Origin of the sequence: Burkholderia lata (genome assembly GCF_902499025.1) — a bacterium.
Taxonomy (GTDB): Bacteria; Pseudomonadota; Gammaproteobacteria; order Burkholderiales; family Burkholderiaceae; genus Burkholderia; species Burkholderia lata_C.
This window is the reverse complement of the sequence record NZ_CABVPW010000011.1, coordinates 1-112,805: the sequence shown is the minus strand read 5'-3', so window position 1 is coordinate 112,805 and position 112,805 is coordinate 1. Positions and strand designations below refer to the sequence as shown.

Here is a 112,805-nt window from a genome sequence, read left to right as displayed (position 1 = left end):
AGCAGGTTCGGGTCCGTGTACGGCACCAGCAGGCCGATCACGAAGATCGCGAACACGTAGAACAGCATGATCCGCCAGAAGATCTGCTTCACCGCGCGCGGGATCGTCTTGCGCGGGTTCTCCGATTCGCCGGCCGTGATCCCGACCAGCTCGGTGCCGAGGAACGAAAATCCCGCGATCAGCGCAACGCTCATCATCGCGTGCACGCCGCCGACGAACGGCGCGTCGCCCGTCGTGAAGTTGCGCAAGCCGACCGGATGTCCGTTCCCGATCAGGCCGGCCGCGATCAGCAGCCCGGCCGCGATGAACGCGACCACGGTGACGACCTTGATCAGCGAGAACCAGTATTCCGATTCACCGAAGCCGCGCACCGACAGCGTATTCAGCAGGAAGATCAGCACGAGGAAACCTGCGCCCCACCAGATGCCGGGTAGGGTTGGAAACCAGTAGCGCATCACGATCTGCGCGGCGACCAACTCGATCGCGATCGTCACGGCCCAGCTGTACCAGTAGGTCCAGCCGAGCGCGACGCCGAAGCCTTCGTCGACGTACTTCTCGCCGTAGATCGCGAACGAGCCCGATACCGGCATCAGTGCGGCCATCTCGCCGAGGCCCGTGACGACGAAGTACACCATCAGCCCGATCGCGATATACGCGGCGATCGCACCGCCCGGCCCCGCCTGCGCGACCGACGCGCCCGACGCGACGAACAGCCCCGTGCCGATCGAGCCGCCGATCGCGATCATCGCGATGTGGCGGCCCTGCAGACGGCGCTTCAGCGTCGTTCCGGACGGTGCGGCCGTCTCCGCTGCCGCTTGCAAAGCATCCATAGTGTTCACCCTGATTGGATTCTGGACTGGCGATTTGATTCGGAATGCAAATCGTCAGGTCGAGTCATTCACGTCGAAACCGGCCCTTCCCGGCCGGTCGCATCACACGACGCTGCGCTTGATCGCCTGCAGTTCGGCCGTCGTCACGATCTTCTCGATCCGGAACCGCGGGCTTTCCAGCCACACGTTCGCGATCCGCCGGTACTCGTCGAGATCCTCGCACGCAAGCCGCACGAGAAAATCGAACGTACCGCTGACGAGCCAGCAATCGAGCACGGCCGGATTCGCCCGCATCTCGTCCTCGAACGGCGCCTGCGAACGCCCGTGGTCGGCCAGCGTGACCTGCGCGATCACGACGATCGGCTTGGTCGCGCGCGGCGCCTTGATCACCGCGCGGTAGCCTTCGATCACGCCGAGCGCCTCGAGTCGCTCCACGCGTGCCTGGCACGGCCGCGGCGTGAGGTTCACGAGCTCCGACAGCTTCCGGTAGGAAATCCGCCCGTCGGTGCGCAGGATGTCGAGGATCCGGAGATCGATCTTGTCGAGCTGCATCTTCTTGTCGGTCATCCGCGTTCGCTCCGGTCGGGTCGTGGCTGGTGCGCGGAACGTCTCCTGTTCCCCGCGGGGGCCACATTATCCGGCCGAAGCGGCCGCGCGCCAATCGGCTAGAACCGCAGCGACAGGCAGGTCAGCCCGCCGTCCATCTTGCGGAACTCGCTCGTGTCGATCACGTGCAGCGGCAGCCCGAGCGGCGCGATCGCATCGTGCACGCGCGGATAACCGGCCGGCGTGATCAGCGTGCCGTTCACGCGCAGCGTGTTGCCCGCGTATTCGTCGGCGGCCGAGATCGCGATCCGGCGATAGTCGGCGAACGCCGGATGCGCGGCCAGCGCTTCGGTCACGAGCAGCGTGTCGTCGCCGAGCGCGTTGACGACCGACTTGAGATGCAGGCCGGCGCCCACCGGCACCGCGACGACCGAGTAGCCGTAGCGCGACACGAGCGATTCGAACGCGGCGATGCCTTCGGCGTCGGTGCGGCCCGTCAGGCCGATGTAGAAGCGCTTGCCGACCTGCATCACGTCCCCGCCGTCGAGACGGCCGTCCTGCATCGGCAGCAGGTCGCGATGCGCGGCCAGCGCCGCTTCGATGTGTACCGTCTCGCCACGCCGCGCGGGCGCACCAGGGCGCGTGATCACCGCGAATTCCGGCGTCACCACCGCGGTGTCCTCGACGAAGTGCGAATCGGGGAACGCGTCCAGCGGCGGCAGTTCGGTCAGCTCGACGCCGAGCGTGCGCAGCGCGTCGCAGTAAGCGTGGAACTGGGTGAGCGTCTTGTCGTAATCGGGCGCGCCGAGTTCGGCGGTGGTCAGGCCCGCGCCACAGGACGGCGCGGGGCGGCGAACGATCGCTTGCGTGAATTGCATCGACTCCTCCATGGTCAGCGCCGCACCCGTGCTGCACACGGGGCGGCTGCGTTGTGTCCGGACCATTATCGGAAGCCAAATTGCGCAATTCGTGTCGATTTCGGCTGCGCCGACAGCCGATTGCGTCGAATTGCGCGCCGCAGGCAGCGGTTTCGGCAGACGGCCGCTCACCGCCTGGCGGACGGCCGCTTTCGCATGCGGCGGGGCCTGCTACACACCCGGCCCGAACCCCATCTGCGAACGGCCGAGCGCCGTGAGATCGCTCTCCCCGCCGCGCCCGTCGAATTCGACCTCGAAATGATCGGCCGGGAAATCGGGCGGGCTCTCGCCGCGCAGGAACGCCGCCCGCTGGCGCTGCAGGTACGCGTCGTTCTTCGCGCAACCGGGCGCGGCCGCAATGTACATCACGTTGCTGTCGCCATTGCCGCGATGCGCATCCTCGACCGCGTGCACGACGTCGCCATGCCAGAACACCGCGTCGCCCGGCTCCATGTGCGGGATCGGCACCAGTGCGTCGAGCAGCAGCGCGTGCCATTCGGGCCGGATCGACAGCGCGCGGCCCGGACGCGCGCCGCACAGGTCGTCATCGGCGACATCGTCCTGCAGCGCGCGCAGCACGACGTAGGCCATCGCGTTCGCGACCGGGATCAACTGCAGCGTGCCGTCGCCGGGCCCCTGCGGCGTCAGTGCGGTCCAGCCCTGGAACGTGCGGAACATCGAGCACACGGCCGGCGACGGGATCTCCTCGACGTCCGGGCGGAACGCCGCATCGAACGGGTCGTAGTCGCGCCAGCGGCCGGCCAGCACGTGACGGTAGACCTGGCGGAAATTCGCGCCGAGCCAGCGTTCGACGGAACCGCCGTCGACATGCGGCGACAGCCCGAGCGACGTCGAGCCGGGCGGCCGCCGACGAATCCGGTCAGCGTAGGCCGGCACCTGGTCGGGATCGAAGTGCGTGCGCCCGCCATCCGCGTGCCGCCACAGGCGATTCAGGAACACGCGCGCCTGGGTCAATGCAGGCGACTGGCGCGCAGCCACCTGCGGCTTCGACCAGTAGACGCCGTAGATCTGCGGCTTGCCCGACGCGAGGTTGCCGAAATAACGGTCCTCGGCGCGTGCGTGCAGCCGCTCGGCGAAGCGGTTCGCATCCAGGTAGGCGCCGATCTCGTCGTTCCAGTCGCGCGCCTGCTGCGCATCGAATACGCCACGGATCACGACCGCGCCATGCGTGCGGATCGCGGCAACCAGGTGCGGATCGACGGCCCCGCCCGCGATGTCCGCGAACGGCACCACCGGAATCACGTCCTGGCCATGCGCATGCGCGCGCCGGATCGCGTCGACCTGCCGCGCAATGTCGCCCTCCAGTTCGCCGAACGTGGCCGCATAACCGGGCAAGTCGGCGCGCAGTGCCCTTTTCGCGTCGCGAATTGCGGCAGGCAGGTCGTCAATCGTCAATTGCATCGTGGTCTCCTCGCTGACAGGTGTCGTGTGTGCTGTCAGCGTACGGCCGGTGCGCGGCAGCAATTACCACTATCCGGCCAACTATCGATACAATCCGGACAACCGTGCGTCACGCCGGACGATGGCAGACCACGCACAGCTTGTTGCCGTCCGGATCGCGGAAATAGGCGCCGTAGTAGTCGCGGGGATAGTCCGGCCGCAGGCCCGGCGGCCCTTCGCAGGTGCCGCCGTGACGCAGCGCGAGCGCGTGGCAGCGATCGACGTGCGCGCGCGTCGGCGCAACGAACGCGATCGTGTGGCCATTGCCCGGCTCGGGCGCGCGACCGTCGAGCGGTTGGCCGAAGAAGAACAGCGGCCGGTCGGTGTCGGCCGGCATCCAGCCCGACCAGCCGTCCGGCTCGCGGAATTTCAGGCGCAGCCCGAGTTCCGCGAACAGCGGCGCGTAGAAATCGTAGGCGCGCGCGGTGTCGGTCACACCCACGCAAACATGTGAAAACATCGCATCGCTCCGTCGTGACGAATGCTCACGATCATGCCACGGCGCGATGCCCGCCCTCGCCCGGAGGCCGCGATGAAACCGCAGTACGAGCACGTGACGTTCGCCCCCGGCTGTTCGATCCGCGTGTATCACCGCCAGCTCGCCCGCATCCCGTTCGAATGGCATCGCCATCCCGAATACGAGCTGACGCTGACGCTCAACAGCCGCGGCCGGCGCTTCATCGGCGATCACGTCGCGTACTACGCGGACGACGACCTGGTGCTCGTGCCGCCCAACCTGCCGCATACATGGTCGTCGAACGCACGCATCGACCGCGAGGCGCCCGAAGTCGCGCTCGTCATCTGGTTCGACGGCGACTGGGTGCGGCGTCTGGCCGACTGCTGCCCCGAATACGCGCCGCTGCGCTCGCTGCTGCGGCGTGCTGCGTCGGGCCTGCGCTTCGACGCGGACGCCGCCCGCGCGATGCGCGCGCGGCTGCCGCAGTTGCTCGATCCGTCGCCGCGCACACGGCTCGCGGCCGCGCTCGACACCCTCGCAGATCTCGCGGAAGCCGGCGGCGAACCGCTCGCCACCGCGCACGCGTACGACCGCACCGACGGCACGGCACCCCAAACCGGCACAGCCGCACCCGAAGCCGAACGTCTCGATCGCGTGCTCGACGCGATCGACCGGCACTTCCACGAACCATTGCGCATCGACGCGCTCGCCGCCGCCGCGCACATGTCCGAACGCACGTTGCAGCGCCTGTTCGTCCGGCATCTCGGCACAAGCGTCGGCCGCTACGTGCAGCGGCTGCGGCTCGCGCACGCGTGCCGTCATCTCGTCGGCACCGACTGGCCGATCGCGACCGTGGCTGCGCGCTGCGGCATTCCGAATGCCGCGAACTTCAACCGCCAGTTCCTCGCCGCGCGCGGGATGACGCCCGGCGCATACCGGCAGTTCTTCGTGCAGCACGGCCACGCGCCCGACGGCGACGCGCCCGCACTCGACACACGCCCACCATCGCTGGAGCGCCGCGCCGGCCCCGGCGAACCTCGGCCGCACAAATAAAAACACCCCGACGGGATGACCCGTCGGGGTGTCGTGGCGTTGCGATCGCCCGACGCGAGCGGCCTGCCGGCCGTTCGCGCCGCGCACGACTTAACGTGCGTTGAGCGGCTTCGCTTCGCGCGGCGTATCGCCGATGAACAGCTGACGCGGACGGCCGATCTTCTGCTCCGGATCGCCGATCATTTCGTTCCACTGCGCGATCCAGCCGACCGTACGTGCCATCGCGAAGATACACGTGAACATCGACGTCGGGATGCCCAGCGCGCGCTGGACGATGCCCGAGTAGAAGTCGACGTTCGGGTACAGCTTGCGCGACACGAAGTACTCGTCTTCCAGCGCGATCTTCTCGAGCTGCATCGCGAGCTTGAACAGCGGGTCGTCGTGCAGGCCCAGTTCGTTCAGCACTTCATAGCACGTTTCGCGCATCAGCTTCGCACGCGGGTCGTAGTTCTTGTACACGCGGTGACCGAAGCCCATCAGCTTCACGCCCGAATTCTTGTCCTTCACCTGCTTGATGAATTCGGGGATGTTGTCCGGCGAACCGATCTGCTCGAGCATGTTCAGCGCGGCTTCGTTCGCACCACCGTGCGCCGGGCCCCACAGACATGCGATACCGGCAGCGATACAGGCGAACGGGTTCGCGCCCGACGAGCCGGCCAGGCGGACGGTCGACGTCGATGCGTTCTGCTCGTGGTCGGCGTGCAGGATCAGGATACGGTCGAGTGCGCGGACGAGCACGTCGTTGACCTTGTACTCTTCGCACGGGTTCGAGAACATCATGTGCATGAAGTTCGCGCTGTACGACAGTTCGTTCTTCGGATAGACGAACGGCTGGCCGATGCTGAACTTGTACGCCATCGCGACGAGCGTCGGCAGCTTCGCGATCATGCGGATCGCCGACACTTCACGGTGACGCGGATCGTTGATGTCGAGCGAGTCGTGGTAGAACGCGGACAGCGCGCCGACTGCGGCAACCAGCACCGCCATCGGGTGCGCGTCGCGGCGGAAGCCACGGAAGAAGAAGTGCATCTGCTCGTGCACCATCGTGTGCTTCGTGACGGTGTCGACGAATTCCTTCTTCTGCGCTGCGTTCGGCAGTTCACCCTTCAGCAGCAGGTAGCAGCTTTCGAGGAAGTCCGCGTTTTGCGCGAGGTTGTCGATCGGGTAGCCGCGGTACAGCAGTTCGCCCTTGTCGCCGTCGATGTACGTGATCGCCGAATTACAAGCTGCCGTCGACATGAAGCCCGGGTCGTACGTGAACTTGCCGGTCTGGCCGTACAGCTTGCGGATGTCGATTACGTCCGGGCCCAACGTGCCCTTGTAGATCGGCAGTTCGACGCTCGGCGAATTGTCGCTGAACGATAGCGTGGCTTTAACATCAGACGGAGTCATGGCACATCCTCAATCGAAATAAAGAAACGGGATTCGATAACGGGCGTAACGCGTTACACGTTGCGCAGCATCTCCAACAGCCGGTGAATGTCCGGGCTGTCTAGGTCGCCTTCTGGTTCCTTGCGCGCGAGGAGCAAGTCCATCAGGTCGTTGTCGCTCAGATCGAGCAGGCGCGACAACGCGCCTACGTCTGCATCGGTGAGGTCATGCTCGTATCTGCTGAAGAAACGCTCGAAGATGATGTCGTTTTCCAGCAGACCCCGCCGCGCGCGCCAGCGAAGGCGCGCGCGGCGGTGCGGGTCGGATTGGTGCGAATCGTCGCTCATCTCGACCTTAAACCGCGCGGCGAACCATCAATTCCTTGATCTTGCCGATCGCCTTCGTCGGGTTCAGGCCCTTCGGGCAAACGTCGACGCAGTTCATGATCGTGTGGCAACGGAACAGACGGTACGGGTCTTCCAGGTTGTCGAGACGCTCGCCGGTGGCGGTGTCGCGGCTATCCGCGATGAAGCGGTAAGCCTGCAGCAGGCCGGCCGGGCCGACGAACTTGTCCGGGTTCCACCAGAAGCTCGGGCACGACGTCGAGCAGCTCGCGCACAGAATGCACTCGTACACGCCGTCGAGCTCGTCGCGCTCTTCCGGCGACTGGAGGCGTTCCTTCTCCGGCGGCGGCGCGTCGTTGATCAGGTACGGCTTGATCGAGTGATACTGGTTGAAGAAGTGCGTCATGTCGACGATCAGGTCGCGCACGACGGGCAGGCCCGGCAGCGGACGCAGCACGATCTTCTGCGGCAGGTCGTTCAGGTTCGTGAGACACGCGAGACCGTTCTTGCCGTTGATGTTCATCGCGTCCGAACCGCACACGCCTTCACGGCACGAACGGCGGAACGACAGCGTCTCGTCCACGGCCTTCAGCTTGACCAGTGCGTCGAGCAGCATGCGCTCGTGCTCGAGCTCCAGCTCGTACGTCTGCATGCGCGGCGCTGCGTCCTTGTCCGGATCGTAGCGGTAGACTTCAAAAATGCGTTTTGCCATTTCGGATTCCTTTGACTCGGCTTAGAACGTGCGCGGCTTCGGCGGCACGGATTCGACCGTCAGCGGCTTCATTTGAACCGGCTTGTAGTCGAGGCGATCGCCTTCGCTGTACCACAGCGTGTGGCGCAGCCAGTTCTCGTCGTCGCGGTGTTCGTAGTCGCTGTGAGCGTGCGCGCCACGGCTTTCCTTGCGCGCTTCCGCCGACACCATCGTTGCGCGAGCAACTTCGATCAGGTTCTCCAGCTCGAGCGCTTCGACGCGCGCGGTGTTGAACACCTTCGACTTGTCCTTCAGGTGGATGTTTTCCACGCGTGCCTTCAGGTCGGCCATCTGGTCGACGCCTTCCTTCAGCAGCTCCGACGTGCGGAACACGCCAGCGTGCTTCTGCATCGTCGAGCGGATGTCGTTCGCGACGTCCTGCGTGTATTCACCCGAGGTCGACTTGTCGAGCTTCGCCAGGCGCGCCAGCGAGAATTCGCCCGCATCGGCCGGCAGCGGCTTGTGTTCCTTCTGGTTCTTCACGTGCTCGACGATGTGGTTGCCGGCCGCACGGCCGAACACCACGAGGTCCAGCAGCGAGTTCGTGCCGAGGCGGTTCGCGCCGTGCACGGACACGCACGAGCATTCGCCCACTGCGTAGAAACCGTTGACCGGATCCTTGTGACCGCCGCGCGTCGTGCCGACGACCTGACCGTGGATGTTGGTCGGGATGCCGCCCATCTGGTAGTGGATCGTCGGGACGACCGGGATCGGTTCCTTGATCGCATCGACGTTCGCGAACTTCAGCGCGATTTCGCGGATCGACGGCAGACGCTTCATGATCGTCTCGGCGCCGATGTGCGACAGGTCGAGCAGCACGTGATCCTTGTTCGGACCCACGCCGCGGCCTTCCTTGATTTCCTGGTCCATCGAACGCGACACGAAGTCGCGCGGCGCCAGATCCTTCAGCGTCGGCGCGTAGCGCTCCATGAAGCGCTCGCCGTTCGCGTTGCGCAGGATACCGCCTTCGCCGCGCACGCCTTCGGTGATCAGCACGCCCGCGCCGGCCACGCCGGTCGGGTGGAACTGCCAGAACTCCATGTCCTGCAGCGCGATGCCCGAACGCGCAGCCATGCCGAGGCCGTCGCCGGTGTTGATGAACGCGTTGGTCGATGCCGCGAAGATCCGGCCTGCGCCGCCCGTCGCGAACAGCGTCGTCTTGCCTTCCATGATGTAGACGTCACCCGTCTCCATCTCGAGGGCCGTCACGCCGAGCACGTCGCCTTCCGCGTCGCGGATCAGGTCGAGCGCCATCCATTCGACGAAGAACTGCGTCTTCGCTTCGACGTTCTGCTGGTACAGCGTGTGCAGCAGCGCGTGACCGGTACGGTCGGCGGCCGCGCATGCGCGCTGGACCGGCTTCTCGCCGTAGTTCGCGGTGTGGCCGCCGAACGGGCGCTGGTAGATCGTGCCGTCCGCGTTGCGGTCGAACGGCATGCCGAAGTGCTCGAGTTCGTACACGACGTTCGGCGCTTCACGGCACATGAATTCGATCGCGTCCTGGTCGCCGAGCCAGTCGGAGCCCTTGATCGTGTCGTAGAAGTGGAAGTGCCAGTTGTCTTCGCTCATGTTGCCGAGCGACGCGCCGATACCGCCCTGCGCGGCCACCGTGTGCGAACGGGTCGGGAACACCTTCGACAGCACGCCGACCGACAGGCCCGCGCGCGACAGTTGCAGCGCTGCGCGCAAGCCGGAGCCGCCCGCGCCGACGATCACCACGTCGAACTTGCGACGCGGGAGGTTAGATTTGATTGCAGCCATTCTTTACACTCTCCAGAGAATCTGCGCGGCGTAGCCCGCACATGCGAGCAGCCAGACGATGGTCAGCGATTGCAGCAGCAGGCGCACACCGACGGGCTTCACGTAGTCCATCCAGATGTCGCGCACGCCGACCCATGCGTGGTAGAAGAGGGAAAGCAGCATCACGAAGGTCGCGAGCTTCATCCATTGCGCGGCGAAGATCGAGGCCCAGCCTTCGTACGAGAAATCGTGCGCGCCGAAGAACAGGACGAGCAGAATGACCGTGTAGACCGCCATGATCGTGGCGGTGATGCGCTGCGCAAGCCAGTCGCGCAGGCCGTAATGTGCGCCGACGACGAGGCGCTTCGAGCCGATTCGGTTATTGGCTGCCATTTTCTTAGAATGCTCCGAACAGTTTGAGTGCCATGGCGATCGTCAGGGCGATCGAGACGACAAAGACGACGACTGCCGTCCGCTTGCCGCCTTCCTTCGTGACGGCGTCGTGGTTGACGTCCATCAGCAGGTGGCGAATGCCGGCGCAGAAATGGTGGAAGAAGGCCCACGACAGTGCGAGGACGATCAGCTTGACGATGATGTTGGAGAGGAAAGCCTTGAAGACTTCGAAGCTGAGCTCGGACGTGAGGCTCTGGTCGAAGAGGAACAGCAGGAACGGCAGGAACAAGAACAGCAGCGCGCCGCTGACTCGATGGAGAATCGACAATATCGCTGCCAGCGGCATGCGATATTTCATCGTGATATCGCCGAATCCGATGTTCCGGTATTCCGGCCTCGGCTTTCTTACTGCATCAGTCATGCTAGACCCCTACTATGTTGTCACACTAATCCGCGATTTTAGCGCCTTTTTATATCGCGCTGCAGCGAAAGTCTGCTCTGGATAGTTGCGCGAACAAGAACAAAGGCGGCCCGAAACGTGCTTCGCGAACGTGGGCAACGCGAACGCACTCGGCTTGAGCCGATACACCGTCAACTCAAGTCATTCTGATAGTAGTACCCGGTTGTGACATACCAGCCGCGACGCACTTCCACCGGCCGGTCTCCGTATGTATAGGACACGCGCTCGACCGACAGCAAAGGAAAACCTGCCGGCACGTGCAGCAGGTCGGCCACTGCCGGCTCTGCCGCCACTGCGCGGATCTTTTCCGTCGCGCGGATCATCCGCGTGCCGAACTCCGTCTCGAACATCGCGTAGAGCGGCCCCTTGTACTCGCTCAGCCGCTCGAACGTGAGCCCGCGGAACATCGCGCCCGGCAGCCAGATCTCGTCCAGCACCGTGACTTCGTTCTCGAACTCCAGCAGGCGGCGCACCTGCACGACGGGATCGGCCGGCTTCAGGTCGAGCTGACGCGCGATCTCGGCCGGCGCGCGCAGGCGGCGGCATTCGAGCAGGCGGCTCACGTGCGGATGCTCGGCGCCGTCGTCGGCCAGCAGTCGAAGAAAGCGGAACTGCGCGCGATCTTCATTGTGCGTTGCAACAAAAGTGCCCTTGCCCTGCCGCCGGACCACGAGGTTTTCGGCGGCCAGCTCGTCGATCGCCTTGCGGACGGTGCCCTGGCTGACCTTGTAGCGGGCCGCGAGCTCCACCTCGCTCGGGATGATCTCGCCCGGCTTCCATTCACCGGATTCGAGACTTTGCGTGATCAATGACTTAATCTGCTGGTATAACGGGCTGAACGTCGGCGACGGCGGTGCCGCAGGCGAAGGTGCGGGATCGCTCGCGCCCGGCTGCCCTGGGCTGCCTGCGCCGGTCTGATTCGCGGTATTCGCCTGGTTCGATGTCATGGCGCGCATTTCATCACAAACCGGACTTTTAAGTCCACTCAATTTCCGCAAAACATCTGTCTTATATAAGACATATGATACCGTTTGACTTTGAGCCGGACGGCTCCTACACTCCCGGTCGAGCAAGGGTTCGCGGGTGCAAAAGCGCGTCCCCGGCTACGTGCCACGGCCGTCTCCAGGTTCACCGCGTCTGCCATCGCGAGTCCTCCGCCCTGCTTCAATGCAACACTCAGCACAACGCGCATAGAATGGCGTTTTCGCGAGTGTCCAACGCTTCACCCGTCCTGGAGATTTTCAATGGCTAAGCCCGCAAAGCGTGTTGCCGTCACCGGCGCCGCAGGTCAAATCGCTTACTCCCTGCTGTTCCGCATCGCGAACGGCGACCTGCTCGGCAAGGACCAGCCGGTCATCCTGCAACTGCTCGACCTCCCGCAAGCCCAAGGCGCCGTCAAAGGCGTCGTGATGGAACTCGACGATTGCGCGTTCCCGCTGCTGTCGGGCGTCGTGATCACCGATGATCCGAAGGTTGCATTCAAGGATGCCGACGTCGCACTGCTGGTCGGCGCACGTCCGCGCTCGAAGGGCATGGAGCGCAAGGACCTGCTGTCGGCAAACGCCGAAATCTTCACGGTTCAGGGCGCTGCGCTGAACGAAGTCGCCAGCCGCGACGTGAAGGTGCTGGTCGTCGGCAACCCGGCGAACACCAACGCATACATCGCGATGAAGTCGGCACCGGATCTGCCGAAGAAGAACTTCACGGCCATGCTGCGCCTCGACCACAACCGCGCGCTGTCGCAACTCGCGGCAAAGTCGGGCAAGCCGGTCGCCTCGATCGAGAAGCTCGCCGTGTGGGGCAACCACTCGCCGACGATGTACCCCGACTTCCGCTTCGCGACCGCCGAAGGCGAATCGCTGCTGAAGCTGATCAACGACGACGTGTGGAACCGCGACACGTTCATCCCGACCGTCGGCAAGCGCGGCGCGGCGATCATCGAAGCGCGCGGCCTGTCGTCGGCAGCGTCGGCAGCGAACGCAGCGATCGACCACGTGCGTGACTGGGTCCTCGGCACGAACGGCAAGTGGGTCACGATGGGCATCCCGTCGGACGGCTCGTACGGCATCCCCGAAGACATCATCTACGGCGTGCCGGTCGTTTGCGAAAACGGCGAGTACAAGCGCATCGAAGGCCTGGAAATCGACGCGTTCTCGCGCGAGAAGATGGACGGCACGCTGGCCGAGCTGCTCGAAGAGCGCGATGGCGTCGCCCACCTGCTGAAGAACTAAGCATTACGCATCTCGCCGGGCGGCCCTCGGGCAGCCCGGTTTCGGCCCGGGCCGGCATGCCGCCGGCCGGGCCGACCGATCCGATCCGCGCACGTTTTGCCGCCCCGCGCCCGCCGCGCACCGGCCCAGAACGCGCCCGAATCCGATTTTCTCCACGTTGACCCGCTTCCCTGACGTAGACGAGATGGCCGCGCTCACTCCTGCACAAGTGCTGTACGACGGGGCGTCCCCGCCCGCGATCCTGCCCTGCTGCGATCACTACGCGGGCAGCGAAAAGCTGATGCGCAAGTCGCTCGCGCTGCAGGCCGAGCTGGGCCCGGTGTTCGACATCACGCTCGACTGCGAAGACGGCGCCGCCGTCGGCCAGGAAGCCGCGCACGCGGCACTCGTCACCGAACTGCTCGGCAGCGCCGAGAACCGCTTCGGCCGCGTCGGCGTCCGTATCCACGACTTTTCCCATCCGCACTGGCGCGACGATGTCCGCATCGTGCTGCGCGCGTCGCGCGCGCCCGCCTACATCACGCTCCCGAAGATCGCGAGCGCCGCCGATGCCGCCGAAATGACCGCGTTCATCGAAGGCACGCGCCGCGAGCTCGGCATCGCGCAGCCGATTCCCGTCGACGTCCTCGTCGAGACGCACGGCGCGCTCGCGCAGGCGGCCGCCCTCGCCGCGCTGCCGACGGTCGGCACGCTGAGCTTCGGGCTGATGGATTTTGTCTCCGCGCACCACGGCGCGATTCCCGATTCCGCGATGCGCTCGCCCGGCCAGTTCGAGCACCCGCTCGTGCGCCGCGCGAAGCTGGAAATCGCCGCGGCCTGCCACGCGCACGGCAAGACGCCGTCGCACAACGTGACGACCGAGGTGCGCGACATGAGCATCGTCGCCGGCGATGCACGCCGCGCGCGCGACGAATTCGCGTTCACGCGGATGTGGAGCATTCACCCCGCGCAGATCCGCCCGATCGTCGACGCATTCGCGCCGCGCACCGACGAGGTCGCGCTGGCTGCCGAGATCCTGCTGGCCGCGCAGGCCGCCGACTGGGGCCCGACACGCCACGGTGATACGCTGCACGATCGCGCGAGCTACCGGTATTACTGGTCGGTGCTGCGCCGCGCGCGGGCTACCGGCCAGCCCGTACCGGCCGAGGCCGCGCCGCTGTTCGGCCCGGCCGCCGCGGGCAGCGCGCCATAAGCGCACGCCGCCGGTGGATACACGAGTTTCATGCATTCGACGAGGCGCAAACCGGACAGAGGTTTGCGAAACGACAAAAAACGTAACGGAGCCCGAAAACCTGATATGTACGCGGCCAAATAGGTGAAAATAGCGGCCGCTGCGCGCTTTCGGGGCGCGTGCAGTTTCAAACCGGCCGGCAGTTTCGATTGCCGACCCTTGTCAACTGATTATCGAAAGGTTCTGACTCCATGAAGAAACTCCTGATCGCTACCGCCATCGGCGCCTTGTCCGCCACGATGCTGGTGTCGGCTCCGAGCGCGTTTGCCCAGGGTACGACCACCACGACCGCGAAGAAGGCAACGGCCAAGCGCCCGGCGCCGGCCAAGCGCATCATCCCGCGTAGCAAGAAGGCACAGGCACGTGCCGCAGCGAAGGTCGATCCGGTACCGGACGGCGCGGTCAAGTGGTCGTGCAAGGAAGGTCTGTCGTTCGACCTCGCCGGCGACATGAAGCGCGACCAGGTCGTCACGGTTCACTGGGCGAAGAAGAACTACAAGCTGCCGCGTCAGGCCACGACGACGGGCGCCGACACGTTCTACGATCCGGCAGCAGGCTTCAAGCTGATCGTGATCCCGACCAAGGCGATGCTGTTCTCCGACGCGAACGGCGGCGAACGCCTCGCGGACGAATGCGTGACGCCGGAAATGACGCAAGGCACGCCGGCACCGACGCAGTCGAACGAGCTGAAGCCGGCAACGAACTAAGCGCGTTCCCATCGGCCCCTCGATGTCCGCCCCGGTCTCCAACGTCCGCCCTGCTCCGGATACGGTACTCGTCGATATCGTCGACTACGTGCTGAATGCCGGCATCGACAGCGCGCTCGCGCTGGAGACGGCGCGTCATTGCCTGATCGACACGCTCGGATGCGGACTCGAGGCGCTGTCCTACCCTGCCTGCACCAAGCTGCTCGGCCCCGTCGTGCCCGGCACGATCGTGCCGAACGGCGCGAAGGTGCCCGGCACGTCCTTCCAGCTCGATCCCGTCCAGGCCGCGTTCGGCATCGGCGCGATGATCCGCTGGCTGGACTTCAACGACACCTGGCTCGCCGCCGAATGGGGTCATCCGTCCGACAATCTCGGCGGGATCCTGGCGACAGCCGACTGGCTCTCCCGCACGGCCGTCGCGGCCGGCCGGAAGCCGCTCACGATGCGCGACGTGCTGGTCGCGATGATCCAGGCCCACGAGATCCAGGGCTGCCTCGCCCTCGAGAATTCGTTCAACGCGGTCGGGCTCGACCACGTGCTGCTCGTGAAGGTCGCCTCGACGGCCGTCGTCGGCCGGCTGCTCGGGCTCACGCGCGACGAGCTGATCAACGCGGTATCCAACGCGTTCGTCGACGGCCACGCGCTGCGCACCTACCGCCACGCGCCGAATACGGGCTCGCGCAAATCATGGGCGGCCGGCGACGCCACGTCCCGCGCGGTGCGCCTCGCGCTGATCGCGAAAACGGGTGAAATGGGCTACCCGTCGGCGCTCACCGCCAAGACCTGGGGCTTCTACGACGTGCTGTTCGACGGCAAGCCGTTCCGCTTCCAGCGCCCGTACGGCACGTACGTGATGGAAAACGTGCTGTTCAAGATCGCGTTCCCCGCCGAATTCCACGCGCAAACGGCCGCCGAAGCCGCGCTGCAACTGCACGCGCAGCTCGCCGCCGCGGGCCGCACGACCGACGACATCAGCCGGATCACGATCCGCACGCACGCGGCCGCGATCCGCATCATCGACAAGCAGGGCCCGCTCGCCAATCCGGCCGACCGCGACCACTGCATCCAGTACATGGTCGCCGTGCCGCTGCTGTTTGGCCGGCTGACCGCGGCCGACTACGAAGATTCGGCCGCCGCCGATCCCCGCATCGACGCACTGCGCGCGAAAACCGTGTGCGTCGAGGATCCGCAGTTCACGAAGGATTACCACGACCCGGACAAGCGCTCGATCGCGAATGCACTGACGATCGAATTCACGGACGGGTCGAAGCTTGCCGAGGTGGCGGTCGAATACCCGCTCGGCCACCAGCGGCGCCGGGCCGAAGGCATCCCGCTCCTGGTCGAGAAGTTCAGGACCAATCTTGCCCGCCGCTTCCCGGCAAAGCAGCAACAAGCGATTCTCGACGTGTCGCTGGACCAGGCAAAGCTCGAAGCGATGCCGGTCGATGAGTACGTCGACTTGTATGTGATATAGCCGTCATCTACAGGACTCTTTGTTTCCTAGCCTTAAACCCAGGAAAATCACCATGGCCCACAATCTCCACAAGACCCTCAAGGAATTCGACAGCGGTTCCGGCAAAGGCAAGTTCTACTCGCTGCCGCAGCTCGGCAAGGAACTGAAGACGAAGATCGAACGCCTGCCGGTGTCGATCCGTATCGTGCTCGAGTCCGTGCTGCGCAACTACGACGGCAAGAAAATCACCGAAGCGCACATCGAGCAGCTCGCGAACTGGAAGCCGACCGAGAAGCGCGTCGACGAGATCCCGTTCGTGGTGTCGCGCGTCGTGCTGCAGGACTTCACGGGCGTGCCGCTGCTCGCCGACATCGCGGCCATGCGCGGCGTCGCGGAGCGTACGGGCAAGAACCCGAAGAAGATCGAGCCGCTGGTCCCGGTCGATCTCGTCGTCGATCACTCGGTGCAGATCGACTACTTCCGCCAGAAGGACGCGCTCGACCTGAACATGAAACTGGAATTCCAGCGCAACAACGAGCGCTACCAGTTCATGAAGTGGGGCATGCAGGCATTCGACACGTTCAAGGTCGTGCCGCCGGGCGTCGGCATCGTCCACCAGGTGAACCTCGAATACCTCGCGCGCGGCGTCCACAAGAAGGCGGACGGCGGCGACACCGTGTACTACCCGGACACCCTCGTCGGCACCGACAGCCACACGACGATGATCAACGGCATCGGCGTGGTCGGCTGGGGCGTGGGCGGCATCGAGGCTGAAGCCGGCATGCTCGGCCAGCCGGTGTACTTCCTGACGCCGGACGTCGTCGGCGTCGAGCTGAAGGGCAAGCTGCGCGAAGGCGTGACGGCTACCGACCTGGTGCTGACGATCACCGAAATGCTGCGCAAGGAGAAGGTCGTCGGCAAGTTCGTCGAGTTCTTCGGCGAAGGCACGAAGTCGCTGTCGCTGCCGGACCGCGCGACGATCGGCAACATGGCGCCGGAATACGGCGCGACGATGGGCTTCTTCCCGGTCGACGAAAAGACGATCGACTACTTCGAAGGCACCGGCCGCACGAAGGCGGAAATCGCCGCGTTCGAGAACTACTTCAAGGCGCAGAAGCTGTTCGGCATCCCGAAGGCCGGCGACATCGACTACACGAAGGTCGTGACGCTGGATCTCGCGACAGTCGCCCCGTCGCTGGCCGGCCCGAAGCGCCCGCAGGACCGCATCGAGATCGGCAACGTCAAGTCGACGTTCACCGACCTGTTCTCGAAGCCGGTCGCGGACAACGGCTTCGCGAAGAAGGCGGACGACCTGGCCACGCAATACACGACGAGCAACGGCGTCGACGTGAAGAACGGCGACGTGCTGATCGCCGCGATCACGTCGTGCACGAACACGTCGAACCCGAGCGTGCTGCTGGCTGCCGGCCTGCTCGCGAAGAAGGCCGTCGAAGCCGGCCTCACGGTCGATCCGAAGATCAAGACCTCGCTCGCGCCGGGATCGCGCATCGTCACCGAGTACCTGACGAAGACGGGCCTGCTGCCCTACCTGTCGAAGCTCGGCTTCGAAGTCGCGGCCTACGGCTGCACGACCTGTATCGGCAACGCGGGCGACCTGACGCCGGAACTGAACGAAGCGATCACGAAGAACGACATCGTCGCGGCAGCCGTGCTGTCGGGCAACCGCAACTTCGAAGCGCGTATCCACCCGAACATCCGCGCGAACTTCCTCGCGTCGCCGCCGCTGGTCGTCGCATACGCGATCGCCGGCAACATCACGCGCGACCTGATGACCGAGCCGGTCGGCAAGGGCAAGGGCGGCCGCGATATCTACCTCGGCGACATCTGGCCGACGAGCGAAGAAATCCACGCGCTGCTCAAGTTCGCGCTCGATCCGAAGAAGTTCGAGGACAACTACTCGAAGCTGACCAAGAAGGGCGACCTCTGGAGCAAGATCGAGGGCGAATCGGGCCAGGTCTACGACTGGCCGAAGTCGACGTACATCGCCGAGCCGCCGTTCTTCGGCAACGACTTCTCGATGGAACCGGCTGCGTCGATCCCGACGGTCAAGGGCGCGCGCGCACTGGGCATCTTCGGTGACTCGGTCACGACCGACCACATCAGCCCGGCAGGCTCGATCAAGGAAGACTCGCCGGCAGGCAAGTGGCTGAAGGAAAACGGCGTGCAGAAGGCCGACTTCAACAGCTACGGCTCGCGCCGCGGCAACCACGACGTGATGATGCGCGGCACGTTCGCGAACGTCCGGATCAAGAACCTGATGATCCCGGCGAAGGCAGACGGCACGCGCGTCGAAGGCGGCCTGACGATCCATCAGCCGAGCGGCGAACAGCAATCGATCTACGACGCGGCCATGCAGTACGTCGGCGCCGACACGCCGACGGTCGTGTTCGCAGGCGAAGAGTACGGCACGGGCTCGTCGCGCGACTGGGCCGCGAAGGGCACGCAACTGCTCGGCGTGAAGGCCGTGATCGCACGCAGCTTCGAGCGCATCCACCGCTCGAACCTGGTTGGCATGGGCGTGCTGCCGCTGCAGTTCAAGGGCTCGGACAGCATCCAGTCGCTCGGCATCACCGGTGAAGAGACGTACGACATCGAAGGCCTCGGCGACGACTTCAAGCCGCAGCAGGACGTCACGCTCGTGATCAACCGCAAGAACGGCGAAACGCAGCGCGTGCAGGTGCTGCTGCGCATCGATACGCCGATCGAAGTCGACTACTACAAGCACGGCGGTATCCTGCCGTTCGTGCTGCGCTCGCTGCTCGCAGCGTAAGCGCCCTGCTTTTGCAGGTGCCGCAGCCGCCTCGCGGTGGTTGCGGCCGATTTGGATGCCCGACCTCGTGTCGGGCTTTTTTTTGCCTGCGCGCTACGCGGCGTAACCGGTCGAACGGTGCGTCACGCCGCCTTGTCGGCACCCGCCTTCGCGCCTGCGCCCGCTCGCCGCGCGTTCTTCTTCAGGTGCGTGCGGTTGTATTCGATCGCCGCGCGCACGAGATTCTTCAGCGCCCGCTTGTCGATCCGGTCGCCTTCGAAAAAATCGATCGCGCGCCGCGCGTTGCCGTCGAGACCGTCGTTGAACAGCTGGCCGGGATCGGGCAGCTGCGCGCCGTGCATGAAGGTCAGCTTCACCTTGCCCTTGTGCGCATTCGCGACCGCGATCATCCCGTCGCATTCCCACACGGGGCTGCCCATCCATTTCCATTCCTCGACGATGCCCGTTTGCGCGTCGAGGATCGTCTGGCGCAGGTCCGCGAAGGTCTTGCCGCGCCAGTCGGCGATGCCGGCGATCAGCGCGTCGATGCGCGCCGACGGCGTGAGGTCCGTGGTGCTCATGCGCGCGCCTCCGTGCGTTCGTCGGGGCGGGCCAGCACCTGTTCGAGCGAGTCGAAGAACCGGACCCAGCCGTGCTGCGCACCGCGGTACGCCTGCTCCTGATCCGTGCGGAAGCCGACCTGCTCCATCCGCAGGTGCGTACCCGCCGGCGTCGGCGTGAGCGTCCACGTGACGACGCTTTCGAGGCCGTATGCGGCCCACGTGTAGGACAACGCGTGCGGCGGCTCGATCGTCAGGACCGTGCAGTCGACCGAGCCCCAGTCCGCGCGGAAGCTGAAGGCGCGGCCCGCGACGGGCTCGAAGTCGCTCTTCATCAGCCACGCCTCGATCAGGTGCGGTTGCGTGAGTGCGCGCCAGATCTTCTCCGGCGGATGAGGCAGCTCCCGGTCGACGACGACGGAGCGCGTTTCAGTGGTGGCCTGGTTCATTACTGGTCCATCCTTTTCAGAAGATCTTCGAGGGCATCGAACCGGTTCTGCCAGAAGCCCGCCATCTGGCTCGTCCAGTCGATCAACGGGGCCAGCGCTTGAGGCTGCGCGCTGTAGTGCGTCTGCCGGCCTTCGTGACGGTCGATCACGAGCCCGGCCTGCTTCAGGACGCCGAGATGCTTCGAGACAGCCGGCTGCGAGACGCCCGCATGGGCCGTCAGCGCGGCAACCGTCAGCTCGCCGTCCGCGCACAGCCGCTCGAAGAGCGCGCGGCGCGTGGGATCGGCAAGCGTCCTGAAAAGCATGTCGTGTGCGTTCTGCATGTCCAAATCCATAACCCGATGGTTATGAATCGAAGAATATCCGCTGATCGGCGCGCGTCAAGGCGGAATTTCACGAACGGCGTCGCGCGACTTTGCGCGGGCATGCCGTCCACCGCGTCGACACGTGCATGCCGCCGAATTCGAGCATTCCCTCTAATCCGCAATCGCCGCATGCGATCCGAAAGCAGCCCGCAAGACTGCCGGAAGCACCGTTCCACAGTTCGGGAAACGTTTGCGATCGACCAGCCCCTTTTTTGTGCACGCGCGAATCCGTTCCTGCCGTGTCGCTGCGTTTGACCACATAGTGCGACGCGGCACGCGGCCACGACCGGTTGCGCGCCATGCATTCATGGATCGATCCGCTCCGCGATCGCGCACGTTCCGGCGCCGCGACGAGCGACTCGTGCGTGCGAGCGTCGCACTTTGCCGCCCCGTCGTATCGCGAACCGGTTCCGTTCGCCGCGGCCACGATCGCTTGCGTGCACGACGCAGCGCGTGCACGCACGCGCGCCGATGTCAGAACTGACAGCTATGGAAACTGGCAGCTACCTGAACGGCAGCGACGCCCTACGCTCGTCACCGCTCGCGATCCCATAAGGGTCGAGGGCTCCAGCAACGTCGTCTCTCCTAAAAAGGACTCCCGATGAAAAGGAACGCCTGGTTTGCCCTGCCCCTGCCGTCGCCCCGCCGCCTCGCGTGCGTGGCACCGCTCGTGTTCGCCGCTGCTGCGGCGCACGCGGCGACGGATTGGGTCGACACCCATACGAAGGCCTTTCTGACCGGCCCGCAGTTGATGGCGCGCAGCGCGGCGCCGTCGCTCGAACTCGCGGCCGGCGAGACCACCAACGTCGTCGTCAGCCTGAACCTGCGCAACGCGGCGCAGCTCAAGCAGCTCGCACGCGACGTGAACCGCCCCGGCAGCGCGCACTATCGCAAGTTCCTCACGCATGAGCAGTTCCTCGCGAACTACGCGCCGACGGATGCACAGGTCAAGTCGGTCGTCGACTATCTGCGCAAGAGCGGCTTCGTCGACATCAAGGTCGCGCCGAACCGGCTGCTCGTATCCGCGCGCGGTACGGCCGGCTCGGTGAAGGCCGCGTTCAACACGTCGCTCGTGCACTTCGACTATGCGGGCCGCTCGGGTTTCGCGAATGCGTCGACCGCACAGGTGCCGCGCGCGCTCGGCGACGTCGTCGGCTCGGTGCTCGGGCTGCAGAGCGTCGCGCGTGCGCGCCCGCTGCTGCGCATCGGCAACGTGTCGAAGCCGCAGGCGCTCGCGGCCGGTACCGCCACCGGCCACTATCCGAAGGAATTCCCGGCCCTCTACAACGCGACCGGCGTACCGACCGCGGCCGGCGTGACCGTCGGCATCATCACGATCGGTGGCGTATCGCAGACGCTGACGGACCTGAAGCAGTTCACGTCGAGCAACGGTTACGGCACGGTCTCGACGCAGACCGTGCAGACCAACGGCTCAGGCGGCAACTACAGCGACGACCAGGACGGCCAAGGCGAGTGGGATCTCGACAGCCAGTCGATCGTCGGCTCGGCCGGCGGCCAGGTCGGCAAGCTCGTGTTCTACATGGCCGACCTGAACGCGTCCGGCAACACGGGCCTCACGCAGGCGTTCAACCAGGCAGTGTCCGACAACACGGCGAAGGTCATCAACGTGTCGCTCGGCTGGTGCGAGACTGACGCGAACGCGGACGGCACGCTCAACGCCGAGGAGCAGATCTTCACGACGGGCGTCGCGCAAGGCCAGACGTTCTCGGTATCGTCGGGCGACGAAGGCGTGTACGAGTGCAACAACCGCGGCTATCCGGACGGCGCGAACTACACGGTGTCGTGGCCGGCTTCGTCGCCGCACGTGCTCGCGATCGGCGGCACGACGCTCTACACGTCGTCGTCGGGCGCCTTCTCGAGCGAGACGGTGTGGAACGAAGGGCTCGACGGCAACGGCAAGCTGTGGGCAACGGGCGGCGGCGTCAGCACGATCCTGCCCGCACCGTCGTGGCAGTCGGGCAGCAACCGCCAGTTGCCGGACGTCTCGTTCGACGCCGCGCAAAGCACGGGGGCGTACATCTACAACTACGGCCAGTTGCAGCAGATCGGCGGCACGAGCCTCGCCGCGCCGATCTTCACGGGCTTCTGGGCACGCCTGCTCGCAGCGAACGGCACGGGCATCGGCTTCCCGGCCGGCAACTTCTACGCCGACATTCCGTCGAACCCGTCGCTCGTGCGTTACGACGTGGTATCGGGGAACAACGGCTATCAGGGGTATGGCTATAACGCAGGCACCGGCTGGGACTACACGACCGGCTTCGGCAGCCTGAACATCTCGAACCTCAACCAGCTGATCAAGTCGGGCGGGTTCTAAGCGAAGCGTAAAGGCCGGCGCGCGGTGGTGGTGAGTCGCGCGCCGGCTGACCGACAACGGCGGGAACACCGCTCGACGCGCGGCGCCATCACTATCCACCGCATCAATATCGCCATCACAAACATCCGTTGGATCAATTCCCGGACGGATGCGACAGTGGGCCTTCACACAACCTGTGCCGCCTGCCATGTCGACGACCAACCTGCCCTCCCTCAGCCCGCCCGTTCACGACGGCCTGCCGACGCGACAGCGCATCGCGGCATTGATCGCCCTCTCGCTCGCGGTCGCGATGGCCAACCTCGATACGGCCATCACCAATACCGCGCTGCCGACCATCGGCAGAAGCATCGGTGCCGATCCTGCGTCGGTGATCTGGGTCGTCAATGCGTATCAGCTTGCGATGGTCGCGACCTTGCTGCCCTTCGCATCGCTCGGCGAGATACTCGGCCATCGGCGCATTTACATCGCCGGGCTGATCCTGTTCACTGCGAGCTCGCTCGCGTGCGGCGTCGCCGCGTCGCTTCCCGCGCTTGCCGCCGCGCGTGCGTTGCAAGGCATCGGCGCGGCCGCGATCATGAGCGTCAACACCGCGCTGATTCGTTTCGCCTACCCGGCCAGGCTGCTCGGACGCGGCGTCGGGCTGAATGCGCTCGTCGTCGCCGTTTCGTTCACTGTGGGCCCGACCGTCGCGTCGGCCATCCTGTCGATCACGTCGTGGCATGGGCTGTTCCTGATCAACGTCCCCATCGGCCTGCTTTCCGTCGCATTGGCCGTCCGCACGCTGCCGATCACCGATCGCGCCCCGCATGACTTCGACGTCGTCGCCGCACTGCTGTGTGCCGGTTGCTTCGCATTACTGATACTCGGATTGGGGACGGTTTCGCACGACGGCCTGTCGCCGGCGGTCATGGCCGAATGGATCGCCGCCGCAAGCTTCGGCTACGCACTGCTGAAGCGCCAGGCACATCATCCCGCTCCGCTGCTCGCCGCCGACCTGTTTCGACGGCCGGTGTTCTCCCTTTCCGCCGCCACATCGGTTTGCTCGTTCGCGACGCAAGGCCTCGCGTTCGTGTCGCTGCCATTCTTCCTGCAAGCCGGCCTCGGCAACAGTCAGGTCGACACCGGCTTCCTCATGACACCGTGGCCTGTCGTCGTGGCCATCATGGCGCCCGTTGCCGGACGCCTGGCCGACCGATACCCGGCAGGCATTCTCGGCACCGTCGGCCTTTTCATCCTGTGCATCGGCATGGCGTCGCTGGCCATGCTGCCGCCCGCGCCTTCGACGCTCGATATCGTGTGGCGCATGATGATGTGCGGCGCCGGATTCGGCTTCTTCCAGGCACCGAACCTCAAGGCGCTGATGGGCAGTGCGCCGGCCGAACGCAGCGGCGGCGCCAGCGGCATCGTCGCGACGGCCCGCCTGCTCGGACAGACGCTCGGTGCGGCACTGGTCGCCCTGTGCTTTCACGTCTCCGGGGCCGGTGGCCCGATCGTCGCGCTGTGGGCCGGCAGCGCCTTTGCACTGGCGGGCACGGCGATCAGCTGCCTTCGGCAATTGCCGCGCTGGCGGCACCCGTGATACGTCGACTGCGTTCAGCCCGCCGCGCGCTGCGCGTCGAGCAACCCCATCGGCTTCGCCGCCTCGCGAAGCTTCTCCCTCAGCCAGGTTTGCGCCGGCACGCCGTCGTGGCGCCGGTGCCAGTACATCGACCAATGGAAACCCGCTGACTCGAACGGCAGCGCCTTGAGCACCAGCCCGTCTTCCACGAAACATTCGGCCAGGCGCGCGGACATCACCGCGACCATCGACGAATGACGCAACAAATGCGGAACGACCAGCCAGTGCGGCACATTGAGCACTACATGCCGCGCGCGGCGCATCCCGGCGAGCCTGGCATCGACATAACGCCCGTCCGTCGCACTGATGGACACCTTGAGATGCGGCAGCGACAGGAACAGGTCGAGCGTCAACGCTTCAGCGGCACACGGATGGTCCTTCGCCATCACGCAGACCATGCGGTCGTCGAACAGCGGCATCGCCTGCACCGCGCCCGCATGTTCCAGATCCATGCTCACCGCGATGTCGATGTCGTCGGCTTCGAGCGCGGTCACGGTCTGCCCCGGCGACAGGTGCACCACGTCGAGCGTCACGCCCGGCGCCTCCTGCTCGAGCTGCGCGAGCAACGGTGGCATCAGCAGATACTCGAGCACGTCGGACATCCTCAGCCGGAAGTGCCCGGTCGTCGTTGCCGGATCGAACGAGCCATCCGATTCGAGGAGCCGCTCTGCCTGGCGAAGCAATTGCCTCAGCGGCTCTTCCAGTTCCAGCGCACGCGGCGTCGGCTCCATGCCCGTTGCATTGCGTATCAGCAACTCGTCGCGCATCAGCATCCGCAAACGCCCCAGCGCGCTGCTCATCGCCGATTGGCTCAACCCCACCTTCGTCGCGGCGCGCGTGACGTGCTTCTCGGTCAGCAACGCATCGAGTGCGACCAGCAGATTCAGGTCAACGCTGCGCAGATTCATATGTGCTCACGATTTCGATGTGAAACGTCACGTTGCACCCGACCGTGCATTCGGTCAACGACGCCGGCATGCCGCGCGCCGCCCGTTACTCCGTCGCGCGCTCGCTTACGCGCTCCGCCCCGGCCGCCACGCCCGCCCGATGCGACGGCGCAAAAAGCCGCAACCCGCTCGCGACACTCGCGGCCCCGGCGAAGCCCGCGCCGAGCATCAGCGCGAGCGTCGGCCCGTGGCGCCCCGCGATCCCGAACGACAGCGCGACGAGCGCCGCGCCCGTCGCCTGCCCGATCAGCCGCGCGGTCGCGATGATCCCGCTCGCGCCGCCGCTGCGCTCGGGCGGCGCGCTCGACATCAGCGCCTTCAGGTTCGGCGACTGGAAGAAGCCGAAGCCCGCGCCGCACAGCATCATCCGCCAGCCGATGTCGATGACGCCCGGCGCCGCCGGCAACGCGGCGAGCGACACCATGCCCGCGCTCAACAATGCAAGACCGATCGCACCGAGCAGGCCCGGCGGATAGCGATCCGACAAGCGCCCCGCGATCGGCGCGGCGAACGCGACGATTGCCGACCACGGCGTCATCAGGAACCCCGTCTCGACCGCACTGCGATGCAGGACGGTTTCGAAGTAGAACGGCAGCGACACGAACGCGAGCCCCTGCGCGGCGAACGCGCACACGGCGGTCAGCGCGGACAGCGTGAACACCGGCCGGCGAAACAGGTCGACCGGCAGCATCGGCGCCGGGTGCCCGGCCTGGCGGCGGATCAGCAGCCAGCCGAACGCGAGCGCGACCGCGGCCGCCGCGAACACGACGGCAAGCGGCCCGCGCTGCGCGAATTCGCCGAGCGCGAAGATCAACGATGCGAACGTGATCACGTTGAACAATGCGGCGACCGGATCGAACGCGTGCTTGCCGCGTGCCGTCTGCGGCAGCGACGGAATCGCCACTGCGAGCGCGAACACGCCGAGCGGCACGTTCACCGCAAACAGCCACGGCCACGCGGCGACCGACAGGATCAGCGACGCGATGGTGGGCCCCACCGCGAACGACACGCCGACCACGAGCGCATTGAAGCCGACGCCGCGCCCGAGCCGGTGCGCGGGAAACAGGCCACGGATCAGCGCGACGTTGACACTCATGATCGCGCTCGCGCCGAAGCCCTGCACGATCCGCGCGGCCGTCAGCATCGGCAGCGTCGACGCGAGCGAGCAACCGAGCGACGCAAGCGTGAATACCGCGAGCCCGGCGATATACACGCGCTTGTGGCCGACGATGTCGCCGAGCGACGCGAACGGCAGCAGCGTCGCGACCATCGCGAGCTGGTACGCGTTGATGATCCAGACGGACGCGGCGGGCGACGCATGCAGGTCGGTGGCGATCGCGGGCAGCGCGGTGTTCGCGATCGCGGTGTCGAGCGTCGCGAGCGCGACGGCCAGCAGCACGGCGGACATCGCGCGCCAGTTGACGGCCGGCTCATGCGCGCCGGCGGGGGAAGCGAATTCGGACAAGATGAGGCTCGGCTGACGAGCGACGCGTTGCGCCGCGTCGCGGATTGGACTCGCGGCGGCGTTCCGGTCGCACCGCACGGAACGCGCGCCGCCGCGCTCCGTATTGTTGCAGAGCCGCATCGAACGTGCAGGCGGCCGCCTCGTCAGTCAGCGAAATGAAAGAAAATGCGTTGCCGTGCAGGACGCGCGGCAACGCAGGCGCGGCAGGCAGGCCCGCCGGGTCAGCTCACCGCGCGCCGCGCATTGCGACCGCGCAGCCATTCGAGCGCCAGCAGCAGGCTCGTCGAGAAGATGATCAGGATCGTCGCGAGCGCAGCGATCGTCGGGCTGATGTTTTCGCGGATCCCCGTGAACATCTGGCGCGGCAGCGTCGTCTGGTCCGCGCCCGCGAGGAACAGCGTGACGACGACTTCGTCGAACGACGTCGCGAACGCGAACAGCGCGCCCGACATCACGCCTGGCGCGATCACCGGCAGCGTGATGCGGAAGAACGTCGACACCGGATTCGCGCCGAGCGACAGGCTCGCGCGCACGAGGTTCTGGTTGAAGCCCTGCAGCGTCGCGGCAACCGTCGTCACGACGAACGGCACGCCGAGCGCCGCGTGCGCGGCGATCAGCCCCGTGTAGGTATTCGCGAGCCCGAGCGGCGCGAAGAACAGGTACATGCCGACGCCCACCACGACGACCGGCACGATCATCGGCGACAGCAGCACGGCCATCAGCAATCCCTTGCCGCGGAAGTCGGCCTTCGTCAGACCGATCGCGGCGAGCGTGCCGAGCACCGTCGCGACGACGGTCGCCGAAGGCGCGACGATGAAGCTGTTCTTCGCGGCCATCCGCCACTCGTCCGATGCGATCAGGTTCTCGTACCAGCGCGTCGAGAAGCCCGGGATCGGATAGACGAGGAACGTGCTCGACGAAAACGACAGCGGCACGATCGCGAGCACCGGCAGGATCAGGTACAGCAGCGTCAGCACGACGAGCACGCGCAGCGCGACGTACCACGCGCGCTCGACGAACGACATGTGCGGCGCGAACAGCGGCCTGGCGAGTTTCATGGTCCGAATCCCCTTCCCGTTTCGTAGTGCGCGGCGCTCAGCCGAGGCTCACGTTGGTGCGCGTGAAGCGCCCGTACACCGTGTACAGCACGAGCGTCGCCGCGAGCAGCAGCCCGCCGAGCGCGCACGCCATGCCCCAGTTGATCGTCACGTTCGTGAAGTACGCGACGTAGTAGCTGACCATCTGGTCGTTCGGCCCGCCGAGCAGCGCGGGCGTAATGTAGTAACCGATCGCGAGGATGAACACGAGCAGCGCACCCGCGCCGACGCCCGGATAAGTCTGCGGCACGTACACGCGCCAGAACGCGGCGAACGGATGGCTGCCGAGCGACACGGCCGCGCGCTGGTAGGTCGGCGGGATCGACTTCATCACGCTGTACAGCGGCAGGATCATGAACGGCAGCAGGATGTGCGTCATCGAGATGTACACGCCGACGCGGTTGAACAGCAGCGTCAGCGGCTGCGAGATCAGCCCGCTGCCGATCAGCGCCTTGTTGACGAGCCCTTCGCTCTGCAGCAGCACGATCCACGCGGCGACCCGCACGAGCACCGACGTCCAGAACGGAATCAGCACGAGGATCATCACGAGGTTCGCGCGACGCTCCGTCAGCGTCGAGATCCAGTACGCGAGCGGATAGCCGAGCAGCAGCGCGAACAGCGTGACGGCGACGCCGATCACGAACGTGCGGCCGAAGATCGCGAGGTAGATCGACTGGTCGGGGTCGGCCTGCACGATGTGGCCGAAGCCGTCCTGCTTGTGGTCGAGCGCGGCGAGCAGGTAGAACGGCGACACCTGGCTGCCGTTCTTCGCGATCGACTGCCAGTACGCGACGTCGCCCCAGCGCGAGTCGAGCCCGACGATTTTCTCGCGCGTCTGGGCGGGCGTCAGCGCCGCGTCGTTGTCGCCCTTCAGCGGCATTGCGCGCGCCGTCTTCGCGACGAGCGAGCGATAGCCGGGAATCTCGGTGTTCAGGCGCCGCGCGAGCGCACCCATCGCCTCGCTGTCGGCCACCTTCGTCATGTCGGCCGCGAGCGCGACATACGCGGCATCGGCCGGCGGGGCCTTGCGGTCCCAGCCCGACAGCGCGGCGACCGTGTTCGGCAACGCGGTCGCGATCTCCGGGTTCTGCACCGCGCGCGTAAGCAGCGTGCCGATCGGCACGACGAAAATCAGCAGCAGGAAAATCGCGAGCGGCGCGACCAGCAGCAGCGCCATCGTGCGCTTGCGGGCCTCGGCGGCCTTCAGCTCGCGCTTGAGCGCGGCGTTCGACGGCGAGGAAGGCGCGATCGTCATCGTATTCAACGGTTCTCTCCGGCCGGGCATGATCCAGCGGAAGGCCGCGCGACACGATCGACGTGCCGCGCGGCCGGTTGCTTCAGGACACCTGAACGGCTGTTACTTCGTCGCCCATGCGGCGAAACGCTGCTCGAGCTCGTCGCTGTGGTCGGTCCAGAAGCCGATATCTTCCAGCACCGCGCTCTTGCCGTTCGCCGGCGAGTTCGGCAGGTTCGCGAGCGTCTTCGCGTCGAGCGACTTGATCGCCGCGATGTTCGCCGGACCGTACGCGATGTGCTGCGCATAGCCCTGCTGCGGCTTCGGCGTCAGCGTGTACGCGATGTACTGCTCGGCCAGCGCCTTGTTCGGCGAGCCCTTCGGAATCGCCCAGTAGTCGAGGTCGTAAATGCTGCCGTTCCACACGACCTTCAGGTTCTTGCCTTCCTTCTGCGCGGCGTCGATGCGGCCGTTGTACGCGGTCGACATCACGACGTCGCCGGCGACGAGGAACTGCGGCGGCTGCGCGCCCGCTTCCCACCACTGGATGTTCGGCTTCAGCTCGTCGAGCTTCTTGAACGCGCGGTCCTGGCCGGCCTTCGTGCCGAGTACCTTGTAGACGTCCTTCGGCGCGACACCGTCGGCCATCAGCGCGAATTCGAGGTTATAGCGCGCGCCCTTGCGCATGCCGCGCTTGCCGGGGAATTTCTTCACGTTCCAGAAATCGGCCCAGCCGGTCGGTGCCGACTTCAGCTTGTCGGCGTTGTACGACAGCGCCGTCGACCACACGAAGAAGCCGACGCCGCACACCTGCGGCGATTCCGGAATCAGGTCGGACTTCTTCGCGATCTTCGACCAGTCGAGCTTCTCGTACAGCCCTTCGTCGCAGCCGCGGTTCAGGTCGCCCGATTCGACTTCGACCACGTCCCAGTTGACGTGCTTCGCCTCGACCATCGCCTTCACTTTCGCCTGCTCGCCGTTGTATTCGACGGCTGTGACCTTGTTGCCGGTCGCCTTCTCGAACGGCTGGTTGAACGCGGCCTTCTGCGCGTCGCCGTTCGCGCCGCCGAAGTTGACGACCGTGAGTTCGGCAGCCGATGCCGATGCGCCGACGACGGCGAGCGCCAGTGCCAGCGCGGTGCGCCGCGCGGTAATGCTTGCTCGGTTCATGGTGGTTCCTCTCCTCTGGTGGTGGAAGTGGGCAGTTGTTGTTGACGACGTGCTACGGAAAATCGGGGAAACCCTGCTCACGCGAACACGCGCAGGTGTTCGGGTGCAAACGCGAGCGCGACCGGTGCGCCGGGCGAGAACGCATCGAGCGCGCCGGTGCCGAGCGGCACCTTCACGAAGCATTCGTCCTGGCCGGGCAGCGCGCAGCGCATGCGCACGTGGTCGCCGAAATAGATGAGGCTGCGCGCCTCGCCGCTCAACCGGTTGGCGGCCGAGCCGTTCGCGTGCCCGTTCGCGCCGTGCGCGGCGAGGCTCATGCGTTCGGGGCGGATGCACGCGACGGCCGGTGCGCCCTCGGCCGCATCGCCGATGCGGCGGCCGACGAGCTTCGTGCCGTCGCCGAGCCGGAACTCGCAGAATTCGCCATCGACACGCGCGATGGTGCCGCGCAGCCGGTTGCTGTCGCCGATGAAGTTCGCGACGAATTCGTTGCACGGCGATTCGTACAGGCGGTCGACGGTGTCGAGCTGCTGCACGATGCCCTTGTCGAACACCGCGACGCGATCGGACATCGTCAGCGCCTCGCCCTGGTCGTGCGTCACGTACACGAAAGTCACGCCGAGCTTTTCGTGCAGCGCCTTCAGTTCGTACTGCATGTGTTCGCGCAGCTGCTTGTCGAGCGCGCCGAGCGGCTCGTCCATCAGCACGAGCTTCGGCTCGAACACGAGCGCGCGCGCCAGCGCGATGCGCTGCTGCTGGCCGCCCGACAGCTGCGCCGGGTAGCGTTTCGCGAAACGCTCCATCTGCACCATCTTCAGCGCGTGCGCGACGCGCTCCGCGCGCTCGGCGGCCGGCAGCTTGCGCACGGTCAGCGGATACGCGACGTTCTGCTCGACCGTCAGGTGCGGAAACAGCGCGTAGTTCTGGAACACCATGCCGATGTTGCGTTTATGCGGCGGCACGTTGTTCAGCAGCTCGCCGTCGAGGCGGATCTCGCCGCCGGTCGGGAATTCGAAGCCGGCCAGCATCATCAGGCAGGTGGTCTTGCCCGAGCCCGACGGCCCGAGCAGCGTCAGGAATTCCCCGCGATGGATATCGAGGTCGAGCGATTTGACGACCAGCGTTTCGCCGTCGTAGGTCTTCCGCACGCCGCGAAAGCTGACGATCACATCATCGGACTTCATCGTGGCTGTCCCCTTGTTCCGCGGCATACGTTTTTGAGATGCGAGCCACTATACGGCGCGCACGGTTCTACAATAGGGAACCATTTCAATATTCCGAGTGGGACCACTTTGGACACCGTGATCGTCGCCGACTGGCTCTCCGCGCGCCTCGACCGTAGCTCGCCCGAGCCGATGTATCGCCAGCTGCTGCAATTGATGCAGCAGGCCATCCTGACCGGGGAATTGGGGCCAGGTACAAAACTGCCGAGTTCGCGCACGCTCGCGGCCGACCTGTCGATCGCGCGCAATACCGTGCTGCACGTGTACGACCAGCTGACGGCCGAAGGCTACGTGCTGACGACCACCGGCAGCGGCACCTATGTGGCCGACACGCGGCCGGACGCCGCCGCGATCCGCGTGCCGGGTGCTGCGCCGCCGCCGTCCGACGCCGATGAGCCGCCACTGCCGGACGCGCAGGGCGGCCTGTCGATGCGCGGCCGGCAGCTGATCGAGCACGCGGGCGTGTCGCGGCGCCAATGGGGCGCGTTCATGCCGGGCGTGCCGGACGTGTCGGAATTCCCGAGCCGGACGTGGAGCCGCCTGCAGGCGCGGCTGTGGAAGGAGGCGAACCCCGAGCTGCTGACCTATGCGCCGGGCGGCGGCTACCGGCCGTTGCGGCGCGCGCTCGCCGATTACCTGCGCGTCGCGCGCTCGGTCAAATGCTCGCCGGACCAGGTGATCATCACGACGGGCATCCACCAGTCGATCGATCTCGCGGTGCGGCTGCTGTCCGACATCGGCGATCGTGCGTGGGTCGAGGAGCCGTGCTACTGGGGCGTGCGCAGCGTCCTGCAGGCGGCCGGTCTCACCCTGACGCCGGTGCCGGTCGACCAGGAAGGGCTCGACCCGCGCGCCAGCGACATGCAGCATCCGCCGCGGCTCGTGCTCGTCACGCCGTCGCATCAGTACCCGCTCGGGATGGTGATGAGCCTCGCCCGACGCCGGATGCTGCTCGAATATGCACGCCAGCACCGCTGCTGGATCATCGAGGACGACTACGACAGCGAGTTCCGCTACGGCAGCCGCCCGCTCGCGTCGCTGCAGGGGCTCGACGACGGCGGCCGCGTGATCTACGTCGGCAGCCTCGGCAAGATGCTGTTTCCGGGGTTGCGGATGGGCTACATGGTCGTGCCGGAGCATCTCGTCGACACGTTCCGCACCGGGCTGTCGGAGCTGTACCGCGAGGGCCAGCTGATGCAGCAGGCCGTGCTCGCCGAATTCATCATGGACGGCCACCTGACCTCGCACGTCAGGCGGATGCGCACGCTGTACGGCGAGCGCCGGCAACTGATGATCGACGCGATCCGCGCGCGCTTCGGCGACGCGCTGCCCGTGATGGGCGACGAGGCCGGCCTGCATCTCGTGCTCGGCCTGCCCGACGCGTGCGACGATCGCGCGGTCACGCAGAGTGCGTTCGATGCCGGCGTGATCGTGCGCCCGCTCACCAGCTACTACAGCAGCCTCGACACCGCGCGGCGCGGCCTGCTGCTCGGCTATGCATGCGTCGCGCACGAAGGCATCGGGCCCGCGTTCGACACGCTCGCGAATACCATCGAGCAACACCTGCCGCGGGACCTCACGCGCGCGGCATAGCGGCGATCCTGCGCCGCGCCGCCCGCGTTACCTGCATTACCGCGCGCTGCCCGCCCCGCGATCGAGCGATGCCGCACGCACGGCTTCGCCGGGCTTCGTGAACACGCGTTGCCGCAACGCGGCGATCTGCGCATCGCGATCCTGCGGCGACAGGCCGGCCGACTCGATCTGCGCACGCTGCACCGCGTAGTCCGCGTAGCGGCTCTGCCACGAGGCGTCGTCCTGCTGCATCTGCGCGACACGCGCGGCCGCTTCGGGGCCGAGCGTCTGCGTCAGTTGCGCGCGCATCGCATCGGGCGTTGCCCCGCTCTTCTGCAATTGCGCGATCTGGTCGATCGCCGCGCGCTGCTGGTCGATGCGCTGCTGCGCGGCGCGTTCGTCGGCCGGCATCTGCTGCTCGAGCGCGGCGAGTCGTTCGGCCTTCTGCGCATCCGTCAGCGTGGGATCCTGCGCGATCTTCATCCGCGCGAGGTCGTAGCGCTGCCGCCACTGCTCCGCGCCGAAGAACGGCTGGCTCCAGTCGCCGAGCGTGCGATACGCAATCGACGCACGCTGGTCGAGCGCGAGCTGCAGCGCGCCGACGTCGGACTTGTCGACCGCGCCGGCATCGCGCAATTTCGCGAGGGCGTCGAGATACGCGCGATAGCGGTGCCATACGTCGAGCGCCTCGGCCTGCGCAGCGGTACCGTCGAGCTGCGCGGCAATCTCGCGCACGACGAACGCATCGAGCGCGGCCGCACTCAGGTCACTCTGCGCGGTCAGGCAGTAGTCGAAGAAATCGCGCACCGCGCGCGACTTCGCGAGATGACCGCCGGCGTCGAGCGGCAACCGCGGCGCGCTGGAGCCGGCCAGTGACGGCGGCAGGCCCGCGCTTGCCGGCATCGCGGCCTGCGGCGGTGAAGCTGCCACGCCCCCCACCGCCGCCGCATCCGGAGAATCGCCGGCAGCGCCCGCTCCGCGATGCAAGCCCGCTCCGCTCCACATCGCGACACAGGCAATCGCCGCCAGCCCCACGACACCATAGACCACGGCGCGCCGCGCCAGCGGCGCGCGCCCTCCTCGTGCCGTCATCGATTACACGCCCGCCAGCTTCAGCCGGTTCGCATGCGTGCGAATCACCGCGACCGGATCTTCCGCATACGCGCCGCGCACGCCGAGCAGCTGGTTGATCTCGTCGAGGTGGTTCCACTTGTAGCTCGTACTCAGCACCTTGCCGTACAGCGCGCTGCACTTCGACACGACCCCGTCGTTCTGCCCGGAGCCGCGGTTGATCATCACCGTGCCCGTGCCGAGCAGCGCGAGCGTGGACGGATCGAGTGCGTTCGCCGGATCGACGACCGGAATGGTGCTCGTGTCGGTCGCGCCCGTGACGCCGAACAGCGAGAGCGTCGGCTGGATCGCCGTGCCGGCCCACGAGTACAGCAGATGCGTGTTGCCGCCGACGGTTTCGGTCGGCGCACCGGTCTGGCAACTGCCCGGCGCACCCAGGCCCGCGCTCGGATAGTTCTGGTTGTACGTGGCGGCCCGTGCGGTGGTCAGCGTCTGCAGCGCGGCGAGCGCATCCTGGTTCGTGTTGTGCGTGCTGCTCGTCAGGATGCCGAACACATTGACGAACGCGGCGATCACCGTTGACGAAAGCCCGGTCGGATCGTACGCAAGCACGTTCTGCACGAAGTCGGCGAACTCGGAACCGCGATGCGGCGTGCCGATCGTCGTCACCGACGCGACGAGATCGGGCGCGACAGCCGCGACATAGCGCGATGTGAGCCCGCCCTGGCTGTGGCCGACGAGATTGACCTTGGTCGCACCCGTCGCCGCAAGCACCGTCTTCACGTAAGCGAGCAACTGTTCGCCGCGCCCGTTCGGGCCATCATCGCTCTGGAATCCCGACAGATTCGCAACGTAGACCGTCGCGCCGTTCTGTTGCAGGTCCTCCTGGATACCGTACCAATACTCGAGCACGCCGGCGTATTTGTCGGTACCCGTCAGCCCGTGCACGAGGATGATCGGATAGCGCGTCGCCGCATAGTTGTCGGCGGATGCCGTCGCCGCCACCGCCGCGTGCGTCGTCGCCAACGTCATCACTGCGGTCGTCCCCGCGAACGGCGCGATGCTCATCGCGCATGCCACTGCCCCTGCCACCACCCTGGAACGCATCGTTTTGGCCATGCATGTTCTCCTGATTATTGTGCTGCCGGTGCGAATGAAGCCGGATCGACACACACTACGCGCCTCGAACGTCGCAACCACCGTGTGCGTCGAATGCGGGAGTGAATCACGAGTCGCGAACGTTTGCGCCCTGACTAGATACGGTTCTCTAATCGGTTGACGCGCCCCGCCCGTTCGGGCGGGGCTGCGTTCAGGCGTGCGCATGCTGCAACGCACACGCGCGACGCGTTACAGCTTCGCGCTCACGCGCACCCATGCGGTCCGGCCCGGCTCCATCACCGGCGAGTTCGCCGGATAACCGAAGCCCGCGTTGCCGGCGAGGTTCAGGTGCTCGGTGTAGGCCTTGTTCAGCACGTTGTCGACGCCGACCGAGATCTGCACGGTCTTGCTGAAGTTGTATTGCGTATGCAGCGAAAGCACGCCGAATCCGGCGCTCGGGCCGAAGTCCTTGCCGACCACATTGCCCTCGTTCAGTGCATAGCGATGCTGCGGCGCAACGATGCGCCACAGGCCCCCTGCCGACCATGCGCCACGCGTGTATTCGAGCCCGATGCGCGCCTCGAGCGGCGGCATCTGCGGCAGCGGATCGCCGCTGGCCACGTTGCGCCCCCACGCGTACGCGAGCGACGTCTCGACGCGCAGCGGTGAAACCGGTTTCCACGACACGCCCGCTTCGCCGCCCATGATCTGCGCGTTGACGTTGGTCGCCTGCGTGGTCGGGCCCATCATCCCGGCCGCATAGTTGAACAGGATGAAGTCCTGAACATAACCCGCGTAGGCCGACACCCATGCATCGAGCCGGTCGCTCTTGTATTGCGCGCCGATGTCGAGCTGCGTGGTCTTCTCCGGCTGCACCGCCGAGAACGCGTTGACCGAGCCGGCCGGCCCGCGCTTCGCGGAGAACAGTTCCCAGTAGTCGGGATAGCGCTCCGTATGGCCGATCCCCGCGTACCACGTGACAGGCAGCGACGCGAGATCGCGCTCGTAGCGCACGAAGCCGCTCGGCAGCACGCGCGTGCGATCGTTGTCGAAGGTCGGATTCGGCTTGCTCTTCATCATGCCGCTCGTCGTCGCGCGCTTGTCGCGTGCGCTCGCATAGTCGACGCGTGCGCCGCCGATCACGCGCGACACGTCGCTCGCGTACCACGTCAGTTCGCCGAACACGCCCGCGTTCCACATCGTCGCCTGCGCATCCCACGGCTTGTCGCCGTAGTTCTGCCGCCCCATCGCCGAGCGCGAGTCGAGCCGGTTCGACTGCGCATCGACCCCCGTCACGAGCTTGAATTCGTCGGCAAAACGGAACGTCGCGGCCGCGCGCGCGCCGAACGTGCGACGCCGCACTTCCGACGCCATCCGCATCGGCATGCTGCTGGTCGGGTCCGGTTGCCGCAACGTGTAGTTGTCCATCACGTGATCGGCTTCGTTGTAGTACACGCGTGCCTCGATCCGGTCGAGCACGTCGCCGAGATGCTTCTTGTCGAACGACAGGCCGAACGTCTCGCGGCGGAAATGCGCGCCGTCCATCCCGCGCCCCGCGTAGCGTGCATAGCCGTCGCCGGTGCCGGCGGTCAGCTCGACGCGCGTATGGTCGTCCGGCGTCCAGCCCAGCGCCGCATCGGCATTCCACTTGTCCCACTGCGACGGCACGGTGTTGCCGTTGCCGTCCTTGTAGTCCTGCGAATGCGCGTGGTTCGCGGTCACGCGGCCATAGACGTCCGGCGTGCCGGCCGTCACGTCGACGTTCTGGTCGTTGCGGCCGAACGACCCGCCGACCAGGCTGCCGTCGAAGCGCATGCCGGGCTTGTCGAAGCGCGGCGTCACGCGTTCGAACATCACGGTGCCGGCCGACGCGCCGGGACCGTACAGCACCGTCTGCGGCCCCTTCACGACGGTGACCTTGTCATAGCTTTCCGGAGCGATGTACGACGTCGGCGCATCCATCCGGCCCGGACACGCGCCGAGTGTCGACATTCCGTTCGCCAGGATGTTCAGCCGCGAGCCGAACATTCCACGCAGCACGAGATCGCCGTTGGTGCCGCCGCTGCGGATCGACGTGAAGCCGGGGATCGTTTTCAGGTAATCCGCGCCGTCGCTGGCGGGTAGCGGCTGGCGCGGGGTCTTCGGATCCGTGACGACGACGAGCGGCGTCGACAGCGGCGATGCGACGACTTCGATGGCCGGCAGCGTCGCGGCCGTATCGTCGGTCGGCGCGCCGGCCGCGCGCGCCGTTTCGGCTGCCGCGGCGCTTGCAGCCAGTGCGCCGGCTGCGAGCGCGGGAACGGTGAGTTTCAGCACGCGCGGCATGCGCCGCGCACAGGCATTGCGTGACGCCTGCGGCGCACGCAACTGGAAAATGGTCATGATCGAAAGCCCGAGTGACGCCCTCCACGCGGCCTCGACGGGCCGCACGGATATCGGCGGTGAAAAGAACGGAAACAGCGCGTCAGGCGCGCTCGGGCGGTGCGCGCGGATACGCGCGCGGATAGCGGTCGGCGCGCGCCGCGACGGCAGGCGGCGCGACGGCGGCAACGGAAACGACGGGAACGGAAGCGAGTGCCGCGGCGGCAGGCCCGCCGATCGCGGGGTTATGCGCGAAGAAGCCGCAGTAGCCGCACGCATCGAGATGCAGCGCATGATCGTGCATACGGCCCGCATCGGCAGACTGATGCGCGCCATGCTCCGTACTGCAGACGATCGCGTCAGGCGTGGCCGCCTGCGCGACACGCCACTGCGACACCAACGGCGCCGCGATCGCGAACCAGATCGCGAGCACGCCAAGCCAGGCGGTCAGGTGACGATGTCGGTGCAGCATGCTCGGCAACGAGTAAGCGGAATGTAAAAACAGCCGAGATGTTACAGAATGTTTAACGCGATGACCAGCGCGGATGGCAGTAAACGAACCGGGGGCGCATGGTTGTCAACACAACCATGCGCCCCCGCCTGCTGCCTGGTTCCGGAACGTGCCGGTCAGGGCGACATGCGCCGCAGCACGTCGTCGCGCCGGATGAAATGATGGTAAAGCGCGGCCAGTGCGTGCAGGCCGATCACGAAGTAGAACGCGTTGCCGATCAGCTCGTGCGCTTCCTTGATCGTCGGCCGCAGCGCCTTGTCGGGGCCGAACAGCGTGAACGACAGGCCGAGCCAGTCGAGCGACACCGGCTTGCCGCCCAGGTTGATCATCATGATGCCGAGCAGCGGCTGCGCGATGATGAAGACGTAGAGCGCGACATGCGCGAGCCTCGAGAGCCAGCGCAGCAGCACCGCCTGCGGAATCGCCTCCGGCACGCGGCTGACGGCTCGCCACAGCACGCGCAGCACCGACAGCACGAGCACGAGCGTGCCCGCGGTGAGATGCACGTTCATCCAGAACACCCGGCTGTCGCTGCCTTTCGGTCCACGGATCTCGATGGCCAGGTAGGCCAGCGCCACCAGCAGGAAGACGGCCCAGTGGAAGAAGATCGCGGGCGAGCTGTAGCGCGTCTGTTTCGCGAGGATGTTTCTCATGCTTCGTCTCGTGTTGTATGCGGGGATGGGCGCATGCAGCAACCGGCCGGCGCCCGGCAAAACTGCCCCGATTGTAGCTGCACGGGCGCCCGGTTTTGCACGATACGCGCAAATATCCGACGAATCGTCAACGTGCGCCGCGCGGGGCTTCATATGGAAAATCCGCATCGCGCGCCCGGACGGCTGTGGCACGATGGAGCTTTGGTGCGACGGCGCGCGGGCATCATGAGCAAGGCGTTCTTCGTTGCGGCCTATCGGCTGACCGCCGCGTTGCTCGCGGTATCCACCACGCTGCACAGCGTCGCCGACTACTGGCACCTGCCGGGCTTTCATCTCGGCAACTACCTCAGCTACTTCACGCAACTGAGCAGCCTCTACGCGGCCGCGATGCTCGCCACCGGGCTCTGGCGCATCGCACGCCCCGGCTCGGCCCGCTACGAATCGATGCGCGGCGCCGCGGTGCTGTACGTCCTGATCACCGCAATCGTCTACGAACTCCTGCTGGCAAGGCTCGATGCGCTGCGCCACTTCACGCCGGCGTTCAACAACTGGGTGCTGCACCGGATCGTGCCGCTCGTCATGCTGTGCGACTGGCTGTACGTGGAGCCGCGCTTGCCGATCCCGTGGCGCAGCGCGTTCGCGTGGCTCGGCTTTCCGATCGTCTATCTCGGCTATACGCTGGTGCGTGGCGCGATGGAGAACTGGTATCCCTACCCGTTCGTCGATCCGCGGCCGCACGGGTACCTGCCGGTCGCGATCCAGTGTTCGCTGATCGCGATCGGCGCGGCGGCGCTCGCACTGGGCATTCGCTGGCTCGGCAATCACGCGAGACAGTCCGGCGCAGTGACGCTCAGGAAAGGATGAAAGCGGGAAAAGCGGGAGCGTGTGCGCCGCCCGGCGCACACGGGGTGATGCGGGTCGTCAGCCGCCGTTGCGCGGCAGGAAGTTCATCGGATCGACGACCTTGCCGTTCTGGCGGACTTCGAACTCGAACGTCGAACGGCCGCTCGCGTCGGTGCCCATTTCAGCGACCGGCTGGCCCTGGCGCACCGCGTCGCCTTCGTTGACGAGCAGCTTGCCGTTATGTCCGTAAGCCGTAATGAGCCCGTTCTCATGCTTCAGGATCACGAGCGGGCCGTAGGCCTTGACGCCGGACCCGGCGTACACCACGCGCCCGGCCGCCGCGGCCCGCACCGAATGGTCGGGCCCGGACGCGGCGATCACGACGCCGCGCGTCTTGCCGGCCGAAAACGGCGCCGCCACGACACCGGTGGCCGGCCATGCGAGCGAGCCCGGCTGCGCGGTCGCCGCGGACGGTTGCCCGAGCGACGTCGCGGCAGGCGGCGGCGCGACGCGCAGCACCTGGCCGGGATACACGGCATCGGTCGGCGCCATGTGGTTCCAGCTGGCCACGTCCTGGACGCGCTGCCCGTAGGCGTTCGCGACGCCCGCGAGCGTATCGCCCGGATTCACGCGGTAATAGCCGGCGATCACGCCCGGCGTCGCGGCCGACGTGGGTGCCGACTGGCGCGCCGGCTGCCAGCTGTCGGTCCACGGCGTCATCGTGCAGCCCGTCAGCGCGATGGCCGCGGCAACGAGCGCCGCCTGCGGCAGCCAGCGCGTCAGCGCATCGTGGATGGGAATAGTTTCTCTCAAGGGTCCTCCCGGATTTGCGTCGTTGCGCCGCCCACCGCCCCCCGGCGCGCGACGCACGATGTCCGGCCGGACGGCCGGACCAACCAGTATCCGACCGCTCTCGCGGCCGTCAGTTTCCACAGTGGAACGTCGGCGCGAATGGGCTCACCGGCCCCTCTTTCGCGTCGTCCCAATCAGCAAAGATACCATTTGTGGCGGTCAAGACCGCGACCGATGCCTGATCCGGCAACAATCTTGCGTCACCGCACCGGCGTGCCGACGGCCCGCAAGCCGCGCTGCGCCGGCCGCCGGGCGGGCCTGTCGCGGATTTTTCACGTGCCGCGCCGCCCTCGCCGGCAGTATCGACCGCGTCACATTCTCCCCTGCGATCGCCACCTATACTCGGTGATGCACTGCGCGATCCAACGACAACGAGGAGCATGACAATGAACAACGCGACGTTTCTTTCCGTGCAGCTCAACGCCGACGATTTCTCCGGTTCCAGCGGTCTGGTCGAATTGCTCAACCGGCACCTGCTGTTCGCGACCGACGTCGCGGAAGCGGCCGACGCGCTCGTCCAGCTGGCGAGCGTCGCCCACATGACCGGCGCCACGCGTCACAGCGTCGAGCTGCCGGTCCTCGCGATCGAGCGGCTGCGCGATGCGCTCGACACGCTGAGCGGCTATGACGAAACGTGGCTGCAGGTGCTGGAACCGGCTGAAGCGCTGTTCCGGGATATCGGGCGCGGCCGGCGCCCGCTGCACTGAACTGAAGGCTGGCGCGATCCGCGCGTCACCAATGAAAACAGCCCGCCGTTCCGAATGACGGAACGACGGGCTGTTTGTACTTCAGGGGTCGGATCAGGCCGCCGATGCGGCCGCGCCATTAACGACCCTTGTAGATCGGGGCGTCGTCAGCGATACGCTTGACTTGCCAGCCGGTCTTGGCCTTGGCCGGCGCGCCGGATTCTTGCGCGGCAGCCGGTTGCGCGCCATAGCCGGTCGTGTCGGCGGCGGCGACGTTCTGTTGCGGGTTCAGGCGGGCTTCAGCAGCCTGGATGCCTTCCGGGTAGTTCGTACGGTCGCTGCCCAGCTTGTAGCCGGCCTGTTGCACGGCGACCAGTTCGGCCTTCACTTGTGCACGGGTGACGGGCGCGTTCTGTTGGGCGAACGAGACGGCGGGAACGGCGAGGACGGCAGCTGCGGCGAACGTTGCGATCAGCGATTTCATGATTACCTCCGGGATTTTTTTGCTCCGCCGCACACACCATGTCTGCAGCGATGGAACAGAGTTTAGTCCCGGCGTCGCCTAGGGAAAACCATGAAAGAGCGAAAACACTGTTTCCCCGGAGCCAACAATGTCGGCATCCGGGATAGAAAAACCCTATTCATAGAATAGATTTTCGCAACAATGCTGTCCCCGCCAGCCGGTTACGACCAGTTCGCGTGGAAGCTGCCCGGCTTGTCGGTACGCTCGAACGTGTGCGCGCCGAAGAAATCCCGCTGCGCCTGCACGAGGTTCGCCGGCAGCCGCTCGGAGCGGTAGCTGTCGAAGTACGCGACCGCCGACGCGAACGCCGGTACCGGCACGCCGGCCTTCACCGCGGCGACCACGACGTCGCGCAGCGATGCCTGGTAATTCGCGGCGATGTCCTTGAAGTACGGATCGAGCAACAGGTTCGCGAGCGCCGAATCCTTCGCGTACGCGTCCGTGATCTTCTGCAGGAAGCGCGCGCGGATGATGCAGCCGGCACGGAAGATCTTCGCGATCGTCCCGAGATCGAGGTTCCAGCCGTACTCTTCCGACGCCGTGCGCAGTTGCGCGAAGCCCTGCGCGTACGAGATCACCTTGCTCAGGTACAGCGCGCGGCGCACCGCTTCGACGAACGCGGCGCGATCGCCGTCGAACGGCGCGGCGGCCGGGCCCGACAGGACCTTGCTGGCCGCGACGCGCTCGGTCTTCAGCGACGACAGCACGCGCGCGAACACCGATTCGGTGATCAGCGGCAGCGGCACGCCGAGATCCAGCGCATTCTGGCTCGTCCACTTGCCGGTGCCCTTCTGCGCGGCGCGATCGAGGATCACGTCGACCAGGTGCTTGCCGGTTTCCTCGTCCTTCTTGCCGAAGATCTTCGACGTGATCTCCATCAGGTAGCTGTCGAGTTCGCCCTGGTTCCACTCGGTGTACACCGCGCCGAGTTCGTCGTTGGTCAGGCCCGCGACGTCCTTCAGCACCGCATAGCTTTCGGCGATCAGCTGCATGTCGCCGTACTCGATGCCGTTGTGGACCATCTTCACGTAATGGCCTGCACCGTCCGGGCCCATGTACGCGACGCACGGCTCGCCGTCCGACGGCGCCTTGGCCGCGATCTGCTTGAGGATCGGCTCGACGAGGTCATACGCGTCACGCTGGCCGCCGGGCATGATCGACGGGCCGCGCAGCGCGCCCTCTTCGCCGCCCGACACGCCGGTGCCGATGAAGTGCAGGCCCGATTGCGCGAGCTCCTGGTTGCGGCGGATCGTGTCGGTGAAGTGCGTATTGCCGCCGTCGATCAGCACGTCGCCCTTCTCGAGCAGCGGCTTGAGCGATGCGATCGTCGCATCGGTCGCTTCGCCGGCCTTCACCATCATCAGGATCCGGCGCGGCGTTTCGAGCGACGCGACGAACTCCTCGAGCGTATAGGTCGGCACCAGATTGCGGCCGGGGAATTCGGCGATCAGTTCGTCGGTTTTCTCGCGGCTGCGGTTGTACACCGACACCGCGTAACCGCGGCTCTCGATATTGAGTGCGAGATTGCGGCCCATCACCGCGAGCCCGATCACACCGATTGCTTGTTTGCCCATTAGTCAATTCTCCGGAAAAAACGGGGCGCGACCCGAACCGGGCCGCGCGCACAGGCGAAAGGATAGTGGAAACCCGGCGGCGATGCGCGCTTCCGTGTCATTGCTCCCCGTGCGGCAGCCGCCGGAACACGACGCTCAGGTTGTTCGCCGGCATCTCGACCACCTCGATGCAATCGAGCCCGCGATCGAGGCCAAGCGCGACGACAGTCTCGAGATCGCGCACGCCCCACGACGGGTCGCGGCTGCGCAACTGCAGGTCGAAGGCTTCGTTCGACGGCGCCGTATGCCGGCCCTCGCGGCGATACGGCCCGTACAGGAACAGCACGCCGCCCGGCCGCAGCAGGCGCGACGCGCCCGCGAACAGCGCGTCCGTGCAGGCCCACGGCGAGATGTGAATCATGTTGATGCAGACGATGGCATCGAGCGCGTCGACCGGCCATGACGCGTCGCGCACGTCGAACGCGAGCGGACCGGCAACGTTGGCGAGACCCGCATGGGCAACCCACGCGGCGATCGAGCGCCGCGCCTGCGCATCGGGATCACTCGGCTGCCAGTGCAGGCCCGGCAGCGCCTGCGCGAAGTGGACTGCGTGCTGCCCCGTGCCGCTCGCGATTTCGAGCACGCGGCCGTTCGCCGGCAGCACGCGGCGCAACACGTCGAGGATCGGCCCGCGATTGCGTTCGGCCGCCGGCGCCGACAGCCGCGCGGACGGATCGGGCGAAGTTGTCGGGCCGGTCACGATGCCTGCTCCGGTGCGTGGCCCGCGAGGCCCAGCCGCGCCGTCAGCGCGTCGAGCGCGGGTGCGCAGCGCGCCTCGACCTTCAGCGTCAGTATCGGATCCGCACGCGTATGGCCGAGATTGAGCGCGGCGACCGGCTTGTTCTGCGCCTGCGCCCACACGCAGAAGCGGTAGCCGGAATACACCATCAATGACGAGCCGACGACGAGCAGCGCATCGGCCGCATCGAGCGCCTGCGACGCGAGTGCCACGCGCTCGCGCGGCACGTTTTCGCCGAAGAACACGACCGCCGGCTTCAGCAGCCCGCCGCACGCGGGGCATGCCGGGATGCGGAACGTGTCGAGCGCGGCCCATTCGAGGTGCGCGTCGCCATCCGCGGCCGGCTCGGCTTCCGCGCCCAGCAGATCGGGATTGTCGGCCTCGAGCATGACCTGGATCGTCGCGCGCGCATGATGGGCGCCGCAGCCGAGGCACGTGACGCCGTCGATTCCGCCGTGCAGCTCGATCACGTCGCCGCTGCCCGCGCGCTGGTGCAGGCCGTCGACATTCTGCGTGACGAGGCGCTCGATCCGTCCCGCGCGGCCAAGCCGCGCCAGTGCCACGTGCGACCCGTTCGGCTGCGCGCGGCCGACGACGGGCCAGCCGATCATGCTGCGCGCCCAGTAACGCCGCCGCGCGGCATCGGAGCCGAGGAATTCGTGGAGCTGGATCGGCGGCGAACGCATCCATTGGCCGTTGCGGTCGCGATAGCCGGGAATGCCGGAGTCGGTGCTGATGCCCGCGCCGGTCAACACCAGCAGGCGCGGATGACGCTCGACGAACGTGTGCAGCGCATCGAGTGCGGCCGGGTCAACGTCGTCGATCGAGGGGTCGTGCAGGGATTTGTCGTTCATGTTGGCAACGCGTGATCGGGCGCGCCGGCAAGCCGTGCGCCCGCACGGGCGGCCAGACACGCCAGCACATCATACAGAACGCCGCGCGATCGGGCCGACGGCTCGCGTCGCAAACCGGCGCACAAAAAAAGACGCCCATCCGCCACTCGGCGATGGGCGCTTCAACAATTGATCCATCGGGGTAGTGGATCAACTGACAGCACAATTTCGCGGCGTCCGCCCTGCTGCGGCTGGTGAACGCTTCCCCTGGACTACACGTGTTCCGCGATGCCGAATGCATCGATGCGCTGCCGGCTTTCCGGTGCGATCCGGTTCGGCCCCGTCGCGCCGACGCGATGCACGACGCGCACACGCCTACGCCGCGCGGCGACTCGCATTGCGCGCGGCGGCATGACGATCCGGGATCCGGGCCGGGCCATCCACAGGCATTCACGGGTCATCCCCGACGGCCGACCGGCACCGGTCGGCCTCGTGCGTTACACCTGCACGTCGTCGTTCAGAACGAACCCGATTGCTCGGATGGAACGGAAAGCCGCGCGCTCACGTCGCCTCGAAAAAAGGCGAAGCGAATAACCCGGCAGGTCGGCGATTCATGTTTGCAACACGACATGTTGCGATTCGGTCTGTTTTCATTCTCTTGTCCCCGTCTCCGATACGTCCGACCCACTGAAGCGATCGCCGGACCGACTGCGTCCGCGACCGCGCTCACGGCGTGCACAGATATGCAAGGAGCGCACCATGCTTCATGCCGCAAGGCCGCGCGGGCCGAAACGGGGCCATCGACGTGCATCGCGCACCGGCAAGCAGCGCGAACGTTTCGAAACTGAAACGCCTGCCGGATCGGCGACCGTCGGCCGGGCATGCCGTCACGCGGCACCGGCCCGGCCCGCGCGGGTGGCGTGGCGTTGCATCTGCGCGCGATCGCCGAGCGGCTTACAATCGCCCCACAGTGCCGCACACGCACGAATGAACGCGCGGGCCCGCCGTGGCCCGCCTCGCACAGCTCGCCGCCACCTGACCGGAGCCCCCTGCCCGACGCATGCCTGACACACACGACTGGCTGGATATCGACTACCGCACGCTGTTCCGCCTGCATCCGGATCGCCGGATCGAACGCGAGAACGATCCCGACGGCTCGCCCGGGCCGCGCTTCTGGCTCGGCCGATCCGCGGACGGCAACCTGGCGGGCGTACGCGCCGACGTGCCTACCCCTGTCGCAGACGAACTGGCGCGCCTGGCCAGCAGCGAACCGCCGTTGGCGGACCGCATGCAGCCCGCGCATCTCGAACGCTATCTCGCGCTGCTCGCGCCCGTTGCGCACTGGAACATCGGCCTCGTCTATCCGCTGCCGCACGCACTCGGTTTCGACACCGACGCGCGCGTCGCGCTGATCGATGGCGACAGCGACGCGGGCCGGCATCTGCTGCATGCGCTGTCCACACGCGGGATGCCCGAAGGCCTGTTCTCGATGGGGTTTCGGAGCGTCGCCGATCTGTGGGCGCCGTGGTGCGCGGCCGTCGTCGATGGAGAAGTCGCGTCGGTCGCGTTTGCCGCGCGGCTGTCCGAAGTCGGCGCCGAACTCGGTCTCGCAACGGCCCCTGCATTTCGGGGGCGTGGCCTCGCGGCGGCGGTGACCGCCGCATGGTCGCGGCTGCCGTCGCTTCAGACGCGCACGCTGTTCTACAGCACCGACAGCGACAACCGCGCGTCACAACGCGTGGCGTCGCGCCTCGGCCTCACGCTGCGCGGCACGACGCTGCGGGTGGGTTGACGCTGCGGGTGGGATAGCGCCAGGGCCCGCGCGACACCCCGACACGCGTCAACGAAAGGCTTCGATCACCTTGGCGCGTCGCTCGGTTTCGTCGACGAAGCAACTGTCGACCTCCACGAGCCCGAGCGTGCCGCCCGCATCGGGCTGCCGCGATTCGGCACACTTGGCATCCCGTGCCTTGAGCCAGCGGCGCTCGTCGTTGCGCAGCCTCGCCTTGCCCGGCTCGTCCAGGTTTGCCATCTTCGTCTTGTAGACGGCATTCAAGCGCTTGTCGGCCGCTTCGTATTTCAGCCGGAGGCAATTGCGGATGTCGGCCGTGTAGCCCGTTTCCTCGGCGGTCTTGCAGATAGCGGCGCGCTGCGCATCGTCCGCGAGCGCATCGCACGCAACCGCAAAGAGCATCGCGCTCGCCGCCAGACCGACCACCCTGTGTTGAAACGCGTTCATCCGGATGCGTTGTTTTCAATGACGGAAGGCATCGATTATGCCCGGCCCGCTGCCCGCATGACCTGCGTTGCGTCGACGTCAACCGGTCGCTGCGCATGCCGTGCCGCGCAACCGTCGTGCAAACACGCTAGCATTCGGACACGCAACGTCGCGCGTTCGACTCGCCCCGCCTCCAAGGACTCGACATGACCACGCCCGCCCCTGCCCAACCCGACGTCGCGCATCGCGTCTTTTCGGACGGAAACTTGTCGATCGGCCTCACGCTTCCGCTGCTCCGCACCGGCGATATCGTCGCCGACTTCAACGAGCAGCTCGAACTCGCGGCACTGGCCGACACGCTCGGCTTTCGCGCGCTGTGGATTCGCGACGTACCGTTGAACAGCGCCGACTACCCCGACCCGGTGGGCCACCTCGACCCATGGGTATTGCTCGGCGCGCTGGCGTCACGCACGCACCGGATCGCGCTCGCCAGCGGCGCGATCGTGCTGCCGCTGCGTCATCCGCTGCATATCGCGAAAGGCGCGCTGTCGGTCGCGACGCTGTCGGGCGGACGCTTCATCCTCGGGCTCGGCTCCGGCGACCGGCCGCCGGAATATGCGGCGTTCGGTGTCGATGCGGAGACGCGGCGGGACCGTTACCGCGCCCACTGGGACGTCGTCGCGGCCGCGCTCGGCGTGCCGTCGCGCGTGCTGCCCGACGCAGCGCCACCCGATGCACCCGAATTCACGCTGCTGCCGCGTGGCGCCGACGCGGTGCCGATGCTGGCGGTCGGCTCGGGCGGGCAAAGCGTCGACTGGATCGCGCGCCACTCGATCGGCTGGATGACGTACCACCGCGACCCGGACACGCAGCGCGCACGCTATTCGATGTGGCGCGCGGCGGTCGACCGGCTCGCGTCGCCCGCCTTTCGCGCATTCGGCGTATCGATGCGGCTCGACCTCGTCGCGGATCCCGATGCACCGGCCACCGCATTGCCGCTCGGCTATGCAACCGGACGCCGCGCATTGATCGACATCCTGCAGGACATGCGTGCGGCGGGTACGCATCACGTGACGCTGAATCCGGGCTCGGACCGGCCTGTGCGCGAAGTCATCGAAGAAATTGCAGCACACGTCCTGCCGGTTTTTCACGACGGGCAGGTGTGATTCAGCAGGATTCCGGATTAATTCGATACGGTGCGTGCGTCGCTCATCGTCACCGACAAGCCAGCGTTACAAAAACCTTACAATCCGGCAATTGAAACGCTCTCATCTATCTGGCTGCCTACCGTCGGCGTCACGCACATGACCGTGCAAACGCGCCGCAAACGCCCGCGCCGCGTCGAGCATGCCCGATTCGAATGATTATCGACGGAACTATTCGGTTCCGCTCGCGATCATGTTAACTTCCGTCCATCGTTCAGCCCGGCGGGCCGCGCGCCGATGCGCGCCCGCATGCCTACTCCATGCGACATTTCCTCCTCGGCTGGCTGCTTGCCGCCGCCGTCTCGGCCGCCCACGCGGCCACGCCCGCCCCGGCCACCGCGTCGGCCGCTTCCGGCACCGCGCCTGCGCTGACGCCGCAACAAGCGCAGCAGGCACTCAATGTGCTCGAAAATCCGCGTGATCGCGCGCAGGTCGAAACGACACTGCGTGCGATCGCGGCCGTCGGCGCGCTGAGCGCGCCGGCGGTCGCGGCAAGCGATGCGGCGGCGGCCAGCGCCGCGTCGGCTGCCGCTGCCCCGACCGCGCTCACGTCGAACGGGCTCGCGTCGATGATCGTCCGGCAAGGATCGCGCTGGACCACCGAAATCGGCGATGCGCTGAAGGAATCGCTGCACTCGCTGCTCGATGTCGGCTCGGTCGGAAGCTGGTGGCATGACCGGCTGGTGCGCGCCGACGAGCGCGCGGATCTTGCGCACGCGCTCTGGATCATCGTCGCCGTGCTCGTGCCCGCGCTCCTCGTCGAATGGCTCGCGAAGCGGCTGTTACGACGCGCGCTGGCCGCAGTGGCCGCACGGCGTGCCGACACGTCGCGCCGCACCGCGCCCGAGTCCGAGTCCGAGTCCGTTACGCCCGACGTCGACGACCCGCCACCGGACACATCCGCTACACCCGACGCCCCCGATACCGCACCCGCATCATCGCAAGGCCGCGGCCACGCGCGTCGCCATACCACGCTGCTGCACCGGATGCCGCGCGCGCTCGTCAGCCTCGCACTGCGTGCCGTACCACTGCTCGTGTTCGTCGGCGTCGCGAGCCTGACGATGTCGGTGATTGGCGGTACGGGCGGCCCGATCGAATCCGCGCTCGAAGCGCTGATCGACATCTACGTGATCTGCCGGCTCGTGACGATCGTCAGCCGGTTGTGCTTCCAGCCCGATGCGCGGCAATTGCGGCTGCTGCATATCAGCGACGCGTGGGCCGGCTTCGCGCAACGCTCGATCGCGCGGATCGCGATCGTGGTCGGCGCCTGCACGGCCGCGGTCGAGATCGCCGCGAACTTCGGTCTCACCGACGCCGGTCACGTCGCGCTGCTGAAAGCCGTCGCGCTCGTCGGGCACCTGATGGTTTCGGCGCTGATCCTGCAGTGCCGCCTGCCGGTCGCCGCGCGGATCCGCGCGGCCGGCGAGGATCGTCCGTCGCTGACGATGATCGCCAACGCGCTCGCGGACGCGTGGGCACCCGTAGCGGTATTCATCGTGATGGCGCTGTGGTTCGTGTGGGCGCTCGACGTCCACAACGGCTACCGCGTGCTGATCACGCTCGGCGGCCGCTCGATCGCCGTGATGATCGGCATGCGGATGGTGTCGATCGTCGTGTTCGGCGCGCTCGCACGGCTGTTCCAGGGGCGCGACGAAGACCGCACGCTCGTCCATGTGCACGCGTACCGCTACTACCCGCTGCTGCGCCAGATCGTGTCCGGCGCGATCGGCATCGTGACCGTCGCGCTGCTGCTGCAGATCTGGGGCGTGCCGATCTTCCGTGCGTTCGAAACCGGCACGATCGGCCACCGGCTCGCGTCGGCGCTGGTGACGATCGCGATTGCGGCCATCGTCGCGCTCGTCGTGTGGGAAGCCGCGAACATCGCGATCGAGCGCCGGCTGCAACGATGGACGCGCGAAGGCAATCTCATGCGCGCGGCGCGGCTGCGCACGCTGCTGCCGATGCTGCGCTCGCTGCTGTTCGTGATGATCGCGCTCGTCGTCGTGCTGACGGGCCTCAGCCAGCTCGGCGTGAACGTCGGTCCACTGCTTGCCGGCGCCAGCATCTTCGGCGTCGCGCTCGGCTTCGGGTCGCAGAAGCTCGTGCAGGATTTCATCACCGGGATCTTCCTGCTGATGGAAAACGCGATGCAGGTCGGCGACTGGGTCACGCTCGCCGGCGTGTCGGGCACGGTCGAGTACCTGTCGATCCGCACCGTGCGGCTGCGCGCCGGCGACGGGTCGCTGTACACGATCCCGTTCAGCTCGGTGACGACCGTCAACAACACGAATCGCGGGCTCGGCAACGCGGCCGTCAAGATCAGCATTGCCTATGGGGAGGATATCGATCGCGCGATCGCGACGCTGAAGGAGATCGGCGCCGCGTTGCGCGACGATCCGAAATACCGCGACGGCATCCTGTCGGACTTCAGCTATTGGGGTATCGACCAGGTCGACGGTGCGACGCTCGCGCTGGCCGGACAAATGCAATGCACGGACTCGACGCGCTGGAGCGTGCAGCGTGAATTCAACCGACGGATCGCGGAGACGTTCCGCGAACGCGGCATCCGGATCGCCAATCCGCAGCGCAGCGTCGTGGCGTACGCGGACGGATCGCGGCCCGTGGTCGAAGACGAAAACGGCACCGACAGCAGCAATGGCCATGCCGCCGAAGCGACGGCCCGGCCGCCGTCGCCCGCCGCACCGGCGCGCAAACCGGGTTGACCGGCCGGAGCTGACGGCGCGCGGCGTTCAACGCGCGGCGGGCTTGCTCCCGTGCCGAGTGCCTTTCGCGGCGGGCGTCGGTGCCCCCGTCTTCGCCGCACGTTTCGCCGTCGCACCCGCCTCCCGCTTCGAGCCTGCTTCCGGCCCGGCCGCCAATACGTCGCGCTGCGCGTGCCATTGCTTGAGCAGCAAGCGCGTCTGCTCGGCGATCGTGTCGATCAGCAACGCCGCGCGCTCGCCTTCGAATGCCTCCCATTCGAGCAACTGCAGCGCCGAACGCTGCGCGATGTGGAACACCGTGATCTGCCCGAACAGGCTCAGTGCACGCAAGCGCGTGACGGGATCGCCGGCCGGCCGCCCCGAGATGCGGCCGATCAGCTCGGCGCTCACGTCGTTGAGCGGCTTGCGCATGCGCTTCATCAGGATTTCGCTCGCGCTCGCCGGCTCCTGGCCGCCTTGCTCGCGCGCAAAGAACATCCGCTGGTTCATCGTCTTCGGCGCCGTGAACATCCGGTCCGACAGCGCGCGCAGCAGCCCGACGAACGCGTCGATCAGCACGTCGACGTCCGCGTCCGCATCGAGCATCGCCCACGCATGGCCGACCGACGGTGCGAACACTTCCCAGCCGTGCTCCGCGATCGTCTCCACGCACGCGCGGTACACGCCTTCCTTGTTCTCGAAGTAGTACTGCAGCGCCGGCGCGTTCACGCCGGCCATCGCGGCGATCTCGCGTGTCGATGCCCCCGCGAACCCGCGCTCGCCGAACAGTTCGATCGCCGCCTCGATGATCCGCTGGCGCGTTTCGTCGCCGCGGGCGTAGCCGCCCGCCGACGTGCGGCGCAGCTTCTTCGCTTCGTTCATGCCTTCCTCGTCATTCGATCGATCGACATTCTACTTGACACAATTTTATCAACTGGAATAATTCTTCCACTTGGAATAAATTGGACGCCAGCATGTCGACGCTGCAAGACTCGCCACAGAAAGCAAATCGTCAGGAAAACGGAACAACGCCGCGCAACGGCAACGGCACGAAGCGGCGCGTCCTGCTCGTCGTCGCCGTGCTCGCGGCGATCGGCGGCGCCGTCTGGCTCGGCCGCTGGTGGACGGTCGGCCGCTTCATCGAAAGCACCAACGACGCGTACCTGCAGGCGGACAGCATGACCGCCGCGCCGAAGGTCGCCGGCTACGTGACCGACGTGTTTGTGCGCGACAACCAGACCGTGAAGGCCGGCGGTCCGCTCGTGCGGCTCGACGTCCGCCAGTACCAGGTCGCGCTCGCGCAATCGCTGGCGACCGTCGACGCGCGCCGCGCGGACATCGCGCGCGCCGAGGCCGACATCAGCCAGCAGCATGCGAATCTCGAACAGGCCGATGCGCAGGCCAAGGTGTCGCGGATCAACGCGCAGCACGCGAGCGACGAATACACGCGCTATGCCCCGCTCGCCGCGACCGGCGCGGAAACGCACGAACGCGTAGCCGACCTGAAGAGCACGCGCGACCAGGCCACCGCGACGCTCGCCGCGAACAATGCGTCGATCGCTGCCGCGCGCACGCAGATCGCATCGTTTACCGCACAACTCCAGCAGGCACGCGCGCAGCTCGAAGCCGCGCAGGCCAGCGCCGCGCAGGCGCAGCTCGACCTCGACAACACGATCGTGCGCAGCACCCTCGCCGGCCGCGTCGGCGATCGCACGGTGCGGGTCGGTCAATACGTGCAGCCCGGCACGCGCCTGCTGACCGTGGTGCCCGTCGACGCGATCTACCTCGTCGCGAACTTCAAGGAAACGCAGATCGGCAACATGCGCATCGGCCAGCCCGTCGAACTGCACGTCGACGCACTGCCGGACGGCGCGCTGTCCGGTGTCGTCGACAGCTTCGCGCCCGGCACGGGCGCGCAGTTCGCACTGTTGCCGCCCGAGAATGCGACCGGCAACTTCACGAAAATCGTCCAGCGCGTGCCGGTGCGCATCCGCCTCGCCGCGAACGCCCGCGCGCAGCGCATGCTGTTGCCGGGGCTGTCGGTGACGGTCGACGTCGATACGCGCTCGACCCGCGACGAGGCGCACCATGGCTGAACCGTCCGCCACGATGCCCGTGCCGCCGCACGAAGGCCGTGCGAGCATGACCGACTGGATCGCGGTCGCGGCCGGTGCGCTCGGCGCGCTGATGGCGACCCTCGACATCTCGATCACGAACTCCGCGCTGCCGCAGATCCAGGGTGAAATCGGCGCGACAGGCACCGAGGGCACGTGGATCTCGACCGGCTACCTGATGTCGGAGATCGTGATGATCCCGCTCGCTGCGTGGCTCACGCGCGTGTTCGGGCTGCGCAATTTCCTGCTGACGAACTCCGCGCTGTTCATTGCCTTCTCGATGATGTGCGGCTGGTCGCATTCGCTGCCGATGATGATCGCCGGCCGGATCGGCCAGGGCTTCACCGGCGGCGCGCTGATCCCGACCGCGCAGACCATCATCCGCACGCGGCTGCCGCTGTCGCAGTTGCCGGTCGGGATGACGCTGTTCGGCCTGATCGTGCTGCTCGGGCCGCTGTTCGGCCCCGTGCTCGGCGGCTGGCTCGCGGAGAACGTCAGCTGGAGCTGGTGCTTTTTCCTGAACCTGCCGGTGTGCCTGTTGCTGATGGCGCTGTTGATATTCGGGCTGCCGTCGGACCGCCCGCAATGGCACGCATTCCGCAACGCGGACTGGCTCGGGATCTTCGGCCTCGCGATCGGGCTGAGCTCGCTCACCGTCGTGCTCGAGGAAGGCCAGCGCGAACGCTGGTTCGAATCGCAGATGATCGTCACGCTGAGCCTCGTGTCGCTCGCCGGGATGATCCTGATCGCGTTGTCGCAGATCTTTGCGAAGCGGCCGATCATGCGACTGTCGCTGATGCGCAACCCGCGCTACGCGAGCGTGATCGTGATCGTGTCCGCGGTCGGTGCCGGCCTGTACGGCGTGTCCTACCTGCTGCCGCAGTTCCTCGCGATCGTCGCCGGCTACAACGCGGAACAGGCGGGCGCGATCATGCTGCTGTCGGGGCTGCCGGCCTTTCTCGTGATGCCGATCCTGCCGCGCCTGCTCGGCAAGGTCGATTTCCGCATCCTCGTGATCTCGGGGCTGCTGCTGTTCTGCCTGAGCTGCATGCTCGACATCAGCCTGACCGCGCAGAGCGTCGGCCACGATTTCGTATGGTCGCAACTGATCCGCGGCGTCGCGCAGATGCTCGCGATGATGCCGCTGAATCAGGCATCGATGGCAGCCGTCGCGCGTGAAGACTCGGGGGATGCGGCCGGGCTCTACAACATGGCGCGCAATCTCGGCGGCTCGATCGGGCTCGCGATCATCGGCACGGTGATCGACCGGCGCACGACCTTCCATACGGCCGCGCTCCGCGAATCGGTGACAGCGAACTCGCTGATCGGACAGGACCGGCTGTCCGCCTATGCGGCCAACTGGTTCGCACACACCGGCGATCTCGCGTACTCGAACATGCGCGCGCTCGGACAACTGGCGCAGCAGATCCAGATCCAGGCCGTCGTGATGACCTATTCCGAAACCTTTTATCTGCTGGGCCTCGCGCTGCTCGCCTGCGTACCGCTCGCGCTGCTGCTGAGAACGCCGCGCGGACCGCAGCCGATGTCGTCCGGCCATTGAACCGTCTTACGCGATGAAACCCTTCTCCCTGCCCCGTCGCCCTGCGCTCACGCTGTGTGCGGCTGCGTGCCTCCTCGCCGGCTGCACCGTCGGCCCCGACTACCGCGGCGCCCCTGCCGCGCCGGATGCGCTCACCTTCGTGCGCGCGCCGGCCACCGGCGTCGACACCGCCGCGCCCGCGCCGAGCGCGTGGTGGCACGCGCTCAACGATCGCCAGCTCGACGACCTGATCACCGCCGCGCTCGTGTACAACCCCGATCTGCACGCTGCGCAGGCTCGCTTGCGCGCATCGCGCGCGCAGCTCTCACAACAGCGCGCGGCGCAGTTGCCGAAATCGTCGGCCACCGTCGCCGCCATCCGCATGCGCGAACCGGACGTCAGCGCGCTCGGTTCGCTGCTGCCGTCGAACGGCTCGAACCAGTCGGGCGGTACGTCGCCGTCGCTGGGCGGCTCGGGCCCGCTGCAACTCTATTCGGCCGGCTTCGATGCAACCTGGGAAATCGACCTGTTCGGCGGCACGCGCCGCGCGGTCGAAGCCGCATCCGCGCAGGCGGAAGCGGTCGACGCCGATCTTGCCGATACCCAGGTATCGATCGCAGCCGAAGTCGCGAACGCGTACGTCGACCTGCGCGACCAGCAGCAGCGGCTTGCGTTGTCGCAGCGCACCGCCGAGCTGCAGCAGCAGATGCTCGATCTCACGCAGCAGCGCCGCGCGCGCGGCGTCGCCGCAGACGTCGACATCGAACGCCTGACGACACAGGTCGAAAGCACGCGTGCATCGCTGATCCCGCTCGACGCGCAGGTGACGGAGTCACTCGACCGGCTCGCGATCCTGACGGGCCGCGCGCCCGGTGCACTCGACGCGGCGCTGTCGACACCGGACGCACCACTGCCGACGCTACCCGGCAGCGTCGCGATCGGCGATCCGGCCACGCTGTTGAAGCAGCGCCCGGACATTCGCGCGGCCGAGCGGCGACTCGCATCGAGCAATGCGCAGATCGGCGAGCACGTCGCCGATTATTTCCCGAAGGTGACGCTGCTGGGTGATCTCGGCTTCAGCGCGACCGACCCGGGCCACCTGTTCCGCAAGCAGAACTTCACCTGGGTCGGCGCGCCGTATCTGCAGTGGAACATTCTCGACTTCAGGCGCACGCGCGGTGCGGTGCGCGCAGCCGAAGCATCGCGCGACGAGGCGGAAGCGGACTATCAGAAGGCGGTGCTCGGTGCCCTGCAAGATGCCAACACGGCATTGCAGCGCTACGGGCATCAGCGCGAACACGTCGTTGCGCTCACCAGGGTGCAGACGTCGGCCGTGCATTCCCGATCGCTGATGGACGAGCGCTATCGCGCGGGCGTCGCATCGATGATCGACCTGCTCGATACGCAACGCGAAGCGTTGTCCGCGCAGCAGAACGTGATCGCCGGGCAAGCCGAGCTGATCAAGGACTACGTGTCGCTGCAAAAGAGCCTCGGGCTCGGGTGGCAGGTCGGCGCGGGTTGACGGCGATTCGATCGGTGCCGCACGGTCGCGTTTGTCAAGGCTGTTGCGGCACCGATGCTCGAAAGGCGGATCGCGCCAATCACGCAAGGCATCGCATGCTCAATCGTTCGCGTCCGACGTTCACGGATCGCTTCACGATGCGCGACGAAACAACTCATTGCGTGCACAACAATATTCGCCGTCAGCGCCGGTCACGCTCGGGCTCGCGCCGCTTCGACGGCGACGCTATCGAAAACATATCGAATATCAATTAGCCAATCGTCTGACGATCTCTTCTAATTCAGTCGGCTTCCCCACCACCGATCGGATTCAAGGAGTTCCATCGTCATGTCCTCATCCTCCCATCGCGTGCTGAGACACGCAGTCGCCGCGATCTGCGTTGCACTTTCCGCGTCTCCCCATGCCGCCGAACTCACTCGAGACACGGGCGCCCCCGTCGGCGACAACGAGAATTCGCAGACGGCCGGGCCTGCCGGCCCCGTGCTCCTGCAAGACTCCGCACTCATCGAGAAACTGCAGCGCTTCGATCGCGAGCGCATTCCGGAACGCGTCGTGCATGCACGCGGCACCGGCGCGTTCGGCGAATTCGTGCCGACCGCCGACATCTCGAGCCTGACGAAAGCGAAGGTCTTCACGCCAGGCACCCGCACGCCGGTGTTCGTGCGGTTCTCCACCGTGATGGGCTATCGCGGCTCGCCCGAACAGGCACGCGATCCGCGCGGCTTCGCGGTGAAGTTCTATACGCAACAGGGCAACTGGGACATGGTCGGCATCAACTGGCCGGTGTTCTTCATTCGCGACGGCATCAAGTTCCCCGACTTCGTTCACGCGAACAAGCCGAGCGCCGTGACCGGCGTGCAGGATCCGAACCTCGCATTCGACTTCTTCGCGAACACGCCCGAAGCGACGAACATGCTGACGATGCTGTACACGAATGCGGGCATGCCCGATTCGTATCGCCACATGGACGGCTTCGCGGTGCATGCGTTCAAGTTCGTCAATGCGCACGGCGACGTGCACTACGTGAAGTTCCACTGGAAAAGCCAGCAAGGCGTGCACGGCCTGCGTCCGCAAGACATCGACGCATCCATCGGGCGCGACTGGAACATGATGACGAACGACCTGTACGGCGCACTGAAGCAAGGCGACTTCCCGAAATGGGATCTGTACGTGCAGGTGCTCACGCCGCAGGACCTGAACCGGTTCGACTTCGATGCGCTGGACGACACGAAGATCTGGACCGGTGTGCCCGAACGCAAGATCGGCACGATGACGCTGAACCGCGTGCCCGACAACTACTTCCAGTCGACCGAGGAATCGGCGTTCGCGCCGTCACGGCTCGTGCCGGGCATCGAGCCGTCCGAAGACCGGATGCTGCAGGATCGCCTGTTCGCGTACGCCGACACGCAGATGTACCGGCTCGGCGCGAACTACATGGACCTGCCGATCAACCGGCCCGTCGTGCCGGTGGTCAACAACAACCAGGACGGCAAGATGAATGCCGGCGACCGCAAGGGCGAGGTGAACTACGAGCCGTCGACGCTGCATGAGCTCGCGCCGGATCCGCAGTACAAGTCCGTACGCATGACGCTCGGCGGAACGACGCAGCAGGAAGCGATCCACAAGAAGCTGCGGTTCCGGCAGGCGGGCGAGTACTACCGCGGCCTGTCGCAACAGGACAAGGACGACCTGATCACCGCGCTGTCCGGCGATCTCGGCAAGGTGACGAACGCGCACAACCAGTACGCGATGCTGTCGTACTTCTACAAGGCCGATGCCGACTACGGCACACGTCTCGCGCAGGCCGTTCACGCCGACGTCCGGCAAGTGCAAGCGCTCGCGGCGAAGCTGAGCGAGAACTGATCCCGCGGCTCCGGCCGCTGTCGACGTGCGGGGTTGCGCCGCGCACGTCGACCTTACCCACCCATCGGGACATCCTCATGCAATCCAAACGCCTGACGCGCGCGATCCGCTCGACCGCAATGGCCCTGGCGCTGGCCGCGATCGCCGGTTGCGCGCACCTTCCCGACCAGCCGGCATATGCGCGGGCCGACCCTGCCGCGTTGCGCCGCTACGACGGCGACTGGTTCGACGCCGCCCGCGCCGGACGGGTCGACATCCTGCGTGCATTGCACGACGCCGGCTATCCGGTCGATGCCACCGACAGCCACGGCTATACGGCCTTGATACTCGCGTCCTACGACGGCCAGCCCGCCGCGCTCGACTACCTGCTGTCGGCCGGCGCAAACGCATGCGCCGGCGACCGTCACGGCAACACGGCGCTGATGGGCGCCCTCTTCAGGAACGAACCCGACATCGCGCGGCGCCTGATCGACACGCATTGCCCGATCGACCAGACGAACGGCGCCGGGGAAACCGCGTTGGGATTCGCCACACTGTTCAATCGATTCGAGCTGATTCCGCTCCTCGTCGCGCACGGTGCGAATCCGAATCATGTCGATCGTCGCGGCCAGTCGCTGCTGCAGCTCGCGCAGTCGCACGACAACACGGAAGCCGTGGACGCGCTGCGGCATGCAGGCGCGGGACATTAACAAATACAGGATTCCTGCCTACTCCCGGTAAAACGGGAGACGACGAAGCAATCTCTTGCGCCGGCCGCGACATCCCGCGGACTCAGAAAAACTCGTCGAGCAGCCGATAAAAGGCGATCCGGTCCGGATCGGGATGTTCGATCCCGTATCGCACGAAGAAAGGCGTGACCCATTCGCTGCCGAGATCCGCTTCGATATCGCGCGTTGCCAGCGCCAGGTCCTGATAGCGATCGGCTACGCCGAGGCGTCCGCAATCGATGAAGCCCGAGAAGCAACCGCTTTCGACCATGAAGTTGGGCAGGCACGCGTCGCCGTGCGTCACGACCTTGTCCTCGCTCAACGGCCTGCTCGCCTGAAGCCTCACGAATAGCGCATCGAGCGGCACACCTGTATTCGCGGCGTCGAGGTTGTCCTCGTCGACGAGCCCCTCGTTCATCCGCGCACCGGCACGCTCGATGCGATGCGCGGCGCCGTGATCGAACGGACAGGTTGCCGGATCGAGCCGATGCAGTGCACGCAGCGCGTCGGCGACGATCGCCACCTTCTCCCCTGGGCCGAGCCGCGCGACTTCGAGATTTTCGCCGCGCACGGCACTCAGCAGCAGCCACTCGCGCCCCGCCGACGATGCCACGTCGAGCACCTGCGCACCCGGCAAACCCGTCGTCGCCAGCCAGCGCAGTCGCGCCGCCTCGTCGCTCAGTTCGCCCAGCGGCCCGGCCGGTTCGGTCTTGACGAACCGGCGTGATCCATCGCGCGCATCGAGCCGGAACACCGCGGCATCCGACTGCCCGTCCGTCTGTCGGGTCCATCGGCAACCTGTCAGCGCGGCCTGCCACGCCGCAGGCACTTCGATGCAAAGCTTGTCGTTATCGATCATGTCCGGTTCGATCCTCGTTGACTGGGCCGACATGCGGAATGTCGGGCGCCTCGCGAATTCATGCCCCGTTTCCTGTTGCCCGCGATTCGAGTCACGCCTCGAACATGAGCGGCCCATTGCGCCCATTACGCCCATTACGCATCGAACCGGAAACGATCGACAAATCGAATTCAGCATTACTTTCTTTACCGGCCTCGAATATTACAAAACACTGCCAATATTTTCAAAAACATTGCACTTATTCGCTTTAATTTAGTTTCATATAATCAAAAAAAGTTTGACACCTCGCTTTCGTTCTTGATACCGTCCGATGCAAGCAATCTGACGAATTGCCCACTACGCAATCGATTCCGCTCTACGTTTTTTCGCTTCCGCCGCACCGAAGTGCTCGCCGCCGGCTGTATCGTTCGCGCGCCGGCGCATGCAACATCCCGATGCATCTCATTGGACGACTGCCATCCGGCAGCGGGCCGAAGGATCGAATCAAATGAGCAGGACACCGAAACTGTTGCTCTAGCCATCCCGCCCGCGCCGTGTCCGGCGCAGTTGCGCTTCATCGCGGCGCAGCCTTCCCGTTACCGCGTTTTCCGTATTTCGCCCCCGGAGAAAAGACACCTTTCCGGATCGGGCGAAAGGCCCTGTCGCGTCCGCGCCATCCGCACGCGTGCGACAGAAACCGGCGGTGCACGACCCGCACCGCTGTCGACCGTTGTTGTTCGTGCTGTTCGATGTTCAACCGGAGGGGTAATTCAAATGAATCAGGTTGCAGACAAGAAACAAAAGCACATTCGCCTCGTCAAGCTCGCATTCGCCGCTGCGGCAGCCGCGTCGTTCGGCATGGCAACCGTCCACGCCGCGCCTGCGGCCGGCTGGACGGAAACGCGCACCAAGGGCTTCCTGCCGCTCGTGCAGCAGAGCGAAGCCGGTACCGCCGGCGCGCCCGCCGCGAGCACGGCGGCGGCCGCCGCCGCGGCAGTCGAGATGGCGCCCGGCGAATCGGTGGACATCGTGCTCGGGCTGAACCTGCGCAACGAGGCACAACTCGACCAATACCTGCACGACCTGCATACGCCTGGTTCGCCGCACTACCGGCAGTTCCTCACGCCGTCGCAGTTCGCGGCGCAATATGCGCCGACCGACCAGCAGGTCGCTTCGGTTGTCGCGCATCTGCGCAAGGCCGGCTTCGTGAACATCGTGGTCGCGCCGAACCGCCTGCTGGTATCCGCGTCCGGCACCGCGGCCACCATCAAGTCCGCGTTCCGCACGACGCTCAAGCGCTTCACGCGCAACGGCCGCAGCGTCTATGCGAATACCGACGCCGCGCAAGTGCCGAACGCGATCGGCGGCGTCGTGGGTTCGGTGCTGGGCCTGCAGAACGTCGAGCTGATGCACACCGGCGCGGGTAGCCAGCCGCAAGGCAACACCAGCAACCTGACGATTCCGGCCGGCGCATCGGCGGTGCCGCACAACCCGACCGAATTCTCGTCGATCTACGGCGGCGACGGCACGCCGACGGCCTCGCAGACCACCGTCGGCATCATCTCCGAAGGCAACCTGTCGCAGACGGTGAGCGACCTCAATACGTTCGCCGCGAACAACAGCCTCGGCACGATCAGCAGCAGCATCGTGAAGACGGGCCCGTCCGGCAGCTCGTACACCGACACCGACGGCACCGTCGAATGGAACCTCGACAGCCAGTCGATCGTCGGCGCGGCCGGCGGCAGCGTGAATCAGGTGGTGTTCTACGTCGCACCGTCGATGACGCTCACGGCGATCACCGCCGCGTACAACCAGGCCGTGACCGACAACATCGCGAAGGTGATCAACGTGTCGCTCGGCGTGTGCGAATCGTCCGCGAACAGCACCGGCTCGCAGGCCACCGACGACACCATCTTCAAGCAGGCAGTCGCACAAGGGCAGACCTTCTCGGTATCCGCCGGCGACCACGGTGCGTACGAATGCGCGAGCGGTACGCCGTCGCGCTCGACCTACACGGTGAGCGAGCCGGCAACGTCGCCGTACGTGATCGCGGTGGGTGGCACGACGCTGTTCACGAATACGTCGACCAACGCGTACAACAGCGAGATCGTCTGGAACGATCCGAGCTGGCAGCCGGGCACCGTGTGGTCGACGGGCGGCGGGTACAGCAAGTACGAAGCCGCGCCGTCGTGGCAATCGTCGAGCCTCACGGGATCGACCAAGCGCGCCCTGCCTGACGTCGGCTTCGACGCGGACCTGCGCACCGGCGCGATTCTCGTCGTGAACGGCCAGACGTCCGACACGCTGTGGGGCTCGGGCTACCTGAACAACGAAGGCGGCACGAGCCTTGCCGCGCCGATCTTCACGGGCATCTGGGCCCGGCTGCAGTCCGCGAACAACAATGCGCTCGGGTTCCCCGCGTCGAGCATCTACAAGTACTTCCCGAGCAACGCGGCGCTGGTGCATGACGTCACGTCCGGCAACAACGGCAGCGGCACCTACGGCTACAAGGCGAAGGCCGGCTGGGACGCGACGACGGGCTTCGGCAGCGTGAACATCTCGAAGCTGAACGCGTTCATCCAGAGCACACCGGATTTCGCACGCTGATGGATCGATGACCGCCCCGGTTCCGCGTGCGCACCGCAGCGCACGCATGGAACCGGATGTGATCGATCAAACCACCCGCGAAGGCTTTGCAGCCTTCGCGGTTTTTTTGCGTTCCGTGTCATCTCGCGCAGCGGCATCCGGCACGACGACGCCCTCACCGACCTTGCAATCGTTGCGCAAGCAACTTTCATATTCATTACCCGGCCGATGTCAGCCCGCTTACGGACTGCAAGGTAAACACACTGTTACACAACACCCGGACAACTTCCGCGCGTGTCGCGCGTTTAACTGAATATATCGATTCGTCGCGGGACAACCACCATGCGAACACGACCTTGCCACCTGCCCCGGCCGATGCCCCCGGAGCATGCGCGGACGGTCGCGGCACAGTGCTCAAGCCGATCGCGCGGCCCGCGTGCCTGCCAACGCCGACACAACACCGAACGAACAACATGAACAACACACGTGTACACCGCCCCGTCAGAACGCTGATCGCGTCGTCCCTCATCGTGTCGCTGCTCGGCCTCTCGGCCTGCAACAAGAACAGCGACAGCAGCGCCGCCGCTCCTGCCAGCGACGCAAGCGCGGCCGCCGCGGCCCAGCCCGCGTCGACGCCCGTCGCCTACACGCCGCCGACTGCCGACCAGCTCTACCAGATGGTCGCGCCGATCGCACTGTTCCCCGACAAGCTCGTCGCGCTGGTGCTGGCGGGTGCAACGTACCCGGACCAGGTCACGGCCGCCAACAACTGGGTCACGCAGAATCCGTCGTTGAAGGGACAGGCACTCGCAACCGCCGCCGACACGCAGCCGTGGGATCCGTCCGTCAAGGCATTGACCGCGTTCCCTGCAGTGCTGTCGCAGATGGCGTCGAACCCGGCCTGGACCACGTCGCTCGGCCAGGCGTACTACAACGATCCGACCGACGTGATGAACGCGATCCAGGTGATGCGCCAGCGCGCGCAGACATCCGGCCATCTCCGCTCGGGCGGCCAGATGCGGGTCACGCAAGTCGCGCAGGCTGCACCGACCGGCTATACGCCGGCCAACGATGCGCCCGTTGTCTACGCCGGTCCGGCGATCGTGCCGCCGCCCGCGCAGGCTATCGAAATCGAATCCGCCCAGCCCGACGTCGTCTATGTCCCGTCGTACAACCCGACGGTCGTCTACGGCGAGCCGGTTTCGTCCTACCCCGGCTACGTGTATCGCCCGCCTTCGTACAGCACGGGTGAAGTCGTTGCCGCCAGTGTGATCACGTTCGGCGTCGGCATCGCCGTCGGCGCCGCGATCTTCGGGCACCACGACTGGGGCTGGCATGCATGGGGCATGAACTGGGGCGCGCCGCGTCCGGAAGGCCCCGGCTGGAACGGCGGCTGGCAGCGCCCGGCCGTGGTGTACAACCACACCACGTACGTGTCGAAGTCGACCACCGTGATCAACAACATCACCAACATCCGCAACACGCGGATCACGAACAACTACGGCGGCAACGTCACCAACAACACGACGAACACGACGATCGAACGCAACACGATGCAGCCGGGCGCGGAGCCGATGCGCGGGCAGGCCATGGAGCAACGCCCGGGCGCCGTGCCGATGACGATGCCGCACTTCGGCGCGAACGACGCGCGCCCCGGCGCACGGCCGTCGCCCGACGCATTCGCGCAGAACCGTGCGAACGAACCGCATGCCGAAGCACCGGCGCAACATGCACCCGGTGCGATGCGCGAGGAGCGGCAACAGGCAATGCAGCAGGAGCACATCGCGCAGGAAAATCGCGCGGCCGCGCAGCAGCAGCAATTGCAGCAACAGCAGCGCAACGAGGCTCAGCAGCAACGCGAGGCAATGCAACAGCACAACGCGGCACAGCAGCAGCAACGCGAGGAAATGCAGCAACACAACGCAGCGGAGCAACAGCAGCGCGAGGAGCTGCAGCAACGCAACGCGGCGCAGCAACAGCAGCGCGAAGCCATGCAGCAACGCAACGAGGCTCAGCAGCAAATGCACAAGGAGACGCCGGCGCGCAACGAAGCGCAACCGCAGGAACACGCGGCACCGCAGCCGCGGCAACCGGCCCCCGAGCATGCGCCTGCACCGCATCCGCACCCTGCGGAGTCGAATCCGCCGCACGAGACGCATGAACATCGCACCGAGTGAAATGCACCCAGTGACGGCAGCGCGGCATTCGCGCTGCCGGCCCGACGTAACCTGCGTCTCGCTGCCATGCAAACGCCGTTCAGTCCAAAACGCCACGCGCCGCCGTTTTCAGCGAAACCGCACAGCGTTGCCGTGCAACTTACTCCTCCCAGTTCCGGACATAGTCCGGCACCGGCACGTTGCCCTCGGCATGGACCGGCGCACCGCGCGTCATCTTCAGCGGCAGGATCCCCGTCCAGACAGCGAGCGCGAGATCTTCGTCCTTGTCGGACGGCATTGAATCGCCGACTTTCACGGCGGCTTCCTCGAGCGCAATCCGCAGCACGCTGGTCGCATTGAGTTCCTTCTCGTTGCCGGGCCGCGCGTCATGCTTGCGACCGGGCGCAATCTTGTCCATCAATGCATCCAGCGCCATCAGCTTGTCCGCACGGCCCTCCACCATCTCGAATCGCCCGTAGATCACCGCGGATCGATAATTCATCGAATGGTTGAAGGCCGACCTGGCCAACACGAGACCGTCCAGCAACGTAATCGCGACGGAAGCCGGTGCGCCCGCCGCCAGCGCCTTGATCATCCGGCTGCCGTTGGACCCGTGAATATAGAGGTCATCGCCCCGTCTCCAGTGCGCGGTCGGGATGCAGTGCGTGTCCTCTCCTGCACCGAACGCGATGTGGCAGACGTAGGCCTCGTCCACGATGCCATGGAGCATCGTGCGATCGCGATTCGCCAGTTCCGGCAGGCGGCGAATGGTGGTGCGGGATGTGGGAGAGATGACGGTCTGGTCTTTCATGTTTCGTTTTCCTGTTCGCGCGCCCTTGCGCGCATCGAGCGGCCCGCGTTCCGGCAAGACGCACGCATCCGCCCTGAATATCTTTGCACTGCGAAGTTAATCGAATCGGACACGTGCAGTTTCCACGCCTGGACGCCCCGTCGATCGGCCCATCGACAGCCGCTCGCCAAATCGATCAAAATACGCGCGCGACGCTATCCGCGACATACGCCGGAAATACCCGCGCACCGGCCGGCACCGCGAGAACGTGAACGATACGATGCGCGTCGAATCTTCAAAAGAACCAGCTCAACGAAAAATTCTGGAACCAGCCCATGGATCTCGCGCTGCTCATCTCGTCGCTTTCCAGACAGGACGGCACGACACGCCACAGCCAGCAGGAAGCCCTCTACCGGAGCCTGCGCAACCTGCTGCTGGACGGGCATATCCCGCCCGGCACACGGCTCGTGTCGACGCGCGTGCTCGCGGCGGAGCTGGGCATCGCGCGCAATTCGGCGGTCTATGCGTACGAGCGCCTCGCCGAGGAAGGCTTCGTGGCGGCCACGCGCAACGGGACGATCACGCTGTGGGACGGATGCGGGGGCTCGAGCGCCGGATTCGAAAGCGGCCCGGCCCCGGTTCAATTGTCCGAGCGCGTGCACGGGCTGGAGAACGCCGACCCCGAACCCGAGCGCATGCTGCCGTTCGTTCCCGGTCTCCCTTCGCTCGATGAATTTCCCGTCGCCCAATGGCGCCGTTGCATCGAGCGCGCATGGAAAGTCATCAAACCCGCGCAGCTCGCCTACGGCCCGGTCGAAGGGCTGCCCGAGTTGCGGCGTGCCGTGGCCGCCTACATCCGGGTCTCGCGAGGCGTGCGCTGCGAAACCGGCCAGGTATTCATCACCGACGGCACGCAAAGCAGCCTCGAACTATGCGCGCGCATGCTGGCGAATCCCGGCGAATTCGGCTGGCTCGAGAACCCCTGCTACAACGGCGCCCGGACCGCATTCCGGTCGACCGGCCTGGATATCGTGCCGATCGAGGTCGACCACGAAGGCATGGCGCCAACCGACGAACAGTGGCGTACCCGGCCGCCCCGGCTGATCTACACGACGCCATCGCATCAATACCCGCTCGGCGCGCTGATGAGCCCCCGGCGGCGAGCGGCGCTCGTCGAGCACGCACGTGCGTGCGGCGCGTGGATCATCGAGGACGATTACGACAGCGAGTTCCGCCACGGCGGCCAGCCGCTGCCCGCGATCCAGGGCCTGCATGCCGATGCACCGGTCTGCTACCTCGGCACTTTCAGCAAGACGATGTTTCCCGCCCTCCGGCTCGGCTTCATGGTGGTTCCGCCGGTTCTGGTCGAACGCTTCACCAGAACGCTGCGCGAACTCGTCCATCGCGGCCATTCGGCCGATCAACTGGCGATGGCCGAATTCATCGACACCGGCCTCTTTGCGCGGCACCTGCGCAGGATGAAGACGCTATACGCCGAGCGGCGAAGCAACCTCGAAGCGGCACTCGCCCGCCACCTCGGCACCGTGCTGAACGTTCGGGAAAGCCCGGGCGGCATGCATCTGTCGGCGGATCTCGCGATACCGCTGCACGATACCGATGTCGCCCGCGCGGCAGCCGTGCATGGCCTGCTGCTTCAGCCGCTGAGCAGCTATCGGGTCGGCGACGGCCGGCCGTACAACGGCTTCGTGCTGGGATATTCCGGGCTGGACGACGCGACGATCGAGGCCGCGACGATGCAACTCGCATCCGTCATCGAAGAGCACGGCCGCACGCGTTGCTGAGCGCCGCGCGCGACATCGTCGCTTACAGTTGCGATTCGATCGGAAACAGCCCGAGGAACCAGACTTCCATCCGCCGCGCGGCCGATACTTCCGGCTCGTGATCGAGCTCGGTGACCTTGCCGTCCGAATCGGTCTGAATCCACTTGAGCTGCCCGTTGCCCGCCGAATCGGTCCTCGGCTCGACCCGCCACGCGATTCGATCGAGCCGCCCTTCCAGATCGTTGGCCACCTGCGACGCAATCGTGGGACTCTCGCAGTAAACGCCGATCTCCGTGTTGAGATTCAGCGAGCGCGGATCGAGATTCATCGACCCGATGAAAATGCTCTTGTGGTCGAACACGTAGGTCTTCGCATGCAGCGATGCGCGCGACGACCCGATGATGACCTGCTTCGAAATACTCTTGTCGCCCGACGGTCGCCGCTCGTAAAGGCGCACGCCGGCCGCCACGAGATCGCTTCGGTAGTGCCGGTAGCCCGCATGCACGGCCGCCACGTCGGTCGACGCGAGCGAGTTGGTCAGCACCGTCACGCGCACGCCGCGCGCCGTGAGCGCGCGCAGCCGCTCGACGACCTCCTTGCCCGGCACGAAATACGGCGACACGATCAGCAGGTCATGTTCGGGCTGCAACGCGAGCGCCCGCAGCTGCGGCATCAGGTGCCCGTCGCTGTCCTTCGGCGCGTGTGCGATCTTCGACGGATCGTCGTACAGCACCGTCGCGTGCCCCCACGACAGTTCCGTGCCCTGCCCGTGAACGATCCGGTCGAGCCGCTGCCTGGCCTCGAGCACGTACGGATTGTCCTCCATGGTCCTCAAGTAGTCGCGCAACCGTTCGCGCTCGCGGTCCAGCCCGCCCGGCGCTGCATCATGCCCGACCAGCGCACTGATCGGATACGCGTACGGGGAATTCCAGAACGTATCGAATTCGGTTGAGATGTCCTTCACGACCGGGCCGTGAACGACGACGTCGAGATCGCCGAACTCCAGCATCGACGATGCGCCGAAATACTCGTCGCCGATATTGCGGCCGCCGACGATCGCCGCCTGGTTGTCCGCGATCATCGCCTTGTTGTGCATGCGCCGGTTGACGCGCGAGAACTCGAACACCGTGCCGATCTTCTTGAACCGGCGCGTGGCGACCGGATTGAACAACCGGATCTCGATGTTCGGATGCGAACTGATCTCTAGCAGCTTGCGGTCGTCCGCGTTCGTGCCGAGATCGTCGAGCAGCGCACGCACGCGCACGCCGCGATCGGCCGCGCGCATGATCGCGTCGGCCAGTTCGTGCCCGGTCAGGTCGTCGTGCCAGATGTAGTACTGAAGGTCGATCGAGCGGTCCGCGCGATCGGCAAGCAACACGCGCGCATCCAGCGCGTCAACGGGATCGGTCAGCAGATGAAATGCGTCCTGCCCCGGGTGCGTACCGGCCTGCTGCTGGAACGCGACGCCCAGCCGCGTGTTGTCCGTATCGGTGTACGCGTGCGTCTGCGCGCGGTCGGCCTGCGGCGGCAGGCTCGCGCATGCAACGAGCGCCAGCAACGAAAGAATCGCACCCCACGAACGCAGCATGGTCATGATTGCCGCCCCACTCCCGGCCGAAGTCTGTTTGTTCTCGCCGCCGGATGGATCGCGGGGCTGCCTGGCTTGCCTTCGGCCGCAATCGGTGTCGCGTGTGAAACGGCCGCGCTACAGCATACTTCGATTGACTCCGGCGCGGCACCCTCTCGGTACTTTCCTGATCACGACATTCGTCACGCGTCCGCGCAAAGAAAAACCCGCGACGCATGAAGCCATCGCGGGTTTTCGGCATGCCGCGCAAGCGCGCGCATGAAATCTGGTGGGCCCGGCGGGGTTCGAACCCGCGACCAATCGATTATGAGTCGACTGCTCTAACCGCTGAGCTACAAGCCCTGATGAGAAGCAAAGCGTGTTACACGCCGCCCCGACAAAGAAGCCGGGCCGGCATTGTAACAACAAAGGGGAGAAACGCCACCGGCATCACACAGATACCGGCGGCGTTCGCAGCAGAGACGCTGGAAATCAGTTCCCTTCGAGGAACGACTTCAGCTTGTCGGAACGGCTCGGGTGACGCAGCTTGCGCAGCGCCTTGGCCTCGATCTGACGGATCCGCTCGCGCGTGACGTCGAACTGCTTGCCGACTTCCTCGAGCGTGTGATCGGTGCTCATCTCGATACCGAAGCGCATCCGCAGCACCTTCGCCTCACGCGGCGTCAGCGAATCGAGCACGTCCTTCACGACGTCGCGCATGCTGGCATGCAGTGCGGCATCCGCCGGCGCGACCGTGTTGTTGTCCTCGATGAAGTCGCCGAGATGGGAATCGTCGTCGTCACCGATCGGCGTTTCCATCGAGATCGGCTCCTTCGCGATCTTCATGATCTTGCGGATCTTGTCTTCCGGCATCTCCATCTTCTCGGCGAGCGTTGCCGGATCCGGCTCGAGACCGGTTTCCTGCAGGATCTGCCGCGAGATGCGGTTCATCTTGTTGATCGTCTCGATCATGTGAACCGGAATACGGATCGTGCGCGCCTGGTCAGCGATCGAACGCGTGATGGCCTGACGGATCCACCACGTCGCATAGGTCGAGAACTTGTAGCCGCGACGGTATTCGAACTTGTCCACCGCCTTCATCAGGCCGATGTTGCCTTCCTGGATCAGGTCGAGGAACTGCAGACCGCGGTTCGTGTACTTCTTCGCGATCGAGATCACGAGACGCAGGTTCGCCTCGGTCATTTCGCGCTTCGCCTGGCGTGCCTTCAATTCGCCGGCCGCCATCTGGCGGTTGGTTTCCTTCAGGTCCTTCAGCGGCAGCACGACGCGCGCCTGCAGATCAAGCAGGCGCTGCTGCTGTTCGCGGATCGCCGGGACGTTACGCGACAGCACCGCGCTGTACGAATGGCCTTCGGTCATGATCTTCTCGGACCAGTCGAGATCCGTCTCGCTGCCCGGGAAGCGCGCGATGAATTCCGAACGCGGCATGCCGCACTTGTCGACGACGATGTGCAGAATCTGGCGCTCGACCTGACGCACTTCGTCCACCTGCGCACGCAGCGTGTCGCACAGACGCTCGACGGTACGCGCGGTGAAGCGGATCGTCATCAGTTCGGTCTGGATCGTTTCCTGCGCCTTCAGGTAGGCCTTCGACTTGTAGCCTTCCTTTTCGAACGCGCGGCGCATCTTGTCGAACCACTCGCTGATCTGCGAGAACTTCTCGAGCGAGGCGCGCTTGAGGGCTTCGAGCTGAGCGGCGTTGGCCGATGCCTGCGCGGCACCGTCATCTTCCTCCTCTTCCTCTTCCTCCTCTTCCTCTTCGGCTTCCTCCTTCTCGTTCTCGATGGCTTCCGCTTCCTTCGCGGAGAAGCCGTCGGTATCGGCGGAGTCCGAAGCATTCGGATCGAGCAGGCCGTCGACGAGTTCGTCGACGCGGATCTCTTCGTTCGCGACGCGTTCGGCCATCGCGAGGATGTCGGCGATCGTCGTCGGGCACGCGGAGATGGCCATCACCATGTGGCGCAGGCCGTCCTCGATCCGCTTCGCGATCTCGATTTCGCCTTCGCGCGTGAGCAGCTCGACCGTGCCCATTTCACGCATGTACATCCGGACCGGATCGGTCGTGCGGCCGAATTCCGAATCGACGGTGGACAGCGCAACTTCCGCTTCCTCTTCGACTTCATCGTCCGACGACGCGGCGGGCGCGTTGTCGTTCAGGAGCAGCGTTTCCGCGTCCGGCGCCTGCTCGTAGACCGCCACGCCCATGTCGTTGAACGTGCCGATGATGCCTTCGAGGGCTTCGGTCTCGGTGAAGTTGTCCGGCAGGTGGTCGTTGATTTCGGCGTACGTGAGGAAGCCGCGCTCCTTGCCGAGCTTGATCAGCGCGCGCAGTTTCACGCGGCGCTCTTCGAGCTCCTCGGCCGTACCCGGCGTGCTCGTCGCGAACGCTTCCTTCAGTAGCGCCTTTTCCTTGGCGCGACGATCGCGCACCTTGGATTTGCCCGGTGCAGCCGCTGCTGCTGCGGCGGGCTGCTCGTCGCTCTGATTTGCGTCGTCTTCGACGGATACTTCGTTCAGCTTTTTGGTCATGGAGTTCGCCGTACCGGCTATATCGACTCGCGGCTGCTGGACGACAGCCGGTTGAACCGTGGGTGCATGAGTAGTACGTACTGCCGTTTCGTCCGCGGCGGCAGTCGTGTCCCTTGCGCTTTTCGCACTTGCCCGCTTCGCCGCCGGCTTGGCCGGCCCGGAGTCGGGTCTGGCGGCAGCCCGTGTTCTGGCTGCCGGCGCCGGCGCAGCCTGAGCAGTGCCGGCCGCGGTTTTCTTTCCTGCTGGGGCTGACGTGGCTGAAGACGTTGTCCTGGTGGAAGAAGCAGACTTGGCCGCTGTGACCTTCTTGGTCGGCTCCGTCGAGCCCTTGCCTGTTGCTTTCTTTCCGCCTGTCGTCTTTGCCATCGCGATTCTCGCCTCTGCTTAGAAAACAAACCGCTGGAAACCTTATATTATAGCACGCTGGGGAGCCCTCTCTAAGCTCTCCAGCCGCCTACAGCCCGAGCCGACGCTTCATGTCGGTTCGCTGCTGGTTCAATTCCGTCAATTCGGCCAATTCCTCGGGTGTGAAGGTAGATTGCCGCGCCAGCCTGTCAAGCCGGTCGCAGCAAGCGTCGTAACGCATCTTGAGCACCGCCGCCTGCAGTTCCTCCCCCGCGATCCGTTCCTGTTCACGCTGCCGCTCGGGCACCGTCTCGTCTTCCGGATTCTGTAACAGCAAGTCGCGGACGTTTTCATCATAGTCCAGAATTTCGCGGAAGATTTCCTCGTACGTCGCCCCATTCGAGGACGTCCGCAGGACATCCGACAGCAGCCGGAACTCCGCGCCGTCACCCAGCGCGCGCGCATGATCGACAACTTCCGCGAACAACTCGCCGATGCGCGGCAACGCGCGCAGGGTCGCAAGCTGCTCGTCGTCGAGCTCCGACGCAATGCGCGGATGCATCACCAGCGTGCGCAGCGCACGCTTTTCGCTGTCCGTCACACGGCGCCGCTCGCTGCGCGGGGGCGCCTGGCGCGGCGGTGCCGCGATCCGCGTATCGACGTCGGACAGCCCTGCGACCTCTTCGAACGGAATGTCGAGGCGGTCGGCGAACATGTGCATGATCTGCGCGCGCAACGCGTTCGCGGGCAGCGCCTGCAACATCGGCTTCGCGTCGAACAGCGCCTTCGCGCGGCCTTCCGGCTGATCGAGCGCCTTGCCGGAAATTGCTTCGTTCAGCAGAAATTGTGACAGCGGCATCGCGCGCTCGACCTGTTCGGAGAACGCATCGGCGCCGAATTCGCGCACATAGCTGTCCGGATCGTGCTCGGTCGGCAGAAAAAGGAACCGGATCGTACGGTTGTCCCCCGCATGCGGCAGGCAGGCCTCGAGCGCACGCCGCGCCGCACGCCGCCCGGCCGAATCGCCGTCGAAACTGAAAATGACCGTATCGGTCTGGCGCAGCAGCTTCTGCACGTGAATCGGCGTGCACGCGGTGCCGAGCGTCGCAACCGCGTTCGGGAACCCGAGCTGCGCGAGCGCGACGACGTCCATGTAGCCTTCGACGACCAGCACGTACTTGCGCTCGCGAATCGCGAGCCGCGCCTCGAACAGGCCGTACAGCTCGCTGCCCTTGTTGAACAGCGGGGTTTCAGGCGAGTTCAGGTACTTCGGCTCGCCGCTGCCGAGCACGCGGCCGCCGAAGCCGATCACCTGCCCCTTCACGTTGCGGATCGGGAACATGATCCGCTCGCGGAACCGGTCGTAGCGGCGTGCGACGCCCTGCGCGTCGGTCTTCTCGCTGACGATCACGAGCCCCGACTCGACCAGCGACTCGTCGCGATAGTCCGGGAATGCGGTTTCGAGGTTCTGCCAGCCGTCCGGCGCATAGCCGAGCCCGAAGCGCGCGGCGATCTCGCCGGTCAGGCCCCGGTTCTTCAGGTACTGGATCGCGACGGTTGCGCCCCGCAACTGCTTGCGGTAGTAGTCGCACGCGGCGGTCATTGCATCGGACAACGCGGTCGCGACCGATTTCGACACGGGCGCCGGATAGTCACCGCCACCGCCTCCGCCCCCACCACCGCCACGCATCGACGGCTCGTGCGGCACGGTCAGCCCGACGGACTGCGCGAGCTCCTGCACGGCCTCAGGGAACGTGAGCCCCGCGTGTTCCATCAGGAAGCCGATCGCCGTGCCGTGCGCGCCGCAACCGAAGCAGTGATAGAACTGCTTGGTCGGGCTGACGGTAAACGACGGGCTCTTCTCGTTATGGAACGGGCACAGCCCCATGAAGTTGGCGCCGCCCTTCTTGAGCTGCACGTACTTGCCCACCACGTCGACGATATCGACGCGGTTCAGCAAATCCTGCAGGAACGAATGCGGAATCACCGTGGGATCGAGCGAAAAAAGACAATACGACACCCCGGCGCACGCGCTGCGCGCACCGGGGAAACAGGTGTTACTTCGTGAGCGCGGCCTTGACCAGCGCGGAAATGGCCGTCATGTCGGCACGGCCGGCGAGCTTGCCCTTCAGCACGCCCATCACCTTGCCCATGTCCTGCGGGCCGGCGGCGCCCGTCTGTGCGACCGCGGCCTGGACTTCGGCGGCCACTTCGGCCTCCGACAGCTGCTCGGGCATGTAGCCGCCCAGGACGACCAGTTCGGCCTGCTCCTTCGCGACGAGGTCGTCACGGCCGGCTGCCTGGAACTGGCTGATCGAATCCTTGCGCTGCTTGATCATCTTGTCGATCACGGCCGTGATGCCCGCGTCGTCGAGGGTGATCCGATCGTCGACTTCGCGCTGCTTGATCGCGGCCATCAGCAAGCGAATCGTTGCCAGGCGCTCGCTTTCCTTCGCGCGCATCGCGGCCTTCATGTCTTCGCTGATCTGCTCTTTCAAACTCATCTTTCACCCGGGAAGGAAACGTGAATCCGACGCCCGCCAAAAGGGCGTCAACACAAAAACCCGCTTGGGACAATGTCTCAAGCGGGTTGCTCGAATCCGGCATCGGCGTCTCGCCTGATCATGCTCGATCTTCCGCGATCGCCCGATCGCACGGAGTCGCCGGTGCGCCGCTCAGCGAACCGCGCGGCGCCCAATCGTTCAGTACAGCTTCTTCGGCAGTGTCTGGCCGCGGATCCGCTTGTAATGACGCTTCACCGCAGCAGCCTTCTTTCGCTTGCGCTCCGCGGTCGGCTTCTCGAAAAACTCGCGCGCACGAAGCTCGGTCAGCAGACCGTTCTTCTCGATCGTGCGCTTGAAGCGACGCATTGCAACTTCGAACGGCTCGTTCTCTTTAACGCGAATGATCGTCATGATCCGACACGAATAAAGGTTTGCAGGGAAAGACTACCGAGTATAGCAGAGCGATTGCCTAAAGGCACGGGGACGGGTCCCGTCAAAACGGCGCCAGCCCGGCCCCGTCAGGCGCCGCGCGCATACTCCGCCGCGGCCTGCCCGGCCGCCGTACCGGACGCCCATGCCCACTGGAAGTTATAGCCGCCCAGCCAGCCGGTCACATCCACCGCCTCGCCGACGAAGAACAGCCCCGGCACGCGCGCGCTCATCATCGTCGCCGACGACAGGTCGCGCGTATCGACCCCGCCCTTCGTCACTTCGGCCTTCTTGTAGCCCTCGGTGCCGTTCGGCGTCAGCGTCCAGCCGGACAGCGCGTCGCCGATCTGGCGCAGCGTCTTGTCGGGCAGATCCGCGAGCCGCGCGTCGGCTGCGACGCGATGCGTGTCGAGCCACGCATGCGCGAGGCGCGACGGCACCCAGTCCGCGAGCAGCGAACCGATCTGACGCTTCGACGTGCGCTTCGCGTCGAGCAGGTCGGCCACCGTGTCGCGCTGCGGCAACAGATCGACGCGGATCGGGTCGCCAGGCTGCCAGTAACTCGAGATCTGCAGGATCCCGGGCCCGGACAGGCCGCGATGGGTCAGCAGCAGATCCTCGACGAATTCGCCGCCGCGCTTCTTGTCGCCGGTCGCGACGCGCACTTCGAGCGATACGCCGGACAGCGCCGCGAACGGCTCCCAGTCCTGCTGCGCGAACGTCAACGGCACGAGCGCGGGCCGCGTGTCGATGAGCTTGTGGCCGAACTGCTTGGCGAGCCGGTAGCCGAAGTCGGTCGCACCGATCTTCGGGATCGACAGGCCGCCGGTCGCGATGATCAATGCGCGCGCACCGATCGTCCCCGCCTGCTGCGTGTCGAGCGTGAAGCCGTCGGAGGGGGCGTGGCGCACCGCGTCGACGACGACGGGCCGGCGCCATGCGATGCCGCCCGCGTCACACTCGTGCTTCAGCATGTCGATGATCGCGTCACTGCCGTGGTCGCAAAAGAGCTGGCCCTTGTGCTTTTCGTGCCAGGTCACGTGATGGCGCTTGAGCAGGCCGAGGAAGTCGCGCGGCGTATAGCGCGCCAGTGCCGAGCGCGCGAAATGCGGATTCGACGACAGATAGTTGTCGGGGCCGGCGTACAGGTTCGTGAAGTTGCAGCGGCCGCCGCCCGAGATGCGGATCTTCTCGGCGAGCCGCGGCGCGTGATCGATCAGCACGACGCGGCGGCCGAGCTGCCCGGCAACCGCGGCGCTCATCATCCCGGCGGCGCCCGCGCCGATCACGGCGATGTCATAAGTTTCCATGGCGCGGATTGTTCAGGAACTTTGCAAGGGTCAGGAAAACCATTCAGGCTTATCAAGCGCCTTGAGAAACGCAGCGCATGAGCACCCTGAGGAGAGGCGAATGATACATGCGGCGACGGAGAACTCAACGCCTGCATGGTGGCGCAGCCTCGATTCGCAGGTGTTCCCGCACCCATTCGCGGACATACAGACCTCGTCGTCGCTGATCGACCCGAGAACCTGAACTCGGTTGAGCTTCACCTCCCGCGAGCCTTGATCGCAGGTACAGGATGTCGACGAGACCTGCAGTGGTGCCGCCCTGGAACTTACCCATGGAGACACATCATTCGCCGGGCGAATGAGGCTCGTACGGATAATCGATTTCCAGAAATTCGAATGCCATGCGATTCTTTTATCACAACAACAGACGTTGTTATTAATCGCAAGGAATTCTGAATATGAAGCCGAAATCCAAAGACATTTTATTGGCCTCCGCTGCGGTTGCCGCCTCGATCGGCGCCTCCGTGAATGCAATGGCAAGCGATGTGGTCTCTCTCAAATTCAGCGACGGGCGACCCGATATTGTTGGCGTGGTGAAAGTCAATGCTGCACTGAAAGATATCGGTGTGCATGTCATGACGATCGATGCACCGAAGTCTGCTCATTCGATTCTCGCCGCATCGTATGAGCGCGCACTCAGCGAACGAGAAAAACGAGACTTGATTCAAGAATTCAAGCTGAGCACGCCGGAACTGCTCGAGCAAGTCAGGCTTGCCGGTCGTACGCCGGCCGTCCCAGGAGGCGGCGTCATGACCGAAGAAACGGGCACGGGCCCTTATCCGAAGGTGTACGACATGAAAGCGCTCGATAACGTGACGCACAAAGCGGTACTGGAAAAGTATGCGCGCATGCACGTCAACTCGGCGGACGACGGGACCGACATCGACGAGGTGATGACGGTAGTCTCGGGCGGCCCGTTCCGCTGGGCCTTCACGTTGAAGGATGGCTCGATTGCTCGCTTTCAGGTCGAGAAAGTGAACCCGGGCGAAAAAGCCGTGCGAGTCAGCTATCACGGGCTTGGCATGCACGCCGGCATCATGGATGCCAGGCAAGGTCTGATCGTGGCCTACGGCCATGGCCCGAAAGAATTCACCATGCGATACCAGGCTGATGTCCCGCACGCGAACCTTCTGGGAACGAATCCGTGGGTCGACTTCAACCGCGACATGCCGGTCGTGCTCGATAAGGTCCAGTAATCTTTCAACCGATTGTTCTGCCACGCGCAGCCGGGCTTGGGCGATGTGAACGCCCAAGCCCTCAACGAGATGAAACGATGATGCCATTTGAAATCAAGCACCTGGACCACGTGGTACTGAGGGTCCAGGACATGAAGCGTAGCGTGCACTTTTATACTGAAGTGCTTGGGTGCCAAATCAAGAAACGCCGCGACGATCTCGGCATGATTCATCTTGGCGCCGGCGCCTCGATGATCGATCTGGTCGATGTTCATGGCCCGCTAGGCCTGCAAGCCGGCGGCCCGGCCGACCCCGCGCATCGGAACGTGGATCACTTCTGTTTGCGCATTGCACCGTTCAACGAGGCCGATATTTTGCATTTTCTGCACTCGGCCAGCGTCCCGGCAGAAAAGGCCGCCATCCGATACGGTGCAGAGGGCGAGGGCCCGTCCATCTACTGCTTCGACCCGGACGGGAATCGGGTTGAACTCAAGGGGCCGAGCGATTTGGCGTAATGGCCGATCACGTAGCCATTGAAGGGCCGCCGGTGTTCATCAACTGCCCTGCTTCAACGAAACATCGTCGTAGCCATCTCAATGCCGGATCCTGGTCCTTTCTGACATGCCATGCCTGTTGGTAGGCAATCTCGGGAAGGATCAGCGGCGGGTCAAAGCAACGCAGTGTTGGATATTGCTCAACCCCGATCAAAGCCCGTTTTGCGATCGTCAGGATCAAATCGGTTCCTTCGAGCATCTGAACGGCGGCAGTCCAGTGCGGGAGCGCCAAAGCAATGTGCCTGCGCAACCCCTTCGCGCCGAGCGTCTTCTCGATCTCGTCATTGGCATCAGGCCGCAACGCGAGCATCACGTGCGGTCGCGCGAGCCAATCCTCGAACGACAACTGGCCATCGGCCGGCAACGCGGATACATCGGCCACACACACGAAGCGGTCCGGGAACAGGTCTTCCACAAGAATTTCCTCTGGCGGACTCGGAAAAATTCCCAATGCGAGATCCAGCTCGCCGTCGGACAACTGCGCGTGCATCGCTTCGCGGCTCGCCTGGCTGATCGCCAACTCGATGCCAGGCGCTTCCGTTCTCACACGGCGAACAACTGACGGGAAGATGGTTTTGGCTGCGTAGTCGGACAGCGACAAACGCAGCCTGGCGCGGGCTGTGGCGGGCGCAAAATCGTCCTCACCGAGAAGCCCGTTCAAGCTGAGTAACGCCGCTTCCAGAGGCCGAATCAGGGCCTGTGCCTTGGCTGTCAACGCCATGTAGCCGTCCCGTCGGATCAAGAGCTGATCGCTGAACCGTTCGCGCAACTGAGCGAGGGAATGGCTGACGGCTGGCTGACTTTTATGCAGGCGCACTGCGGCCCGTGTCACATGACGCTCCGTCAGCAGGGCATGCAAGGCAAGTAGCAGGTTGAGGTCGATTCGGCGGAGCTCATCCATAGACAGATCCAGTAGTGCGATAGTTGAGTGGGCTCCAGTCGCGCGGTGCAGCGCTTGGCACACCGCAACGGACACGGGCGGCGGACGAGCCATGTGTGACGACGCCAGTCCGCAAATTTCATGCTGCAGCCACGCAGGCATCCAGCTTGTCACCCATGATCGAGGCGATCGTGATCGAGGCTACCAGTGTCAGCGCGCACCCGCCATACCGACCATGCATCGCACCCGGATGTGCAGCAGTGTTGCCCGGCGCTCGGCGCAATCACCGCCGGCAGGTCGTCGACGCGCCGATCAAAAGCGTCGTCGCTCTCAAGGGGTGGCGATATGACCAGGGTCAGTCACATGTACGACGCCCTGACCGGTCAAAAAGGCTCCAGAAGCGTTGCACCCGCCCGGCATCGGACTCAGCACCACCCTCAAGTGGTCGCCGCTACCGGCCTGCTATAATTTCCGGTTACCGTTGACATTCCGGCACGCCCTTTTGGCGGCGCGCCCCGCCCTCACCATGCTCGTTCTCGGCATCGAAAGCTCCTGTGACGAAACCGGCCTCGCGCTCTACGACACGCAGCGCGGCCTGCTCGCGCACGCGCTCCACTCTCAGATCGCCATGCACCGCGAGTACGGCGGCGTCGTGCCCGAGCTCGCGTCGCGCGACCACATCCGCCGCGCATTGCCGCTGCTCGAAGAAGTGATGGCACAAAGCGGCACGCGCCGCGACGACATCGACGCAATCGCATTCACGCAGGGCCCCGGCCTCGCCGGCGCGCTGCTGGTCGGTGCAAGCATCGCGAATGCGCTCGCGCTCGCCTGGAACAAGCCGACCGTCGGCATCCACCACCTCGAAGGCCACCTGCTGTCGCCGCTGCTCGTCGATGAGCCGCCGCCGTTCCCGTTCGTCGCGCTGCTGGTGTCCGGCGGCCACACGCAACTGATGCGCGTGACCGACGTGGGCGTGTACGAGACGCTCGGCGAAACGCTCGACGACGCGGCCGGCGAAGCATTCGACAAGACGGCCAAGCTGATCGGCCTCGGCTACCCGGGCGGCCCGGAAGTATCGAAGCTCGCCGAAACCGGCACGCCGGGTGCGGTCGCGCTGCCGCGCCCGATGCTGCATTCGGGCGACCTCGACTTCAGCTTCAGCGGCCTGAAGACGGCCGTGCTCACGCAGATGAAGAAGTTCGAAGCGGCGAAGCTGGAAGGCGAAGCACTCGAACGCGCGAAGGCCGACCTCGCGCGCGGTTTCGTCGACGCGGCCGTCGACGTGCTCGTCGCCAAGTCGCTTGCCGCGCTGAAGAAGACGAAGCTCAAGCGCCTCGTGGTCGCGGGCGGTGTCGGCGCGAATCGCCAGTTGCGCGCCGCGCTGTCGGCCGCGGCGGCCAAGCGCGGCTTCGACGTGCACTACCCCGATCTCGCGCTCTGCACCGACAACGGCGCGATGATCGCGCTCGCGGGCGCACTGCGGCTCGGCCGCTGGCCCGAGCAGGCGAATGCCGACTACGCATTCACGGTGAAGCCGCGCTGGGATCTCGCATCGCTCGCACACTGAGCCACGCGACGCAACGTCGCACCGGCAAACAAAAAGGCCGCTCAAACGAGCGGCCTTTTTGCATCGGCGCGACAAAACGCCGCGGCGTTATGCCGCCTGCCGCTTGTCGCGTTCGATCAGCGCATACGCGCTGTGATTGTGGATCGACTCGAAGTTTTCGGCTTCGAGCACGTACGCCACCACGCGCGCGTCCGCATCGAGGCGCTGCGCGACGTCGCGCACGAGATCCTCGACGAACTTCGGGTTCTCGTATGCACGCTCGGTGACGAACTTCTCGTCCGGACGCTTCAGCAGGCCCCACAGCTCGCACGATGCTTCTTCTTCCGCGATGCGGATCAGCGCCTCGACCGGCAGGTCGGCCGCGAGCTCCGCGTCGATCGTCACGTGCGAACGCTGGTTGTGAGCGCCGTACTGCGAGATCTTCTTCGAGCACGGGCACAGGCTCGTCACGGGTACGAGCACCTTCAGGAACAGGCGCGTGTCGCCATTGCGGCTTTCGCCCGCAAGCGTCACCTCATAGTCGAGCAGGCTCTGCACGCCAGACACCGGCGCCGTCTTGTTCACGAAGTACGGGAACGTGACCTCGATGCGGCCCGCCTCGGCTTCCAGCTTCTCGAGCATCGATGCGAGCATCGCGCGGAAACGCTCGACCGTCAGCGGCGCACGGTTCTCTTCGAGCAGCGCAACGAAGCGCGACATGTGCGTGCCCTTCTGGTCTGCCGGCAGGCGGACATCGAGGTTCCAGACACCGACGGTCGGCTGCACGTCGCCGCTTTCGGTACACACCGTCAACGGATGCCGGACCGCCTTCACGCCTACGCGCTGAATCGGAATCTGGCGGGTATCCACCGTGCTCTGCACGTCGGGCATCACGAAGGCGGGATTCATCTGGTTCATCTTGTTCAATCCTTGTAAGCCGCGCGTTCGACGACGCGCACGCCGCGTCATGCGGCAGCCGGAAAAGCAACATGGGCCCGCAGGCCCATGTTTTCCGCATCAATGAAGACCGGTTGCGCCAGTCGCACCGGCACCGCCCGCAGGCGGCGCCAGCTTATGCGACGCGCTTCGCCTGACCGGCGACATCGGCCGCCGGATTCAGAAAGCGTTCGCGAATCGATTTCGCGATACCCGCGCCGTCGAGGCCGCATTGCGACAGCAGCTTCGCGGGGTCGCCGTGATCGATGAACAGGTCAGGGAGGCCCAATTGTAGTACGGGTCGGATAACCCCACTCTCCATCAGGGCTTCCATGCAAGCCGAGCCCGCGCCACCCATCACGCAGCCTTCCTCGACCGTGACGAGGTAGTCGTGCGTCTCGGCGAGTTCGCGCACGAGCGCCGCATCGACCGGCTTCACGAAGCGCATGTTCGCGACCGTTGCATCGAGTTCCTCGGCCGCGGCGAGCGACGGTGCGACCATCGTGCCGAACGCAAGGATCGCGACGCGCTTGCCTTCCGGCTGCGACGTCTGGCGACGCACTTCACCCTTGCCGAGCGGGATCTCGGTGAATTCCTTCACCGTCGCCACGCCCGTGCCCGCGCCGCGCGGATAGCGCACCGCGGTCGGGTTCGGCTGCTGCAGCGCCGTGTGCAGCATCTGGCGGCATTCGTTCTCGTCGGATGCGGCCATGATCGTCATGTTCGGGATGCAGCGCATGAACGCGAGATCGTACGCGCCCGCGTGCGTCGCACCGTCCGCGCCGACGAGGCCCGCGCGGTCGATCGCGAACACGACCGGCAGGTTCTGCAGCGCGACGTCGTGGATCAGCTGATCGTAAGCACGCTGCAGGAACGTCGAGTAGATCGCGACGACCGGCTTGAGGCCTTCGGTTGCCATGCCGCCCGCGAACGTCACCGCGTGCTGCTCGGCGATGCCGACGTCGTAGTAGCGATCCTTGAAGCGCTTCTCGAACTCGACCATGCCCGAACCTTCGCGCATCGCGGGCGTGATGCCGACGACGCGCGTATCGCGCTCGGCTTCATCGCACAGCCATTCGCCGAACACCTGCGTGTACGTCTTCTTCGCGGGCGTGGTCGACGGCTTGATGCCTTCGGCCGGGTTGAACTTGCCGGGGCCGTGGTAGAGCACGGGATCGGCTTCGGCGAGCTTGTAGCCCTGGCCTTTCTTCGTCACCACGTGCAGGAACTGCGGGCCGCGCAGTTCGCGGATGTTCTGCAGCGTCGGGATCAGCGAATCGAGATCGTGACCGTCGATCGGACCGATGTAGTTGAAGCCGAACTCTTCGAACAGCGTGGCCGGCACGACCATGCCCTTCGCGTGCTCCTCGAGCTTGCGCGCGAGTTCGAGCACCGGCGGCGCAACGCTCAGCACGCGCTCGACGCCCGCGCGCGCAGCCGCATAGAAGCGGCCCGACATCAGACGTGCGAGATGGCGATTCAGCGCGCCGACCGGCGGCGAAATCGACATGTCGTTGTCGTTCAGGATCACGAGCACTTTCGCGTCTTCCGACACGCCCGCGTTGTTCATCGCCTCGAACGCCATGCCGGCCGTCATCGCACCGTCGCCGATCACGGCGATCGAGAAGCGGTCGTCGCCGTTCAGCTGGCTGCCGATCGCCATGCCGAGCGCGGCCGAGATCGACGTGCTCGAGTGCGCGGTGCCGAACGTGTCGTATTCGGATTCGCTGCGGCGCGGGAAGCCCGAGATGCCGTCCTGCTGGCGCAGCGAATGCATCTGGTCGCGACGGCCCGTCAGGATCTTGTGCGGGTAGGTCTGGTGGCCCACATCCCAGACGATGCGATCGTTCGGCGTGTTGAACACGTAGTGCAACGCGATCGTCAGCTCGACCGTCCCGAGGTTGGACGACAAATGGCCGCCCGTCTTCGACACACTGTCGAGCACGAACGCGCGCAGTTCATCCGCGAGCGGTTGAAGTTGGCGACGATCGAGGCGGCGCAAATCCGCCGGGTCGTCGATGGTTTTCAGCAAGTCGTACATCGTCGTTCCATTGTAGGAAATCAAACGCGCCCGCATTCTGTTGCACGCACCGTAGCGTGTGCGCGGCGGCGGGCTTTCGCGTCAGCTGACCCGGTTCACTACCAGGTCGGCAAGTTCGGCGAGACGCTGTGCGCGTGCGCCGAACGGTTTCAGCGCGTCGTGCGCCTCGGCGCGCAGTTGCGCTGCGAGCTCACGCGACGCCTCGAGGCCGAGGATCGATACATAGGTCGGCTTGTCGTTCGCCGCGTCCTTGCCGGCCGTCTTGCCGAGCGTCGCCGAATCGGTCGTCACGTCGAGAATATCGTCGACGACCTGGAAGGCCAGACCCACGGCCCCGGCATACACATCGAGCGCAGCCATCGCTTCCGCGGACGGCGTTTCGCCGGCCAGCGCGCCCATCCGCACGGCCGCGCGCAGCAGTGCGCCCGTCTTCATCCGGTGCATCGTCTCGAGCTGCTCGCGCGTCAGCTTGAGGCCGACGCTCGCCAGGTCGATCGCCTGCCCGCCGGCCATGCCGATCGAGCCGCTTGCCAGCGCCAGTTCGCGCACGAGCGCGGCCTGCTGCACCGGCGACAGCGCGGCGGCATCGGTCAGCGCAACGAACGCCTGCGACTGCAGCGCGTCGCCGACCAGCAGTGCCGTCGGCTCGTCGTACTGCACGTGCACGGTCGGCTTGCCGCGACGCAGCGCATCGTCGTCCATGCACGGCATGTCGTCGTGCACGAGCGAGTAGACGTGGATCATCTCCAGTGCTGCTGCTGCCGCATTGCGCGCCGCTTCCGTCGCGCCGGTCAGTTCGCCTGCTGCATGGCACAGCAGCGGGCGAACGCGTTTGCCGCCGCCGAGGACTGCATAACGCATCGCCTCGTGGAGTTTTTCCGGCACCGCGGTTTCAGCGGGCAGATAGTGGCCGAGTGCGTCCTCGACACGGTCAAGCACGGACCGCATCCATTGTTCGAATGTCATAGATCGTCGTCTTCGCCGTCCGTGGCGGCCGTTCCGGACGAAAGCGGCTTCAGCGTCGCGCCGTCGAGCACGCGAACCTGCTGCTCCACTTTCTCGAGCTGCTGTTGGCAAAACGCAACGAGGGTCGCACCGCGGCGATACGCCGTCAGTGAATCCTCGAGGCTCAACGCGCCGCCTTCCATCCGGGCAACCAGCGTCTCGAGTTCCGCGAGCGCCATCTCGTAATTGTCCGGCAACGGTTCAGTGTCATTGCCGGGCGGCGTGGCGCCTGGGGATGCGGTTTTCGCCATGGACGAGGGTGTCAAATTTCAAAACAAGTCGGACATTCTACGGCAAAAGAGAATTTTCCGACCTGCCGTCGTGGGCACCCGGCACATATTCCGGCCCCATCACCGACACACATTGTGCGCCTTCCGATTGCCGCCCGACAAAAAATTGACACAAATCAGGCACTTAATCCTAGCCTTGCGAGGCGAACCGGGTATAATTCCCCGTTTCCCTAAATCGATTTTTCGATGGTTGGGTTGTTCACTGCTTTCACGCTAACACCGGGAGTGGGAATGTCCAATCTGAGCGATGCGCTTCAGTTGAAGTCGGCTCACAGCCAGCTTCCAGTCACTGCATACTTCGATGAGGCGCTACTCGAGCGCGAGATCGAAACCCTCTTCAAGAAAGGACCTCGTTACGTCGGGCACGAGTTGATGGTGCCCGAGGCGGGGGATTATTTTGCGCTGCCGTCCGAGAAGGAAGGCCGCGTGCTGGTCCGCAACCAGGCGAACCAGATCGAACTGCTGTCGAACGTCTGCCGCCACCGGCAGGCGATCATGCTCAACGGGCGCGGGCACACGCAGAACATCGTGTGCCCGCTGCACCGCTGGACGTACGATCTGGAAGGCGAGTTGCTCGGCGCGCCGCACTTCCCCGACAAGCCGTGCCTGAACCTCGGCAAGAGCCCGCTGCAGAACTGGCAGGGGCTGCTGTTCGAGGCGGAGGGCCGGAATGTCGCGCGCGACCTCGCCAACCTCGGCACGAAGCATCACTTCGACTTCTCCGAGTACCACTTCGATCACGTCGAAGTGCACGAGTGCGATTACAACTGGAAGACGTTCATCGAGGTTTACCTCGAGGATTACCACGTCGTCCCGTTCCACCCGGGCCTCGGCAGCTTCGTGTCGTGCGACGACCTCAAGTGGGAGTTCGGCGACTGGTACAGCGTGCAGACGGTCGGCGTGCATAACGCCCTCGCGAAACCGGGCAGCGCGACTTACCAGAAATGGCACGAGCAGGTGCTGAAGTTCCGCAACGGCGTGCCGCCGGAGTTCGGTGCGATCTGGATGGTCTACTACCCGGGCCTGATGATCGAGTGGTATCCGCACGTGCTCGTCGTGTCGTGGCTGATTCCGCAAGGCCCGCAGAAGACGACCAACATCGTCGAGTTCTATTACCCCGAGGAAATCGCGCTGTTCGAACGCGAATTCGTCGAGGCCGAACGCGCCGCCTATATGGAAACGGCCGTCGAGGACGACGAGATCGCGATGCGGATGGACGCAGGCCGCCGTGCACTGATGGCACGCGGCGAATCGCAGGTCGGCCCGTACCAGAGCCCGATGGAAGACGGCATGCAGCACTTCCACGAGTTCCTGCGCCGCCACCTCGGCGACCTCTGACAGCCGGTGCGGCGCTTTGACGCCGCACGGCATCCGGCAGACGAAAAGACGGGCTTCGGCCCGTCTTTTTTTGTTTAGACTTGGAATGTCAGGCCATTCGCACTCCAGGGAGCCGTCATGCCACACACTCACTACACCACGCTCATCTCCGCCGCCAATCTCGCCGAGCGCCTGGCGGCGGCGCCCGGCAGCGTCGCGCTGTTCGACTGCCGCTTCGATCTCGTCGATCCCGCTGCCGGCGAAGCCGCGTATGCGGCCGGCCATATCGCCGGCGCCCAGTACCTCCACCTCGACCGCGACCTGTCGGGCCGCAAGACGGGCACCAACGGCCGTCATCCGCTGCCGACCCGCGACGCACTCGCCACGCTGCTCGCGAGCCGCGGCCTCAGGCAGGGCCAGCAGGTCGTCGCATACGACGCACAAGGCGGCGCCTATGCGGCACGCCTGTGGTGGCTGCTGCGCTGGCTCGGCCACGATTCGGTTGCCGTACTCGACGGCGGCCTGCAGGCCTGGGAAGCAGCTGGCGAGCCGCTGGCGGCCGACGTACCGCACCCGGCCGCCGGCGATTTCCGCGCGGCTGCGCCGCTCGAATCGACGGTGGACGCGGCAGCCGTGCTCGCCAACGTGAACGCACCCACGCGCATCGTGATCGATGCGCGCGCACCCGACCGCTATCGCGGCGAAAACGAAACGATCGATCGTGTGGGCGGCCACATTCCGGGCGCACGCAACCGCTTCTTCAAGGACAACCTCACCGCCGACGGCCGTTTCAAGACCGGCCATGAACTGCGTGAAGCGTTTTCCACCGTGCTGGCCGGCACCGAACCGAATCGCGTGATCCTGCAATGCGGCTCCGGCGTCACCGCATGCCACAACGCGCTTGCGCTGGAGGTTGCGGGCTTGCACGGCGCGTCGCTGTATCCCGGCTCGTGGAGCGAGTGGAGCGCCGACCCGTCGCGGCCGATTGCAACCGGCCCGACACCGTAAGCGCCGGCGGCTCGGCGCAGTCGTAACGAAGCGGCGGCACATGCCGCCGCTTGCCGTTTACATCACGCCGTACTTGCGGAGCCACGCGATCGCGCGCTTCCAGCTCTCCTCCGCATCGGCCTTCACATAGCTCGGCCGGTAATCGGCAAAGAACGCGTGACCGGCATCCGGATACACGACGATCTCCGATTCGCGCGCGAGCTTCGAATCGCTCGTCTGGATTGCCTTGCGCATGTCCGCGAGCGACGCCTGCGTGATGTTCGTGTCCTTCTCGCCATACAGCCCGAGCACCGGCACCTTCAGCAACGAAGCATGATCGACCGGGTTGAACGGCGTCATCTCGTCGGTCTTGCCTTCGACGAACCCGTACCATGCAACGGCCGCGCGCACGTGCGGGTTGTGCTCCGCATACAGCCAGCCCTGACGGCCACCCCAGCAGAACCCGACCACGCCGAGACGCGACAGGTCGCCGCCGTTCTTGCCGGCCCACGTGACGGTCGCATCGAGATCCTCGGTCACCTGCCGGTCCGGCACCTTGCTGATGATGTGCTCGTCGAGTTCCTTGATCGTCGGGTACTTCGCTGCATTGCCCTGCCGCGCGAACAGGTCGGGGGCGATCGCGAGATAGCCGAGCTTCGCGAAGCGGCGGCAGACATCGGCGATGTGCGCGTGCACGCCGAAGATCTCGTGGATCACGATGACGACCGGCAGGTTCGTCTTATCCTTCGGCTGCGCGCGATACGCAGGCACGCTCGAGTCGCCCGAGCGGATCTCGACGGTGTCGACGTCCAGCCCTTCGCTGTCGGTCGTGACCGTCTGCGCCGACACGGGCAGTACGGCCGCCGCGAAGGCCCCGCCCAGCGCGGCCTGCATGAACTTGCGGCGCGAGAACGGAACGTGGGGAACCAGGCTGTCGACTTCGGGTTTCAACATGAATGCACTCCTCGATTAGGCGCCGCCGTCACGATCACGGACACAGCATGACGGGGCATCGCGCCGTTGCGCAGCGCGAATGTCGCGGCGGTTGGCACCCCGCCGCAAACGGAAACCCGCACAAGATGCCCAATAATCCGTTGTCGCGTCAACTGTCAGATATGTAAGACTCAATTACGACGCGTTAATTCGGGAGCGCAGAAACGCTCAAGCGACCCATCGAATCGCAATGCAACAAGCCACATGTCGAGCGCCGCTGCACAATCGGATGCTTGCGAATTGAAACGAAAAACACGCGGTCGATCTTGCCCGTCAGGCGCACGTACGGCCGCCCGGCAGCCTGCAAAAAAGCAACGGGCGGAGACTACGCACGATGTGCGCACTCCCCGCCCGCTTCCCGCGCGAACGCGTGCTCAGTGCAGCTTGACGCGCGGCAGCGTCGTGCGCCGCAGCCAGTGCGCGACCGTATCGAGCATCATCCGCGGATAGCCGTGCAGCGCCGCGATGTGCATCCGGTACAGCGACATGTACATGAAACGCGCGAACAGCCCTTCGATCAGCATGTTGCCGCCGATCAGCCCGCCCATCAGGTTGCCGACCGCGCTGAAATGGCCGAGCGACACGAGCGAGCCCAGGTCGCGATACGTGAATTCGGGCAGCGGGCGCCCGTCGAGCCGGCAGCCGATTGCCTTCAGCAGGAAGTTCGCCTGCTGGTGCGCAGCCTGCGCGCGCGGCGGCACGTTGCGCTCGTTGCCGGGCCATGCGCATGCCGCACAATCGCCGAGCGCGAACACGTTGTCGTCGGTAAAGGTCTGCAGCGTGCGGCGCACGTCGAGCTGGCCGAGCTTGTTGATCTGGAGGCCATCGAGATTGGCAAGCACGGACGGCGCCTTGATGCCGGCGGCCCAGACCGTCAGGTCGGCACGCACCGTCTTGCCGCTCGCCGTATGGACAGCCCCGGGCGTCACCTCGGTCACGCGCTCGGCGAGCATCAGCCGCACGCCGATCTTTTCGAGCAGTTCGGCCGTCGCCGACGACACGCGCTCCGGCAACGCCGGGAGGATCCGCGGCCCCGATTCGATCAGCACGATGCCGACGTCGTGCCGCGGGTCGAGCTTGTGCAGCCCGTAGGCCGACAACACCTGCGCAGTGTTGCGCAGTTCGGCGGACAGCTCGACGCCGGTCGCGCCGCCGCCGACGATCGCGACCTGGATGCGCGGCTCGGCCGCTTCACCTGGCGCGGTCGGCGCCGGCGCCTGGTGCTCGGCGCGCATGCACGCGGCGATCAGCCGCTTGCGGAAGCGCTCGGCCTCGCCAACGGTATCGAGCGCGATCGCGTTTTCCGCCGCGCCCTGCACGCCGAAGAAGTGAGTCGTGCTGCCGATCGCGATCACGAGCGTGTCGTATTCCAGCTCACGCGCCGGCAGCAGTTCCTCGCCGTCGCTGTCGTTGACCGGCGAGAGCGTGATGCGCTTCGCGGCACGGTCAAGCCCGGTCAGCCCGCCCTGCTGGAATTCGAAACCATGCCAGCGCGCCTGCGCCGCATATTCGAGCTCCTGCGTGAACGGGTCCATGCTGCCGGCCGCGACCTCGTGCAGCAGCGGTTTCCAGATGTGGGTCGGATTGCGGTCGACGAGCGTGACGAGCGCACGCGCGGAACGATTGCCGCGCGCGCCGTAACGGTCGCCGAGCCGCGTCGCCAGTTCAAGGCCGCCCGCGCCTCCGCCTACGATGATGATCCGATGCATCTGTTCCCCCTTTGCGATTCGAAACTGCTGCCGCCGGATAGTGCGAACGCGATGCATTCGCGCCACCCGGTGGATTAACCGGTTCGGACATCATCGATGTGCAGTTCGAAGCACTTCGATGCGTCCAACCCGGAACGCGGGGCGCGCATGCCCCCGTGTCAATGACATGCATTGTCCGGGAGCTTGCGCGTTGACCACAAGCAAACCATCTCGATATTCAGCATCCCTGCAACAATATGCCGCAGGAATCGGGAACCGCGCAGCGGTGCGTCAGTGTGCCTCTTCCCAGTTCGCGCCGGCGCCCACTTCGGCGACCAGCGGCACCTTCAGCTTCGCTACGCCGCACATCATTTCCGGCAGTTTCTCGCGCACCAGCGACAGTTCGCCGTCGGGTACCTCGAGCACCAGTTCATCGTGCACCTGCATGATCATCCGCGATGCAAGCTTGTCGCGCGTGAGCCAGTCGTCCACCGCGATCATCGACAGCTTGATCAGGTCGGCCGCCGTGCCCTGCATCGGCGCATTGATTGCCGCGCGCTCGGCGGCCTGACGACGCGGGCCGTTGCCGCCGTTGATCTCGGGCAGCCACAGGCGGCGACCGAAAACGGTTTCGACGTAGCCCTTCTCCTTCGCAACCGAGCGCGTGTCCTCCATGTACTGCGCGACGCCCGGGTAGCGGGCGAAATAACGGTCGATATAGAGCTTCGCCGCATCGCGCGTGATGCCGAGGTTCGATGCGAGCCCGAACGCGCTCATCCCGTAGATGAGCCCGAAGTTGATCACCTTCGCGATCCGGCGCTGGTCGGAATTGACCTCCAGCGGCGTCACGCCGAACACTTCGGCTGCCGTCGCGCGGTGAATGTCCTCGCCCTGCGAGAACGCACGCAGCAGCGACGCGTCGCCCGAGATGTGCGCCATGATCCGCAGTTCGATCTGCGAATAATCGGCCGACACGATCCGGTGGCCCGGCGATGCGATGAACGCCTCGCGGATCCGCCGGCCTTCGGCCGTGCGCACCGGAATGTTCTGAAGATTCGGGTCGTTCGACGCAAGGCGGCCCGTGACTGCGACGGCCTGCGCGTAGTTCGTATGCACGCGGCCCGTCGAAGGGTTCACCATGCGCGGCAGCTTGTCGGTATAGGTCGACTTCAGCTTCGACAGCCCGCGATGCTCGAGCAGCAGCTTCGGCAGCGGGTAATCTTCGGCGAGCTTTTGCAGCACTTCTTCGTCGGTCGACGGCGCGCCGCTCGGCGTCTTTTTCACGACCGGCAACTGCAGCTTCTCGAAGAAGATCTGCCCGATCTGCTTCGGCGAGCCGAGATTGAATTCGCCGCCCGCCAGTTCGTACGCCTGCGCTTCGAGCTCGATCAGGCGCGTCGCGATCTCGGTGCTCTGCGCCTGCAGACGCGCATCGTCGATCAGCACGCCCGTGCGCTCCATCTTGCGCAGCACGAGCGACACGGGCATCTCGATCTCGCGATACACGCGCTCGAGGCCCGGCTCGCGCGCAACCTGCGGATACAGCGCGTGATGCAGTTGCAGCGTGATGTCCGCATCCTCGGCCGCGTATTCGGCGGCCTGCGTGAGCGCCACTTCGTCGAAACCGATCTGCTTCGCGCCCTTGCCGGCCACGTCCTCGTACTTGATCGTCTTGACGCCCAGATGACGCAGCGCCAGGCTGTCCATGTCGTGCGTGCGGTGCGATTCGACCACGTACGATTCGAGCAGCGTGTCGTGCTCGATGCCGTTCAGCGCGATGTCGTAGTTCGCGAGCACCTGCGCGTCGTACTTCAGGTGCTGGCCGACCTTCTTGCGATCGGCCGATTCGAGCCACGGCTTCAGCCGCGCGAGCACTTCGTCGAGCGGAAGCTGTTCGGGCATGTCGGGGCCGCGGTGTGCGACCGGCAGGTACGCGGCCTTGCCCGGTTCGACCGAGAACGACAGGCCGACGAGCCGCGCGAGCATCGGATCGAGCGACGTCGTCTCGGTGTCGAACGCGGTCAGTGCGGCCGCGTCGATCTTCGCGAACCACGCGTCGAATTGCTCCCAGGTCTGGATCGTGTCGTATTCGCGCGCGATGTCGGCCGCCACCACCGGCGCCGGCTCGCCTTCCGGCGCATCGGCGCCGCCACCTTCCGCCGGTGCGCTGTCGACTTCGCGCAGCCAGGTCTTGAAGCCGTAGCGCGCGAAGATGTCACGCATCAGGTCGCGCGCTTCGCCGTCGCTTTTCAGCGACGCTTCGATCGATTCGAGATGCGGCGTGAGATCGCAAGCAGTTTCGACGGTCACGAGCTTGCGGCCGAGCGGCAGGAAGTCGAGCGCGCGGCGCAGGTTGTCGCCGACCACCCCCTTGATGTCGCCCGCATGCTCGATCACGCCGTCGAGGCTGTCGTACTGCGCCAGCCATTTCACGGCCGTCTTCGGCCCGCACTTCTCGACGCCCGGCACGTTGTCGACGGTGTCGCCGATCAGTGCGAGGTAGTCGATGATGCGCTCGGGCGGCACGCCGAACTTCGCGATCACGCCGTCGCGATCGAGCGTCTCGTTGGTCATCGTGTTGACGAGCGTGACGTGGTCGGTCACGAGCTGCGCGAGATCCTTGTCGCCGGTCGACACGATCACGTTCATCCCGTGCCGCTCGGCTTCGCGCGCGAGCGTGCCGATCACGTCGTCGGCCTCGACGCCTTCGACCATCAGCAGCGGCCAGCCGAGCGCACGCACGGCGCCGTGGATCGGTTCGACCTGCAATGTGAGATCGGGCGGCATCGACGGACGGTTTGCCTTATAGTCGGCATAAAGGTCGTCACGGAACGTCTTGCCCTTTGCATCGAACACGCAAGCGCTATACTCTGCACTGACTTCCTTGCGCATACGGCGCAGCATGTTGATGATTCCGTAGAGCGCTCCGGTCGGCTCCCCGCCAGGGCCACGCAAATCAGGCATCGCATGGTAAGCCCGATACAGATAGCTCGAACCGTCAACCAATAGCAGGGTCTTACCTTCCAGATTTCGTTCTTCAGGCATTATGAACAAGAGAAAAGTGATTCCGAGTCTGCGTTCGCTCGCAGATCAAGAACGCGCGACGGCCAAGAAGGCGCGCGCATCGTGGCAGATGTTCACGATTATGGCAGAGTTTATCGAGGCGACCGAGTACCTGTCGGAGATCCGCCCCGCTGTCAGCATCTACGGTTCTGCCCGCCTCAAGCCCGACACGCCGCACTACAAGCTCGCCGTGCAGATCGCACGCAAGCTGTCCGACGCCGGCTTCGCCGTGATCTCCGGCGGCGGCCCCGGCATCATGGAAGCAGCGAACAAGGGTGCGCACGCCGGCAAGGCGCCGTCGGTCGGCCTGAACATCGAGCTGCCGCACGAGCAGGCCGGCAACCACTACCAGGACATCTCGCTGCGCTTCCGCCACTTCTTCACGCGCAAGGTCACGTTCGTGAAGAATTCGGATGCGGTGATCGTGATGCCGGGCGGCTTCGGCACGCTCGACGAGCTGTCGGAAGTGCTCACGCTGATCCAGACGAAGAAGTCGCGCCTCGTGCCGATCATCCTCGTCGGCAGCGAGTTCTGGAAGGGGCTGCTGCAGTGGTTCCGCGACCAGCTGATTCCGATGGGCCTCATCAATCCGGACGACATGGACCTGATGCAGGTGATCGACGATCCCGACCAGGTGCTCGACGCCGTGCTCGCGTTCTACGAGGACAGCGGCGAGGAAGAAGGTTCGGACGATGAAGGCCATCCGCCGCGCCCCGAAGAAGACCGGATGTTCTATCTGTAATCCATCCGTGACGACCGCCGGCCCGACGGCCGGCGAGCGGCTTCCCGCGCGGCAGGCATGGCGATCCCGCCACCTGCCGCGCGTCACTTTGTAACGCGCCGTTAATCGCGCTTCGCGGCCTCGCGCCGCCGAATGTCAAATCCGCGCGGCCCGTGCCGTACGACGCGCGCGCCATCATCTGCACACGCGGGTCGCCATTGTCAAATGACGCGGCTCGACGCCCGCACCCCGCGCCTGCCCGCCGCCAATCCGCCGTAACAAACCCGCCTCGCGTTTTCCGTCGCGCGCCAGCACACTGCATGTGTCGGTGCGGCGTTTCCCCCGGTGGAACGGTCCCCCTCGCTTCCATCGCGTCGCGCCGGCCTTTTACAACGACATCACGGAAAAGAACATGCAACGCTCGCTGATCGCCCTTGCCTTCGCCGGCCTCGGCCTTTCGCTGTCCGGCCTCGCCCACGCCGTCAACGTCGACGTCAATATCGGCACGCCCGCACCGGTCGTCGTCGCGCCCGCGCCCGTCATGGTCGCCCCGGCACCCGCGGTGATCGTCGGCTGGCATGGCGACCGCTATTGGGACGGCCACCGCTACTGGGAACGCCGCGAGTGGGACGAACACCAGCGTCATCGTGGTCACGACGACCGCGGCTATCACTGCCCGCCGGGACACGCGAAGAAGGGTGAGTGCTGAGCGACACCGCGCGGCCGCTCGACGCACGCAAGGCCGCCCGTGCGCTTCGGCGCCGGGCGGCCTTTTGATTTTCGACCGCTGGCCGCATGAATTGGCGGCATCGCCGGCTGGCAAAAATCGCTCGGCGCCCGGTGGTAGCATTGCCCTCGCTCGAGGCCAATCCTGCCATTCATGCCGCTCATCCGAATCTGGGCTGTCGAACATGCCCTTGCATCCGGCGTCGCCGCGCCGACCGACGTCTTCACGGCGGCCAACCATCTTGCCCCGACGACATCGCAGGGCCGCGCGAGCGCGCCGTTTCGCTGGCGCGTCGAATCGATCGGCGGACGGCCGGTGCGAGCGGCCTCCGGCCAGGTCATCCCGGTCGACGGTGCGATCGACGGCAGCAGTCCCGCGGACGCGATTTGGCTGACGAGCCCGTTCGTCGCGGATCTCGAACGGCTGCTCGACCGCCCCGCCGCGCTCGCGCCACTGTTCGACGCGCTGCGCCGGCAACACGCGCGCGGCACGCTGATCGCGACGTACTGCACCGGCGCCTTCCTGCTCGCGGAGGCCGGCTTGCTCGACGGCCGCATTGCCACGACGCACTGGACGAAAGCATCGCGCTTCCGCGCACGCTACCCTGACGTTGCACTGCGTGCGTCGGACATCCTGACCGAGCAGGACGGGATACTGTGCGGCGGCTCCGTCACCTCATATCAGAATCTCGCGCTGAAAGTCGTCGACAAACTGGCGAACGCGCGGCTTGCCGCGTCGGTCGCCAGGCTCATGCTGATCGACATGAACCGCGTCTCGCAGGATTCATTCATCGACCTCGACCGGATGGGCCATCGCGGGCACGACGATGCCGCCGTCGCACGCGCCCAACGCTGGTTGGAAAAGCATCTGCGCGAACCCTTCAGCCTCGCCCGGCTGAGCGATCACGTCGCGATGAGCGAACGCACGCTCCATCGCCGCTTCAGGGACGCAGTGGGTGCGCCGCCGCTCAGGTATCTGCAGACGCTCAGGATCGAAGTTGCAAAGCGGCTGCTCGCGGAAACGAAGCTCGCGATCGACACCGTCTGCGAGCGCGTCGGCTACGCGGACATCAGCGGCTTTCGGCAATTATTCAAGCGCGAGACCGGCATCTCCCCCGGCGAGTATCGCCGTCGCTTCACGCAATAGCCGCGCGCAGCGGGTGTTGGGCACGATGTCGGTATTGGCATTGTCGAATGGCAGTTTCACCACTGCGCGCGTCGGCACGAGGTTCATACACTGGATTCACGTCGCCCCGCGCCGGAGCGACGCCCTCTCGACCGAACCAGGACACCGTCATGCCGATGATCGACGTCACCATTCCCGAAGGTGCGCTCGCACCGCAGGCCGAAGCACAACTGATGGAAGAACTGACGGACACGCTGATCCGTCACGAGGGACTCGATCCCGACAATCCGCGCGTGCGGGACGTGACGTGGATCTTCGTGCATCGGCCGGCAGCCGTGTATCGTGCCGGGGCGCTCGCGCCTGCGCCGATCTACCGGATCGTGCCGACCGTGCCGGAAGGTCAGTACACGGACGCCGCGCGTGCTGGGCTGATTGCGGACGTGACCGCCGCCGTGGCTCGCGCGGAAGGCGTGCCGGTCGACGCCATTGCGACGCGCGTGTGGGTCTTTCCAACGGAAATCGACGACGGCTGCTGGGGTAGCCGCGGTGTGGTGCGGCGCCTGCCGGACATCATGGAGTACTTCGGGGGCGCGCCGCTGCGGGCGCTCGGGGAGCAGCGGCTGGCGATCACGCGGCGCACGGATGCGATCGCGATCCTCGAAGCCGCGCTCGCCGCGATGCGCGAGACGCATCAAGGCCCGTCGCACGTTCGCAACGCCGAACCCGCGTATTGATGCTCGGCGAGCGCGTGCCGTCTCCCGGCACCCGAACCCGGCGTCATGCAATGCGGGCATCTGCGGCGCGTACAACCGCGCGGCGCCCTTGCCCGGCCGGCCGCACGGGTTCGCGTTGTACGTGACGACGTCGCACGGCCCGACGAACGCGCCGATCGTGGCCGTGACGGTTGTCATTGCCTGCCGGGACGCCTGAAGAAGCGCGCGCGGAGCAACGACGCGCAGCCGCCCGGTGGCGCGTCCGCAATCAGGCGCGCGTCATGCCGGCGCATCCGCAAACGAAAGCGGTGCCAGATCCGGATGCGCACCGAGCCGGGCAGCGAGGAAATCCATCAGCAAACGGCTCCTCCGCGGCACGTGCATGCGCTGCGGCATGCACAGGTGCAGGCCGTAACGGCAGGTCATGTGCCGGGTCAGCAACGGCACGAGGCGCCCCTCGCGAATGTGCGCGCTGACCGAATAGCCAAAGAACTGACCGATCGCGGCGCCGCTCAGCACCGTGTCGAGTTCCGCATCGATGTCGTTGGTCGCGATGAACGGGTCGATCCGCCGTGTATCGACACGACCGTCGACCAGGAATTCCCACGGAAATGGCTTGCCCGTGCGTGGATACAGGAACGCGGTGCAACGATGATCGCGCAGCGCGTCGATCGTCTGCGGCTCGCCGTGGCGACGCAGATACGCAGGCGCCGCGCAGACGATCAATTGCAGATCGACGATGCGCCGTGCAACGAGCCCGCTATCGGGCAGATTGCCGGTCCGCACGGCGATGTCGATCCGCTGTTCGACGATGTCGGCCATGTCGTCGCTGACGATCAGTTCGGCCGTGACACCCGGCTGACGGTCGCAGAATTCGCCGAGCAGCGGCGCGAGAAAGCGCCGGGCCAGCGAATACGGCGCCGCAACACGAATCGTACCGGTCGCGTGCGCCTGATCGTCGTCGAGCATGCGCAGCGCGCTCTCCAGTTCCCCGACAGCACCGCGGCACTGTGCAAGCAGACGTTCACCTTCGAGCGTCAGCACGATCCCGCGTGTCGAGCGCTGGAGCAGCCGCACGTTCAACAGCGCTTCCAGTGCAGCGACCTGCTTGCTGGCCGCTTGCGGCGTCATGCCCAGCTCGCGTGCGCCCGCGCTGATGCCGCCCGCGGCCGCGATACGGACGAATACCGTCAGCGCCTTCAACCGATCCATTCGCAGCTCCCGTCAAGCCCGGAACGCCCGGGCAATCATCCACGGCATCGCAACGCCTGTCCGGCCGGTTGAATCGGTTTCAACCGGTCGGATGCTATTCGCGCGGCACCCTGCTTCGCACAATGGCGCTGTATTCGATACCCGGAGCCAAACGGCCCGCCGCCATGAACACATTTTCATTTTCAGCCGTTTCGCGAACCGTCTTCGCGGCCGCCTTGATCGTCGCCGGTTCGCCGCGAGCAATCGCACAGGAAGCGGACGCAGGTAGCCGCGTGACCGAGACGGTACTGCTGCGAACCACGCATGCGTGGGACGGCTCGCGGTATCGCACCTATCCGTCAGGACAACCGGAGATCACGGTCGTACGCTACACGATTCCGCCGCACGCGGTATTGCCGTGGCATACGCATCCGTCGATCAACATCGGCTACGTGCTGTCGGGCCACCTGACCGCCGTGCGCCGCAGCGACGGCAAGCGGCTGGCGCTCGGTCCCGGCGACGTGGTGCCGGAAATGGTCGACGGCGCCCATCGCGGCGAGACCGGCGACGAGCGCGTCGAACTGATCGTGTTCTACGCCGGTACGCCTGGCGTGCCCCTGACGGTGCCCGACCGCCAGGACTAAGCACCTCGACCCTGCGCCGGCCAGTCGGCCGGCTCGTTTCCCTTCACATGGAGCAACTCGTCATGTCCGATTCACGGAGCCTGTCACCCTCTTCCGCCACGACGCGCCCCCGGCTCGACGGACGCGTCGCGCTCGTCACCGGCGGCGGCACCGGCATCGGCCGGGCGGCCGCGCTCGCATTCGCGCGGGAAGGCGCCCGCGTCGTCGTCGCCGGACGGCGCGCGGCGCCGCTCGACGAAACCGTGCGCGCGATTACCGGGCGCGGTGGCGAAGCCTTCGCAATGGCCATCGACGTCGGATCCGCCGATGGCGTGCGCGCGCTCGTCGACGCAACGATCAGACGCTACGGCGCATTGCATGCTGCGTTCAACAATGCGGGTACGGAAGGCACGTTCGCGCCGATCGTGGAACAGACCGAGGCCGACTTCGACCATGTGATCGACACCAATCTCAAGGGTACGTGGCTGTCGATCAAATACGAAATGGAGGTGATGCTCGCGCACGGCGGCGGTGCGATCGTCAATACGTCGTCGTGGCTCGCGAAAGGCGCGCTTGCCGGCTCGTCGACCTATTCGGCCAGCAAGGGCGCGCTCGATGCGCTCGTGCGCGCGGTCGCACTCGAAGGCGGCCCGCACGGCGTCCGGATCAACAACGTGAACCCCGGCATCATCGACACGCCGATGGCGCGCCGCTTCGGCGACGACGAGATGTTCCGCCCGTTCGCCGCATTCACGCCCGCACGACGGATCGGCACGCCCGAAGACGTGGCCGACGCGGCCGTCTGGCTCTGCAGCGACGAAGCGCGCTTCGTGACGGGCGAATCGCTGCTGGTCGACGGCGGCTACACGATCGGCGGCATGCGCTGACCGGCGCTGCGACGGAGGAAGAGCCGATGGAATTCATGAGGCTGGGAGCGTCCGGGCTGAAGGTATCGAAGCTGTGCCTGGGCTGCATGACCTACGGCAATCCGTCATGGCGCCCGTGGGTCGCGACCGAGGAGGCGGCTCGCCCTTTCATTCGCACGGCACTCGATGCGGGGGTGAATTTCTTCGACACGGCCGACATCTACTCGGGTGGCGAGAGCGAGCGCATTCTCGGGCGCGCGCTGCGCGATTTCGCGACGCGCGACGACGTGGTGATCGCCACCAAGGCGTTCTTTCCGACCGGCGACGGGCCGAATGCGCGCGGGCTGTCGCGCAAGCATCTGCTCGCCAGCATCGATGCGTCGCTGCAGCGCCTCGGGACGGATTACGTCGATCTCTACGTGATCCACCGGTTCGATCCGGACACACCGATCGAAGAAACGCTCGATGCGCTCGATACCCTCGTGAGGAGCGGCAAGGTCCGCTACCTCGGCGCGTCGTCGATGCATGCGTGGCAATTCATGAAGATGCTCGCGTTTCAACGGCATCATGGACTCGCCCGATTCGTGTCGATGCAGAGCCAGTACAGCCTGATCTGCCGCGACGACGAGCGCGACATGCTGCCGCTTTGCATGGAAGAAGGGATTGCCTACACACCGTGGTCCCCGCTCGGCCGCGGGCTGCTGGCCGGCTCGCGCGATGCCGCGACGACGCGGGCCGCAACCGACCAGCAAATGGTGTCCTGGTACGACGGGCGCGACGCGGTCGCGGCGACCGTCGATGCGGTCAGGCAGGTGGCGCAGGTGCGCGGGGTGGCGCCTGCCCGGATCTCACTGGCATGGGCGCTGAACCGGCCAGGCATCACCGCGCCGATCGTCGGGTTGTCGAAACCGCATCACCTGACCGACGCGCTCGCGGCGCTCGACCTGAGACTCGACGATCGCGAGACCGCGTTGCTCGAGGCCGCATTCGACCGAACGGTCGAACCGGTGCAATGGTGACCAAGGCGCCGGCAATCGGACCCAACCGGGGTTTCGAAGCCGCGTCTATCGTTGCGGGCACGCGACCGCACGCGGTCAGTCCTCGAAATCGCCTGTACCGTCTCGCCAGCCAGTGCGGCAAACCGGAAGACGCAAACCCCGGCGGCGCCCCGCAGGGCCCGCGAGTCATCGTTTACTGGAACGCCACTTCCGCAAAGCTCCTCAACTTCCGGCTATGCAGCTTGTCGAGCCCGTTCGTGCGCAGGATCTCCATCGCCTTCACGCCGATCTGCAGATGCTGGTCGACCTGCCCGCGATAGAACGTATCGGCCATGCCCGGCAGCTTCAGCTCGCCATGCAGCGGCTTGTCCGACACGCACAGCAGCGTGCCGTACGGCACGCGGAAGCGGAAGCCGTTCGCGGCGATCGTCGCGCTTTCCATGTCGAGCGCGACCGCACGGCTCTGCGACAGCCGCTGCACCGGTTCGCGATGATCGCGCAGCTCCCAGTTGCGGTTGTCGACGCTCGCGACCGTACCCGTGCGCATCACGCGCTTCAGTTCAGCCCCCTCCAGCCGGGTCACGTCGGCCACCCCGCGCTCGAGCGCGAGCTGCACTTCGGCCAGCGCCGGAATCGGCACCCACAGCGGCAGGTCGGCATCGAGCACGTGATCCTCGCGCACGTAGCCGTGTGCGAGCACGTAGTCGCCGAGACGCTGCGTGTTGCGCAGCCCTGCGCAGTGACCGAGCATCACCCACGCGTGCGGACGCAGCACCGCGATGTGATCGGTGATCGTCTTCGCGTTCGACGGGCCGACGCCGATGTTGACCATCGTGATCCCGCTGCCGTCCGCGCGCTTCAGGTGATACGCGGGCATCTGCGGCAGGCGCGGCGGCGCGTTGCCCTCGGCCGGCTCGCTGCCGAGGTTCGCGTTGTAGGTCACGACATCGCCCGGCTCGACGAACGCGCTGTACTGGCTGCGATACGCGCGCACCTCGGGATCGTCGCTCTCCGTCATCACCGTGCGGCCGAGCTTCACGAACTCGTCGATGTAGAACTGGTAGTTCGTGTAGAGCACGTAGTTCTGGAAATGCGTGGGCGACGTCGCCGTGTAGTGACGCAGCCGGTGCAGCGAGAAGTCGACGCGCGCGGCCGTGAACAGCGCGAGCGGATGCGGCTCGCCCGGCGCCGGCTCGAACGTGCCGTTGACGATGCGGTCGTCGAGATACGACAGATCGGGCGTATCGAAGATGTCGCGCATCGCGAGCAGGCGGTCGCGGTCGAGCTCGCCCTCGAGATGGATACCTTCCGGAAACGCGAAATGGACCGGAATCGGCTGCGACGACACGCCGATCTCAATCTTCACATGGTGGTTCTTCGCCAGCAGGCGCAGTTGCTCGCGATAGTAGTTTGCGAAGAGATCGGGCCGCGTGACCGTCGTCTCGAACACGCCGGGGCCCGCGACGAAACCGTACGAGCGGCGCGAGTCGACGTGCGTGTTGACGTCGGTGCGAATGCGCACGAACGGATAGCACGCACGCACGTGCTCGGTAATCGGTTCGTGGCGGCGATAGCGCGCGAAGGCGTCGCGCAGGAAGCCCGTATTCGTGTCGTAAATGGCGGACAGCCGCGCGACGGCGGCGATCGGATCGTCGAAAGCCTCGACTGACGGGCTCTCGGGCGTCAGCACACGGTGCCGGCGGCTCAAATCGTTCTTCATTTTCATCACCTCGTCTGATCCGACGACATTACCACGGAACCCGGTCGCCCTTATGGCTGCCCCTATGCACGCGAGGGCCGGATGGGGCGCAGTATTTGCTAAAATCGGTGGGTTCACTGGAGACTCATCATGAAGCCGCTCATTCTCGTCGCCGCTGCCGCCGCGTTTGCCGCCGCCAGCGTCGCTTACGCCGCCGGCGGCACGCCTGACGCCGACGCGCAGGCTCGGGCCGAGGCCAACGAGGCCGCCGGCCTGCCCGATCTCCGCAAGATCAACCGGCCGGGCGCCGAAGTCACGTCGAAAGTCGACTTCGCCGACATCCGCCGCACGCCGAGCTTCCACGAAAAGAGCAAGAACGGCACCGAAGTCACCGAGTACCGCGATCGCGGCAAGCCGGTCGAGATCGACGTGAAGTCGAACTTCGGCACGCGCTACCAGATGAGCTCGACGCCCGACACGTCGCCGAAGCCGCACGACGCGGGCATCCCGATCACGCGTCTGCCGTCGCTGAACCTGCGCTACTGATTCCGTGGCGCGCGGCACCGAACGCCGCGCGCCGCCTCCCCTTCACCTGCTGTCGCGCCGCACGCCGCCCGCGTGCCGACACCCTGACCTGACGCATCCCGCATGGCCGTTTTCACTGCTGTTTCCGACTCCGATCTCGCGCAATGGATGCGCCACTACGAACTGGGCGACGTGCTCGCGTTTCGCGGCATTCCGTCCGGTATCGAAAACAGCAATTTCTTCCTGACGACGACGCGCGGCGAGTACGTCCTCACGATCTTCGAAAAGCTGACGGCGGAACAACTGCCGTTCTACCTCGACCTGATGAGCCACCTGGCCGGCCACGGCGTGCCGGTGCCGGATCCGATCCCGCGTGACGACGGTGCGCTGTTCGGCGAGCTGCACGGCAAGCCGGCCGCGATCGTCACCAAGCTCGACGGCGCGGCCGAACTCGCGCCGGGGGTCGAACACTGCATCGAGGTCGGCCAGATGCTCGCGCGCCTGCACCTCGCCGGCCGCGACTATCCGCGCAACCAGCCGAACCTGCGCAGCCTGCCGTGGTGGCAGGAGAACGTGCCGGCGATCGTGCCGTTCATCACGGATGAGCAGCGCGCGCTGCTGGAAGGCGAGCTCGCGCACCAGGCCGGCTTCTTCGCGTCGGACGATTACGCGGCGCTGCCGGCCGGGCCGTGCCATTGCGACCTGTTCCGCGACAACGTGCTGTTCGCGCACGCGGCGCCCGGCACCGGCCACGACGTACGGCTCGGCGGCTTCTTCGACTTCTATTTCGCAGGCTGCGACAAGTGGTTGTTCGACGTCGCGGTCACGGTCAACGACTGGTGCGTCGACCTCGCGACCGGCGTGCTCGACGTCGCGCGTGCCGATGCGCTGCTGCGCGCGTATCAGACCGTGCGGCCGTTCACGGCCGAGGAACGCCGCCACTGGAGCGACATGCTGCGCGCGGGCGCGTACCGCTTCTGGGTGTCGCGCCTGTACGACTTCTACCTGCCGCGTGCCGCCGAGATGCTCAAGCCGCACGATCCCGGCCATTTCGAACGCATCCTGCGCGAGCGTATCGCGCATACGCCCGCGCTTCCCGAGATCCAAACCGCATGCAACTGATCGAAGTGCCCGCCAAAACGGGCTATGTCTGGTTCCGTCAAGGCGTCTGGCTGTTCCGCCGGAACCCGCTCGCGTTCATCACGCTGTTCTTCACGTACCTGCTGGCGATCACGCTGATATCGATGGTGCCCGTGATCGGCTCCGCGCTGCCGCTGGTCTTCATTCCCGGCGTCGCGGTCGGCTTCATGGCCGCGTGCCGCGACACGGTGGCCGGCAAGCCCGTGATGCCGACGATCCTCGTCGACGGCTTCCGCTCGTACGGCACCGTCGCAACCCAGCGGCTGCTCGTGCTCGGCGTGATCTACGTCGCATCGATGGTGCTCGTGTTCGCCGCTTCGTCGTTCGTGGACGGCGGCGCGCTGTTCCACGTGATGATGGGCGCGGCGGACGAAGCGAGCACGACGCCGGAGGCGCTCGCCGCGCAAGGCACGCTCGGCGCGCTGTTCTTCGCGACGCTGCTCTACCTGCCGGTCGCGATGCTGTTCTGGTTCGCGCCGGTGCTGGTCGCGTGGCATGACGTCCCGCCCGCCAAGGCGCTGTTCTTCAGCGTCGTCAGCTGCTGGCGCAATCGTGGCGCGTTCGTCGTGTACGGCGTGTTGTGGTTCGGCGTCGCGCTCGGCACGTCGCTCGCGCTGTCGCTGCTGCTGCAGGCGCTCGGCGCCGGCGCCTACGCACTGACGATCATGATGCCGGTGACGATCATCATCGTCACGATGCTGTACTGCTCGTTCTACGCGACCTATCGCGGCTGCTTCGGCATACAGGAACCGGGCGCGACGACCACCACGTCGGGCCGCTGAAGTCTCCCCGGCCGGCGCGCGTCGCCGGCCCGTCGCTCTTCGCGCCGGGTTGCATCCCGGCGCCTCCTTTCTTCCCCCGCCTCCGTCGGCCACCGCCCTTCGCCGGCCGCCCCTGTTCATCCCGATCTTTTGCGCGCAAAATAATTTGCGTACAAATTGTTCGCGCGTTCGCCGCGCCTCCCGAATCATGGACCGCCTGCCCCCGCTGCCCCAGACGCTCGACGAGCAACTCTGCTTCGCGCTCTACTCGACTTCGCACGCGATGACGAAGGCGTACAAGCCGCTGCTCGACAAGCTGTCGCTGACCTATCCCCAATATCTCGCGATGCTCGTGCTGTGGGAGCGCGACGACATCGCCGTGAAGGATATCGCCGCGCGGCTCGACCTCGACCCGGCCACGGTCACGCCGCTGCTGAAGCGGCTGGAGGCGCTCGGCTATGTCGAGCGCGTGCGCAGCGCGACCGACGAACGCGTCGTGAACGTTCGCGTGACGCCGGAAGGCCGCGCGCTGAAGGACCGCGCACGCTCGGTACCCGCCGATCTCTTTTGCGCGATGCAGCAATCCCCCGAATTCCTGGTCAGGCTGCGCGCCGATCTGCAGCAGCTGCGCGACGCCCTATCGGCCGCCAACGAACGCTGACAGGCGAGCCGCAGCGACTTGGCCCGGCACCATCGGGCTTTTTCTTCAAAATTTCATTTGCACACTAATGATTTGTGCTCTATTGTTTACGTGTGGCCGGCGACACCCCGTTCGACCGGGCCGCTTTTCCTCCCTTTCCCAGACAGGAGCTGCACGATGAACATTCTGTACAAGACCAGTGCCACGAGCACGGGCGGCCGCGACGGCCGCGCGGTATCCGCTGACAACAAGCTGGAAGTGAAGCTGGCCGCGCCGCGCGAACTCGGCGGCACGGGCGCGGAAGGCACGAATCCGGAGCAACTGTTTGCCGCAGGTTACTCGGCCTGCTTCCTGAGCGCGATGAAATTCGTCGCCGGCCAGGACAAGAAGGCGCTGCCGGCCGACACGCAAGTCACGGCGGAAGTGGGCATCGGCCCGAACGACGCAGGCGGCTTCGGGCTCGACATCGAGCTGCGCGTGTCGCTGCCGGGGCTCGACAAGGCCGACGCGCAAGCGCTGGTCGAAAAGGCGCACCACGTGTGCCCGTATTCGAACGCGACGCGTAACAACGTGCCGGTGCGCCTGACGGTCGTCTGACGCGACACAAGGCCAGGCTGCGAATACAAAAAGGGCGCGTGCGGCTACATGCCGCACGCGCCCTTCTTTGCTGCGTGACTCGCCGGAACGGCGGACCTGACTGCCCGCCCTGCGCTGCTTAGCGCGAGCCGAACGAATACGGGCGGTTCATCGCCGCTTCGCGATCGATCTTGCGCATGCGGAATTCGAGATCGTAGATGTCGGTGGCTTCGGCCAGGTACGCGTCGGCGCGCTCTTTCGAGGCCTTTTCAGCGTTCTTGGTCAGCATCAGGAAGAGGTGGCTCAGCAGGTACATGGTTGATCTCGCAATCCAAAGGTTCTTTGACTAGGGTTTTCCCGAATTATAGGGAAAACCCTAGGCTTTGGCCAGCGTCGATCAGACGATGCGTCGTTCGGTCGCCACAGTGCGGCGATGGGTTTCGAAAAAGGCCCAGATCATCGCGCTCGCATCGGGGCCGACCGCCGCGTGAAACGGCACGGCTTCATCGCCGCCGGCCCACGCATGGTCGAGCCCTTTCACATGACAGAGCCGCACGACCGGCTCGCCGTCGCGGCAGACATCGGTGATCTGCGCACCGGCGTCGCGCGTCTCGACCCGTTCGCCGCCGCGCAGTGCGCCGCGGCTGTCGGCGAGCCCGTTCAGGCGCATGAACTGCACGGTCAACTGGTCGGCATTCTTCGGCGCGACCACGTGGTCGCCATCGCCCTGGACGATCAGCGCGGGCATGCCCGGATACGCGGCGGCATCGACCAGCGCATCGACGGCCGCGGCCGGGTTCTGCCGCACGCCGCGCCGCATCACGTCCATCGCGGTAATGCCGGAATTCGCCTCGCCGAGCGCGGGGCCCGAGTGCAGCGCCACTGCCGCGAAGCGGTCGGGATGGTGCAGCGCAAGAAGCGACGCCAGGCCCGCGCCGGCCGACAGCCCCGCGACATAGACACGCGACGCGTCGAAACCGCGTTCGTCGACAAGCGCGTCGACGAGCGACGCCACCGCATTCGCCTCGCCGCGGCCCGCGCGGTCGGTGTCTTCATACCAGTGCCAGCAGCCGTGCGCATGTGCGCGCAGCGACTGCTCCGGATACAGCACCGCGAAGCCGTGCTTGTCGGCCAGCAGGTTCATCCGCGTGCCCTGCACGAATTCGTCGACGGACTGCTGGCAGCCGTGCAGCATCACGACGAGCGGCATCGCGCCGCGCCGGCGGCCGGTCGGCACGTAGAGGCCGTATGCGAGATTCTGGACGAGACGCCCGAGCGCGGGTGCCATCGGATGTTCGCCGCGCGTCCACTCGCCGGCGGCCCAGGCAGCCGCACGCGGTCGCACACGCGATTCACGCGGCGGGGACAGATCGGATACGGCGGGAGAGGCCGCGGCCTCGAGTGCGTCGCGTGTGATGCGCTGCGCATCGCGCGCCGCGCGCTGGGCGGCCGGAGACAGCATGCGTTTCATGCCGCCCAGCCACACCTTGGTCAGACTTTTGGTCATCGATCGGGCTCGCAGTCAGGAAAAATAGGGGCACCACAACGGATGCATCGTTCGTCTTTGTGCAATGCACCATAACATTGTTTCTGGGATTTTTCCTGCACGCGGATAGTTCCCGGCCGCGCAAAAAACGGGGCTCATGCGCACGCGGCGCTATACTGGGGCTTCGCCGCTTGTATCCGTTGTAGTCGTTCTTTCCGGCTCGCGCGTTGATTTAAGCATCTTCCCCGCCTTCGTTCGTCCCCTTCCCGATGTTCGACCTGTCGTCTCACCTGTGGATCATGATCACCGCGTTCGGCGGCGCCGGCCTGACCTTGCCGCTCGCGATCACGATCGCCGTCTGGCTTGCGCTCGGCTACTCGTGGCAGCGCGCGACCGCGTGGCTCGGCGTGCTCGCCGCCGCGATCGGCGTGGTCGCGCTCACGAAGATCGCGTTCCTCGGTTGGGGGATCGGCATCCGCAAGTGGGATTTCACGGGGTTCAGCGGCCACGCGATGCTGTCGACGTCGGTCTATCCGGTCGCGATTTTCCTGGCGCTGATCCGCACGCGCACGCCGGTGCGGATCGCCGGCATCGCGCTCGGGCTCGCGGCCGGTGTCGCGGTCGGCGTGTCGCGCGTCGCGCTCGACGCACATTCGCCGTCCGAATCGATCACCGGCTGTATCGTCGGTGCAATCGCCGCGCTCGCGTTCATCGCCGGTTCCTGGCGCGCGGTGCCGCACCGCTGGTCGGTGCCCGCGGTCGTCGCGAGCCTCGCGCTCGTCACCGTGGCGCTGCACGGCATCACGGTGCCGTCGCATCGCTGGGTCACCAAGGTGGCGCTGGAGCTGTCGGGCCATGAACGCCCGTTCGTCCGCGCGCGCTGGAAGGCCAACCCGAACTACCGCCCCGCCTCGCAGCCGTCGTCGCTGCAGCGCACCCAATCGTCGCCGCAGACGCTCCATACGTGACCGGCCGCCCGGCCGTCACGCCTGCCCCTCTTCACGTCTGACCATTACATGCGCACCGTCGCATGAGCGGTATGTCGAGCGTTATAACCCGCCCTATATTACGATTACGGTTTCCACCCATTCAAAACGAATCCACCATGCGCTCAACCGTCCGTCCGCTTCGCCGCACCCTGCTTCGCCTGCTGCCGATCGCCACGCTTGCCGCTGCCGGTATCGCGTTCAGCGCGCCCGCTTCCGCTGCCGACGAACTGGTCGTGTCGGCAGCCGCCAGCCTGACGAACGCGTTCAAGGCCGTCGGCGATGCGTACGAGAAGCAGCATCCGGACACGAAGGTGCTGTTCAACTTCGGCGCGTCGGACGTGTTGATGCAGCAGATCGCCAAGGGCGCGCCGGCCGACGTGTTCGCATCCGCCGACCAGAAGGCGATGGATCGCGCGGTCGACGAAAAGGTGATCGTGCCCGGCACGCGTCGCGATTTCGCGGCGAACTCGCTCGTGCTGATCGTGCCGGCCGACAGCAAGGCCGCCGCGCCGACGTCGCTGAACGACCTGACGGCGCCCGGCGTGAAGCGCATCGCGTACGGCGACCCGGCGTCGGTGCCGGTCGGTCGCTACACCGAAGGCGCACTGCGCGCGGCCGGCGTGTGGGATGCCGTCAGCGCGAAGGGCGTGCTGGCCGCCAACGTGCGCCAGAGCCTCGACTATGTCGCGCGCGGCGAAGTCGATGCGGGCTTCGTGTTCGGTACCGACGCCGCGATCATGCCGGGCCGCGTGAAGGTCGCGCTGACGGTGCCGACGAAGACGACCATCACCTATCCGATCGCCGTGGTCAAGGACAGCCGCCACGCCGCGCAAGCGCAGTCGTTCATCGACTTCGTCGCGTCGCCGCAGGGCCAGGCGGTGCTGTCGACGTTCGGCTTCAAGCCCGCGGGCAAGTGAGCGTAACGCGATGCAAGACGCCTGGGTACCGCTGCTGCTGTCGCTGAAGGTTGCCGGCTGGGCAACCGCGCTCGACATCGTGCTCGGCGTCGCGGCCGCGTTCATGCTCGCACGCTGGCGCTCGCCGCTGCGCGACGTCGTCGATTCCGTGCTGACGCTGCCGCTCGTGCTGCCGCCGACGGTGCTCGGCTATTACCTGCTCGTGCTGCTCGGCCGGCGCGGCGTGTTCGGCGCGTGGCTCGACAAGCTCGGCATCGAGCTCGTCTTCACGTGGCAAGGCGCGGTGATCGCATCGATGGTCGTCGCGTTTCCGCTGATCCTGAAGTCGGCGCGGGCGGCGTTCGAGGGCGTCGATCCGCATCTCGAGCGCGCCGCGCGCACGCTCGGGCTCGGCGAAGTCGCGGTGTTCTTCCGCGTGACGCTGCCGCTTGCCACGCGCGGCATTCTCGCGGGCGCGCTGCTCGCGTTTGCACGTGCGCTCGGCGAGTTCGGCGCGACCTTGATGATCGCGGGCAACCTGCCCGGCCGCACGCAGACGCTGTCGGTCGCGATCTACGCGGCCGTGCAGGCCGGCGACGACAGCACGGCCAACTTCCTCGTGCTGGTGACGTCGATCACCTGCGTGCTCGTGCTGCTCGCGACCGGCTGGCTCGTGCCGTCGCGTGCCCGGCGGAGCCAGCTGACATGAAGCGCATCTCTCGTCCGTGTCGCCTGCTTCGCCCGGCAGCCGGATGGCGTCGACGGAGGCCCGCATGAGCCTCGTCGTCGACATCCGCAAGACCTACGCGAACGCCGAGCGCCGTTTCACGCTCGACATGTCCTTCACGGCGACGACGCAGCGCGTCGTGCTGTTCGGGCCGTCCGGCGCGGGCAAGAGCATGACGCTGCAGGCGATCGCCGGCCTGCTGTCGCCCGACGAAGGCTCGATCACGCTGAACGGCGAACCGCTGTTCGACGCCGCGCGCCGCATCGACGTACCGACCCGCGAGCGCCGCGTTGCATACCTGTTCCAGGATTACGCGCTGTTTCCGCATCTGAACGTGCGCCAGAACATCGCGTTCGGGCTCACGTCGGGGCTGCGCAACCCGCGCGCGAAGACGGTGCCGCCGGAAGTCGCGTACTGGCTGCAGGCGTTCGACCTCGAAGCGCTCGCGGGGCAGTATCCGTCGCAACTGTCGGGCGGGCAGAAACAGCGCGTCGCGCTCGCGCGTGCACTGGTCGCGCAGCCGCGGATCCTGCTGCTCGACGAACCGTTCGCGGCACTCGACGGCGCCATGCGCCAGCGCATGCGTCACGAACTCGCCGAGCTGCAGGCGCGGCTCGATATCCCGATGGTGCTGATCTCGCACGATCCCGACGACGTCGCCGCGTTCGGCGATCAGGTCGTGCAGTTGAGCGAAGGACGCGTGCAGGCGGCTTCGCCGCACGCCGAGTGGCCGACGCGCGTCGCGTGAGCGCGCGAGGCCGTGGTCGTGGCAGGCAGGTTGGAGCCTGAGAGAAGCCGCGCGTAGCGGCATATGCTGAAAGCGGAAACGAAGCCGGTGCCGTGCAGGCGCTGTGCGATGCCGGCTTCGCCCCGCCCGTCACACGATCGTCGAAGCGCGCCGCCCTGCCTGCTTCGTCAGCCCGTCACCGCAAGAATCACGCTCGACGCCTTGAACAGCGCGATCGCCGGCCGTCCCGCGTCGAGCCGCAGTGCATCGACGCTGTCGTTGGTCACGACGGCCGTCAGCGTCCCGCCGCCATCGAGCGCGAGCGTCACCTCGCTGTTCACCGCGCCCGCCGCGACGGTTTCCACGCTGCCGCGCAGCTGGTTCCGTGCGGACACCTTCAACTCGGGCTCGCCATCGTCGACCGCGAGCACGACCCACGACGCCTTCACCAGCGCGCATGCGTCCGCCCCAACCTGCAGGCCGAGCGCGTCGGCGCTCTCGTGCGTCAGCACCGCAACGATCGGCTGTCCGCCGGGCAGCGTGAGCGTGACCTCGTCGTTGACGCTACCGCGCACGATCGACGCGACCTTGCCGAACAACTGGTTGCGCGCGCTCGTCTTCATCCCGATCCGGCCGATCAGCGCCCAGTCGACGTCGAACCCGGCCACGGCCGCGCTCGCCGCCTCGATGAAACGGCGATGCTCGCGCTCGATCGTGCGGAACGCGGCGATCAGCGACGTCGCGCGCGGCGTCAGCGTCGTGCCGCCACCGCCCTTGCCACCCGTCGAGCGCGCGACGAGCGGTTCCCCGGCGAGATTGTTCATCGTGTCGACGGCGTCCCACGCGGCCTTGTAGCTCAGGCCGACGGCCTTCGCCGCGCGCGTGATCGAACCGGTGTCGCCGATCGCCGCGAGCAGCGCGATGCGCGTGGCGCCGCCGAGCGTCTGCTCGCCGGCGCGCAGCCACAGCTCGCCGCCCAGTTCGAGCGGTTCGGCAGACGGGGAAGAATGCGGGGCGTCGGTCATCGGGATGCGTGCGGGAATCGGGCGGCCATTATAGTCAGCACGTGCATGTCAACCCGGCTTGCCGTCGAGCTTCGGCGGCCGCAGGCTGGCCAGCAGCGTCTCGGCATCGCGCGCCGCGCGCTGCTCGAGCGCCGCGCCGTAGCCGCGCACGAAACCGAGCTGGTACGGCGGTGCCGCGAGTTTTTCGAGATGATGCAGCGCGACCATCGTGTCGTTCGCTTCGCCGAGCACGCTCTGCACGCGCGTGAGCGTCTTGACCGTCTCGGTGCGCGTGCGGCGCGACGCCAGCGACGCGAAGAATTCGAGCGCATAGCGCAGCCGCTTCGCATCGATCCGCACCTGATGGCGTGCAGCCGTGTCGAGCGACGTGAGCGACGGCGACGCGTACAGATGACCGAACAGCCGCCGCACGCGCTTCGTCGCGTGGCGCCGCAGCGAAGGTGCGTCGCTGTCTTCAGCTGGCGGCAGCGCAAGCGAGCTCAGCCATTCGAGCCAGCCGAGCGTCAGCCGCGCATAGCGGGCCGAATGCAGCGCCTGCCGCAGCTCGAGCCGCGCAGCCGCACACTGTGCGCGCGCGGCGTCGAGCGTGCCGTTCCACTCGCCATCGCCACCGTCGGCCGCGATCAGTGCGGGCAGGCTTTCGGTCGCGAACACGTCCCAGTCGCGCACCGTGCCGAGCAGCGCGGCCAGCCAGCGCAGGTCGACACCGAGCGTGTCCCGCCACTGGCGGTCGGCAAAGAGCGGGAAAAAGCGCATCAGCGTGCGCAGGCGACGCAGCGCGACCCGCATCTGGTGCACGAATTCGGGATCGTCATGCTCGAGCACGCCGCCCTCGTTGCCGAGCCATTGTGCGGTGATGTCGCCGGACAGCGCGAACAGCGCGGCGCGCTGTGTGCGCACGCCGGTCAGGTCGACGAGCTGCGCCTTGACCGGCCCGCAGGCGGCCGGCTCGGCCGCACATGCGCGATCGATCACGCTCGTCAGTTGCACGAATGCAGGCCACGCGCCGCTCAGTTCGCGCGCCGCGGCAAACAGCGCGTGCAGCGCGGCGGTGCGCGCGGGCAGGGTTTCCCAGTCGGGCGCGGCAAGTCGCAGCTCGACGTAACGGCTCGGCGGCTCGCTACTGCGATGCAGCGTGACATCGTCGAGCGTCATCTCGACCACGACGCCGCTGTCGTCGGCCCACCGCCCGCGCCGCCGTTCGCTGACGAGGCGCAGCGCCGACGCTTCCGGCTGCACGCCGGCGGCCGGGGGCACGGCATCGTCGGGTGCGACGCGATCGACCTCACCGGCCGGAGCATCGGGATCGACTGCAGCCGCCGTCACGGGTAACGGCATCGCGACGGCAATGCCCGCATGCTCCGCGTCGAACAGTTCGCGCGCCGTGACACCTGGCGCAAACGCCTTCGTGCGCGACGCGACGACCCGCCTCCCATGTGCATTCGACTCGACCCAGGTCCACCAGCTCGCGCCGGGGCTCAACTCGGCCTCCTCGATCTGGCACGGCTCGATCGTCACACGCTCATGGCCGCGGCGCATCCGGACCTGCGGACAGATGCGCCACGCGCGCACGAGTTCGGCGCCGAAATCGCGCTGCGCGCCGCGGGCGCGACTTGCAGCCTTGACCGGCCATCCTTCCAGCGACAGCGACAACACGATTTCCAGCACACGCGACATGGAGGCTCCTGCACATGAAGAATCGCCGGCGCGTCGATCGCGCCGGCGTCACCTGTGAAGCTGCTTCCATAGTACACGTCGCAAAAACTCGCAGGCGACGATCTGGCCCTGTCGTGCTGTCGCAGGTCAAACGGCGTATTGCGCGAGGCCGTTGCCGAACGACCAGTCCTCCTTCAGCACCTCGACAAGACTGATGAATACGTCCTGCTGCCGCACGCCGGGCTGCTGCGCGAGGTTGTCCGCGATCGCCCGGTACAGCGCCCGCTTCTGCTCGAGCGTGCGCGTGTTGTTCGCGGTGATCTGGATCATCACGAGATCGTCGCTGCGTTCGATATCGAGGTAGTGCCGACCGAACACGAAGTTCTCGGCCGCATGCTCGGTGACGACCATGAAGATGTCGTCCTCGGGCACGTTGAACGTGTGCATCAGCGCGCGATGCACGCCTTGAACGAGCGCTGCGCGGTAGGCGGCCGGCTTGCCTTCGCGGACGGCGATACGGGTGAATGGCATGGTCCTGCTCCTGTCGGTGAAGTTGACGTTGAAGAACGGAAACACAGCGTCAGGTTAGGCTCACCGAGCTATAATGAACAGTCATCGATGAATATTTCATCCATTTACATTGAAAATGAAAGTCCTGGACCTCGATGCCGTACGCGCGTTCGTGCTGGTCGCCGATCTCGCCAGCTTCACGCGCGCCGCCGATGCGCTCGGCACCACGCAGTCGGCCGTCAGCCTGAAGCTGAAGCGGCTGGAGGCACACCTCGGCAAGCCGCTGCTCGCGCGCACGCCGCGTGTCGTCAAGCTGGCGGCCGACGGTGAGAATTTCCTGCCGGCCGCCCGCGCGCTGCTCGACGCGCACGATCATGCGCTCGGCGCGATCTCGGCCGGCACGCACCGGCTGTCGCTCGGCGTCAGCGAGCATGTCGCCGTGCCCGACCTGCCGGCCGTGCTCACGAGCCTGCATCGGCAGGATCCGGGGCTGTCGCTCGAAATGCATCTCGGCACGTCGACGAACCTGCTCGCGCAATACGACGAACGCCGGTTCGATGCGGTGATCGTGCGGCACGAGCCGGGCGAAGATCCGCCGCGCGAAGACGGCACGCTGCTGTTTTCCGAACCGCTGGCGTGGCTCGCCGCACCGGACTGGGTCCCGCGCGCGGGCGAGCCGCTGCCGCTCGCGGTGCTGGCCGGCCCGTGCG

General features: G+C 66.1%; 101 protein-coding genes and 1 tRNA gene (1 of these 102 running past the window's edge). 45 read left to right on the top strand and 57 right to left on the bottom strand.

Going from position 1 to position 112,805, the window contains the following annotated elements:
• The 5 genes from BDI24065_RS13400 to BDI24065_RS13380 all read right to left on the bottom strand — a co-directional run.
• Window positions 1-830, bottom strand: the 5' portion of a protein-coding gene (locus BDI24065_RS13400) for an amino acid permease (RefSeq protein ID WP_175031670.1). The gene continues 703 nt to the left of window position 1, outside the view; 830 of the gene's 1,533 nt are visible here — the first part of the coding sequence; its start codon is at window positions 828-830; its stop codon lies off the left edge, out of view.
• A gap of 102 nt (window positions 831-932) precedes the next feature.
• Window positions 933-1,397 (bottom strand): Lrp/AsnC family transcriptional regulator, encoded by a 465-nt coding sequence (locus BDI24065_RS13395; RefSeq protein ID WP_174937114.1) that lies wholly within the window; start codon window positions 1,395-1,397, stop codon window positions 933-935.
• A gap of 98 nt (window positions 1,398-1,495) precedes the next feature.
• On the bottom strand, window positions 1,496-2,254 hold the full coding sequence (locus BDI24065_RS13390; protein ID WP_175031669.1) for a dimethylarginine dimethylaminohydrolase family protein: 759 nt from the start codon (window positions 2,252-2,254) through the stop codon (window positions 1,496-1,498).
• Window positions 2,255-2,464: 210 nt separating this feature from the next.
• A complete protein-coding gene (locus BDI24065_RS13385; protein ID WP_175031668.1) occupies window positions 2,465-3,715 on the bottom strand; it encodes a DUF1479 domain-containing protein in 1,251 nt (416 codons plus the stop codon).
• A 109-nt stretch (window positions 3,716-3,824) separates the two neighbouring features.
• On the bottom strand, window positions 3,825-4,214 hold the full coding sequence (locus BDI24065_RS13380) for a VOC family protein (protein ID WP_175031667.1): 390 nt from the start codon (window positions 4,212-4,214) through the stop codon (window positions 3,825-3,827).
• A 72-nt stretch (window positions 4,215-4,286) separates the two neighbouring features.
• Between BDI24065_RS13380 and BDI24065_RS13375 the strand changes: the two genes are divergently transcribed.
• On the top strand, window positions 4,287-5,264 hold the full coding sequence (locus BDI24065_RS13375) for a helix-turn-helix domain-containing protein (RefSeq protein WP_175031666.1): 978 nt from the start codon (window positions 4,287-4,289) through the stop codon (window positions 5,262-5,264).
• Window positions 5,265-5,354: 90 nt separating this feature from the next.
• On the opposite strand, the gene gltA is transcribed toward BDI24065_RS13375, so the two are convergent.
• The 7 genes from gltA to BDI24065_RS13340 form a co-directional block, all read right to left on the bottom strand.
• Entirely contained in the window at window positions 5,355-6,656 is a 1,302-nt protein-coding gene (gltA, locus tag BDI24065_RS13370; RefSeq protein WP_174911326.1) for a citrate synthase, read from the bottom strand.
• Window positions 6,657-6,709: 53 nt separating this feature from the next.
• A complete protein-coding gene (locus tag BDI24065_RS13365; RefSeq protein ID WP_011355742.1) occupies window positions 6,710-6,982 on the bottom strand; it encodes a succinate dehydrogenase assembly factor 2 in 273 nt (90 codons plus the stop codon).
• Between the two features lie 7 nt (window positions 6,983-6,989).
• Window positions 6,990-7,691, bottom strand: coding sequence for a succinate dehydrogenase iron-sulfur subunit (locus BDI24065_RS13360; protein WP_011355743.1), 702 nt, complete (start codon window positions 7,689-7,691; stop codon window positions 6,990-6,992).
• 21 nt (window positions 7,692-7,712) lie between these two features.
• Entirely contained in the window at window positions 7,713-9,491 is a 1,779-nt protein-coding gene (sdhA, locus tag BDI24065_RS13355) for a succinate dehydrogenase flavoprotein subunit (protein ID WP_175031665.1), read from the bottom strand.
• 3 nt (window positions 9,492-9,494) lie between these two features.
• Entirely contained in the window at window positions 9,495-9,863 is a 369-nt protein-coding gene (sdhD, locus tag BDI24065_RS13350) for a succinate dehydrogenase, hydrophobic membrane anchor protein (RefSeq protein WP_011355745.1), read from the bottom strand.
• A 4-nt stretch (window positions 9,864-9,867) separates the two neighbouring features.
• Window positions 9,868-10,284 carry a succinate dehydrogenase, cytochrome b556 subunit gene (gene sdhC / locus BDI24065_RS13345; RefSeq protein WP_034185792.1) on the bottom strand — a complete coding sequence of 139 codons (417 nt, stop codon included), beginning with the start codon at window positions 10,282-10,284 and terminating at the stop codon, window positions 9,868-9,870.
• A gap of 170 nt (window positions 10,285-10,454) precedes the next feature.
• Window positions 10,455-11,279 carry a GntR family transcriptional regulator gene (locus BDI24065_RS13340; RefSeq protein ID WP_175031749.1) on the bottom strand — a complete coding sequence of 275 codons (825 nt, stop codon included), beginning with the start codon at window positions 11,277-11,279 and terminating at the stop codon, window positions 10,455-10,457.
• 288 nt (window positions 11,280-11,567) lie between these two features.
• On the opposite strand from BDI24065_RS13340, the gene BDI24065_RS13335 reads away from it, so the two are divergent.
• The 5 genes from BDI24065_RS13335 (at window position 11,568) to acnA (ending at window position 18,736) form a co-directional block, all read left to right on the top strand.
• Complete coding sequence (locus tag BDI24065_RS13335; RefSeq protein WP_011355748.1) at window positions 11,568-12,554, top strand: malate dehydrogenase; 987 nt, start codon at window positions 11,568-11,570, stop codon at window positions 12,552-12,554.
• 184 nt (window positions 12,555-12,738) lie between these two features.
• A complete protein-coding gene (locus tag BDI24065_RS13330) occupies window positions 12,739-13,746 on the top strand; it encodes an HpcH/HpaI aldolase/citrate lyase family protein (protein WP_175031748.1) in 1,008 nt (335 codons plus the stop codon).
• 230 nt (window positions 13,747-13,976) lie between these two features.
• Window positions 13,977-14,492 carry a hypothetical protein gene (locus BDI24065_RS13325; protein ID WP_011355750.1) on the top strand — a complete coding sequence of 172 codons (516 nt, stop codon included), beginning with the start codon at window positions 13,977-13,979 and terminating at the stop codon, window positions 14,490-14,492.
• Window positions 14,493-14,514: 22 nt separating this feature from the next.
• On the top strand, window positions 14,515-15,966 hold the full coding sequence (locus BDI24065_RS13320) for a bifunctional 2-methylcitrate dehydratase/aconitate hydratase (RefSeq protein ID WP_175031664.1): 1,452 nt from the start codon (window positions 14,515-14,517) through the stop codon (window positions 15,964-15,966).
• Between the two features lie 52 nt (window positions 15,967-16,018).
• Window positions 16,019-18,736 (top strand): aconitate hydratase AcnA, encoded by a 2,718-nt coding sequence (gene acnA, locus BDI24065_RS13315; protein ID WP_175031663.1) that lies wholly within the window; start codon window positions 16,019-16,021, stop codon window positions 18,734-18,736.
• Between the two features lie 122 nt (window positions 18,737-18,858).
• Here the strand turns inward: acnA and BDI24065_RS13310 are convergent, their stop codons facing one another.
• Genes BDI24065_RS13310 through BDI24065_RS13300 form a run of 3 tightly spaced genes read right to left on the bottom strand, consistent with a single transcriptional unit; the run spans window position 18,859 to window position 20,047 of the window.
• Complete coding sequence (locus BDI24065_RS13310; protein WP_175031662.1) at window positions 18,859-19,296, bottom strand: DUF1801 domain-containing protein; 438 nt, start codon at window positions 19,294-19,296, stop codon at window positions 18,859-18,861.
• The gene (locus tag BDI24065_RS13305) at window positions 19,293-19,724 is read right to left on the bottom strand and encodes an SRPBCC family protein (RefSeq protein ID WP_175031661.1); all 432 of its coding nucleotides are present in this window, start codon (window positions 19,722-19,724) and stop codon (window positions 19,293-19,295) included. The genes BDI24065_RS13310 and BDI24065_RS13305 overlap by 4 nt, the downstream gene beginning before the upstream one ends.
• Window positions 19,724-20,047: an ArsR/SmtB family transcription factor gene (locus BDI24065_RS13300; RefSeq protein WP_043177689.1), complete on the bottom strand. Its 324-nt coding sequence runs from the start codon at window positions 20,045-20,047 to the stop codon at window positions 19,724-19,726. Before BDI24065_RS13300 ends, BDI24065_RS13305 begins: the two co-directional genes overlap by 1 nt.
• A gap of 643 nt (window positions 20,048-20,690) precedes the next feature.
• On the opposite strand from BDI24065_RS13300, the gene BDI24065_RS13295 reads away from it, so the two are divergent.
• Together BDI24065_RS13295 and BDI24065_RS13290 are read left to right on the top strand one after the other, a co-directional pair.
• Window positions 20,691-22,424 (top strand): S53 family peptidase, encoded by a 1,734-nt coding sequence (locus BDI24065_RS13295; protein WP_175031660.1) that lies wholly within the window; start codon window positions 20,691-20,693, stop codon window positions 22,422-22,424.
• A gap of 187 nt (window positions 22,425-22,611) precedes the next feature.
• Window positions 22,612-24,003 carry an MFS transporter gene (locus tag BDI24065_RS13290; RefSeq protein ID WP_175031659.1) on the top strand — a complete coding sequence of 464 codons (1,392 nt, stop codon included), beginning with the start codon at window positions 22,612-22,614 and terminating at the stop codon, window positions 24,001-24,003.
• A gap of 14 nt (window positions 24,004-24,017) precedes the next feature.
• On the opposite strand, the gene BDI24065_RS13285 is transcribed toward BDI24065_RS13290, so the two are convergent.
• The 6 genes from BDI24065_RS13285 to BDI24065_RS13260 form a co-directional block, all read right to left on the bottom strand.
• Window positions 24,018-24,950 carry a LysR family transcriptional regulator gene (locus tag BDI24065_RS13285; protein ID WP_175031658.1) on the bottom strand — a complete coding sequence of 311 codons (933 nt, stop codon included), beginning with the start codon at window positions 24,948-24,950 and terminating at the stop codon, window positions 24,018-24,020.
• An 85-nt stretch (window positions 24,951-25,035) separates the two neighbouring features.
• Window positions 25,036-26,454, bottom strand: a complete 1,419-nt coding sequence (locus tag BDI24065_RS13280; RefSeq protein ID WP_175031657.1) for an MFS transporter — start codon at window positions 26,452-26,454, stop codon at window positions 25,036-25,038.
• A 221-nt stretch (window positions 26,455-26,675) separates the two neighbouring features.
• On the bottom strand, window positions 26,676-27,512 hold the full coding sequence (locus BDI24065_RS13275; RefSeq protein ID WP_175031656.1) for an ABC transporter permease: 837 nt from the start codon (window positions 27,510-27,512) through the stop codon (window positions 26,676-26,678).
• Window positions 27,513-27,549: 37 nt separating this feature from the next.
• A complete protein-coding gene (locus BDI24065_RS13270; protein ID WP_175031747.1) occupies window positions 27,550-28,806 on the bottom strand; it encodes an ABC transporter permease in 1,257 nt (418 codons plus the stop codon).
• Window positions 28,807-28,908: 102 nt separating this feature from the next.
• On the bottom strand, window positions 28,909-29,955 hold the full coding sequence (locus tag BDI24065_RS13265) for an ABC transporter substrate-binding protein (protein WP_175031655.1): 1,047 nt from the start codon (window positions 29,953-29,955) through the stop codon (window positions 28,909-28,911).
• Window positions 29,956-30,032: 77 nt separating this feature from the next.
• Entirely contained in the window at window positions 30,033-31,139 is a 1,107-nt protein-coding gene (locus BDI24065_RS13260; RefSeq protein WP_175031654.1) for an ABC transporter ATP-binding protein, read from the bottom strand.
• Window positions 31,140-31,247: 108 nt separating this feature from the next.
• Here BDI24065_RS13260 and BDI24065_RS13255 point away from each other — a divergent pair, with 108 nt between their 5' ends.
• Window positions 31,248-32,771, top strand: a complete 1,524-nt coding sequence (locus BDI24065_RS13255) for a PLP-dependent aminotransferase family protein (RefSeq protein ID WP_175031653.1) — start codon at window positions 31,248-31,250, stop codon at window positions 32,769-32,771.
• Between the two features lie 36 nt (window positions 32,772-32,807).
• Here BDI24065_RS13255 and BDI24065_RS13250 read toward each other — a convergent pair whose 3' ends face one another.
• From BDI24065_RS13250 to BDI24065_RS13230, 5 genes are all read right to left on the bottom strand, one after another.
• Complete coding sequence (locus BDI24065_RS13250; RefSeq protein ID WP_175031652.1) at window positions 32,808-33,842, bottom strand: lipase secretion chaperone; 1,035 nt, start codon at window positions 33,840-33,842, stop codon at window positions 32,808-32,810.
• 3 nt (window positions 33,843-33,845) lie between these two features.
• Window positions 33,846-34,940, bottom strand: coding sequence for an esterase/lipase family protein (locus BDI24065_RS13245; RefSeq protein WP_175031651.1), 1,095 nt, complete (start codon window positions 34,938-34,940; stop codon window positions 33,846-33,848).
• Window positions 34,941-35,168: 228 nt separating this feature from the next.
• Complete coding sequence (locus BDI24065_RS13240) at window positions 35,169-37,301, bottom strand: TonB-dependent copper receptor (RefSeq protein ID WP_175031650.1); 2,133 nt, start codon at window positions 37,299-37,301, stop codon at window positions 35,169-35,171.
• A gap of 82 nt (window positions 37,302-37,383) precedes the next feature.
• The gene (locus BDI24065_RS13235) at window positions 37,384-37,752 is read right to left on the bottom strand and encodes a DUF2946 domain-containing protein (protein WP_175031649.1); all 369 of its coding nucleotides are present in this window, start codon (window positions 37,750-37,752) and stop codon (window positions 37,384-37,386) included.
• A 155-nt stretch (window positions 37,753-37,907) separates the two neighbouring features.
• Window positions 37,908-38,444: a cytochrome b gene (locus BDI24065_RS13230; protein WP_175031648.1), complete on the bottom strand. Its 537-nt coding sequence runs from the start codon at window positions 38,442-38,444 to the stop codon at window positions 37,908-37,910.
• A 225-nt stretch (window positions 38,445-38,669) separates the two neighbouring features.
• Here BDI24065_RS13230 and BDI24065_RS13225 point away from each other — a divergent pair, with 225 nt between their 5' ends.
• Window positions 38,670-39,308, top strand: coding sequence for a Pr6Pr family membrane protein (locus tag BDI24065_RS13225; RefSeq protein ID WP_175031647.1), 639 nt, complete (start codon window positions 38,670-38,672; stop codon window positions 39,306-39,308).
• 57 nt (window positions 39,309-39,365) lie between these two features.
• On the opposite strand, the gene BDI24065_RS13220 is transcribed toward BDI24065_RS13225, so the two are convergent.
• Window positions 39,366-40,100: a peptidoglycan DD-metalloendopeptidase family protein gene (locus BDI24065_RS13220; protein ID WP_175031646.1), complete on the bottom strand. Its 735-nt coding sequence runs from the start codon at window positions 40,098-40,100 to the stop codon at window positions 39,366-39,368.
• A 425-nt stretch (window positions 40,101-40,525) separates the two neighbouring features.
• Here BDI24065_RS13220 and BDI24065_RS13215 point away from each other — a divergent pair, with 425 nt between their 5' ends.
• On the top strand, window positions 40,526-40,846 hold the full coding sequence (locus tag BDI24065_RS13215) for a hypothetical protein (RefSeq protein WP_021160881.1): 321 nt from the start codon (window positions 40,526-40,528) through the stop codon (window positions 40,844-40,846).
• 118 nt (window positions 40,847-40,964) lie between these two features.
• On the opposite strand, the gene BDI24065_RS13210 is transcribed toward BDI24065_RS13215, so the two are convergent.
• The 4 genes from BDI24065_RS13210 to BDI24065_RS13195 all read right to left on the bottom strand — a co-directional run bounded on the left by BDI24065_RS13210 (window position 40,965) and on the right by BDI24065_RS13195 (window position 44,554).
• Complete coding sequence (locus tag BDI24065_RS13210; protein WP_011355774.1) at window positions 40,965-41,309, bottom strand: DUF4148 domain-containing protein; 345 nt, start codon at window positions 41,307-41,309, stop codon at window positions 40,965-40,967.
• A 200-nt stretch (window positions 41,310-41,509) separates the two neighbouring features.
• The gene (gene gndA, locus BDI24065_RS13205) at window positions 41,510-42,922 is read right to left on the bottom strand and encodes an NADP-dependent phosphogluconate dehydrogenase (RefSeq protein ID WP_043177729.1); all 1,413 of its coding nucleotides are present in this window, start codon (window positions 42,920-42,922) and stop codon (window positions 41,510-41,512) included.
• A 97-nt stretch (window positions 42,923-43,019) separates the two neighbouring features.
• A complete protein-coding gene (locus BDI24065_RS13200) occupies window positions 43,020-43,661 on the bottom strand; it encodes a DUF938 domain-containing protein (RefSeq protein ID WP_175031645.1) in 642 nt (213 codons plus the stop codon).
• Window positions 43,658-44,554, bottom strand: a complete 897-nt coding sequence (locus tag BDI24065_RS13195) for an NAD-dependent protein deacetylase (protein ID WP_175031644.1) — start codon at window positions 44,552-44,554, stop codon at window positions 43,658-43,660. Before BDI24065_RS13195 ends, BDI24065_RS13200 begins: the two co-directional genes overlap by 4 nt.
• Window positions 44,555-45,593: 1,039 nt before the next feature.
• On the opposite strand from BDI24065_RS13195, the gene BDI24065_RS13190 reads away from it, so the two are divergent.
• Window positions 45,594-46,325 carry a GNAT family N-acetyltransferase gene (locus BDI24065_RS13190; protein WP_175031643.1) on the top strand — a complete coding sequence of 244 codons (732 nt, stop codon included), beginning with the start codon at window positions 45,594-45,596 and terminating at the stop codon, window positions 46,323-46,325.
• A gap of 48 nt (window positions 46,326-46,373) precedes the next feature.
• Here the strand turns inward: BDI24065_RS13190 and BDI24065_RS13185 are convergent, their stop codons facing one another.
• Complete coding sequence (locus tag BDI24065_RS13185) at window positions 46,374-46,772, bottom strand: lysozyme inhibitor LprI family protein (protein ID WP_175031642.1); 399 nt, start codon at window positions 46,770-46,772, stop codon at window positions 46,374-46,376.
• 185 nt (window positions 46,773-46,957) lie between these two features.
• Here BDI24065_RS13185 and BDI24065_RS13180 point away from each other — a divergent pair, with 185 nt between their 5' ends.
• The 3 genes from BDI24065_RS13180 to BDI24065_RS13170 all read left to right on the top strand — a co-directional run bounded on the left by BDI24065_RS13180 (window position 46,958) and on the right by BDI24065_RS13170 (window position 50,679).
• Window positions 46,958-47,917, top strand: coding sequence for an LLM class oxidoreductase (locus BDI24065_RS13180; protein WP_175031641.1), 960 nt, complete (start codon window positions 46,958-46,960; stop codon window positions 47,915-47,917).
• A 30-nt stretch (window positions 47,918-47,947) separates the two neighbouring features.
• Window positions 47,948-48,115 (top strand): hypothetical protein, encoded by a 168-nt coding sequence (locus tag BDI24065_RS13175; protein WP_217481814.1) that lies wholly within the window; start codon window positions 47,948-47,950, stop codon window positions 48,113-48,115.
• Between the two features lie 101 nt (window positions 48,116-48,216).
• Window positions 48,217-50,679: a mechanosensitive ion channel family protein gene (locus tag BDI24065_RS13170; RefSeq protein WP_175031640.1), complete on the top strand. Its 2,463-nt coding sequence runs from the start codon at window positions 48,217-48,219 to the stop codon at window positions 50,677-50,679.
• A 27-nt stretch (window positions 50,680-50,706) separates the two neighbouring features.
• On the opposite strand, the gene BDI24065_RS13165 is transcribed toward BDI24065_RS13170, so the two are convergent.
• Window positions 50,707-51,540, bottom strand: coding sequence for a CerR family C-terminal domain-containing protein (locus BDI24065_RS13165; protein WP_175031639.1), 834 nt, complete (start codon window positions 51,538-51,540; stop codon window positions 50,707-50,709).
• 92 nt (window positions 51,541-51,632) lie between these two features.
• Here BDI24065_RS13165 and BDI24065_RS13160 point away from each other — a divergent pair, with 92 nt between their 5' ends.
• The 5 genes from BDI24065_RS13160 to BDI24065_RS13140 all read left to right on the top strand — a co-directional run bounded on the left by BDI24065_RS13160 (window position 51,633) and on the right by BDI24065_RS13140 (window position 58,386).
• The gene (locus BDI24065_RS13160) at window positions 51,633-52,754 is read left to right on the top strand and encodes an HlyD family secretion protein (protein WP_175031638.1); all 1,122 of its coding nucleotides are present in this window, start codon (window positions 51,633-51,635) and stop codon (window positions 52,752-52,754) included.
• Complete coding sequence (locus tag BDI24065_RS13155) at window positions 52,747-54,333, top strand: MDR family MFS transporter (RefSeq protein ID WP_175031637.1); 1,587 nt, start codon at window positions 52,747-52,749, stop codon at window positions 54,331-54,333. Before BDI24065_RS13160 ends, BDI24065_RS13155 begins: the two co-directional genes overlap by 8 nt.
• Window positions 54,334-54,346: 13 nt before the next feature.
• Entirely contained in the window at window positions 54,347-55,834 is a 1,488-nt protein-coding gene (locus BDI24065_RS13150) for an efflux transporter outer membrane subunit (RefSeq protein WP_175031636.1), read from the top strand.
• Between the two features lie 327 nt (window positions 55,835-56,161).
• Window positions 56,162-57,697, top strand: a complete 1,536-nt coding sequence (locus BDI24065_RS13145) for a catalase (RefSeq protein ID WP_175031635.1) — start codon at window positions 56,162-56,164, stop codon at window positions 57,695-57,697.
• Between the two features lie 77 nt (window positions 57,698-57,774).
• Window positions 57,775-58,386 (top strand): ankyrin repeat domain-containing protein, encoded by a 612-nt coding sequence (locus BDI24065_RS13140; RefSeq protein ID WP_175031634.1) that lies wholly within the window; start codon window positions 57,775-57,777, stop codon window positions 58,384-58,386.
• A gap of 82 nt (window positions 58,387-58,468) precedes the next feature.
• Here the strand turns inward: BDI24065_RS13140 and BDI24065_RS13135 are convergent, their stop codons facing one another.
• On the bottom strand, window positions 58,469-59,263 hold the full coding sequence (locus tag BDI24065_RS13135) for an APH(3')-II family aminoglycoside O-phosphotransferase (RefSeq protein ID WP_175031633.1): 795 nt from the start codon (window positions 59,261-59,263) through the stop codon (window positions 58,469-58,471).
• A gap of 753 nt (window positions 59,264-60,016) precedes the next feature.
• Here BDI24065_RS13135 and BDI24065_RS13130 point away from each other — a divergent pair.
• On the top strand, window positions 60,017-61,849 hold the full coding sequence (locus BDI24065_RS13130) for a S53 family peptidase (protein ID WP_175031632.1): 1,833 nt from the start codon (window positions 60,017-60,019) through the stop codon (window positions 61,847-61,849).
• Between the two features lie 452 nt (window positions 61,850-62,301).
• Window positions 62,302-64,005 (top strand): DUF3300 domain-containing protein, encoded by a 1,704-nt coding sequence (locus tag BDI24065_RS13125; RefSeq protein ID WP_175031631.1) that lies wholly within the window; start codon window positions 62,302-62,304, stop codon window positions 64,003-64,005.
• Between the two features lie 139 nt (window positions 64,006-64,144).
• Here BDI24065_RS13125 and BDI24065_RS13120 read toward each other — a convergent pair whose 3' ends face one another.
• The gene (locus tag BDI24065_RS13120) at window positions 64,145-64,795 is read right to left on the bottom strand and encodes a pyridoxamine 5'-phosphate oxidase family protein (protein WP_175031630.1); all 651 of its coding nucleotides are present in this window, start codon (window positions 64,793-64,795) and stop codon (window positions 64,145-64,147) included.
• Window positions 64,796-65,109: 314 nt separating this feature from the next.
• Here BDI24065_RS13120 and BDI24065_RS13115 point away from each other — a divergent pair, with 314 nt between their 5' ends.
• Window positions 65,110-66,576, top strand: a complete 1,467-nt coding sequence (locus BDI24065_RS13115; RefSeq protein ID WP_175031629.1) for a PLP-dependent aminotransferase family protein — start codon at window positions 65,110-65,112, stop codon at window positions 66,574-66,576.
• A 22-nt stretch (window positions 66,577-66,598) separates the two neighbouring features.
• Here BDI24065_RS13115 and BDI24065_RS13110 read toward each other — a convergent pair whose 3' ends face one another.
• The 7 genes from BDI24065_RS13110 to BDI24065_RS13080 all read right to left on the bottom strand — a co-directional run bounded on the left by BDI24065_RS13110 (window position 66,599) and on the right by BDI24065_RS13080 (window position 75,260).
• Complete coding sequence (locus BDI24065_RS13110; protein ID WP_175031628.1) at window positions 66,599-68,149, bottom strand: phospholipase D family protein; 1,551 nt, start codon at window positions 68,147-68,149, stop codon at window positions 66,599-66,601.
• A 260-nt stretch (window positions 68,150-68,409) separates the two neighbouring features.
• Window positions 68,410-68,485, bottom strand: a tRNA-Ile gene (locus BDI24065_RS13105).
• 129 nt (window positions 68,486-68,614) lie between these two features.
• Window positions 68,615-71,038, bottom strand: coding sequence for an RNA polymerase sigma factor RpoD (gene rpoD, locus BDI24065_RS13100; protein ID WP_175031627.1), 2,424 nt, complete (start codon window positions 71,036-71,038; stop codon window positions 68,615-68,617).
• An 88-nt stretch (window positions 71,039-71,126) separates the two neighbouring features.
• Window positions 71,127-73,004, bottom strand: coding sequence for a DNA primase (gene dnaG, locus BDI24065_RS13095; RefSeq protein WP_175031626.1), 1,878 nt, complete (start codon window positions 73,002-73,004; stop codon window positions 71,127-71,129).
• Window positions 73,005-73,074: 70 nt separating this feature from the next.
• Window positions 73,075-73,521, bottom strand: a complete 447-nt coding sequence (locus BDI24065_RS13090) for a GatB/YqeY domain-containing protein (protein ID WP_175031625.1) — start codon at window positions 73,519-73,521, stop codon at window positions 73,075-73,077.
• Window positions 73,522-73,719: 198 nt separating this feature from the next.
• Window positions 73,720-73,932: a 30S ribosomal protein S21 gene (gene rpsU / locus BDI24065_RS13085; protein WP_175031624.1), complete on the bottom strand. Its 213-nt coding sequence runs from the start codon at window positions 73,930-73,932 to the stop codon at window positions 73,720-73,722.
• Between the two features lie 107 nt (window positions 73,933-74,039).
• Window positions 74,040-75,260, bottom strand: a complete 1,221-nt coding sequence (locus BDI24065_RS13080; RefSeq protein ID WP_175031623.1) for an NAD(P)/FAD-dependent oxidoreductase — start codon at window positions 75,258-75,260, stop codon at window positions 74,040-74,042.
• A gap of 437 nt (window positions 75,261-75,697) precedes the next feature.
• On the opposite strand from BDI24065_RS13080, the gene BDI24065_RS13075 reads away from it, so the two are divergent.
• Window positions 75,698-76,495 carry a hypothetical protein gene (locus tag BDI24065_RS13075; protein WP_175031622.1) on the top strand — a complete coding sequence of 266 codons (798 nt, stop codon included), beginning with the start codon at window positions 75,698-75,700 and terminating at the stop codon, window positions 76,493-76,495.
• A gap of 77 nt (window positions 76,496-76,572) precedes the next feature.
• Window positions 76,573-76,989: a VOC family protein gene (locus BDI24065_RS13070; RefSeq protein ID WP_175031621.1), complete on the top strand. Its 417-nt coding sequence runs from the start codon at window positions 76,573-76,575 to the stop codon at window positions 76,987-76,989.
• A gap of 7 nt (window positions 76,990-76,996) precedes the next feature.
• On the opposite strand, the gene BDI24065_RS13065 is transcribed toward BDI24065_RS13070, so the two are convergent.
• Complete coding sequence (locus tag BDI24065_RS13065; RefSeq protein WP_175031620.1) at window positions 76,997-77,929, bottom strand: LysR family transcriptional regulator; 933 nt, start codon at window positions 77,927-77,929, stop codon at window positions 76,997-76,999.
• Window positions 77,930-78,434: 505 nt separating this feature from the next.
• Here BDI24065_RS13065 and tsaD point away from each other — a divergent pair.
• Entirely contained in the window at window positions 78,435-79,475 is a 1,041-nt protein-coding gene (gene tsaD, locus BDI24065_RS13060; RefSeq protein WP_175031619.1) for a tRNA (adenosine(37)-N6)-threonylcarbamoyltransferase complex transferase subunit TsaD, read from the top strand.
• 87 nt (window positions 79,476-79,562) lie between these two features.
• On the opposite strand, the gene folE2 is transcribed toward tsaD, so the two are convergent.
• The 4 genes from folE2 to BDI24065_RS13040 form a co-directional block, all read right to left on the bottom strand.
• A complete protein-coding gene (folE2, locus tag BDI24065_RS13055) occupies window positions 79,563-80,372 on the bottom strand; it encodes a GTP cyclohydrolase FolE2 (protein WP_175031618.1) in 810 nt (269 codons plus the stop codon).
• 154 nt (window positions 80,373-80,526) lie between these two features.
• The gene (gene dxs / locus BDI24065_RS13050; RefSeq protein WP_175031617.1) at window positions 80,527-82,431 is read right to left on the bottom strand and encodes a 1-deoxy-D-xylulose-5-phosphate synthase; all 1,905 of its coding nucleotides are present in this window, start codon (window positions 82,429-82,431) and stop codon (window positions 80,527-80,529) included.
• A gap of 81 nt (window positions 82,432-82,512) precedes the next feature.
• The gene (locus tag BDI24065_RS13045) at window positions 82,513-83,397 is read right to left on the bottom strand and encodes a polyprenyl synthetase family protein (protein ID WP_175031616.1); all 885 of its coding nucleotides are present in this window, start codon (window positions 83,395-83,397) and stop codon (window positions 82,513-82,515) included.
• The gene (locus tag BDI24065_RS13040) at window positions 83,394-83,687 is read right to left on the bottom strand and encodes an exodeoxyribonuclease VII small subunit (protein WP_175011761.1); all 294 of its coding nucleotides are present in this window, start codon (window positions 83,685-83,687) and stop codon (window positions 83,394-83,396) included. Before BDI24065_RS13040 ends, BDI24065_RS13045 begins: the two co-directional genes overlap by 4 nt.
• 270 nt (window positions 83,688-83,957) lie before the next feature.
• Between BDI24065_RS13040 and BDI24065_RS13035 the strand changes: the two genes are divergently transcribed.
• Both BDI24065_RS13035 and BDI24065_RS13030 read left to right on the top strand, forming a co-directional pair.
• Window positions 83,958-85,064, top strand: a complete 1,107-nt coding sequence (locus BDI24065_RS13035) for an aromatic ring-hydroxylating oxygenase subunit alpha (protein WP_175031615.1) — start codon at window positions 83,958-83,960, stop codon at window positions 85,062-85,064.
• A 117-nt stretch (window positions 85,065-85,181) separates the two neighbouring features.
• On the top strand, window positions 85,182-86,051 hold the full coding sequence (locus tag BDI24065_RS13030) for a sulfurtransferase (protein ID WP_175031614.1): 870 nt from the start codon (window positions 85,182-85,184) through the stop codon (window positions 86,049-86,051).
• A gap of 57 nt (window positions 86,052-86,108) precedes the next feature.
• Here the strand turns inward: BDI24065_RS13030 and BDI24065_RS13025 are convergent, their stop codons facing one another.
• The 3 genes from BDI24065_RS13025 to polA form a co-directional block, all read right to left on the bottom strand.
• Window positions 86,109-86,984, bottom strand: a complete 876-nt coding sequence (locus BDI24065_RS13025; RefSeq protein WP_175031613.1) for a dienelactone hydrolase family protein — start codon at window positions 86,982-86,984, stop codon at window positions 86,109-86,111.
• Window positions 86,985-87,397: 413 nt separating this feature from the next.
• On the bottom strand, window positions 87,398-88,732 hold the full coding sequence (locus tag BDI24065_RS13020) for an NAD(P)/FAD-dependent oxidoreductase (protein WP_175031612.1): 1,335 nt from the start codon (window positions 88,730-88,732) through the stop codon (window positions 87,398-87,400).
• Window positions 88,733-89,002: 270 nt separating this feature from the next.
• A complete protein-coding gene (polA, locus tag BDI24065_RS13015) occupies window positions 89,003-91,756 on the bottom strand; it encodes a DNA polymerase I (RefSeq protein ID WP_175031611.1) in 2,754 nt (917 codons plus the stop codon).
• Window position 91,757: 1 nt separating this feature from the next.
• On the opposite strand from polA, the gene BDI24065_RS13010 reads away from it, so the two are divergent.
• The 4 genes from BDI24065_RS13010 (at window position 91,758) to BDI24065_RS12995 (ending at window position 95,081) form a co-directional block, all read left to right on the top strand.
• Window positions 91,758-92,516 carry a TIGR00730 family Rossman fold protein gene (locus BDI24065_RS13010; protein ID WP_175011755.1) on the top strand — a complete coding sequence of 253 codons (759 nt, stop codon included), beginning with the start codon at window positions 91,758-91,760 and terminating at the stop codon, window positions 92,514-92,516.
• Window positions 92,517-92,907: 391 nt separating this feature from the next.
• Window positions 92,908-93,204 (top strand): hypothetical protein, encoded by a 297-nt coding sequence (locus BDI24065_RS13005; RefSeq protein WP_175031610.1) that lies wholly within the window; start codon window positions 92,908-92,910, stop codon window positions 93,202-93,204.
• Between the two features lie 171 nt (window positions 93,205-93,375).
• Window positions 93,376-94,368 carry a GlxA family transcriptional regulator gene (locus tag BDI24065_RS13000; protein ID WP_175031609.1) on the top strand — a complete coding sequence of 331 codons (993 nt, stop codon included), beginning with the start codon at window positions 93,376-93,378 and terminating at the stop codon, window positions 94,366-94,368.
• Window positions 94,369-94,517: 149 nt separating this feature from the next.
• Window positions 94,518-95,081, top strand: coding sequence for a tautomerase family protein (locus tag BDI24065_RS12995; RefSeq protein WP_175031608.1), 564 nt, complete (start codon window positions 94,518-94,520; stop codon window positions 95,079-95,081).
• A gap of 258 nt (window positions 95,082-95,339) precedes the next feature.
• On the opposite strand, the gene BDI24065_RS12990 is transcribed toward BDI24065_RS12995, so the two are convergent.
• Window positions 95,340-96,272 carry a LysR family transcriptional regulator gene (locus BDI24065_RS12990; protein WP_175031607.1) on the bottom strand — a complete coding sequence of 311 codons (933 nt, stop codon included), beginning with the start codon at window positions 96,270-96,272 and terminating at the stop codon, window positions 95,340-95,342.
• 272 nt (window positions 96,273-96,544) lie between these two features.
• On the opposite strand from BDI24065_RS12990, the gene BDI24065_RS12985 reads away from it, so the two are divergent.
• The 3 genes from BDI24065_RS12985 to BDI24065_RS12975 all read left to right on the top strand — a co-directional run bounded on the left by BDI24065_RS12985 (window position 96,545) and on the right by BDI24065_RS12975 (window position 98,759).
• Complete coding sequence (locus BDI24065_RS12985) at window positions 96,545-96,895, top strand: cupin domain-containing protein (protein WP_254609747.1); 351 nt, start codon at window positions 96,545-96,547, stop codon at window positions 96,893-96,895.
• Window positions 96,896-96,957: 62 nt separating this feature from the next.
• Window positions 96,958-97,761 carry an SDR family NAD(P)-dependent oxidoreductase gene (locus tag BDI24065_RS12980; protein WP_175031605.1) on the top strand — a complete coding sequence of 268 codons (804 nt, stop codon included), beginning with the start codon at window positions 96,958-96,960 and terminating at the stop codon, window positions 97,759-97,761.
• A gap of 26 nt (window positions 97,762-97,787) precedes the next feature.
• Window positions 97,788-98,759 carry an aldo/keto reductase gene (locus BDI24065_RS12975; RefSeq protein ID WP_175031604.1) on the top strand — a complete coding sequence of 324 codons (972 nt, stop codon included), beginning with the start codon at window positions 97,788-97,790 and terminating at the stop codon, window positions 98,757-98,759.
• A gap of 172 nt (window positions 98,760-98,931) precedes the next feature.
• Here BDI24065_RS12975 and BDI24065_RS12970 read toward each other — a convergent pair whose 3' ends face one another.
• Window positions 98,932-100,458, bottom strand: coding sequence for an AMP nucleosidase (locus tag BDI24065_RS12970; RefSeq protein WP_175031603.1), 1,527 nt, complete (start codon window positions 100,456-100,458; stop codon window positions 98,932-98,934).
• A 129-nt stretch (window positions 100,459-100,587) separates the two neighbouring features.
• Here BDI24065_RS12970 and BDI24065_RS12965 point away from each other — a divergent pair, with 129 nt between their 5' ends.
• The 5 genes from BDI24065_RS12965 to BDI24065_RS12945 all read left to right on the top strand — a co-directional run bounded on the left by BDI24065_RS12965 (window position 100,588) and on the right by BDI24065_RS12945 (window position 104,100).
• Complete coding sequence (locus tag BDI24065_RS12965; protein WP_039358086.1) at window positions 100,588-100,983, top strand: hypothetical protein; 396 nt, start codon at window positions 100,588-100,590, stop codon at window positions 100,981-100,983.
• A 102-nt stretch (window positions 100,984-101,085) separates the two neighbouring features.
• Entirely contained in the window at window positions 101,086-102,084 is a 999-nt protein-coding gene (locus tag BDI24065_RS12960) for a homoserine kinase (protein WP_175031602.1), read from the top strand.
• Complete coding sequence (locus BDI24065_RS12955) at window positions 102,075-102,884, top strand: BPSS1780 family membrane protein (protein WP_175031601.1); 810 nt, start codon at window positions 102,075-102,077, stop codon at window positions 102,882-102,884. Before BDI24065_RS12960 ends, BDI24065_RS12955 begins: the two co-directional genes overlap by 10 nt.
• 187 nt (window positions 102,885-103,071) lie before the next feature.
• Entirely contained in the window at window positions 103,072-103,524 is a 453-nt protein-coding gene (locus tag BDI24065_RS12950; protein ID WP_175031600.1) for a MarR family winged helix-turn-helix transcriptional regulator, read from the top strand.
• A gap of 156 nt (window positions 103,525-103,680) precedes the next feature.
• Window positions 103,681-104,100 carry an organic hydroperoxide resistance protein gene (locus BDI24065_RS12945; RefSeq protein WP_039358076.1) on the top strand — a complete coding sequence of 140 codons (420 nt, stop codon included), beginning with the start codon at window positions 103,681-103,683 and terminating at the stop codon, window positions 104,098-104,100.
• A gap of 118 nt (window positions 104,101-104,218) precedes the next feature.
• Here BDI24065_RS12945 and BDI24065_RS12940 read toward each other — a convergent pair whose 3' ends face one another.
• The gene (locus BDI24065_RS12940; protein ID WP_175011748.1) at window positions 104,219-104,395 is read right to left on the bottom strand and encodes a DUF3563 family protein; all 177 of its coding nucleotides are present in this window, start codon (window positions 104,393-104,395) and stop codon (window positions 104,219-104,221) included.
• Between the two features lie 81 nt (window positions 104,396-104,476).
• On the bottom strand, window positions 104,477-105,586 hold the full coding sequence (locus tag BDI24065_RS12935) for an extracellular catalytic domain type 1 short-chain-length polyhydroxyalkanoate depolymerase (protein WP_175031599.1): 1,110 nt from the start codon (window positions 105,584-105,586) through the stop codon (window positions 104,477-104,479).
• A 248-nt stretch (window positions 105,587-105,834) separates the two neighbouring features.
• Here BDI24065_RS12935 and BDI24065_RS12930 point away from each other — a divergent pair, with 248 nt between their 5' ends.
• The 4 genes from BDI24065_RS12930 to BDI24065_RS12915 all read left to right on the top strand — a co-directional run bounded on the left by BDI24065_RS12930 (window position 105,835) and on the right by BDI24065_RS12915 (window position 108,925).
• Window positions 105,835-106,533 carry a phosphatase PAP2 family protein gene (locus BDI24065_RS12930; RefSeq protein ID WP_175031598.1) on the top strand — a complete coding sequence of 233 codons (699 nt, stop codon included), beginning with the start codon at window positions 105,835-105,837 and terminating at the stop codon, window positions 106,531-106,533.
• Between the two features lie 137 nt (window positions 106,534-106,670).
• Window positions 106,671-107,471 carry a molybdate ABC transporter substrate-binding protein gene (modA, locus tag BDI24065_RS12925; protein ID WP_175031597.1) on the top strand — a complete coding sequence of 267 codons (801 nt, stop codon included), beginning with the start codon at window positions 106,671-106,673 and terminating at the stop codon, window positions 107,469-107,471.
• Between the two features lie 10 nt (window positions 107,472-107,481).
• Entirely contained in the window at window positions 107,482-108,159 is a 678-nt protein-coding gene (modB, locus tag BDI24065_RS12920; protein WP_039358066.1) for a molybdate ABC transporter permease subunit, read from the top strand.
• A 64-nt stretch (window positions 108,160-108,223) separates the two neighbouring features.
• Complete coding sequence (locus tag BDI24065_RS12915; RefSeq protein WP_175031596.1) at window positions 108,224-108,925, top strand: sulfate/molybdate ABC transporter ATP-binding protein; 702 nt, start codon at window positions 108,224-108,226, stop codon at window positions 108,923-108,925.
• A gap of 167 nt (window positions 108,926-109,092) precedes the next feature.
• Here BDI24065_RS12915 and BDI24065_RS12910 read toward each other — a convergent pair whose 3' ends face one another.
• The 3 genes from BDI24065_RS12910 to BDI24065_RS12900 all read right to left on the bottom strand — a co-directional run bounded on the left by BDI24065_RS12910 (window position 109,093) and on the right by BDI24065_RS12900 (window position 112,116).
• Window positions 109,093-109,929, bottom strand: coding sequence for a TOBE domain-containing protein (locus BDI24065_RS12910; RefSeq protein WP_175031595.1), 837 nt, complete (start codon window positions 109,927-109,929; stop codon window positions 109,093-109,095).
• Between the two features lie 48 nt (window positions 109,930-109,977).
• Window positions 109,978-111,606 (bottom strand): CHAD domain-containing protein, encoded by a 1,629-nt coding sequence (locus tag BDI24065_RS12905; RefSeq protein WP_175031594.1) that lies wholly within the window; start codon window positions 111,604-111,606, stop codon window positions 109,978-109,980.
• A gap of 126 nt (window positions 111,607-111,732) precedes the next feature.
• Window positions 111,733-112,116, bottom strand: a complete 384-nt coding sequence (locus tag BDI24065_RS12900) for a tautomerase family protein (RefSeq protein WP_175031593.1) — start codon at window positions 112,114-112,116, stop codon at window positions 111,733-111,735.
• A gap of 115 nt (window positions 112,117-112,231) precedes the next feature.
• On the opposite strand from BDI24065_RS12900, the gene BDI24065_RS12895 reads away from it, so the two are divergent.
• Window positions 112,232-112,805: LysR family transcriptional regulator (locus BDI24065_RS12895; RefSeq protein ID WP_175031592.1), on the top strand; the 574-nt coding region annotated here is incomplete at its 3' end.

What these genes read in the sequence shown, in the direction of transcription:
- BDI24065_RS13395 (WP_174937114.1), bottom strand. Translation starts at nt 1,397, where the DNA reads ATGACCGACAAGAAGATGCAGCTCGACAAGATCGATCTCCGGATCCTC.
- BDI24065_RS13390 (WP_175031669.1), bottom strand. Translation starts at nt 2,254, where the DNA reads ATGCAATTCACGCAAGCGATCGTTCGCCGCCCCGCGCCGTCCTGTGGC.
- BDI24065_RS13385 (WP_175031668.1), bottom strand. Translation starts at nt 3,715, where the DNA reads ATGCAATTGACGATTGACGACCTGCCTGCCGCAATTCGCGACGCGAAA.
- BDI24065_RS13380 (WP_175031667.1), bottom strand. Translation starts at nt 4,214, where the DNA reads ATGTTTTCACATGTTTGCGTGGGTGTGACCGACACCGCGCGCGCCTAC.
- BDI24065_RS13375 (WP_175031666.1), top strand. Translation starts at nt 4,287, where the DNA reads ATGAAACCGCAGTACGAGCACGTGACGTTCGCCCCCGGCTGTTCGATC.
- gltA (WP_174911326.1), bottom strand. Translation starts at nt 6,656, where the DNA reads ATGACTCCGTCTGATGTTAAAGCCACGCTATCGTTCAGCGACAATTCG.
- BDI24065_RS13365 (WP_011355742.1), bottom strand. Translation starts at nt 6,982, where the DNA reads ATGAGCGACGATTCGCACCAATCCGACCCGCACCGCCGCGCGCGCCTT.
- BDI24065_RS13360 (WP_011355743.1), bottom strand. Translation starts at nt 7,691, where the DNA reads ATGGCAAAACGCATTTTTGAAGTCTACCGCTACGATCCGGACAAGGAC.
- sdhA (WP_175031665.1), bottom strand. Translation starts at nt 9,491, where the DNA reads ATGGCTGCAATCAAATCTAACCTCCCGCGTCGCAAGTTCGACGTGGTG.
- sdhD (WP_011355745.1), bottom strand. Translation starts at nt 9,863, where the DNA reads ATGGCAGCCAATAACCGAATCGGCTCGAAGCGCCTCGTCGTCGGCGCA.
- sdhC (WP_034185792.1), bottom strand. Translation starts at nt 10,284, where the DNA reads ATGACTGATGCAGTAAGAAAGCCGAGGCCGGAATACCGGAACATCGGA.
- BDI24065_RS13340 (WP_175031749.1), bottom strand. Translation starts at nt 11,279, where the DNA reads ATGCGCGCCATGACATCGAACCAGGCGAATACCGCGAATCAGACCGGC.
- BDI24065_RS13335 (WP_011355748.1), top strand. Translation starts at nt 11,568, where the DNA reads ATGGCTAAGCCCGCAAAGCGTGTTGCCGTCACCGGCGCCGCAGGTCAA.
- BDI24065_RS13330 (WP_175031748.1), top strand. Translation starts at nt 12,739, where the DNA reads ATGGCCGCGCTCACTCCTGCACAAGTGCTGTACGACGGGGCGTCCCCG.
- BDI24065_RS13325 (WP_011355750.1), top strand. Translation starts at nt 13,977, where the DNA reads ATGAAGAAACTCCTGATCGCTACCGCCATCGGCGCCTTGTCCGCCACG.
- BDI24065_RS13320 (WP_175031664.1), top strand. Translation starts at nt 14,515, where the DNA reads ATGTCCGCCCCGGTCTCCAACGTCCGCCCTGCTCCGGATACGGTACTC.
- acnA (WP_175031663.1), top strand. Translation starts at nt 16,019, where the DNA reads ATGGCCCACAATCTCCACAAGACCCTCAAGGAATTCGACAGCGGTTCC.
- BDI24065_RS13310 (WP_175031662.1), bottom strand. Translation starts at nt 19,296, where the DNA reads ATGAGCACCACGGACCTCACGCCGTCGGCGCGCATCGACGCGCTGATC.
- BDI24065_RS13305 (WP_175031661.1), bottom strand. Translation starts at nt 19,724, where the DNA reads ATGAACCAGGCCACCACTGAAACGCGCTCCGTCGTCGTCGACCGGGAG.
- BDI24065_RS13300 (WP_043177689.1), bottom strand. Translation starts at nt 20,047, where the DNA reads ATGCAGAACGCACACGACATGCTTTTCAGGACGCTTGCCGATCCCACG.
- BDI24065_RS13295 (WP_175031660.1), top strand. Translation starts at nt 20,691, where the DNA reads ATGAAAAGGAACGCCTGGTTTGCCCTGCCCCTGCCGTCGCCCCGCCGC.
- BDI24065_RS13290 (WP_175031659.1), top strand. Translation starts at nt 22,612, where the DNA reads ATGTCGACGACCAACCTGCCCTCCCTCAGCCCGCCCGTTCACGACGGC.
- BDI24065_RS13285 (WP_175031658.1), bottom strand. Translation starts at nt 24,950, where the DNA reads ATGAATCTGCGCAGCGTTGACCTGAATCTGCTGGTCGCACTCGATGCG.
- BDI24065_RS13275 (WP_175031656.1), bottom strand. Translation starts at nt 27,512, where the DNA reads ATGAAACTCGCCAGGCCGCTGTTCGCGCCGCACATGTCGTTCGTCGAG.
- BDI24065_RS13270 (WP_175031747.1), bottom strand. Translation starts at nt 28,806, where the DNA reads ATGACGATCGCGCCTTCCTCGCCGTCGAACGCCGCGCTCAAGCGCGAG.
- BDI24065_RS13265 (WP_175031655.1), bottom strand. Translation starts at nt 29,955, where the DNA reads ATGAACCGAGCAAGCATTACCGCGCGGCGCACCGCGCTGGCACTGGCG.
- BDI24065_RS13260 (WP_175031654.1), bottom strand. Translation starts at nt 31,139, where the DNA reads ATGAAGTCCGATGATGTGATCGTCAGCTTTCGCGGCGTGCGGAAGACC.
- BDI24065_RS13250 (WP_175031652.1), bottom strand. Translation starts at nt 33,842, where the DNA reads ATGACGGCACGAGGAGGGCGCGCGCCGCTGGCGCGGCGCGCCGTGGTC.
- BDI24065_RS13245 (WP_175031651.1), bottom strand. Translation starts at nt 34,940, where the DNA reads ATGGCCAAAACGATGCGTTCCAGGGTGGTGGCAGGGGCAGTGGCATGC.
- BDI24065_RS13240 (WP_175031650.1), bottom strand. Translation starts at nt 37,301, where the DNA reads ATGACCATTTTCCAGTTGCGTGCGCCGCAGGCGTCACGCAATGCCTGT.
- BDI24065_RS13235 (WP_175031649.1), bottom strand. Translation starts at nt 37,752, where the DNA reads ATGCTGCACCGACATCGTCACCTGACCGCCTGGCTTGGCGTGCTCGCG.
- BDI24065_RS13230 (WP_175031648.1), bottom strand. Translation starts at nt 38,444, where the DNA reads ATGAGAAACATCCTCGCGAAACAGACGCGCTACAGCTCGCCCGCGATC.
- BDI24065_RS13225 (WP_175031647.1), top strand. Translation starts at nt 38,670, where the DNA reads ATGAGCAAGGCGTTCTTCGTTGCGGCCTATCGGCTGACCGCCGCGTTG.
- BDI24065_RS13215 (WP_021160881.1), top strand. Translation starts at nt 40,526, where the DNA reads ATGAACAACGCGACGTTTCTTTCCGTGCAGCTCAACGCCGACGATTTC.
- BDI24065_RS13210 (WP_011355774.1), bottom strand. Translation starts at nt 41,309, where the DNA reads ATGAAATCGCTGATCGCAACGTTCGCCGCAGCTGCCGTCCTCGCCGTT.
- gndA (WP_043177729.1), bottom strand. Translation starts at nt 42,922, where the DNA reads ATGGGCAAACAAGCAATCGGTGTGATCGGGCTCGCGGTGATGGGCCGC.
- BDI24065_RS13195 (WP_175031644.1), bottom strand. Translation starts at nt 44,554, where the DNA reads ATGAACGACAAATCCCTGCACGACCCCTCGATCGACGACGTTGACCCG.
- BDI24065_RS13190 (WP_175031643.1), top strand. Translation starts at nt 45,594, where the DNA reads ATGCCTGACACACACGACTGGCTGGATATCGACTACCGCACGCTGTTC.
- BDI24065_RS13185 (WP_175031642.1), bottom strand. Translation starts at nt 46,772, where the DNA reads ATGAACGCGTTTCAACACAGGGTGGTCGGTCTGGCGGCGAGCGCGATG.
- BDI24065_RS13180 (WP_175031641.1), top strand. Translation starts at nt 46,958, where the DNA reads ATGACCACGCCCGCCCCTGCCCAACCCGACGTCGCGCATCGCGTCTTT.
- BDI24065_RS13170 (WP_175031640.1), top strand. Translation starts at nt 48,217, where the DNA reads ATGCGACATTTCCTCCTCGGCTGGCTGCTTGCCGCCGCCGTCTCGGCC.
- BDI24065_RS13165 (WP_175031639.1), bottom strand. Translation starts at nt 51,540, where the DNA reads ATGAACGAAGCGAAGAAGCTGCGCCGCACGTCGGCGGGCGGCTACGCC.
- BDI24065_RS13160 (WP_175031638.1), top strand. Translation starts at nt 51,633, where the DNA reads ATGTCGACGCTGCAAGACTCGCCACAGAAAGCAAATCGTCAGGAAAAC.
- BDI24065_RS13155 (WP_175031637.1), top strand. Translation starts at nt 52,747, where the DNA reads ATGGCTGAACCGTCCGCCACGATGCCCGTGCCGCCGCACGAAGGCCGT.
- BDI24065_RS13150 (WP_175031636.1), top strand. Translation starts at nt 54,347, where the DNA reads ATGAAACCCTTCTCCCTGCCCCGTCGCCCTGCGCTCACGCTGTGTGCG.
- BDI24065_RS13145 (WP_175031635.1), top strand. Translation starts at nt 56,162, where the DNA reads ATGTCCTCATCCTCCCATCGCGTGCTGAGACACGCAGTCGCCGCGATC.
- BDI24065_RS13140 (WP_175031634.1), top strand. Translation starts at nt 57,775, where the DNA reads ATGCAATCCAAACGCCTGACGCGCGCGATCCGCTCGACCGCAATGGCC.
- BDI24065_RS13135 (WP_175031633.1), bottom strand. Translation starts at nt 59,263, where the DNA reads ATGATCGATAACGACAAGCTTTGCATCGAAGTGCCTGCGGCGTGGCAG.
- BDI24065_RS13130 (WP_175031632.1), top strand. Translation starts at nt 60,017, where the DNA reads ATGAATCAGGTTGCAGACAAGAAACAAAAGCACATTCGCCTCGTCAAG.
- BDI24065_RS13125 (WP_175031631.1), top strand. Translation starts at nt 62,302, where the DNA reads ATGAACAACACACGTGTACACCGCCCCGTCAGAACGCTGATCGCGTCG.
- BDI24065_RS13120 (WP_175031630.1), bottom strand. Translation starts at nt 64,795, where the DNA reads ATGAAAGACCAGACCGTCATCTCTCCCACATCCCGCACCACCATTCGC.
- BDI24065_RS13115 (WP_175031629.1), top strand. Translation starts at nt 65,110, where the DNA reads ATGGATCTCGCGCTGCTCATCTCGTCGCTTTCCAGACAGGACGGCACG.
- BDI24065_RS13110 (WP_175031628.1), bottom strand. Translation starts at nt 68,149, where the DNA reads ATGACCATGCTGCGTTCGTGGGGTGCGATTCTTTCGTTGCTGGCGCTC.
- rpoD (WP_175031627.1), bottom strand. Translation starts at nt 71,038, where the DNA reads ATGGCAAAGACGACAGGCGGAAAGAAAGCAACAGGCAAGGGCTCGACG.
- BDI24065_RS13090 (WP_175031625.1), bottom strand. Translation starts at nt 73,521, where the DNA reads ATGAGTTTGAAAGAGCAGATCAGCGAAGACATGAAGGCCGCGATGCGC.
- rpsU (WP_175031624.1), bottom strand. Translation starts at nt 73,932, where the DNA reads ATGACGATCATTCGCGTTAAAGAGAACGAGCCGTTCGAAGTTGCAATG.
- BDI24065_RS13080 (WP_175031623.1), bottom strand. Translation starts at nt 75,260, where the DNA reads ATGGAAACTTATGACATCGCCGTGATCGGCGCGGGCGCCGCCGGGATG.
- BDI24065_RS13075 (WP_175031622.1), top strand. Translation starts at nt 75,698, where the DNA reads ATGAAGCCGAAATCCAAAGACATTTTATTGGCCTCCGCTGCGGTTGCC.
- BDI24065_RS13070 (WP_175031621.1), top strand. Translation starts at nt 76,573, where the DNA reads ATGATGCCATTTGAAATCAAGCACCTGGACCACGTGGTACTGAGGGTC.
- BDI24065_RS13065 (WP_175031620.1), bottom strand. Translation starts at nt 77,929, where the DNA reads ATGGATGAGCTCCGCCGAATCGACCTCAACCTGCTACTTGCCTTGCAT.
- tsaD (WP_175031619.1), top strand. Translation starts at nt 78,435, where the DNA reads ATGCTCGTTCTCGGCATCGAAAGCTCCTGTGACGAAACCGGCCTCGCG.
- folE2 (WP_175031618.1), bottom strand. Translation starts at nt 80,372, where the DNA reads ATGAACCAGATGAATCCCGCCTTCGTGATGCCCGACGTGCAGAGCACG.
- dxs (WP_175031617.1), bottom strand. Translation starts at nt 82,431, where the DNA reads ATGTACGACTTGCTGAAAACCATCGACGACCCGGCGGATTTGCGCCGC.
- BDI24065_RS13045 (WP_175031616.1), bottom strand. Translation starts at nt 83,397, where the DNA reads ATGACATTCGAACAATGGATGCGGTCCGTGCTTGACCGTGTCGAGGAC.
- BDI24065_RS13040 (WP_175011761.1), bottom strand. Translation starts at nt 83,687, where the DNA reads ATGGCGAAAACCGCATCCCCAGGCGCCACGCCGCCCGGCAATGACACT.
- BDI24065_RS13035 (WP_175031615.1), top strand. Translation starts at nt 83,958, where the DNA reads ATGTCCAATCTGAGCGATGCGCTTCAGTTGAAGTCGGCTCACAGCCAG.
- BDI24065_RS13030 (WP_175031614.1), top strand. Translation starts at nt 85,182, where the DNA reads ATGCCACACACTCACTACACCACGCTCATCTCCGCCGCCAATCTCGCC.
- BDI24065_RS13025 (WP_175031613.1), bottom strand. Translation starts at nt 86,984, where the DNA reads ATGTTGAAACCCGAAGTCGACAGCCTGGTTCCCCACGTTCCGTTCTCG.
- BDI24065_RS13020 (WP_175031612.1), bottom strand. Translation starts at nt 88,732, where the DNA reads ATGCATCGGATCATCATCGTAGGCGGAGGCGCGGGCGGCCTTGAACTG.
- polA (WP_175031611.1), bottom strand. Translation starts at nt 91,756, where the DNA reads ATGCCTGAAGAACGAAATCTGGAAGGTAAGACCCTGCTATTGGTTGAC.
- BDI24065_RS13010 (WP_175011755.1), top strand. Translation starts at nt 91,758, where the DNA reads ATGAACAAGAGAAAAGTGATTCCGAGTCTGCGTTCGCTCGCAGATCAA.
- BDI24065_RS13005 (WP_175031610.1), top strand. Translation starts at nt 92,908, where the DNA reads ATGCAACGCTCGCTGATCGCCCTTGCCTTCGCCGGCCTCGGCCTTTCG.
- BDI24065_RS13000 (WP_175031609.1), top strand. Translation starts at nt 93,376, where the DNA reads ATGCCGCTCATCCGAATCTGGGCTGTCGAACATGCCCTTGCATCCGGC.
- BDI24065_RS12995 (WP_175031608.1), top strand. Translation starts at nt 94,518, where the DNA reads ATGCCGATGATCGACGTCACCATTCCCGAAGGTGCGCTCGCACCGCAG.
- BDI24065_RS12990 (WP_175031607.1), bottom strand. Translation starts at nt 96,272, where the DNA reads ATGGATCGGTTGAAGGCGCTGACGGTATTCGTCCGTATCGCGGCCGCG.
- BDI24065_RS12980 (WP_175031605.1), top strand. Translation starts at nt 96,958, where the DNA reads ATGTCCGATTCACGGAGCCTGTCACCCTCTTCCGCCACGACGCGCCCC.
- BDI24065_RS12975 (WP_175031604.1), top strand. Translation starts at nt 97,788, where the DNA reads ATGGAATTCATGAGGCTGGGAGCGTCCGGGCTGAAGGTATCGAAGCTG.
- BDI24065_RS12970 (WP_175031603.1), bottom strand. Translation starts at nt 100,458, where the DNA reads ATGAAGAACGATTTGAGCCGCCGGCACCGTGTGCTGACGCCCGAGAGC.
- BDI24065_RS12965 (WP_039358086.1), top strand. Translation starts at nt 100,588, where the DNA reads ATGAAGCCGCTCATTCTCGTCGCCGCTGCCGCCGCGTTTGCCGCCGCC.
- BDI24065_RS12960 (WP_175031602.1), top strand. Translation starts at nt 101,086, where the DNA reads ATGGCCGTTTTCACTGCTGTTTCCGACTCCGATCTCGCGCAATGGATG.
- BDI24065_RS12955 (WP_175031601.1), top strand. Translation starts at nt 102,075, where the DNA reads ATGCAACTGATCGAAGTGCCCGCCAAAACGGGCTATGTCTGGTTCCGT.
- BDI24065_RS12950 (WP_175031600.1), top strand. Translation starts at nt 103,072, where the DNA reads ATGGACCGCCTGCCCCCGCTGCCCCAGACGCTCGACGAGCAACTCTGC.
- BDI24065_RS12945 (WP_039358076.1), top strand. Translation starts at nt 103,681, where the DNA reads ATGAACATTCTGTACAAGACCAGTGCCACGAGCACGGGCGGCCGCGAC.
- BDI24065_RS12940 (WP_175011748.1), bottom strand. Translation starts at nt 104,395, where the DNA reads ATGTACCTGCTGAGCCACCTCTTCCTGATGCTGACCAAGAACGCTGAA.
- BDI24065_RS12935 (WP_175031599.1), bottom strand. Translation starts at nt 105,586, where the DNA reads ATGACCAAAAGTCTGACCAAGGTGTGGCTGGGCGGCATGAAACGCATG.
- BDI24065_RS12930 (WP_175031598.1), top strand. Translation starts at nt 105,835, where the DNA reads ATGTTCGACCTGTCGTCTCACCTGTGGATCATGATCACCGCGTTCGGC.
- modA (WP_175031597.1), top strand. Translation starts at nt 106,671, where the DNA reads ATGCGCTCAACCGTCCGTCCGCTTCGCCGCACCCTGCTTCGCCTGCTG.
- modB (WP_039358066.1), top strand. Translation starts at nt 107,482, where the DNA reads ATGCAAGACGCCTGGGTACCGCTGCTGCTGTCGCTGAAGGTTGCCGGC.
- BDI24065_RS12915 (WP_175031596.1), top strand. Translation starts at nt 108,224, where the DNA reads ATGAGCCTCGTCGTCGACATCCGCAAGACCTACGCGAACGCCGAGCGC.
- BDI24065_RS12910 (WP_175031595.1), bottom strand. Translation starts at nt 109,929, where the DNA reads ATGACCGACGCCCCGCATTCTTCCCCGTCTGCCGAACCGCTCGAACTG.
- BDI24065_RS12905 (WP_175031594.1), bottom strand. Translation starts at nt 111,606, where the DNA reads ATGTCGCGTGTGCTGGAAATCGTGTTGTCGCTGTCGCTGGAAGGATGG.
- BDI24065_RS12900 (WP_175031593.1), bottom strand. Translation starts at nt 112,116, where the DNA reads ATGCCATTCACCCGTATCGCCGTCCGCGAAGGCAAGCCGGCCGCCTAC.